At 59.7% G+C, this 115343-nt stretch carries 104 protein-coding genes (2 of these 104 running past the window's edge); 52 read left to right on the forward strand and 52 right to left on the reverse strand.

Going from position 1 to position 115343, the window contains the following annotated elements; genetic code table 11:
- Together PMI03_RS21400 and PMI03_RS21405 are read right to left on the reverse strand one after the other, a co-directional pair.
- Nucleotides 1-43, reverse strand: the 5' portion of a protein-coding gene (locus PMI03_RS21400) for an iron ABC transporter permease (RefSeq protein ID WP_007697822.1). 1022 nt of this gene lie to the left of the window's left edge; the window shows 43 of its 1065 coding nt (coding positions 1-43); it begins with the start codon at nucleotides 41-43; its stop codon lies off the left edge, out of view.
- A gap of 160 nt (nucleotides 44-203) precedes the next feature.
- Nucleotides 204-1529, reverse strand: coding sequence for an FAD-binding oxidoreductase (locus tag PMI03_RS21405; protein ID WP_007697828.1), 1326 nt, complete (start codon nucleotides 1527-1529; stop codon nucleotides 204-206).
- A 252-nt stretch (nucleotides 1530-1781) separates the two neighbouring features.
- Here PMI03_RS21405 and PMI03_RS21410 point away from each other — a divergent pair, with 252 nt between their 5' ends.
- On the forward strand, nucleotides 1782-2258 hold the full coding sequence (locus PMI03_RS21410; RefSeq protein WP_007697831.1) for an Lrp/AsnC family transcriptional regulator: 477 nt from the start codon (nucleotides 1782-1784) through the stop codon (nucleotides 2256-2258).
- A 33-nt stretch (nucleotides 2259-2291) separates the two neighbouring features.
- Here PMI03_RS21410 and PMI03_RS21415 read toward each other — a convergent pair whose 3' ends face one another.
- The 7 genes from PMI03_RS21415 to PMI03_RS21445 all read right to left on the reverse strand — a co-directional run bounded on the left by PMI03_RS21415 (nucleotide 2292) and on the right by PMI03_RS21445 (nucleotide 10763).
- Nucleotides 2292-3953: an ABC transporter ATP-binding protein gene (locus PMI03_RS21415; RefSeq protein WP_007697834.1), complete on the reverse strand. Its 1662-nt coding sequence runs from the start codon at nucleotides 3951-3953 to the stop codon at nucleotides 2292-2294.
- Complete coding sequence (locus PMI03_RS21420) at nucleotides 3953-4795, reverse strand: ABC transporter permease (protein ID WP_007697838.1); 843 nt, start codon at nucleotides 4793-4795, stop codon at nucleotides 3953-3955. Before PMI03_RS21420 ends, PMI03_RS21415 begins: the two co-directional genes overlap by 1 nt.
- 2 nt (nucleotides 4796-4797) lie before the next feature.
- The gene (locus tag PMI03_RS21425) at nucleotides 4798-5748 is read right to left on the reverse strand and encodes an ABC transporter permease (RefSeq protein ID WP_007697841.1); all 951 of its coding nucleotides are present in this window, start codon (nucleotides 5746-5748) and stop codon (nucleotides 4798-4800) included.
- Between the two features lie 96 nt (nucleotides 5749-5844).
- The gene (locus tag PMI03_RS21430) at nucleotides 5845-7455 is read right to left on the reverse strand and encodes an ABC transporter substrate-binding protein (protein ID WP_007697844.1); all 1611 of its coding nucleotides are present in this window, start codon (nucleotides 7453-7455) and stop codon (nucleotides 5845-5847) included.
- A 74-nt stretch (nucleotides 7456-7529) separates the two neighbouring features.
- Nucleotides 7530-8246: an HAD-IA family hydrolase gene (locus PMI03_RS21435; protein WP_007697847.1), complete on the reverse strand. Its 717-nt coding sequence runs from the start codon at nucleotides 8244-8246 to the stop codon at nucleotides 7530-7532.
- Between the two features lie 292 nt (nucleotides 8247-8538).
- Nucleotides 8539-9912, reverse strand: coding sequence for an aspartate aminotransferase family protein (locus PMI03_RS21440; RefSeq protein ID WP_007697850.1), 1374 nt, complete (start codon nucleotides 9910-9912; stop codon nucleotides 8539-8541).
- 11 nt (nucleotides 9913-9923) lie between these two features.
- Nucleotides 9924-10763: a GNAT family N-acetyltransferase gene (locus tag PMI03_RS21445; RefSeq protein WP_007697855.1), complete on the reverse strand. Its 840-nt coding sequence runs from the start codon at nucleotides 10761-10763 to the stop codon at nucleotides 9924-9926.
- Between the two features lie 339 nt (nucleotides 10764-11102).
- On the opposite strand from PMI03_RS21445, the gene PMI03_RS21450 reads away from it, so the two are divergent.
- Together PMI03_RS21450 and PMI03_RS21455 are read left to right on the forward strand one after the other, a co-directional pair.
- A complete protein-coding gene (locus PMI03_RS21450; protein WP_007697859.1) occupies nucleotides 11103-11771 on the forward strand; it encodes a haloacid dehalogenase type II in 669 nt (222 codons plus the stop codon).
- Nucleotides 11772-11784: 13 nt separating this feature from the next.
- Nucleotides 11785-13062 carry an FAD-binding oxidoreductase gene (locus tag PMI03_RS21455; protein ID WP_007697862.1) on the forward strand — a complete coding sequence of 426 codons (1278 nt, stop codon included), beginning with the start codon at nucleotides 11785-11787 and terminating at the stop codon, nucleotides 13060-13062.
- A 16-nt stretch (nucleotides 13063-13078) separates the two neighbouring features.
- Here PMI03_RS21455 and PMI03_RS21460 read toward each other — a convergent pair whose 3' ends face one another.
- Entirely contained in the window at nucleotides 13079-13477 is a 399-nt protein-coding gene (locus PMI03_RS21460) for a RidA family protein (RefSeq protein WP_007697864.1), read from the reverse strand.
- A gap of 165 nt (nucleotides 13478-13642) precedes the next feature.
- Here PMI03_RS21460 and PMI03_RS21465 point away from each other — a divergent pair, with 165 nt between their 5' ends.
- On the forward strand, nucleotides 13643-14233 hold the full coding sequence (locus tag PMI03_RS21465) for a TetR/AcrR family transcriptional regulator (protein WP_007697867.1): 591 nt from the start codon (nucleotides 13643-13645) through the stop codon (nucleotides 14231-14233).
- Nucleotides 14234-14322: 89 nt separating this feature from the next.
- On the opposite strand, the gene PMI03_RS21470 is transcribed toward PMI03_RS21465, so the two are convergent.
- From PMI03_RS21470 to PMI03_RS21500, 7 genes are all read right to left on the reverse strand, one after another.
- Nucleotides 14323-15777 (reverse strand): NAD-dependent succinate-semialdehyde dehydrogenase, encoded by a 1455-nt coding sequence (locus PMI03_RS21470; RefSeq protein WP_007697870.1) that lies wholly within the window; start codon nucleotides 15775-15777, stop codon nucleotides 14323-14325.
- Nucleotides 15778-15797: 20 nt separating this feature from the next.
- Entirely contained in the window at nucleotides 15798-16841 is a 1044-nt protein-coding gene (locus PMI03_RS21475; protein WP_007697872.1) for a tartrate dehydrogenase, read from the reverse strand.
- Nucleotides 16842-16850: 9 nt separating this feature from the next.
- Complete coding sequence (locus PMI03_RS21480) at nucleotides 16851-18314, reverse strand: aldehyde dehydrogenase (RefSeq protein ID WP_007697874.1); 1464 nt, start codon at nucleotides 18312-18314, stop codon at nucleotides 16851-16853.
- Between the two features lie 157 nt (nucleotides 18315-18471).
- Entirely contained in the window at nucleotides 18472-18825 is a 354-nt protein-coding gene (locus tag PMI03_RS21485; RefSeq protein ID WP_007697878.1) for a cupin domain-containing protein, read from the reverse strand.
- A 22-nt stretch (nucleotides 18826-18847) separates the two neighbouring features.
- Nucleotides 18848-19771, reverse strand: coding sequence for a glyoxylate/hydroxypyruvate reductase A (locus PMI03_RS21490; RefSeq protein WP_007697881.1), 924 nt, complete (start codon nucleotides 19769-19771; stop codon nucleotides 18848-18850).
- Nucleotides 19772-19871: 100 nt separating this feature from the next.
- Nucleotides 19872-20996 carry an acetylornithine deacetylase gene (gene argE, locus PMI03_RS21495; protein ID WP_309574461.1) on the reverse strand — a complete coding sequence of 375 codons (1125 nt, stop codon included), beginning with the start codon at nucleotides 20994-20996 and terminating at the stop codon, nucleotides 19872-19874.
- An 8-nt stretch (nucleotides 20997-21004) separates the two neighbouring features.
- Nucleotides 21005-22333, reverse strand: coding sequence for an FAD-binding oxidoreductase (locus PMI03_RS21500; RefSeq protein ID WP_007697887.1), 1329 nt, complete (start codon nucleotides 22331-22333; stop codon nucleotides 21005-21007).
- Nucleotides 22334-22609: 276 nt separating this feature from the next.
- Between PMI03_RS21500 and PMI03_RS21505 the strand changes: the two genes are divergently transcribed.
- From PMI03_RS21505 to PMI03_RS21515, 3 genes are all read left to right on the forward strand, one after another.
- Nucleotides 22610-23509, forward strand: coding sequence for a GNAT family N-acetyltransferase (locus tag PMI03_RS21505; RefSeq protein ID WP_007697890.1), 900 nt, complete (start codon nucleotides 22610-22612; stop codon nucleotides 23507-23509).
- Nucleotides 23510-23611: 102 nt separating this feature from the next.
- Nucleotides 23612-24139, forward strand: coding sequence for a DUF992 domain-containing protein (locus PMI03_RS21510; protein WP_007697893.1), 528 nt, complete (start codon nucleotides 23612-23614; stop codon nucleotides 24137-24139).
- 276 nt (nucleotides 24140-24415) lie between these two features.
- Nucleotides 24416-24661, forward strand: a complete 246-nt coding sequence (locus PMI03_RS21515; RefSeq protein WP_007697897.1) for a helix-turn-helix domain-containing protein — start codon at nucleotides 24416-24418, stop codon at nucleotides 24659-24661.
- Nucleotides 24662-24789: 128 nt separating this feature from the next.
- Here PMI03_RS21515 and PMI03_RS21520 read toward each other — a convergent pair whose 3' ends face one another.
- Nucleotides 24790-25533 carry an IclR family transcriptional regulator gene (locus tag PMI03_RS21520; RefSeq protein ID WP_007697901.1) on the reverse strand — a complete coding sequence of 248 codons (744 nt, stop codon included), beginning with the start codon at nucleotides 25531-25533 and terminating at the stop codon, nucleotides 24790-24792.
- A 309-nt stretch (nucleotides 25534-25842) separates the two neighbouring features.
- Between PMI03_RS21520 and PMI03_RS21525 the strand changes: the two genes are divergently transcribed.
- On the forward strand, nucleotides 25843-26382 hold the full coding sequence (locus PMI03_RS21525; RefSeq protein ID WP_007697904.1) for a DUF982 domain-containing protein: 540 nt from the start codon (nucleotides 25843-25845) through the stop codon (nucleotides 26380-26382).
- Between the two features lie 753 nt (nucleotides 26383-27135).
- On the opposite strand, the gene PMI03_RS21530 is transcribed toward PMI03_RS21525, so the two are convergent.
- On the reverse strand, nucleotides 27136-27546 hold the full coding sequence (locus PMI03_RS21530; protein WP_007697907.1) for a hypothetical protein: 411 nt from the start codon (nucleotides 27544-27546) through the stop codon (nucleotides 27136-27138).
- Nucleotides 27547-28048: 502 nt separating this feature from the next.
- Between PMI03_RS21530 and PMI03_RS21535 the strand changes: the two genes are divergently transcribed.
- The 5 genes from PMI03_RS21535 to PMI03_RS21555 all read left to right on the forward strand — a co-directional run bounded on the left by PMI03_RS21535 (nucleotide 28049) and on the right by PMI03_RS21555 (nucleotide 34243).
- Nucleotides 28049-28741: an outer membrane protein gene (locus PMI03_RS21535; protein WP_007697910.1), complete on the forward strand. Its 693-nt coding sequence runs from the start codon at nucleotides 28049-28051 to the stop codon at nucleotides 28739-28741.
- A gap of 38 nt (nucleotides 28742-28779) precedes the next feature.
- Complete coding sequence (locus PMI03_RS21540; RefSeq protein WP_007697912.1) at nucleotides 28780-29970, forward strand: Hint domain-containing protein; 1191 nt, start codon at nucleotides 28780-28782, stop codon at nucleotides 29968-29970.
- Nucleotides 29971-30124: 154 nt separating this feature from the next.
- Complete coding sequence (locus PMI03_RS21545) at nucleotides 30125-32443, forward strand: glycosyltransferase (protein ID WP_007697915.1); 2319 nt, start codon at nucleotides 30125-30127, stop codon at nucleotides 32441-32443.
- Nucleotides 32421-33401 carry a hypothetical protein gene (locus tag PMI03_RS21550; RefSeq protein ID WP_007697918.1) on the forward strand — a complete coding sequence of 327 codons (981 nt, stop codon included), beginning with the start codon at nucleotides 32421-32423 and terminating at the stop codon, nucleotides 33399-33401. Before PMI03_RS21545 ends, PMI03_RS21550 begins: the two co-directional genes overlap by 23 nt.
- Entirely contained in the window at nucleotides 33398-34243 is an 846-nt protein-coding gene (locus PMI03_RS21555) for a lipopolysaccharide assembly protein LapB (RefSeq protein ID WP_007697922.1), read from the forward strand. Before PMI03_RS21550 ends, PMI03_RS21555 begins: the two co-directional genes overlap by 4 nt.
- 35 nt (nucleotides 34244-34278) lie before the next feature.
- Here PMI03_RS21555 and PMI03_RS21560 read toward each other — a convergent pair whose 3' ends face one another.
- Nucleotides 34279-35652, reverse strand: coding sequence for a capsule biosynthesis protein (locus PMI03_RS21560; protein ID WP_309574452.1), 1374 nt, complete (start codon nucleotides 35650-35652; stop codon nucleotides 34279-34281).
- Between the two features lie 79 nt (nucleotides 35653-35731).
- On the opposite strand from PMI03_RS21560, the gene PMI03_RS21565 reads away from it, so the two are divergent.
- Nucleotides 35732-36460 carry an ABC transporter permease gene (locus PMI03_RS21565; RefSeq protein ID WP_309574453.1) on the forward strand — a complete coding sequence of 243 codons (729 nt, stop codon included), beginning with the start codon at nucleotides 35732-35734 and terminating at the stop codon, nucleotides 36458-36460.
- A 28-nt stretch (nucleotides 36461-36488) separates the two neighbouring features.
- On the opposite strand, the gene PMI03_RS21570 is transcribed toward PMI03_RS21565, so the two are convergent.
- The 5 genes from PMI03_RS21570 to PMI03_RS21590 all read right to left on the reverse strand — a co-directional run bounded on the left by PMI03_RS21570 (nucleotide 36489) and on the right by PMI03_RS21590 (nucleotide 43771).
- Nucleotides 36489-37583: a DUF6270 domain-containing protein gene (locus PMI03_RS21570; RefSeq protein WP_007697926.1), complete on the reverse strand. Its 1095-nt coding sequence runs from the start codon at nucleotides 37581-37583 to the stop codon at nucleotides 36489-36491.
- Between the two features lie 84 nt (nucleotides 37584-37667).
- Nucleotides 37668-38777, reverse strand: a complete 1110-nt coding sequence (locus PMI03_RS21575) for an FkbM family methyltransferase (RefSeq protein WP_007697927.1) — start codon at nucleotides 38775-38777, stop codon at nucleotides 37668-37670.
- A gap of 54 nt (nucleotides 38778-38831) precedes the next feature.
- Nucleotides 38832-40193: a glycosyltransferase family 1 protein gene (locus tag PMI03_RS21580; RefSeq protein WP_007697928.1), complete on the reverse strand. Its 1362-nt coding sequence runs from the start codon at nucleotides 40191-40193 to the stop codon at nucleotides 38832-38834.
- Nucleotides 40190-42319, reverse strand: a complete 2130-nt coding sequence (locus PMI03_RS21585) for a capsular polysaccharide biosynthesis protein (protein WP_007697933.1) — start codon at nucleotides 42317-42319, stop codon at nucleotides 40190-40192. The genes PMI03_RS21580 and PMI03_RS21585 overlap by 4 nt, the downstream gene beginning before the upstream one ends.
- Before the next feature lie 21 nt (nucleotides 42320-42340).
- Nucleotides 42341-43771, reverse strand: a complete 1431-nt coding sequence (locus PMI03_RS21590) for a capsular biosynthesis protein (protein ID WP_007697936.1) — start codon at nucleotides 43769-43771, stop codon at nucleotides 42341-42343.
- Between the two features lie 354 nt (nucleotides 43772-44125).
- Between PMI03_RS21590 and PMI03_RS21595 the strand changes: the two genes are divergently transcribed.
- The 9 genes from PMI03_RS21595 (at nucleotide 44126) to PMI03_RS21635 (ending at nucleotide 54563) form a co-directional block, all read left to right on the forward strand.
- Nucleotides 44126-45331: a capsule polysaccharide transporter gene (locus PMI03_RS21595; protein ID WP_007697939.1), complete on the forward strand. Its 1206-nt coding sequence runs from the start codon at nucleotides 44126-44128 to the stop codon at nucleotides 45329-45331.
- Nucleotides 45328-46059 (forward strand): ABC transporter ATP-binding protein, encoded by a 732-nt coding sequence (locus tag PMI03_RS21600; protein WP_007697941.1) that lies wholly within the window; start codon nucleotides 45328-45330, stop codon nucleotides 46057-46059. Before PMI03_RS21595 ends, PMI03_RS21600 begins: the two co-directional genes overlap by 4 nt.
- A gap of 661 nt (nucleotides 46060-46720) precedes the next feature.
- Complete coding sequence (locus PMI03_RS21605; protein WP_007697943.1) at nucleotides 46721-47734, forward strand: helix-turn-helix transcriptional regulator; 1014 nt, start codon at nucleotides 46721-46723, stop codon at nucleotides 47732-47734.
- Between the two features lie 220 nt (nucleotides 47735-47954).
- Nucleotides 47955-48962, forward strand: a complete 1008-nt coding sequence (locus PMI03_RS21610; protein ID WP_229202641.1) for a polysaccharide biosynthesis/export family protein — start codon at nucleotides 47955-47957, stop codon at nucleotides 48960-48962.
- A gap of 127 nt (nucleotides 48963-49089) precedes the next feature.
- Nucleotides 49090-49953 carry an FkbM family methyltransferase gene (locus PMI03_RS21615; protein ID WP_007697946.1) on the forward strand — a complete coding sequence of 288 codons (864 nt, stop codon included), beginning with the start codon at nucleotides 49090-49092 and terminating at the stop codon, nucleotides 49951-49953.
- Between the two features lie 41 nt (nucleotides 49954-49994).
- A complete protein-coding gene (locus PMI03_RS21620) occupies nucleotides 49995-51320 on the forward strand; it encodes a glycosyltransferase family 1 protein (protein WP_309574454.1) in 1326 nt (441 codons plus the stop codon).
- 18 nt (nucleotides 51321-51338) lie between these two features.
- On the forward strand, nucleotides 51339-52394 hold the full coding sequence (locus PMI03_RS21625; protein WP_007697952.1) for a hypothetical protein: 1056 nt from the start codon (nucleotides 51339-51341) through the stop codon (nucleotides 52392-52394).
- Between the two features lie 163 nt (nucleotides 52395-52557).
- The gene (locus tag PMI03_RS21630; RefSeq protein WP_007697955.1) at nucleotides 52558-53289 is read left to right on the forward strand and encodes a response regulator; all 732 of its coding nucleotides are present in this window, start codon (nucleotides 52558-52560) and stop codon (nucleotides 53287-53289) included.
- The gene (locus PMI03_RS21635) at nucleotides 53286-54563 is read left to right on the forward strand and encodes an ATP-binding protein (protein ID WP_007697958.1); all 1278 of its coding nucleotides are present in this window, start codon (nucleotides 53286-53288) and stop codon (nucleotides 54561-54563) included. Before PMI03_RS21630 ends, PMI03_RS21635 begins: the two co-directional genes overlap by 4 nt.
- Nucleotides 54564-54965: 402 nt before the next feature.
- On the opposite strand, the gene PMI03_RS21640 is transcribed toward PMI03_RS21635, so the two are convergent.
- The 3 genes from PMI03_RS21640 to PMI03_RS21650 all read right to left on the reverse strand — a co-directional run bounded on the left by PMI03_RS21640 (nucleotide 54966) and on the right by PMI03_RS21650 (nucleotide 59174).
- Complete coding sequence (locus PMI03_RS21640; protein WP_007697962.1) at nucleotides 54966-56921, reverse strand: MacB family efflux pump subunit; 1956 nt, start codon at nucleotides 56919-56921, stop codon at nucleotides 54966-54968.
- A 3-nt stretch (nucleotides 56922-56924) separates the two neighbouring features.
- Nucleotides 56925-58256, reverse strand: a complete 1332-nt coding sequence (locus tag PMI03_RS21645; protein WP_007697966.1) for an efflux RND transporter periplasmic adaptor subunit — start codon at nucleotides 58254-58256, stop codon at nucleotides 56925-56927.
- 261 nt (nucleotides 58257-58517) lie between these two features.
- Nucleotides 58518-59174, reverse strand: coding sequence for a hypothetical protein (locus PMI03_RS21650; RefSeq protein ID WP_007697969.1), 657 nt, complete (start codon nucleotides 59172-59174; stop codon nucleotides 58518-58520).
- Nucleotides 59175-59530: 356 nt separating this feature from the next.
- Here PMI03_RS21650 and speB point away from each other — a divergent pair, with 356 nt between their 5' ends.
- Together speB and PMI03_RS21660 are read left to right on the forward strand one after the other, a co-directional pair.
- Complete coding sequence (gene speB, locus PMI03_RS21655) at nucleotides 59531-60580, forward strand: agmatinase (protein ID WP_007697974.1); 1050 nt, start codon at nucleotides 59531-59533, stop codon at nucleotides 60578-60580.
- Between the two features lie 148 nt (nucleotides 60581-60728).
- Nucleotides 60729-61892: an aminotransferase gene (locus PMI03_RS21660; RefSeq protein WP_039974497.1), complete on the forward strand. Its 1164-nt coding sequence runs from the start codon at nucleotides 60729-60731 to the stop codon at nucleotides 61890-61892.
- Between the two features lie 6 nt (nucleotides 61893-61898).
- On the opposite strand, the gene PMI03_RS21665 is transcribed toward PMI03_RS21660, so the two are convergent.
- From PMI03_RS21665 to PMI03_RS21675, 3 genes are all read right to left on the reverse strand, one after another.
- The gene (locus tag PMI03_RS21665) at nucleotides 61899-63239 is read right to left on the reverse strand and encodes an LLM class flavin-dependent oxidoreductase (RefSeq protein ID WP_007697983.1); all 1341 of its coding nucleotides are present in this window, start codon (nucleotides 63237-63239) and stop codon (nucleotides 61899-61901) included.
- 105 nt (nucleotides 63240-63344) lie between these two features.
- A complete protein-coding gene (locus tag PMI03_RS21670; RefSeq protein WP_007697987.1) occupies nucleotides 63345-64277 on the reverse strand; it encodes a LysR family transcriptional regulator in 933 nt (310 codons plus the stop codon).
- Nucleotides 64274-65017 carry a UTRA domain-containing protein gene (locus PMI03_RS21675; protein ID WP_034516328.1) on the reverse strand — a complete coding sequence of 248 codons (744 nt, stop codon included), beginning with the start codon at nucleotides 65015-65017 and terminating at the stop codon, nucleotides 64274-64276. Before PMI03_RS21675 ends, PMI03_RS21670 begins: the two co-directional genes overlap by 4 nt.
- Nucleotides 65018-65245: 228 nt before the next feature.
- Between PMI03_RS21675 and PMI03_RS21680 the strand changes: the two genes are divergently transcribed.
- The 4 genes from PMI03_RS21680 (at nucleotide 65246) to PMI03_RS21695 (ending at nucleotide 68248) form a co-directional block, all read left to right on the forward strand.
- On the forward strand, nucleotides 65246-66073 hold the full coding sequence (locus tag PMI03_RS21680) for a transporter substrate-binding domain-containing protein (RefSeq protein WP_007697990.1): 828 nt from the start codon (nucleotides 65246-65248) through the stop codon (nucleotides 66071-66073).
- A gap of 80 nt (nucleotides 66074-66153) precedes the next feature.
- Nucleotides 66154-66795 (forward strand): amino acid ABC transporter permease, encoded by a 642-nt coding sequence (locus PMI03_RS21685; protein WP_007697992.1) that lies wholly within the window; start codon nucleotides 66154-66156, stop codon nucleotides 66793-66795.
- Nucleotides 66792-67460 carry an amino acid ABC transporter permease gene (locus tag PMI03_RS21690; protein ID WP_007697993.1) on the forward strand — a complete coding sequence of 223 codons (669 nt, stop codon included), beginning with the start codon at nucleotides 66792-66794 and terminating at the stop codon, nucleotides 67458-67460. Before PMI03_RS21685 ends, PMI03_RS21690 begins: the two co-directional genes overlap by 4 nt.
- Nucleotides 67457-68248 carry an amino acid ABC transporter ATP-binding protein gene (locus PMI03_RS21695; RefSeq protein WP_007697995.1) on the forward strand — a complete coding sequence of 264 codons (792 nt, stop codon included), beginning with the start codon at nucleotides 67457-67459 and terminating at the stop codon, nucleotides 68246-68248. Before PMI03_RS21690 ends, PMI03_RS21695 begins: the two co-directional genes overlap by 4 nt.
- A gap of 32 nt (nucleotides 68249-68280) precedes the next feature.
- Here the strand turns inward: PMI03_RS21695 and PMI03_RS21700 are convergent, their stop codons facing one another.
- A complete protein-coding gene (locus PMI03_RS21700; protein ID WP_309574455.1) occupies nucleotides 68281-68667 on the reverse strand; it encodes a hypothetical protein in 387 nt (128 codons plus the stop codon).
- A 454-nt stretch (nucleotides 68668-69121) separates the two neighbouring features.
- Between PMI03_RS21700 and PMI03_RS21705 the strand changes: the two genes are divergently transcribed.
- Nucleotides 69122-69628, forward strand: a complete 507-nt coding sequence (locus PMI03_RS21705) for a hypothetical protein (protein ID WP_309574456.1) — start codon at nucleotides 69122-69124, stop codon at nucleotides 69626-69628.
- Nucleotides 69629-69717: 89 nt separating this feature from the next.
- Here the strand turns inward: PMI03_RS21705 and PMI03_RS21710 are convergent, their stop codons facing one another.
- From PMI03_RS21710 to PMI03_RS21720, 3 genes are read right to left on the reverse strand one after another with little or no spacing between them, the layout of a single operon-like run.
- Nucleotides 69718-70422, reverse strand: a complete 705-nt coding sequence (locus tag PMI03_RS21710; RefSeq protein ID WP_007698000.1) for a DUF4336 domain-containing protein — start codon at nucleotides 70420-70422, stop codon at nucleotides 69718-69720.
- Between the two features lie 23 nt (nucleotides 70423-70445).
- The gene (locus tag PMI03_RS21715; RefSeq protein WP_007698003.1) at nucleotides 70446-71090 is read right to left on the reverse strand and encodes a response regulator transcription factor; all 645 of its coding nucleotides are present in this window, start codon (nucleotides 71088-71090) and stop codon (nucleotides 70446-70448) included.
- Nucleotides 71087-72511: a sensor histidine kinase gene (locus PMI03_RS21720; protein WP_007698004.1), complete on the reverse strand. Its 1425-nt coding sequence runs from the start codon at nucleotides 72509-72511 to the stop codon at nucleotides 71087-71089. The genes PMI03_RS21715 and PMI03_RS21720 overlap by 4 nt, the downstream gene beginning before the upstream one ends.
- A 252-nt stretch (nucleotides 72512-72763) precedes the next feature.
- Between PMI03_RS21720 and PMI03_RS21725 the strand changes: the two genes are divergently transcribed.
- Nucleotides 72764-73414 (forward strand): hypothetical protein, encoded by a 651-nt coding sequence (locus PMI03_RS21725; protein WP_007698005.1) that lies wholly within the window; start codon nucleotides 72764-72766, stop codon nucleotides 73412-73414.
- A gap of 60 nt (nucleotides 73415-73474) precedes the next feature.
- Here PMI03_RS21725 and PMI03_RS21730 read toward each other — a convergent pair whose 3' ends face one another.
- Nucleotides 73475-74386, reverse strand: coding sequence for a dihydrodipicolinate synthase family protein (locus PMI03_RS21730; RefSeq protein ID WP_007698006.1), 912 nt, complete (start codon nucleotides 74384-74386; stop codon nucleotides 73475-73477).
- Nucleotides 74387-74536: 150 nt separating this feature from the next.
- Here PMI03_RS21730 and PMI03_RS21735 point away from each other — a divergent pair, with 150 nt between their 5' ends.
- Both PMI03_RS21735 and PMI03_RS21740 read left to right on the forward strand, forming a co-directional pair.
- On the forward strand, nucleotides 74537-75241 hold the full coding sequence (locus tag PMI03_RS21735; protein WP_007698007.1) for a GntR family transcriptional regulator: 705 nt from the start codon (nucleotides 74537-74539) through the stop codon (nucleotides 75239-75241).
- 59 nt (nucleotides 75242-75300) lie between these two features.
- A complete protein-coding gene (locus tag PMI03_RS21740; RefSeq protein WP_007698010.1) occupies nucleotides 75301-76446 on the forward strand; it encodes a Xaa-Pro peptidase family protein in 1146 nt (381 codons plus the stop codon).
- A 44-nt stretch (nucleotides 76447-76490) separates the two neighbouring features.
- Here PMI03_RS21740 and PMI03_RS21745 read toward each other — a convergent pair whose 3' ends face one another.
- From PMI03_RS21745 to PMI03_RS21770, 6 genes are all read right to left on the reverse strand, one after another.
- Nucleotides 76491-77549 carry an ABC transporter ATP-binding protein gene (locus PMI03_RS21745; RefSeq protein ID WP_007698011.1) on the reverse strand — a complete coding sequence of 353 codons (1059 nt, stop codon included), beginning with the start codon at nucleotides 77547-77549 and terminating at the stop codon, nucleotides 76491-76493.
- A gap of 4 nt (nucleotides 77550-77553) precedes the next feature.
- Complete coding sequence (locus tag PMI03_RS21750) at nucleotides 77554-78384, reverse strand: carbohydrate ABC transporter permease (protein ID WP_007698012.1); 831 nt, start codon at nucleotides 78382-78384, stop codon at nucleotides 77554-77556.
- Between the two features lie 3 nt (nucleotides 78385-78387).
- Complete coding sequence (locus PMI03_RS21755) at nucleotides 78388-79314, reverse strand: carbohydrate ABC transporter permease (protein WP_007698013.1); 927 nt, start codon at nucleotides 79312-79314, stop codon at nucleotides 78388-78390.
- Nucleotides 79315-79401: 87 nt separating this feature from the next.
- Complete coding sequence (locus tag PMI03_RS21760; RefSeq protein WP_007698014.1) at nucleotides 79402-80661, reverse strand: sugar ABC transporter substrate-binding protein; 1260 nt, start codon at nucleotides 80659-80661, stop codon at nucleotides 79402-79404.
- A 44-nt stretch (nucleotides 80662-80705) separates the two neighbouring features.
- A complete protein-coding gene (locus tag PMI03_RS21765) occupies nucleotides 80706-81872 on the reverse strand; it encodes a PLP-dependent transferase (protein WP_007698015.1) in 1167 nt (388 codons plus the stop codon).
- On the reverse strand, nucleotides 81869-82564 hold the full coding sequence (locus PMI03_RS21770; RefSeq protein ID WP_374189968.1) for a FadR/GntR family transcriptional regulator: 696 nt from the start codon (nucleotides 82562-82564) through the stop codon (nucleotides 81869-81871). Before PMI03_RS21770 ends, PMI03_RS21765 begins: the two co-directional genes overlap by 4 nt.
- Nucleotides 82565-82743: 179 nt before the next feature.
- On the opposite strand from PMI03_RS21770, the gene PMI03_RS21775 reads away from it, so the two are divergent.
- On the forward strand, nucleotides 82744-82998 hold the full coding sequence (locus PMI03_RS21775) for a hypothetical protein (protein ID WP_034516356.1): 255 nt from the start codon (nucleotides 82744-82746) through the stop codon (nucleotides 82996-82998).
- A 727-nt stretch (nucleotides 82999-83725) separates the two neighbouring features.
- A complete protein-coding gene (locus PMI03_RS21785) occupies nucleotides 83726-84646 on the forward strand; it encodes an alpha/beta hydrolase (protein ID WP_007698023.1) in 921 nt (306 codons plus the stop codon).
- Nucleotides 84647-84663: 17 nt separating this feature from the next.
- Here the strand turns inward: PMI03_RS21785 and PMI03_RS21790 are convergent, their stop codons facing one another.
- The 3 genes from PMI03_RS21790 to PMI03_RS21800 are packed head-to-tail and all read right to left on the reverse strand — an operon-like array spanning nucleotide 84664 to nucleotide 87921.
- Nucleotides 84664-85890: an amidohydrolase family protein gene (locus PMI03_RS21790; RefSeq protein WP_007698035.1), complete on the reverse strand. Its 1227-nt coding sequence runs from the start codon at nucleotides 85888-85890 to the stop codon at nucleotides 84664-84666.
- A gap of 55 nt (nucleotides 85891-85945) precedes the next feature.
- Nucleotides 85946-87148, reverse strand: coding sequence for an amidohydrolase family protein (locus tag PMI03_RS21795; RefSeq protein WP_007698037.1), 1203 nt, complete (start codon nucleotides 87146-87148; stop codon nucleotides 85946-85948).
- Nucleotides 87149-87207: 59 nt separating this feature from the next.
- Nucleotides 87208-87921, reverse strand: coding sequence for a GntR family transcriptional regulator (locus PMI03_RS21800; protein WP_007698040.1), 714 nt, complete (start codon nucleotides 87919-87921; stop codon nucleotides 87208-87210).
- A 267-nt stretch (nucleotides 87922-88188) separates the two neighbouring features.
- On the opposite strand from PMI03_RS21800, the gene PMI03_RS21805 reads away from it, so the two are divergent.
- The 5 genes from PMI03_RS21805 to PMI03_RS21825 all read left to right on the forward strand — a co-directional run bounded on the left by PMI03_RS21805 (nucleotide 88189) and on the right by PMI03_RS21825 (nucleotide 93153).
- On the forward strand, nucleotides 88189-89277 hold the full coding sequence (locus PMI03_RS21805; protein ID WP_007698043.1) for an ABC transporter ATP-binding protein: 1089 nt from the start codon (nucleotides 88189-88191) through the stop codon (nucleotides 89275-89277).
- Between the two features lie 30 nt (nucleotides 89278-89307).
- On the forward strand, nucleotides 89308-90606 hold the full coding sequence (locus tag PMI03_RS21810; protein ID WP_007698046.1) for a PotD/PotF family extracellular solute-binding protein: 1299 nt from the start codon (nucleotides 89308-89310) through the stop codon (nucleotides 90604-90606).
- Between the two features lie 76 nt (nucleotides 90607-90682).
- Nucleotides 90683-91594: an ABC transporter permease gene (locus PMI03_RS21815; RefSeq protein WP_007698056.1), complete on the forward strand. Its 912-nt coding sequence runs from the start codon at nucleotides 90683-90685 to the stop codon at nucleotides 91592-91594.
- Nucleotide 91595: 1 nt separating this feature from the next.
- On the forward strand, nucleotides 91596-92417 hold the full coding sequence (locus PMI03_RS21820; RefSeq protein ID WP_007698060.1) for an ABC transporter permease: 822 nt from the start codon (nucleotides 91596-91598) through the stop codon (nucleotides 92415-92417).
- A gap of 4 nt (nucleotides 92418-92421) precedes the next feature.
- Nucleotides 92422-93153 carry an aspartate/glutamate racemase family protein gene (locus PMI03_RS21825; protein ID WP_007698074.1) on the forward strand — a complete coding sequence of 244 codons (732 nt, stop codon included), beginning with the start codon at nucleotides 92422-92424 and terminating at the stop codon, nucleotides 93151-93153.
- 23 nt (nucleotides 93154-93176) lie between these two features.
- On the opposite strand, the gene PMI03_RS21830 is transcribed toward PMI03_RS21825, so the two are convergent.
- Together PMI03_RS21830 and PMI03_RS31365 are read right to left on the reverse strand one after the other, a co-directional pair.
- On the reverse strand, nucleotides 93177-93512 hold the full coding sequence (locus PMI03_RS21830; protein ID WP_007698078.1) for a DUF6665 family protein: 336 nt from the start codon (nucleotides 93510-93512) through the stop codon (nucleotides 93177-93179).
- A gap of 17 nt (nucleotides 93513-93529) precedes the next feature.
- The gene (locus PMI03_RS31365; RefSeq protein ID WP_007698087.1) at nucleotides 93530-93682 is read right to left on the reverse strand and encodes a hypothetical protein; all 153 of its coding nucleotides are present in this window, start codon (nucleotides 93680-93682) and stop codon (nucleotides 93530-93532) included.
- Nucleotides 93683-94004: 322 nt separating this feature from the next.
- Between PMI03_RS31365 and PMI03_RS21835 the strand changes: the two genes are divergently transcribed.
- The 9 genes from PMI03_RS21835 (at nucleotide 94005) to PMI03_RS21880 (ending at nucleotide 104386) form a co-directional block, all read left to right on the forward strand.
- A complete protein-coding gene (locus PMI03_RS21835; RefSeq protein ID WP_007698091.1) occupies nucleotides 94005-94997 on the forward strand; it encodes an MsnO8 family LLM class oxidoreductase in 993 nt (330 codons plus the stop codon).
- A gap of 26 nt (nucleotides 94998-95023) precedes the next feature.
- Entirely contained in the window at nucleotides 95024-96373 is a 1350-nt protein-coding gene (locus PMI03_RS21840) for an LLM class flavin-dependent oxidoreductase (protein ID WP_007698094.1), read from the forward strand.
- An 18-nt stretch (nucleotides 96374-96391) separates the two neighbouring features.
- On the forward strand, nucleotides 96392-97579 hold the full coding sequence (locus PMI03_RS21845) for a M20 aminoacylase family protein (RefSeq protein WP_007698096.1): 1188 nt from the start codon (nucleotides 96392-96394) through the stop codon (nucleotides 97577-97579).
- A gap of 25 nt (nucleotides 97580-97604) precedes the next feature.
- Complete coding sequence (locus PMI03_RS21850) at nucleotides 97605-98129, forward strand: GNAT family N-acetyltransferase (RefSeq protein WP_007698099.1); 525 nt, start codon at nucleotides 97605-97607, stop codon at nucleotides 98127-98129.
- 39 nt (nucleotides 98130-98168) lie between these two features.
- A complete protein-coding gene (locus tag PMI03_RS31170; protein WP_007698102.1) occupies nucleotides 98169-99947 on the forward strand; it encodes an amino acid ABC transporter permease/ATP-binding protein in 1779 nt (592 codons plus the stop codon).
- A gap of 76 nt (nucleotides 99948-100023) precedes the next feature.
- Complete coding sequence (locus tag PMI03_RS21865) at nucleotides 100024-100968, forward strand: ABC transporter substrate-binding protein (protein WP_007698105.1); 945 nt, start codon at nucleotides 100024-100026, stop codon at nucleotides 100966-100968.
- Between the two features lie 77 nt (nucleotides 100969-101045).
- Complete coding sequence (locus PMI03_RS21870) at nucleotides 101046-101987, forward strand: ABC transporter substrate-binding protein (protein ID WP_007698106.1); 942 nt, start codon at nucleotides 101046-101048, stop codon at nucleotides 101985-101987.
- 30 nt (nucleotides 101988-102017) lie between these two features.
- Nucleotides 102018-103073, forward strand: coding sequence for an LLM class flavin-dependent oxidoreductase (locus PMI03_RS21875; RefSeq protein WP_007698107.1), 1056 nt, complete (start codon nucleotides 102018-102020; stop codon nucleotides 103071-103073).
- Nucleotides 103074-103321: 248 nt separating this feature from the next.
- Nucleotides 103322-104386 (forward strand): glycosyltransferase, encoded by a 1065-nt coding sequence (locus PMI03_RS21880; protein ID WP_007698108.1) that lies wholly within the window; start codon nucleotides 103322-103324, stop codon nucleotides 104384-104386.
- 28 nt (nucleotides 104387-104414) lie between these two features.
- Here the strand turns inward: PMI03_RS21880 and PMI03_RS21885 are convergent, their stop codons facing one another.
- From PMI03_RS21885 to PMI03_RS21895, 3 genes are read right to left on the reverse strand one after another with little or no spacing between them, the layout of a single operon-like run.
- Nucleotides 104415-105812 (reverse strand): LLM class flavin-dependent oxidoreductase, encoded by a 1398-nt coding sequence (locus PMI03_RS21885; RefSeq protein WP_007698109.1) that lies wholly within the window; start codon nucleotides 105810-105812, stop codon nucleotides 104415-104417.
- 38 nt (nucleotides 105813-105850) lie between these two features.
- A complete protein-coding gene (locus PMI03_RS21890) occupies nucleotides 105851-106921 on the reverse strand; it encodes an ABC transporter permease (RefSeq protein ID WP_007698110.1) in 1071 nt (356 codons plus the stop codon).
- Nucleotides 106918-108399: a sugar ABC transporter ATP-binding protein gene (locus PMI03_RS21895; protein WP_007698111.1), complete on the reverse strand. Its 1482-nt coding sequence runs from the start codon at nucleotides 108397-108399 to the stop codon at nucleotides 106918-106920. The genes PMI03_RS21890 and PMI03_RS21895 overlap by 4 nt, the downstream gene beginning before the upstream one ends.
- Before the next feature lie 227 nt (nucleotides 108400-108626).
- On the opposite strand from PMI03_RS21895, the gene PMI03_RS21900 reads away from it, so the two are divergent.
- Both PMI03_RS21900 and PMI03_RS21905 read left to right on the forward strand, forming a co-directional pair.
- Nucleotides 108627-109673, forward strand: a complete 1047-nt coding sequence (locus tag PMI03_RS21900; protein ID WP_007698113.1) for a substrate-binding domain-containing protein — start codon at nucleotides 108627-108629, stop codon at nucleotides 109671-109673.
- 83 nt (nucleotides 109674-109756) lie between these two features.
- A complete protein-coding gene (locus tag PMI03_RS21905) occupies nucleotides 109757-110968 on the forward strand; it encodes an acyl-CoA dehydrogenase family protein (protein WP_007698116.1) in 1212 nt (403 codons plus the stop codon).
- Nucleotides 110969-111096: 128 nt separating this feature from the next.
- Here PMI03_RS21905 and PMI03_RS21910 read toward each other — a convergent pair whose 3' ends face one another.
- Both PMI03_RS21910 and PMI03_RS21915 read right to left on the reverse strand, forming a co-directional pair.
- Nucleotides 111097-112314 carry an SfnB family sulfur acquisition oxidoreductase gene (locus tag PMI03_RS21910; protein ID WP_007698119.1) on the reverse strand — a complete coding sequence of 406 codons (1218 nt, stop codon included), beginning with the start codon at nucleotides 112312-112314 and terminating at the stop codon, nucleotides 111097-111099.
- 210 nt (nucleotides 112315-112524) lie between these two features.
- Complete coding sequence (locus PMI03_RS21915; protein WP_007698121.1) at nucleotides 112525-114858, reverse strand: glucose/quinate/shikimate family membrane-bound PQQ-dependent dehydrogenase; 2334 nt, start codon at nucleotides 114856-114858, stop codon at nucleotides 112525-112527.
- Nucleotides 114859-115212: 354 nt separating this feature from the next.
- On the opposite strand from PMI03_RS21915, the gene PMI03_RS21920 reads away from it, so the two are divergent.
- Nucleotides 115213-115343 carry the 5' portion of a hypothetical protein gene (locus PMI03_RS21920; protein WP_007698123.1) on the forward strand. Its footprint extends 58 nt past the window's final position, so only the first 131 of its 189 coding nucleotides appear in the window; its start codon is at nucleotides 115213-115215; the stop codon falls past the right edge of the window.

Here is a 115343-nt window from a genome sequence, read left to right on the forward strand (position 1 = left end):
GCTCGCCTCCGGTCACAGTGGCTTGAAGCGTCCCAACGGACATGGCGGCTTGTCCTTCGGCAAAATGCGAGAGGCCGGTTTAAGTTCGAAGATCGACCGTAAGCCGGCACCAGGCTCGAGCCATCGCTCGACGAAAACTGAGACCCTCTATGCTTTTATGAGGAAAGCAGTCAAGTTCAATTTGGCAACGAGCAGGCGAAGGGTCAGAAATCAGCAACCTTGCCCCAAACCGAGCCGTTCAACCGGTCCGGATAGTAGGGTTTCGGATCGACGATCGGCTCTGCGCCCGTGGCGAGATCAGCGACGAGATGGCCCGCTCCGGGACCGATCCCGAATCCGTGGCCGCTGAAGCCTGCCGCCAGAATCAGTCCCGGCAGGGTTGATATCTCACCGATCGCCGGAACGCCGTCGGGTGTGCTGTCAATGAAACCGGCCCACGCTGCCGATACCGGCGTGTGGGCAAGTGCTGGAAGCAATGCTCGCGCACGCTCCAGCGTCTGATCGATCTGCGCACGATCCGGGCGGGGATCGAGAATGCGGTTGCGCTCCATCGGCGTCGGCCGATCGAGCCGCCAGCGCGACAGGGTTTCATGGCCGCCCTTCATGCCTTCCAATCCTCCGGGAGCGAGGCTGCGTCGGCGCTTGATGAACATCGGCACGAAATGGCGCGCGAAGCGGAGCTGCTGCAGGGTCGGATCGACGCGGGCACGGCCGCTGATGGCGAGCGTATAGCCGCCATCCCTCCGGCGCGTGGCGGAGACTGCGGCGGTGTGCAGTGCCGCCGGCAAGCCTTCGGCACCGGGGCCGACGGAGAGGATCGAGGAGCGGATCGCGGCTTGCGGGAAGCGGATGCCGAGCTGCCGGCAAAAGGACGATGCCCAGGCGCCGCCGGCCATGACAACCGTTCGAGTGCGGATCGTGCCGGCCTCGGTGACGACGCCGCTGACATGGCCGCCTTCGACCTCGAGACCGCGCGCCGCACACATCTGATGGACACTCCCGCCGAGCGCCAGGATGGCGCGGGCAACCACCGGGGCTGCCCGGGACGGATCGGCGGTGCCGTCGGTTGGCGAAAAGACCCCGCCCTTCCATTGCCGACCGGTCGCCACCCCGAATTCGCTCGCCTTTTTGCTGTCGAGCATGTGGGTGGTGACGCCGACGCCGCGGGCAAATTCGCCCCAGCGCGCCCAGCCGGCGAGCTCAGCGTCGTCATTGCTCAGATAGAGCAGACCGCAGCGCCGAAAGCCGGTATCCTCGCCGGTATCCTTGCCGAAATCCTCCCAAAGAGACAGGCTCTTGGTGGAGATCGGCAGTTCGCGGGCATCCCTGTTCTGCTGCCGGCACCATCCCCAGTTCCGACTGGATTGTTCGGCACCGATCCGGCCTTTTTCGATAAGGGCGACCTTCAGGCCGCGCCGCGCAAGATAATAGGCGGTAAAGACGCCGACGATGCCGCCGCCGATCACCACCGCATCCGCCTCCTTAGGGATAACAGGCGTGGTTTCGATGTGCAGAAGGGGCGCGGGCATAGCTTTCTCCGGGTTTCAGACACGTATTCTAACCGAGCTTTCGCCACGCAAATGCTGCAGATCGCCGCCAGACAGCATTTCCTTTGGTGGCGCCTGTCTATCACGAATGCTTGTGCTAAGATCCGGATTCTACGAGGTTATATAGGCACAAACGAGGTTGATTCCGCTTGCTAACCGAGGCTTTCCGCCTAAAATGACGAAAGATTATTCCGTATGGCGGCGTGCCGCTGCCGATAAGAGGGGAGCACGCCGATGAAGCTCGACCGGATCGACATCAAGATTCTCTACGAATTGCAGAAGAACGGCCGCATCACCAATGTCGAGTTGGCCGAACTCGTCAATCTCTCGCCCAGCCCCTGCCTGATGCGGGTGAAGAAGCTGCAATCGGAAGGCTATATCGCCGGCTACTCGGCGCAAATCAACATCGCCAAGCTCGGGCAGACGCTGACCGTCTTCACCGAAGTCACGCTCAAGAACCACCGCCAGATCGATTTCGCCCGCTTCCTCGCGGCGGTCGAGAAGGTGGATTCGGTCGTGGAATGCCATCTGGTCTCCGGCGGCTACGACTATCTGGTGAAGTTCGTTACCGCCGGCATTGCCGAATACCAGACGACAATGGAGCGGCTGATCGACATGGAGATCGGCATCGACAAGTATTTCAGCTTCGTCGTGCTGAAATCGCCGATCGTCAAGGCGCATATGCCACTGACCAGCCTGTTTCCAGTCTGACGTTTTTCCTGATTGCAATGTGCGAAACGCCTGTCAGCGTTTCGCGAAAGCCCGCATCAGTTCGGGATCTTGCTCCAGCCCGTCCAGCCAGCCGGTGTTAAGCTTCGGCACGGAGGAGAAGAGCAGCTTGGAATAGGGATGCTTGGCCCCACCGGCGAGATCGGCGGATGCAAGCTGCTCGATCTTCTCGCCGGCATACATGACGATGATCTCGTCGCAGATCGCCTGCACCGTCGAAAGGTCATGGCTGATGAAGACATAGGAGAGGCTAAGCTCGCGCTGCAGCTCCTTGAGAAGGTCGATGATGGCAGCGGCAACGACTGTGTCGAGGGCCGAGGTGATTTCGTCGCACAGAATGAGCTTCGGCTCGGCCGCGAGTGCGCGGGCAAGGTTGATGCGCTGCTTTTGGCCACCGGACAGTTCCGGCGGACGCCGGTGCTTGATGGCTCTCGGCAGGTGAACCATGTCGAGGAGCTGGTCGATACGAGCCTCGCGCTGCTTGCCGCCGATATTGCGATAGAAGGAGAGTGGCCGGCCGAGGATATCGCCGATCGACTTGGCCGGATTGAGTGCGGTATCGGCGAACTGGAAGACGATCTGCAGCTTGCGCAGTTCTTCGCGCTGGCGCTGCTTGGCATCGGCTGCGAGCTGCTTGCCGTCGAAGATGATATCGCCGGAAACCGGCGGCAGGATCCCCGCAATGGCGCGCGCAAGCGTCGATTTTCCACAGCCGGACTCGCCGATGACGCCGAGATTGCGGCCCGCCTCGAGCTTGAGGCTCACCGATTTGAGCGCCGTTGCCAGAGGCAGGCCGTCGGGCTGAATCTGCCCGTAGCCCGCAACGATGTTCGTGACCTCCAAAAGAGCGGGCGTCTTTTGTGGATCGGTCGGCGCGGGGGAGGCGTAGAGCTTGGGTTCGAAAGCGCCGAGCAATTGGCGGGTATAGGGATGGGCGGGGGCAGAAAGGATCTGCTCGGTCTTGCCGATTTCCTGGATCTCTCCGCCCTTCAGCACGACGATCCGGTCGGCGACCTGCGCAACGACGGCGAGGTCGTGGGAGACGTAAACGCCGGCGATGCCGCCCTTCTTCATCACCGATTTGAAGGCCCGGAGAACCTCGATCTGCGTCGTCACGTCGAGCGCCGTCGTCGGCTCGTCGAAAATCACCAGCTTCGGATCGCCGATCAGCGCCATTGCTGCTGAAAGGCGTTGCAGCTGACCGCCGGACACCTGATGCGGATAGCGCGAACCGATCGTCTCCGGGTTCGGCAGGCTCAATGCCTTGAAGAGCTCGACAGCGCGCGCCTTTGCTTCCTCGGCCGGCATGAGATCGTGGATGCGGGTGATTTCGATCACCTGCTCCATGATGGTCTGCGCCGGGTTGAAGGCGGCAGCGGCACTCTGCGGGATATAGGCGACTTCCGTGCCGCGAATGCGGGCTCTCGCCTTTTCCGGCAGGCTTGCCATGTCCTTGCCGGCGAGCAGAACCTCGCCGCCACTGATCCGGCATCCCGGCCGCGCGTGACCCATCAGGGTGAGCGCGATCGTGGTCTTGCCCGAGCCGCTTTCGCCGATCAGGGCGACGATCTCGCCCTCTTCGATATCGAAGCTGACGCCACGGATGATCTCGACCAGGCGGCCGGAATCGGTCTTGGCCTCGACCTTCAGGTCACGAATTTCGACGAGCTTGGCCATCAATTGCTCCGGTCTCGGATTTTCTGGGGCAGGTTGTCGATCAGCAGATTGACGCTGATCGTCAGGCTGGCGATCGCAATGCTTGGGAAGATCACCGCCGGTGCGCCAAAGGGTAGGCCGCCGATATTTTCGCGCACCAGAGCGCCCCAATCCGCGTTCGGAGGCTGCACGCCGAGGCCGAGAAAGGAGAGGCCCGACAGAAGCAGCACGATGAAGACGAAGCGCAAGCCCAGGTCCGCCATCACAGGCCCAAGGATATTGGGCAGGATCTCGGAGCGGATGAGATAAAGCGCGCCTTCGCCGCGAGCACGGGCGACCGTGATGAAATCCATCGTATTGATGTTGACCGCGAGCGCACGCGAAAAGCGGTAGGCACCCGGCGTATAGATGACGGCAAGCGTCATGATCAGCACCGGAATCGATGAGCCGACACCGGCCACAACCACGAGGCCGAACAGCTTGCTGGGAATCGAGTTCAGCGCATCGAGAAAGCGACTGAGTGCGCTGTCGAACCAGCCGCCTGTCACCGCCGCGATCATGCCGAGCGCGACGCCGGTGAAACAGGAGATGCAGACGGCGGCAAGCGAGATGCCGACGGTATAGCGTGCGCCCATCAGGATACGGGAAAAGATATCACGGCCGAGATAGTCGGTGCCTAGCCAGAACTTCGCCGAGATTGGCCCGAAGTAGTCGAAGTCGACGATATCGCCGATCGGGTAGGGGATCAGCAGCGGCGCGAAGATGGCGATCAGTGCCCAGGCGAGGATGACGCCAAGGCCGATCATGCCGACGATGTTGAAGCGGAAGCCGAGCTTGCGGGGAGTGAACGCGGTAAGGGCCATGGTCAGCGCAACCTCGGATTGGACATGATGGCGATGATGTCGGCGATGGTGATCAGAAGCAGATAGACCAGACAGAAGATCATCGCGCAGGTCTGGATCAGCGGCAGATCGCGGGTGGCGACGGCATCCACCATCAGCTTGGCGATGCCTGGATAGTTGAAGATGGTTTCGACGATGATCACGCCGCCGAGCAGGTAGGAAAGCGAGAGTGCTACCGCGTTGACGATCGGGCCAAGCGCATTCGGCAGCGCATGCTTCAGCACCATGCGTCGGCGCGAAGCACCTTTGAGCAGGGCCATTTCCACATAGGGCGTGTTCAGCGTCTCGATCACGGCCGCGCGGGTCATGCGGATCATCTGTGCCGAGATCACGAAGCTCAGCGTGATGACCGGCATCGCGAAGACGCGCAGCATCTGCGAGAAGGAGTGGATCTCATTGGCGAAGGCAAGTGCCGGCAGCCATTTCAGGTAAACCGCGAAAATCAACACCGCCGAAGTGGCTACCATGAATTCGGGTACGGAAATGACGCCGATGGCAATCACCGTGACGATGCGATCAAAGAGCGAGCCGCGCAGCATGGCCGCGGTAATGCCGAGCGTGAGCGCAATCGGAACCGAAAACAGCGCAGTTGCGGCCGCAAGCTTCAGCGAGTTTCCGAGCCGGGAACCGATCAGGTCAGCGATCGGCATGTTGTTGGCATAGGAAATACCGAGATCCCCGGTGGCAAGGCCGGCGAGCCAGCGCAAGAAACGCAGGATTGCCGGGTCGTTGAGGTGCATCGCGGCGCGCAGGCCCGCGACCGCCTCGGGCGTCGCTGCCTGACCCAGCAAGATCTGGGCGATGTCGCCCGGCAGCATTTCGGTCGCTGCAAACACCGTGAAGGACACGATGAGCAGCGTGATCAGGGCCACGATCACACGGCCGAGCACGAGAGAAAGAACGTGGCGGTTCATATCAGATCCCCTTCGCGAGAACGAATGCGCCGAGCATACGGCAATGTACCCGACAAGTGGCGTCGAAACACCACCGGTCGGGTACGAAGGCAGGGATCAAGCATCAAGCCAGACATATTCCGCGAAGGCATAGCCCATCATGCCGCCGAGCGGGTTGGCTTCCAAGCCGTGCAGCTTCGAGGAGATCGCGTCGACGTTGGAGATATAGGCCGGGATGGCGGTGCCGGCATCTTCGGCGATCATCGTCTGCATGTCGCCGTAGATTGCCTTGCGCTTGGCCTGGTCGAGCGAACCGCGCGCTTCCAGCATCATGCTGTCGAACTTCGCGGACTTGAACTGGCTTTCGTTCCAGGGAGCGTCGGAAGAATAGAGCAGCGAGAAGAGAATGTCCGGCGTCGGACGCGGGTTGATATTGCCGAAATGCATCGGCGCCTTCAGCCAGTAGTTCGACCAGTAGCCGTCCGACGGCACACGCTGGACATCGAACTTCATGCCGATTTCAGCGCCGGCCTGCTGGAGCACCATTGCCATGTCGATGGAAGAGCCTGCCGCTTCCGACGCCACCACCGGAATGGACTGGCCGAGAAGACCCGATTTCTGGAAGTGGAACTTGGCCTTTTCCGGATCGAAAGGTTTCGGCTTCAGATCGGCATTGTGGTAGATGCTGGCCGGCGGCACAGGCTGGTCGTTGCCGATTTCGGCAAGGCCGCGCAATGCCGATTTCTGGATGATCTCGCGGTTCAGCAGATACTTGACGCCGGTCACGAAGTCCTTGCTGCTGCCCGGGTTCATGTCGAGGCGCATGTTGAGGTCGGTGTAGTTGCCGGAGGTGGTCTTCGACATTGCCACGCCCGGCTGGCCGTCCAGAAGTCGCATGGAGCGCGGGTTGACGGCGGCGGCGAGATGGATGTCGCCGGATAGCAGCGCATTGACGCGCGCAGAATCGTCCGCGATCGCGAAGAACTCAAAGGAGTCGAGGTGAGGGCCACCCTGCTTCCAGTAGTTCTTGTTCTTGGTGGCGAGAGAGCGAACGCCTGGTTCGAAGACTTCGCAGACGAAGGCGCCCGTGCCATTGGCCTTGCTGAAATCCGTCGTGCCGTCGGCAAGGATCATGAAGTGATGCATGGCCAGGATCGTTGGCAAGTCGGCGTTCGGATTGGCAAGGGTGATCTCCACGGTCAGCGGATCGACAGCCTTGATGCCGGTCATCTGTTTGGCGATCGCATTGACCTTCGAGCCGACGGCCGGGTCGAGATGGCGGTTCAGCGAATAGACGACGTCGGCCGAGGAAAGGCTCTTGCCGTTATGGAAGGTCACGCCCTTGCGCAACTTCACGGTCCAGACCTTGGCATCGGTGCTTTCGATGCTTTCGGCGAGTTCCATCTGCGTGACGCCGGCCTTGTCGAGGAAGGAGAGGCGATTGTAGAAGGCACAGCAGCGGACGTAGTCCGTCGACAGCGACGCCTTGGCCGGATCGAGCGTGTCGGCGGTCGACGACGACCAACCGGCCGCCTTCAGCGCGCCGCCGGAGACCGGGGTGGCCGCAAAAGCTGACGAGGCACGTCCGAAGATCGCGCCGCCTGCAACGGCTGCGACACCGCCGGCGAGCAGCATTTGCAGGAGATCGCGGCGGGTCGCGCCACGGCGAATGGCATTCTCGACCATGGCATCGTCTGCGCTGGTCCAATTCGTGATCTTGTCGTTCATTGCGTTCCCCTTGTTGTTAAGGTCGATTTGGCGTCCCGTCTTTTCCTGCGGGATCAATTCCGGGTATCACTGCGTCAGGCGGCCTTCACTGCCTCCACTGCATCCGCAAGCCCTGCCATGGAGGTGAAATGGTAGTCGGGCTTGGTGAACTCCTTCGGCTCGATCGTGCCGCCATAGCCGTTCTGGGCGTGGCGCCGCTGGATCCAGCAATTGGTCATGCCGAGCTGCCGCGAGATGCCGATATCGTGATACTGGCTCTGGGCGACATGCAGGATGTCGTCCTTCGAAGCGCCTTCCTTGCCGACAAAGGCAAAGACCTGTTCGAAGAAGGCCGGATCGGGCTTTTCCGTGCCGGTATCGTCAGCGGTGAATGCGGCATAAAACGGGTTGCCGAGTTCCCTGGAGAAATGTTCGAAGGCCCAGCGGCGTGCGTTCGTCATGGCGATCAGCTTATAGTGCTTCGACAGACGCTTGAGGGCTTCGGCGCTATCGGGAAAGCCTTTCCAATCCCGGCAGGAATCGCGCAGGCGTTCGCCATATTTCTGCTCTGCCGGCAGGCCGAGCTTCGGCGCGATAGCAAGATAGACGCGAAGCAGATCGTCGGGAAACAGTCCGGCGTCGCCGGAGTAGCGTTCAGCGCGATAAAGCGCGAGCGCTTCTTCTCCGTCCACGGAGACGCCCTTTTCCGCTGCGATTGCGGCGAGGCAGTCTTTGATGCCGCCTTCAAAGTCGATCAGCGTCCCGACGACGTCGAAGGTGAAATATTTGAAATCCGCTAAGCTCTTAACCAAGTGTCTGTCCTCGATGGAATGCGACCAATTCTGGTCGCCTCGGCTGAATGCAGAAGAATATGCTGTTCCCATACTGCCGAGGATTTTCTTGTATCTCCCGAAAACCTAGGCTTTTCGGGCTTTGGGTACCTTCAGCCATTTCAGTTTCGCAGTTAAGGCTCGCCGGATTCTCTGAATGGGAGAGCTGTGGCGGCACAAAATTGCGAATATGGCGGCAAAGCGGTATTTCGCTCATCCCACCCATCGGCCGATGCGAAGCGTGCTGGCCGATGGCGAAATGTTCCGCGTGCGCTCAGACGAGGGCCGCGCGAACATCAGGATCTTCGAGCGTCTGGTCGAGCGTCTTGGCGGTGCGCTCGACGATCGCGTCGATTTCAGCCTCGGTGCAGCAGAGCGGCGGCGCATAGCCGAGAACACCATTGCCGAAGGCGCGAATGACGAGCCCATTGTTCCAGGCGCGATCGAAGATCCGTCGCGAGGGGTCGGCCGCTGCGGGCAGAGGCGTCTTGCGCTCCTTGTCGACCACCAGTTCGATCGCGGCAAGCATGCCGCGCCCGCGCACGTCACCGACCAGCGGATGCGAGGAGAGCGATTGAAGGCCGGCCATCAGCCGCGCACCCGCCTTGACACCGTTTTCCAAGAGGCCGTTCTCATAAAGGCGCAGCACCTCGAGGCCGACCGCGGCACTGACAGGATGGGCGGAATAGGTGTAGCCGTGGCCGATTGCGGCTGCGCCGGCACCGTCGGCGATTGTCTGGTAGAGCTTCTCCGACAGGAAGACAGCGCCCATCGGCACGTAGCCGGAGGTCAGGCCCTTGGCGGTCGTCATCAGGTCGGGGACGATACCTTCGTCCGAGCAGGCGAACAGCGGGCCGGTGCGCCCGAAACCGGTGATGACTTCGTCGGCGACGAACAGAATATCGAGTTCGGTACAGACATCGCGCATCGCCTTCATCCAGCCGGCCGGCGGAACCAGCACGCCGCCTGAGCCCTGGATCGGCTCCACATAGAAAGCGGCGACGCGCTCGACGCCGATTTCCTCGACCTTGGCACGCAGCGCTTTGACCGAAGCGGCGATGATCGCCTGCGGATCGGTGCCAACAGGGTTGCGATAGGCGTAGTGCGTCGGAATCTTATGCTGCCAGTCGAGCGGCATGCCGAAGCCGGCGTGGAAGACGGGAAGCGCCGTCAGGCCCGCGCCGACGGTGGACGAGCCGTGGTACCCCTGTTCGAGTGAAATGAACTGGTCCTTCGTCGGCTTGCCCAGCGAATGATAATAGTAGCGGATGAAGCGGACCGTGCTGTCGACAGCGTCGGAGCCGCCAAGCGTGAAGTAGACGTGGTTGAGATCGCCGGGCGTCCGCTCGGCAAGTTCGGCCGCAAGCCGGATGGCCGGTTCGGAGCCAAGGCTGAAATAGCCGGTGGCATAGGGCAGTTCGCGCATCTGGCGGGCTGCGGCTTCGACGATGCTTTCATGGCCATATCCGGCATTGACGCACCAGAGACCGGCAAAGCCGTCGAGCATCTGGTGGCCCGACGCATCGGTGACGGTTGCGCCTTTGGCGGATTTCAGCACGCGGACGCCGGCCTGCTCATGGCCGCGATAGGAGGCGACCGGGTGAACGAGGTGGGCGCGGTCGAGTTCGACGAGGGAATTGCTCAGCATGGTATCTCTCTTCAGCCTAAAGCCTGGCTGGCCAGGGCAAATGTGTGAACGCTTGGAACGGGTGATGAAGCGGACGAGGGTGTCCGGCGCATCGAAATGCCGCCGCCGACATGGGTAAGGCCGTGCTCAGTCAGGAACGAAGCAAGGCCGGTTTCGACCCCGGTATCGACGCGCATGAAGACACCGGGCCGGGCCGCGAACAGGAAGCGGAGGAGGTCTTCCGCAGCCTGGGCAGTCTCCGCGATCACCGGACCGCAGAGCTCGCCGCGACCGAAAGGCCGCCAGGCAGCATAACCGTGAATCACTCCCGATTCGCGCAGAACTGCCAGTCGGCCCGCCCGAAATAAGCTCTGGATGAGCCCACTGCGATCCGCAGGATAGGCGACGCGATCGAGAGCTACGACCTCATCGAGATCGGCCCCAGTCGCCCATTCGACCGTCTCCGGTGCGGTGCAGGCGGCAAGCATTCCCTGGTGCTGGACGATTGTGCCTGTCTTCCGGAAGCCGAGGCTCTCGTAAAGCGGCAGACCGTCGGCGGTCGCCACCAGCCGGCATTCGCGCTCGCCGACGATATCGAGAGCCGCCTGCATGATGCGCCGGCCAATGCCGCGTCCACGCATCGATTCATCGACGATCACCATGTTGATCGTCGCAATCTCGTCGCCATAGGGGGTGACGAAGATCGTCCCGACGACTTTTTCGTTCTCGATAGCCACGAGGCCGTTGCTGAGCTCCAGCAGCATCTGCCACTCTTCCAACCGGTGCGGCCAACCGGCTTGGCGTGACAGTGCCAGCGCCGATTGAAGGTGAGAGTGGTCGAGGGGGCGAAGGTCGATCGCGGTTGCCTGCACAGGCTGTGTCTCCCGTTCGTTGCTTTCCTTTTTGATAGACCCGCAATGGAAGAAGATCGTCCCGACGAAAGCATTCCGGCAATATCTTTCACCGTTCGCCGGCATGCCCGCCGCATCTTATGCTGGTCATTTAAGCCGATGGGGTGCTTTTGAGCCTCTTATTGCCCGGTTATCGGCAATACCGGAGGGTCAGGTGCGCAACTCTCTGCCAAAGCGGAGCGCGGATACAAAACATTCTGCTTCGCGGCGGCGCAAATGCGGTGAACCGATGGAGAAAGGCTGCCTATGATGTCTTCATATCATCAAGCGCCTGCGCGGCACCCTGCAAGGATCCAAGACATGACGACGTTCCGGCCGAAATACATCACCTTCGATTGCTACGGCACTCTGACGAATTTCCAGATGGCCGAGGCGGCTCAGAAGATTTACGGCGAACAGCTCGACCAGCCGCGCATGGCCCAGTTCATCAAGAATTTCGCTGCCTACCGGCTCGACGAGATTCTGGGAGACTGGAAACCCTATAATGAAGTGCTTCACAACGCCGTCGAACGCACCTGCCGCAAGAATGGCGTCACCTTCCGCGACGAGGATGCCCGCTCCATCTATGAGACAGTGCCGAGCTGGGGACCGCATGCCGACGTTCCGGCCGGACTTGCCAAGGTGGCCAAGGAAATTCCGCTGGTGATCCTCTCGAACGCGATGAACGAGCAGATCATGCACAATGTCGAAAAGCTCGGCGCACCGTTCCATGCCGTCTTTACCGCGCAGCAGGCCAATGCCTACAAGCCGCGCTTCAAGGCGTTCGAATATATGTTCGACATGCTGGGCTGCAATCCGGAAGACGTGATGCATTGCTCCTCGTCCTTCCGCTACGACCTGATGTCGGCCTACGATCTCGGCATCAAACACAAGGTCTGGGTCAACCGCGGTCACGAGCCCGCCAACCCCTACTATGAATATACCGAGATCAAGGATATCTCCGGCCTGCCCGGCGTTGTCGGGCTCTGACGAGGAGGCCGTCATGCAATTCAAGTCCTACTGGCACGACACCGCCCCGCGCTTCGAGAAGCAGAGCACGGCGCCGCTTGAAGGTCACTACGACGTCGCGGTGATCGGCGGCGGCTTTACCGGATTGGGGGCGGCGCTTGAGCTCGCCAAAGCCGGCGCCAAGGTGGTCGTGCTGGAGGCAGGCACGGTCGGCTCCGGCGCGTCCGGCCGCAATGGCGGCCATCTCAACAACGGCCTCGCCCACAGCTTCATCTCCGCCAAGGCCGAACTCGGAGTCGAACGGGCAAAGGCGCTTTATCGCGCCTTCGACGATGCCGTCGATACGGTCGAGCGCATCGTTACCGAGGAAGCGATCGATTGCAATTTCCGTCGCGCCGGAAAGCTGAAGCTCGCGTCCAAGCCGGCTCATTTCGAGGGGATCGCCAGGAATTTCGAAGCGGTCAATCGCGAGATCGATCCGGATACGGCGCTGCTGACGGCCGATGATCTTAAAAGAGAGATCGGCTCGTCCTCATTTCATGGGGCGATGCTCTCCAAAAAGAGCGCCATGATGCATATGGGTCGCTATGCGGTCGGCCTTGCCGAGGCTGCGGTTCGTCATGGGGCCACGATCTTCGAGAACGCCGCTGTGACCGACAGGAAGATCAATGGCGGCCGGCATGAATTGACGACCGCCCGCGGCAAGGTTTCGGCCGATAACGTCTTCCTGGCGACCGGCGCCTACACGCCCGGCATTTTCAGCTATTTCCGCCGACGTATCATCTCCGTCGGCAGCTTCATCATCGCCACGCGTCCGCTGACCGAGGCCGAGGTCGCCGCGACCATGCCCGGCAATCGCACCTGCGTCACTTCGCTCAATATCGGCAATTATTTCCGGCTTGCGCCGGATAATCGTCTGATATTCGGCGGCCGGGCACGCTTTTCCGCGACGTCGGATCAGCGCTCCGACGGCAAGAGTGGCGAAATCCTGCGAGTCGGCCTTGCCGAGATCTTTCCGCATCTGGCCAAAGTCGAGATCGATTATTGCTGGGGCGGTCTGGTCGACATGACCAAGGACCGTTTCCCACGCGCCGGCTATGTCGATGGGTTGTGGTACGCGATGGGCTACTCCGGCCACGGCGCGCAGATGGCAACGCATATGGGCATGATGATAGCCGATGCCATCCTGGGCAAGACGGATCGCAATCCGCTCAAGGATCTCGCCTGGCCTGCCGTCCCGGGCCATTTCGGCAAGCCCTGGTTCCTGCCGCTGGTCGGCGCCTATTACAAGACGCTCGACCGATTCCAATAGCCGGGGATTTTCAGAATCACGCCTTTGCTGGGATGCGGGCAATGACCTTGATTTCGAAGTCGAAGCCGGCGAGCCAGTTTACGCCGATCGCGGTCCAGTTCGGATAAGGAGGCTCACTGAAAACCGTCTGTTTCACGGCCATGATTGTCGGAAACTGGTTTTCTGGATCGGTGTGAAATGTCGTTACATCAACGATATCATCAAGCGTGCAGCCCGCCGCATCCAGCGTTGCCTTGAGGTTTTCGAAGGCCAACTGAACCTGGCGTTCGAAATCGGGTTCGGGCGTCCCATCGGAACGGCTGCCGACCTGCCCCGACACGAACAGGAGGTCTCCGGACCGAATGGCAGCGGAATAGCCATGTTCCTCATAAAGGGCATGCCGGTTGGCGGGGAAGATTGCTTCGCGTTTGGTCATTCCTGATCTTTCTCCATCGATGTTGACAGGCGCCAGACAAGCGCAGCGAGAACTGTGAGCTTCACAGGCTGCTGCATCATCTGATATACGGTGCGTATGTGAAATAACCATATACGGCCCGTATGTCAAATTGATATACGCGGCGTATATGAAATTGAGGGCAAGATGGCCAAACGACGCGTTGAGACGATGGAGGAGAACCGTGCCAAGCTGGTCGCGGCCGCACGAAAGGCCTTCGCCGAAAAAGGGTACTCGGCCGCCTCGATGGACGAGTTGACCGCCGAAGCCGGTCTGACACGGGGCGCGCTCTACCATAATTTCGGTGACAAGCGCGGGCTTCTGGCGGCGGTTGTCGATCAGATCGACTCGGAAATGGCGTCGCGCGCCCAAGAGATCGGCGTTCTCACGGGCGATGATTGGAAGGGGCTGCTTGCCGAAGGGGCGGCCTATATCGAGATGGCGCTTGTTCCGGAGGTCCAACGCATTGTTCTGCTCGACGGACCTGCCGTGTTGGGGGATCCGTCGAAATGGCCCAGTCAAAGCAGCTGTCTTCAAGCAACCAAGCAGACAGTGGAGCGTCTTATCGCTCAGGAGACCCTCAAGCCGGTTGACGCTGAGGCCGCCGCCCGGCTTCTCAGTGGCGCCGCGCTCAATGCCGCTCTCTGGGTCGCAGCCAGCGATGAACCGCAGCATGTGCTGCCCAGGGCTGTCGAGACCTTTCAAGCCTTAGCGTCGGGCCTTCTTCTGAAGGCGTGAACTTCTGCTGGCAAAGAAGTTGCTACGGTGTCCGTTCTGCAAGTCAGTTTAGGGCGTGGCTTTCGCCGCCGCCCTTTTTTGCTGATATGTCAGGCAAGCCCGCCAATGTGGAAGGTCTTGATTTCGAGATATTCATCGATGCCGAGTTGGGAGCCTTCACGTCCAAGTCCGGATTGCTTGACGCCACCGAAGGGGGCGACTTCGGTGGAAATGGCACCTGTGTTGAGGCCAACCATGCCGAATTCCAGTGCTTCGCCAACCGCCCAGGAGCGCTTGAGGCTTTCGGTATAGAAATAGGCGGCAAGCCCGAACGGTGTGCCGTTGGCGATTGCGATCGCCTCGTCGTCGGTCTTGAAGCGAAAGAGCGGTGCGACGGGGCCGAACGTCTCTTCGCTCGCAAGCAGCATGTCCGTGGTCGCGCCCGAGAGCACGACCGGGGCGGCATATTGCCGGCCTTCCGGCAGGTTCGAAGCCTTGGCGATGATCTTCGCGCCCTTTTCGACGGCGTCGCTGACGTGGCGTTCGATCTTGTCGATCGCGGCCGCATTGATCATCGGGCCGATATCGACACCCGATTGCGTGCCGGGGCCGACCTTCATGACGGAAACGCGAGCCGCAAGCTTGTCTGCAAAGGCGTCATAGACGCCGTCCTGCACCAGGATACGGTTGGAGCAGACGCAGGTCTGGCCGCCATTGCGGAATTTGGAAGCGATGGCGCCTTCGACGGCGAGATCGAGATCGGCATCATCGAAAACGATAAAGGGCGCATTGCCGCCAAGTTCGAGGCTGAGCCGCTTGATGTTGTCGGCCGCGCCGCGCATCAGGAGCGCGCCAACGCGGGTCGAGCCGGTAAACGAGATCTTGCGCACCGTTTCGTTGTGCATCAGCTCATTGCCGATCTCGGTCGGCATGCCGGTGACGATATTGATGACGCCAGCCGGAATGCCGGCGCGTTCGGCAAGAACGCCCAGCGCCAGCGCCGAATAGGGCGTGAAGTCAGAGGGCTTGATGACAACGGTACAGCCGGCGGCCAGTGCCGGCGCCACCTTGCGGGTGATCATCGCATTCGGGAAGTTCCAGGGCGTGATGATGCCGCAGACGCCGACCGGTTGCTTGAGGACGACGATGCGCCGGTCGCGGGTCGGCGAGGGGATAGTCGTGCCGTTGATGCGGCGTGCTTCCTCGGCGAACCACTTGACGAAGGAAGCGCCGTAGCGAATTTCGCCACATGCTTCGGCGAGCGGCTTGCCCTGCTCGGTCGTCAGGATCAAGCCGAGATCGTCGCAATTCTCGATCATCAGATCGAACCAGGCTTCGAGCAGCAAGGCGCGCTCGGCATGGGTCTTTTCGCGCCAGGCCGGGAAGGCGGCATTGGCGGCGTCGATGGCGGCGCGGGTTTCAGCTCCGTCCATATCGGGAACGGTGCCCATCACGGCCTGCGAGGCAGGATCGATAACGTCGACAGTCTTGCCGGAGGCGGCGTCGCGCCAGGTTCCACCGATCAGGCCTTGCTGGCGAAACAGGCTCTTGTCCTTGAGGTCCATTAGTGTCGCTTCCTTGTCGTTCAGGCGAGTGCGTTCAGCACAGCATAGGTGATTGCGTCGGTCTTGTCCTTGCCGGGAACCGTGCCGATACCGGCCTCTGTCACAGCGGAGATGGCATGCATGATCTCGGCCGAGGCTGCCTTTTCACCGAGATGATCGAGCATCATCGCGGCCGACCAGATCGCGGCGATCGGATTGGCGATGCCGAGATGAGCGATATCGGGGGCGGAGCCGTGCACCGGCTCGAACATCGACGGCGCGCTGCGGTCAGGGTTGAGGTTGGCGGAAGCCGCGAAGCCGAGGCCGCCCTGGATCGCGGCGCCAAGGTCGGTCAGGATATCGCCGAACAGATTGGAGGCGACGATGACGTCGAGGCTTTCCGGCGCCATCACCATGCGCGCCGCCATGGCGTCGATATGGTAGTTCGTGACGCTGACATCGGGATATTCGGCAGCCAGCCGCGCGGTCATCTCGTCCCAGAACACCATGGAATATTTCTGCGCATTCGACTTGGTGACGGAAGCGAGCTTTCCGCGCCGCGCGCGGGCCTGCTCGAAACCGAAACGCAGGATGCGCTCGACGCCCGCCCTGGTGAAGATCGAGGTCTCGACGGCGACTTCGTTGGCCGTTCCCTGATGCACGCGTCCGCCGGCGCCGGAATATTCGCCCTCGGTATTCTCGCGAATGCAGACAATGTCGAAGTCGCGAGCCTTCAATGGACCTTCGACGCCGGGCAATAGCCGGTGCGGCCGGATATTGGCATATTGCTCGAAGGCCTTGCGGATCGGCAGTAGCAGGCCGTGCAGCGAAACGGAGTCGGGAACTTCGGCTGGCCAGCCGACGGCGCCGAGCAGGATGGCATCGAAACCGCGCAGCGTCGCAATGCCGTCGGCCGGCATCATAGCGCCCGTTTCCTTGTAGTAGGCGCAGGACCAGGGGAAGCTGGTCGGCTGAAGTCCGAAGCCCGCCTTGGCGGCGACTTTCTCCACGACCTGCCATGCGGCGGCGATAACGTCCGTGCCGATGCCGTCTCCGGGGATGAGCGCGATTTTATAGGTCTTCATGTCAGGTCCTCAAATGTTGATCAGCACGGACTTGCTGCGACGATTGGCGAGATAGGCGTCGCGGCCGAGGTCCTTACCGATGCCGGAGCTCTTATAGCCGCCGGTCGGCAGAATATGGTCGCGCGAGCGCCCGTAGCGGTTGACCCAGATGGTTCCCGCCTGGAGCTGGCGTGTGACGCGAACGGCACGGGAAAGATCACGTGTGAACAGCCCTGCCGCAAGCCCATAGGTCGGATGATCGGCAAGCAAAAGCGCTTCCTCTTCTGTCTCGAAGGTCTGCAATGTCAGGACTGGCCCGAAAATCTCCTCAGTGACGGCGGGCGAAGTCTGGTCGACGCCGGCAAGCAGCGTCGGGGCATAGAAATAGCCCTGATGGTCCAGCCGCGAGCCGCCGGTCAGGCACTCCGCTCCGGCGTCGATGGCAGCCTGCACAAGACTGTCGATCCGCCCGATCTGGCGCTCCGAAATGATCGGCGAATATTGGCTGCTCTCGTCCCAGGTTGGGCCGGGCTTGATATTGCGCATATGTGTCAGGATCGCTTTCGCCAGAGGCTCGGCAATCGAGCGCTCAGCAATTAGGCGCGAGCCCGCGACGCAGGCTTGCCCGGCATTGGAGAGAATGTTGCGAGCAATCGCCTCGGCGGCCAGATCGAGATCGGCATCGGCGAAGACGATCTGGGGGCTCTTGCCGCCCAGCTCCAGCGTCATCGGCTTCACGCCGGTGCGGGCGATATTCTCCATGATCGCCGACCCGGCGCCGGTGGAGCCGGTGAAGCTGATCTTGCCGATGCCGGGATGGCCGGTGATCGCGGCACCCGTCGTCGGGCCGTCGCCGAGGACGATGTTGATCAGGCCGGCGGGAATGCCGGCGCGCACCGACAGCTCCGCCATATAAAGCGTCGAGAATGGCGTCATCTCGGAAGGTTTGAGCACGATGGCGTTGCCGGCTGCCAGAGCAGGACCGATCTTCCAGCCCGCCATGGAAATCGGGAAGTTCCAGGGTGTGATCGCGCCGACGACGCCATAGGGTTCGGTCATGATCATGCCGAGGCTGTTGCCGTCGGTCGGCACCAGATCGCTGCCCTCTTTGTCGGCGAATTCGGCAAAGAAGCGGATCTGCTCGGCGGTGATCGCGACGTCGCCGGCGATGAGTTGGCCGATCGGGCGGGTCGAGGACACCGCCTCCAGGCGCGCGAGTTTCACCGCTTCCTCTTCCATGAGGTCGGCCCACCGCACCAGGGCCTTGGTCCGCTCGCGCGGCCGAAGGGTCGCCCAGCCGCTCGTCTTCAGCGCCTTGCTTGCCGCTGCGACGGCCTGGTCAACGATATCCTTTCCGGCGATAGGACAATCGGCAAAGACCGCTCCGTCCGAAGGGCGACGCATGGCCATTTCGCCGCGTGCCTCCACATAGCGGCCATCGATGAAGTGTCCGCTTGGAAGTTCGAGCGAATCTGGGTCGAAACTGAGGGTCATGGCTGTTCCTTGCCGCAGGGTCGCTCAAGTCTATCGGCTGCGTCCTGGCAGTTTCCATCGAGTCCTTGCAATGTCGCGATGGAATATCCCGTTTGCCCTTGGCGTTTCAGTGCAAGATTCGGCGCCTCGAAGACCGGAAGGTCCGCGAGGCTCGTCATCAGCTCACCGTTACGTAGATCTTGCGAACAGTCTCTATCGTCCGCCATACGCCCTTGTAGCCCGGCTTCATGACGAAGCTGTCGCCTGCGCGATAGGTTACCGGTGCGCAGCCTTCCTCGGTCAATTCGATGACGCCCTGAAGGATATGGCAGAATTCGAAGGTCTCACCTTTGATAGAATGGTTCTCGCCCGGGGTCGCTTCCCAGACGCCCGTATTGATCATCCCGTCGCGGGCGCTGTCCTGGGCCCAGGTCTTGAAGGATGGATCTCCCGAAATCAGCCGCTCCGGCAGGGCCTTGGACTGCTTGGGCTCGAAGGACGGCGTGGGATCGATGGTTTTCAGCAGGGACATGGGATTCCTTTCGCGATGATGATCAGTAGCCGCGGCTGCGGTTGACGAGACCGATCGGGTCAAGTCCGGCCTCGTGGCGGCGAATATTGGTGATGACTGTCTGTGCCGCCGTTTCCGGCTGGGTGGCGCTGGCAATATGCGGTGTCAGGATGATCCTGGGGTGGCGCCAGAGTGCATGTTCGGCCGGCAGCGGTTCCGGGTCGGTGACATCCAGCACCGCACCGCTGAGATGGCCGCTGTCGAGCGCATCGATAAGCGCTGTTGCGTCGAGTTGCTGGCCGCGACCGGCATGCACGAGGCCAGCGCCTTGCGGCAAGGCCCTGAACAGATCGGCATTCAGGATGCTGCGTGTTTCCGACGTCAATGGCAGGAGGCAGACGAGAATATCGACCGCCGCCAGAAATTCCGGCAGCTGGTCTATGCCGTTATGGCAGGTAACGCCCTCGACAATACGCGGCGAGCGGCTCCATCCGGAAAGTGGAAAGCCGAATGGGCGCAGGCGATCGAGAACGGCAAGGCCGAGATTGCCGAGGCCGAGCACGCCGACGCGACGATCGAGTGCCTGGCGGACCGGCCGAACGGTCCATTTCTCTGTCCGTTGCTGCTCGATATAACCTGGCAGGTCGCGATGCAGCGCGAGCACGCCGAGCGTCACATATTCCTGCATCATTCTGGCAATGCCGTCCTCCACCATGCGGACGAGCCTCACTGTCTCAGGCAGCGTGGCAAGCGGGAATTGGTCGACACCTGCGCCGATCGAGAACAGGATTTCGAGGTTGCGATAGCGGGCGAGATCGGCCGGCGCCGTCCAGGTGATCAGATATTTGACCGTTTCCGGGTCGACGCTGGCGGCATCGGCGATGAAGGGGAGGGAGGGCAGTTCACGCGCAAAGGCGGCTGCGAAGATCTTCGCCCGTTCCGCATCGGAATTGAATAGAAAAGCCATGGATTCTCTCGCGCTTGCTCTTGGTATTCTGCCGCCTTTGCAGCCGCAGGATATGTCGAAGTGGGGCTGATCGACCGCATGTCGATCCGATTTTCTCTGGTTATTGGATGAGGCGATCCCCCAGCGCCTCGATCATCTTCACGCAGGTGGACAACTCGTCGTCCTCGATAAATTCATTGGCTTTATGAGCTCGCCCGATATCACCCGGACCGCAGATGATCGCATCCATTCCGGCGGCCTGATAGAGGCCCGCTTCCGTGCCGTAGCTGACGGCGGCAAGCGGTGTCTGCCCTGTCAACTCCTCCATCAGCAGCGCAAGCGGAGCATCGGCGGCAAGGGAAAGCGCCGGATAGCTGCTCATGGCCTCCCAACGCGCTGCAAAGCCGCGTTCCTTCAGAGCCTCTAGGCGCTTTTCAATGCTTGTAAGCAGTCCTGCCGGATCGACACCCGCGATGGCGCGGGCTTCCAGCTCGATCGCGCAATGTTCGGGAATGACGTTGAGGGCTTGCCCGCCCTGGATGGTACCGATCTGCAGAGAGGAATAGGGTGGCTCGAAGTTGTTGTCGAACGGTCCCCTTGCAAGGCGCTCGGCTGCCCTGACTGCTTCGTCCAGAATATCCGCCATCGCGTGGATGGCGTTCAGCCCGAGGTCTGGGCGCGACGAATGACCGCCACGGCCGCCAAGCTCGATTTTCACGGCAGCCTTTCCCTTATGAGCGCGAATGGCGCGCAGCCCGCTTGGCTCGCCGATGATGCATCCTTCCGGTGTCGCGCAGAGATCGGGAAGCCGCACGATCAGATGCCGGACACCGCGGCACCCGGCCTCCTCGTCGTAGGAGAAGGCAAGATGCAGCGGCTTGGCAAGCGGTCGCCCGGTGATGCTTGGCAGTGCGGCAAGCGCACAGGCAAGAAAGCCCTTCATGTCGCTCGTGCCGCGACCTACAAGCTGCGTGCCATCGCGCCGCAAGTGGAAAGGATCGCTTTCCCATCCCGGTTCGTTCGCTGCGACGACATCCATGTGGCCGGAGAGCAGGTAGCCGGGACGATCGGCTGGGCCGATGGTGGCGAAGAGATTGGAGCGGTCGCCTTCCGGTCCGGGCAAGACGGTGACCTTTGCGCCGGCTTGATCGAGATAATCGGCGATCCAGGCGACGATCTCATGGTTGGGCGTACCGACCACGGACGGAAATCCGATGAGTCTCTCGAGTATCTGCTCCACGGTCATCGTAATCATCACAGCATTCCCGGCTTTCCAAGATCGGTTCCGTCGATCAAGCGTTCATAGCGAAAGGGCGTCGGATCGACCGAGGGCGTTTCACCGCGAATGAGATCGGCGGCGAGCATGCCAGCCCCGGGCCCGATTCCGAAACCGTGACCGCTATAGCCCGCCGAAACGAACAGGCCGGGCTGCGATGCGACCGAGGAAATTACCGGTATGGCATCTGGCGTGGAATCCACGATGCCACCCCAGCTTTGCGCCGGGCGAATGCCGGCAAGCGCCGGATAGGTCGCCACCAGCCGGTCGATGCCGCGCTTGACGAGATGGGCGTCCGGCCGCGGATCGAGTATGCGGATTCGTTCGAAGGGCGAGATACCATCCGCCTTCCAGCGGGCGATCGCTTCCGGACCTTCGAAAAACGAACGTCCGAAAGCGTACGTAAGGCCCTTTCGCCTGATCTGAAAGGTACGCCAGAATTCGCGAGCCTGCAGCAGGCCGTAGGGTGTGATCTGCAACTGGCCGAGACCGCTCAGGCCGACAGTATAGCCGCCATCGAGCCGGCGGCGCATCGTTACCTCCTCCATCGCAATACCGCCTTCCGTGACGGCTGGCGCAGCGGTGGTGTAGAACGAGGTAGATTTGACGCTTGCCTGCAGGAAGCGGATGCCATGATGCCGGAGGAACATGCCGCTCCAGGCGCCGCCGGCAACGAGGACGGCCGAGGTGCGGATACTGCCCTTTTCCGTGACGACGCCGCTGATGCGCCCGGCTTCCGTTTCCAGCTCGCGAGCGGCGCAATTCTGGAGAATGACGACGCCAAGCCGCTGGGCGGCGCGTGCCAAGGCAGGTACCGCAAGCTCCGGTTCGGCTCGCCCATCGGTTGGGGAATAGACGCCACCATTCCAGCGACGGCTGTTACCGGGAAGCATCTTGGCGCATTCGCTTCCCGTCAGCATCCGCGTGTCGACGCCGAAGCCCCTGGCGATGACACCCCATCGCTCCCAGGTGTCGATGCTGGCCTTCTGTGTTGAAGCATAGATGAGACCCGTACGGCGAAAGCCTGTCTCTTCACCGAGCTCCGAATTGAGGTTTTCCCACCGACGCAGGGCAAGCTGCGCGAGCGGCAGCTCTCTCGGATCGCGGTTTTGCTGACGGCACCAGCCCCAGTTACGGCTCGATTGTTCGCCGGCAATCACGCCCTTTTCGATGAGGACGACCGACGTACCACGTCTGGCAAGCTCATAGGCCGCCGCGACGCCGGCCATGCCGCCGCCAAGCACGACGACATCGGCCGAGTTCGGAAGGTCGTGATTGCTGGCGACGCGGCCGACGGGAGGAGACATCGATGAATCTCTGGAGCAATTGGGAGGAGTGTATTCTCGGGAGAAGGAAACTTTCCTAAGAATAAGGCAGGGCCTGTCTCCTGTCTGCCGAAAGCTTGGCGGCTTTGGTGGAATCTTCTGATTTTACCGGGATTTCAAGTGCATTCTGTTGCGCGGCCGCGGCTACAACCGAAGAGGGGCATCATTGCCTGGGGAAATTCAAAAGCCTATTCATCCAAACGCCCGGCAGGCGTTCGGGCTCATCGGAGAACGCGGTTGGCGGGAGGGGAGACAGTCATGGCGAAATCCAGCTCGATCCAACTGGATTCCTTCGAATTGACCATCGGTGAGATCAAGGACGCCGATCTCGATGCGCTGCACGCTCTGTCCCTCTCAGTCGGCTGGCCGCATCGCGCCAAGGACTGGCAGATCGTTCTCGACATGGGACGGGGTATCGTAGCGCGTGATGCCATCGGCCGTGTGCTCGGCTCGGCCATGTGGTTCGATTTCGCGCCCGATTTTACCACATTCGGCATGGTGATCACGTCACCGAGATTGCAGACGCTGGGAACCGGCCGCTGGATGATGGAACATATCATCGCCGAGACAGGTTCGCGGGCGCTCGGCCTCAGTGCGACCCGCTCCGCTAAGCGGCTCTACGACTCGTTCGGATTTCACACCGAGGGGATTGTCTATCAATGCAACGGCGAGGCGGTCGCTCCGCCTGCGGAGCCCTTGCCATCCGGCACGCTGCTGCGATCGGTCGATGAAACCGACCTTGCCGAAATCGCGGCTTTGGACCTGGCGGCCTATGGCGCGGATCGCACGCCCATTCTCGAACGCCTTCTGGGCGTCTCGAAGGGCGTGGCACTCGTCCGGAGTGGCAGAATAATCGCCTTTTCTCTGTGTCGCCGTTTCGGACGCGGTCATGTGATCGGCCCCGTCGTGGCGGCAAGCGACGAGGAGGCGATCGCCGTAACCAGGCCGCATGTCGTCGATCATGCCGGCAGCTTCCTGCGGATTGACACTCGACAGCAGACCGGCGCCTTTCCACGTTTCATCATGCAATCGGGATTGCCGATCTACGATACCGTGACCAGCATGTCGCTGCGGCGCTCCTGGCTGCGCGGTGACGGCGCTCCGCCCAGCGACGGGTTGCCGCTGACCTATGGTTTGGCCAGCCAGGCGCTCGGATAACAATTGCGCGCTGGAGCCTTGGTACAGGAAAATCCTCCCCGGTTCGAACGAACTCCTCTTCGGCGCGTTGAATGGGGTGCGAATGCCCAAGGAGGAAACCTCATGAAAAACTTTGCTCTCATCGTCGCAGCTGCCTCGCTGGCTCTCGGTGTCCCCATCGCCGATGCCCAAACGATGCATCGGTCACACAAGCAGGCCCATAAGGAGCAGGCAGCAGCCGGGCCGAAAGAACGTCTCGGCACGTTATCCTGCCAGATTGCAGGGGGTGTCGGAATGGTGATCGGCTCCAACAAATCGGTCGACTGCCTGTTCAAACGGCGATCTGGACCGGCTGAACGCTATGTCGGATCCATCGGCAAGCTCGGCCTCGATATCGGCATTACGGGCAAGTCTTATCTGAGCTGGGTGGTTTACAGCACCCAGGCGACCCGTGCCGGAGAGGGCGCTTTGGCCGGCAGTTATATCGGTGCGTCGGCAGGCGCCTCAGTCGGTCTTGGTCTCGGCGCGAATGCGCTTGTCGGCGGAAGTTCGAAAAACTTCGGTCTGCAGCCGTTGAGCGGCGAAGCGGGAACGGGGCTTAACGTTGCCGCCGGCGTATCGAGGCTGCAATTGCGGACCGCCACGAGATAAGGTCGGTAAATCCCCTTCGCCGCGCGCCATGGGAGTGTGTGCGGCGAAGGCAAGGAGGGCGGAATGGCCGCCGTCTCGGCATGCCGATGAATCGGAAAATCAGGCCCTCGAACCAGGTGAATTATCCCGACAAACTTCGGCACTTGTTTGCTAAGGATCTATGACTATATTGGCCGGGCGCTCGATCGTGTCTGTTTAGGTCGAGATTGCTCATGGCTGCATAGCTGCCTTCACCCGGCAATTTGGCTTGCCGGTGGACTTTGGAAGGAGAAATTCATGTCCATTACTCCCAGCAACCTCAATAGTTCGAAAGCTTCCGTGGTTCCCCATTCTGAAATCGGCACTGCCGTCAGGCGTTCCCGCGAGGCCATCGGCTATACGATCGCCGATCTCTCAGAGACCTGTGGCCTTACCCAAGACGAGATTTCCGAGATCGAGCTTGGTGCTGATGCAGATCCGGCAAAACTTCGGCGGCTCGCGGCTGCATTGCAGGTTGCGCCATCGACCTTTCTGGTCATGTGAAAACGGGGCGCACCCATTCGGGTGCGCCACCCCCCCCGATCGTTCAACGATCGTCTTTGATACCGTTCCGAGCTTTTAAAGCGTCCCCATATGCTTCGAGCGTCCATAGTCGATGGTCGAAAGCAGGGTCAGATAGCATTTCCCAGCCGCGTCAGTTCCGACTTCATATGATCGAGAAGATTGCCGATCATCTGTTTGAATTCATCCGCTGCCATGCTTTCGGGATAGGAGATGGCGACGCCGATGATCTCGCCGCTTTCGGGATCGCGCAACGCGATGCCCTGAGAAGAGACGCCGTGCTGTGTTTCGTTGGAGGCGGAAGAGCGTCCTGTCGTTCGGATTCTCTGTATGCGCTCCAGAAGGGCGTCATGGTCGAGTGGACTGTTCGGCGAAACGAAGGGCAGGGGATCCGGTACACGGTGGCGCCACTCCCGGTCGCTCAGCAATGCCAGCATGGCGCGACCGCTTGATGTCGCGTGCAACGGCACACGGTGGCCAGGCACCGCCGCGATCGCTAGAGGGCTGGAGCCGCGAACGATCCTGAGAGCAACCATCTGTGTGCCGTCGAATACGGAGATGTACCCCGTGTGCCCGCCAATTCTGCAAATGTCTTCCAGCCGCTTTTGGACGGTTTCCAGGAAGTTGTGATTGGAGCGGCAGATCTGTCCAAGTTCGAAGAGCCGGAGGCCGGGAGAATAGAGCCTGCGTGTCGGTTCGAACTCCAGGATTCCGCTCTCGCGCAAGCTGCGCATGACACGGGAGATCGTTGCCTTCGGGCGTCCAACTCTCCGCGTCAGTTCGGCCTGCGTCATTGCCGGTTCTTCCAGCGAGAAGCAAGCTAGAATAGAGACCGCATCCTCAAGGGAACTCATTTCAATACTCTTCAACGGCGTTAATTTATAGTTCCACTATTGGAACTCGATGTCAAATATGAGACTGGCGCTGGACTTCACAACCAGAAACACGTATAAATATGACAATCTGGAGATAAGCCTAACAATTCGGCACATACCAATCGATGACTTTTATTGGTATTATGTCTGTCAAGAAATGCCGGCTGGCCCTAATTGGGCCATGGGAATTGTTTTAGTGCGACTGGACTTATTACGAAGCACTGTATCGCGGCTGTGCAGGTCCGCTAGCAAAGCGGGTTTGATACGCAATTGTTAGGAAATATTGGCATGTGGCAGAATAATAAGAGCCTTCGCGCCGACATCGATCACGGCGGCACTTTTACAGATTCCATCCCAGTCGACATCTCCCAATCCGCGGCTCATATGCAACTATGTCTGGCGACAACAAAGGACCCCTTGCTTGGTGGCTCCGGAGAGTTTGTCGAGGACGTAAGAATTACAACCTCCGGCCGTAATGACGTTGTTCGTGATACGGGGAGCGAACGAAGGATAGAGAAGATCGGCCGGGTTACCGCCAAACGTTTTCGAGAAATGCTCGAAAACGGCAACGATCCGGCAAATGCCAGTCTTCCAGGTTTTGCGCCAGTCCAAATTGAGATCCGCAGCGGTGGCGGATATTATGTCGTAGATACCGTCGGAAAAGCCGTCGAATATCTCACAGACCACTGGCCCGATCTTAAGGGGGAAGCCTTCGAAGCGGCGCTTCAGGCCTGCATCGATGGGATCAATCATCGGGTTTCACCGGAAGAGATCCGCCAAGCCTTTATCAAGGCCGTCAACGAGGCAGGCATTCGCATCATCCTCTGACGTTTCGGAATTCCGCCGGTCCCTGACGGGTCGCGCAGATAGCCGATGCCGTCACATTCACCAGTCGCCCAATATGCATCTGCGCAAGTATGGCGCGGGTACAGTCGTCTTTACTGGAGGTGGAGGTCCGACCATCGCTCCGAGCCATTAGCCGGACCTCCCGCCATCGCAATTTGGCGGTTGCGACAGCGGTCCAGATGTGTACCGCTTATGGCGGACAGTCCATGCGGGAAACGACAGCAAAAGTCTGATTGCGCACGGTGGATCAAATCCGTGCCGGGATGAAAGGTCGGATGCGCGCGGCCGGCACCGAGGAACAACTTATCCGTCTTATCCGATATCCCGGCGAGCCGGGCTTATGCGATTGCCGATCTGTATCGACATTCGCGTCACGGACCGGCTTTCCGGTCGGATCATCCGCAAACGGAAAAACCGTGAAGTTCAGCGAGCTTGTTCGTTGGAAGGTGCGGCTGGCTGAGTGAGCGAGGGGAGGCTCAACGACCCAATTGAGTGGTCCGCCCCGTTGAGCCTCCAGCTGCCACGAATCTCAATCTGCAGCAGCAAGACAAACCTGACGATTGCGGCAAAACCGGTCTATTTGAAAAGCGACAGAACGAGCCCAATGACGCCAGTACTTGGGGTCAGGACAAGAGCAGTTCAGAATCCTGCGCTAAGTTCGGACGAATTGTGAACATCGTACGGCCCGGAAGAATCTTCCGGCAGTTCGCAAAGGGCTGTCCGGCCCTGTACTCCTCACCATGGCAGGTATGCCAGTTCGTCGGAACGTCGGAATCGCATCTCCTCGGCTACGAGGTACGCGAACAAAGGGCCATGAAAGCCCTCTATCGTGAAACGAAATACGTCACCGCCGTTGTTGTCGAAGAAGCGCTTGCGCGTATCGTCCGGGAGTGTCTCGGGCGAGGACCTGGAGAAGACCTCCGAGCCGGTATCGGACTTCCAACTGATCGGACAGTCGATGAAGCCCACACCAATGAACTCGATCTGCAGCTGATAGCCGTAACTCATGTCCAGCGTGCCCCTGACCACCGCATGGGTTTCATCGAGGCTCACGAGATAAAAGTCCATCCACGGGTGTTCCATAATGGCCGCGTTCAACGCCTGCTCACCAGTTTCGTATTGGGCCTTGTCATCAGGAAGGTTCATTCAGCACTCGGCGATGGTCAGCAGTAAAGCTATCACGAAATGCAGGGGTTTTTACGGACATCAAGTGGTTCCCAGACCCATCTGCTTGGCAAGTTGCGGATGATCGTCGCGGACCCGCATGATGGTCTGCCGACTGGTCGCAAATTTTCTGTACTCGGGCTTATAACTGCAGGCAACCGATCTGGTGATGAATTCTGTGTCGGTCGAAGACCTAAGCCTGCTTTGTGTTGGGAGGACACCGCTTGGCGGCCCTTCAGAATCGGCAACGTCATATCAGCGATATCGCATCTGCGAAGGACGTCGCGCGTCGTCAGCTCTAAACCGATGGTCTGCGATATTTTTCAATACGGATTACGACATGCTTATACACGTAAAGCTTACATATTGGAAATATATATGAGTACCTTCGTATTTACACATATAATCAAGTCTATATTATGGCTGCGACGTCAACTTGCTGAAGTTGCATGTTATTCCTGAAATTGCCTGAGGAGAATCTAGAATGCATAAGGTGCTTGGATCTGCTGCTTTCCTTTTCGCGTTTGGTATGGCGAGTGCGGCTTACACCGCGGACCTCTCGGTCTCAACCCCGCCAGCCGCACCGATAGAGCAGCCGGTATTTACCTGGACAGGCTTCTATGTCGGCTTGAATGGCGGCGGCGCTTTCGGTGGCGATGACAAATTCGGTTTGCACTCCGGCGATACGTTTCTTGGCAAATTCGGCAAGATCGAAGGCTCCGGTTTCTTCGGTGGCGGCCAGATCGGCTACAATTATCAAGTAGATCCGAACTGGGTGATCGGTCTCGAAGCCGATTTCCAGGGCGCCAATATTCATGACTCGGTTACCAACGACGGAGCACATGGCTCCTCGAAAATCAATTGGTTCGGCACGCTCCGTCCGCGTGTCGGCTATGCCTATGACAACACCTTGTTCTACGGCACCGGCGGTCTTGCCTATGGGCATATCGACTACAAGGGATCGCTGGATGGCGTCGGCAGCTTCAGCGAAGACAAAACCAAAGCCGGTTGGGTACTCGGCGCCGGCGTGGAACACGCCTTCACGGATAATGTGACCGCGAAGCTGGAGTACCAGTATGTGGACTTTGGAAGCTTTACAGCGGGGGGAGACGCTCTTTCAAGCAAAGCAACTGCCGACTTCCACAGCATTCGCGTGGGGGTGAATTACAAGTTCTGACAAGTGGCTCGTCTTAGTATCAGAGAGAGGACAGTAACATGGCTTTGATTAATATTGGTCTACTCAATAACGGTACAACTACCATTGACAGCAGTAATGCTGGCACCAGTGCTGACACAATTTCGCTGGGACTTGTCTCCAACGGCACGGTGATTGTCGATGGCGTCGATGTTACCATCAGTAACATTGTTGGCGGAGGTATACTCTCCAACACGGTGGTTCAGGCCATCAACGGTGCAAATGTAACGTTTACCGGTGGTCTTGCGGGGGTAGGGGCCGGCTCGACCTTTGTATACCAGCCCGGAGCGAACTCCAGCATCGAAGTCCAAACAGGCTTGCTCAATGTCGGTCTGCTGAACGGCGTTACCGTCGACTTCGCCAATGCCAACGGCACCGGTACCTTCATTTATAATAGCGGCGGCATCAATTTGAACCTTTCGACGCCGCCGAATGTCATCAATGTTCAGACCGGTGACAAGATCGAGGTCGTCGGAACGACCGCTGTCTCGCAATCGGGCAACACGATCACCTTCACGACGCCGGGCCTCCTGGGTATCCCTACCACAGTCGCTTCTTACACGATCCCCGCTGGTGTTACATACACCTACGACGACGCGTCGGATACGCTGACCTTCACAAGCTGCTTCCTGCGCGGCACTCTCATCAGAACGCCGGAAGGAGACTTGCCGGTCGAGGATCTGCGGGTCGGCGACTTGGTGGTCACCCATAAGGGCGTGGCGGAAATCAGGTGGGTTGGTCGTCGCAGGCTTGATCCGAAGGCAATCGACAAGCCGCGTGATACGCTGCCGGTCCGTATGAAGGCAGGCTCGATCTCGGAGAATGTTCCGGAACGTGACCTGCTGATTTCTCCGGATCATTGCATGTTCATGGAGGAGTCGCTCATTCCGGCGAAGTTCCTCGTCAACGGAACGACGATCACCCAGGAAACGGTGCTTGAGCCGTTCGAATATTACCACATCGAGTTGGAGCAACACAGCATCATCCTCGCGGAAGGCGCGCAGACTGAGACCTATCTCGATCTCGGCGGGCGTTTGTCCTTCCTTGAGCCCGGCGTTCTGCGGTTCGGCTCGTATGCCGGTACACGGAACTGGAACGACTGGTGCTATCCGCCGGTCTACGCCGGTGCGGTGCTCGAAAAAGCCCGTCACGTCCTCAGCACCCGTGCGCAGGAACTGGGTTACGTCGTCGAAGACGCCAAGGCTTCCTAAGCCGATTGAACCACAGGGCGGACGGCTTCGGCCGTCCGCCTCAAAAAAGAACCGGGAGGCGGTGGTTCCAGTATTCAATCCTTCGTCTGTAACGAAGCCTTGTTAGTACGGCATCCCGCCTGTTTCCTTTGTAGCAGGGGCTTGGGAGTGGTGAATGCGTTATGAAGGTGTCGTGTCGCCCTATTCGCTCGATGCTGGGGGCATCGACGAAAAATCGTTGATTGAAAAATTTTCCGGCAAGACCGTTTTTTTTGACGGTGTGTTCAAGGGCGACTATAGCCTTGCGATCGTCAATCGCCATCTGGCCCGCGCGCTGATCGATCTTGGCGTCAATCTCATATGCCATACGGCTGAAGAGGATTGGCAGACCGACGCCCGCCTCGTTGCAGCGCCGGACATCATGCGCCACATGCGCGAGGATTATCCCGCCAACGAGCGCTTCGATATTCATCTCAGAAACACATGGCCGCCGAAGACCCACGACATGATCGGGCAGGTCAATGCCTATGTCGGATTTGCGTGGGAAGAGCTTGAATTTCCACAATATCTGGTGGACAGGTTCAATCAGGATCTCGATCTCATCATGGTGACCGCGAACTTCGTTCGCGACGCCTTCCAGCGCTCCGGCGTGACAATTCCGATCGAGGTCATCGGCAATGGCTGTGATCATGCATCGATCCCCAGCGGCAATACGATCTCGCCCTTGCCGGAAAACGGGCGCAAACGGATCCTCCATGTCTCTTCCTGCTTCCCGCGCAAGGGCATCGATGTCCTGATCGACGCATATCTGCGCAGCTTCCGGTCAGACGATGCGGTGGAGCTGGTGATCAAGACCTTTCCAAACCCGGACAGCATATTGGCGTCGGTGCTGGCGGAAAAACGCGGGCAGCTTTCCGACGCGCCTCCGATCGTCGTCGTCGACCAATATTATGACGATGAACAGCTTCTAGCTCTTTATCGCTCCGCCGCCATGGTGGTGGCGCCCAGCCGCGGCGAGGGTTTCGCTCTACCCCTGGCCGAAGCCATGCGGCTCGATGTGCCGGTGGTGACGACAGCTTACAGCGGGCAACTCGACTTTTGCCGTTCCGACACCGCCTGGCTGGTCGATTACCATATGTCGGCGTCCCGAGCTCATGTGGCAGGCTCCTTCAGCCTTTGGGCCGAACCGTCCGTGGAACATCTGGGCGCACAGATGCGTGCGGTGCTGGATCACCCCGGCGAGGCCCGGGCCCGCAGCGAACAGGCACAAAAGCTGCTCGCAGCGCATTTCACCTGGCATGCCGTGGCGCGCCGTGTCCTTGCCGCCTTGGCCAGGCCGCCCCGTGTCGCTGCCGAAGCCAAGCTCGATTGGACCATCGATCTGATCTCCTCATGGCAGCAGCAGTGCGGCATTGCCACCTATTCACAGCACCTCTATTCGCAACCTGCCTTTTCGGAGAAGATTGATCATATCTTTGCCCGGCGGATCATGAACGACGCTTTGCCGGAGCAATCGCCGGAAGAGACGGATGCGGCATCGCAAAACCTGTCTCGGCTCTGGGGTTACGACCTCGCCTCGCTAAAGCGTTTTGCCGCCAGACTCGAACACGGACGGGCGGATGTGCTGTGGATGCAGCATCATCCGGGTCATTTCTCCACGCCCGACATGGAAATGCTTGCCCAGGTACTGCCGTCAACAAGACATCGGTTGCGGGCCCTCACGATGCACAGCGTGAAGGAGGCTCTTCGTGGCGGCCCGTTGCGATGGACGAAAGCCTTCGATGTCGTTTTCGTGCACTCGGCGGAAGACGCAGCAACCCTGTCGGCCGCCGGACATTCGAATGCGATCGTCATTCCGCATGGCGTCCTTGTCGAACCGGAGAATGCGCCCAAGCCTGATCCATCGCAATTCACCATCGGCTCTTTCGGCTTTTTGATGCCGCACAAGAATATCGATCGTCTCGTGCTCGCGTTCGCGGAGGCTCGAACCTACGATCCAAGATTACGGCTGAAACTCCTGAACTGCATGGTTCTGAATGATGAGTCGCGCGCCGCGCGGGCCGCCATCGAGAACCTGATCGAATATCTGGATCTGTCGGAACATGTAACCGCGCGCTTCGATTTCGTGCCCGAGGAGGAGTTGCGTCGCGAACTTATGACCTGCGACCTGCTTTCCTTCCTTTACGGTCACTCGACGGAGACGGCGACAGGGGCCGCGCGCATTGCAATGAGCGTGAATCGCCCACTGTTATGTTCCCGCTCGCCGGTTCTGCGCGACATGTGGCCGATCAGCCATGTGGTCAAAAGCACGGAAATCGAATGCATCGCCGAGGCGCTCCTCAGTCTCGCCCAAAACCCGCTATTGCTGAAAATGCACGATAACGAACGCATTCAGGCGGCTCATTGGTATTCCTATCCGCGCACTGCTGCGCGGCACGTCATAGCGATCGAACAAATGTTAGGGGGCAATATTGACCGTCGCCGAGTTGCATAGAAAACAGCCCGTGGATGTCGTTCCGAAGGACATATTCACCTTGCCGGCAGAATCCTTTGTCGATGCCTGGGCAGCGGCATTGGATCTGACGGAGATCGATCTGACTCAGGATGACAGGCTCGCCCTGGCAAACGCCATTCGCGGTGGAACCAACCGGTTGCGCGTCGTCGACGCGATCAAGGCGCGACGCCCCATCCCGCAGGAGCTCAGCGAACGATCCGGCATTCAAGCGATCCGGCGTGAGCCGGACCACTATGCCATCCTGGAAAACTTCACCCGCTTCGCACCGGGCGACGATCCGACGTTCCTCCGCTATGCTTTCTCGCGGATTTGCGGCCGCGATCCGACATCGGCCGAACGACTTGGACTGGAGTTCGACCTTAGACGCGACGTGACTACCCGGACAGCGGTCGTGAAGAAGATCGTTGCCATTGCGCGCCGGGATGGTCAGACGGCTTTCTGGGACACCCTGCTGCCCGGAAGCGAAAGCGAGGTTCAAGCAGACTCCGATCCGTCCAATGCCCGCGTCTCACCGGCGAGTCTGCTCGTTGATATGGAGGGCCAAGCCACGGCTGTCTTTGTGCGCGAAGTCGAGAATGTCGGCTGGATGATTGCCCCCGACCATCTGTGCCAACCACTGCAGATCAACGAAGGGAACTGGAAAGTTCAGCCCGGATGGCTGCTGACTGGCCCCAAGCGCAGTTTTGCAGAGGGAACCTGGCTGCTCGATCTCGACCTGATCCAGCCGCCGAACGCCAGGCTGGATGTTGAAATCGTTGCAAACTCGGGCCTGGACTTTCTTCAAAGCATGACATTGACCGGCTCGTTTTCGGGAACCTTGTGCATCGCCATCCGGCGGGACCATCGCTTCGTCGAATTGCGCATACGCGTCCATGAGCGCAGCCCGGAAGATTCCTGGCTGCGTCCTCGCAACATTTCCATGCGGCAGGTACCATGAGACGAGAGCTTCGCATCGCATCCACATTTCTGCGCGCCGGCCACGCGGCAGATGACAAGGCAAAGGTCGGGACATCAGTCAATCCATTGGCGGAGGCTGATATCGCCCGCGACCGGCACGACTGGGCAAACGCGGCACTCCACTATCATGAGGCGCTGCAGCGGAACCCGACGCGGATAGACCTGTTCGTTCAGCTCGGCCATGCCTACAAGGAACTCGGGGACTTTGATGCTGCACTTGAAGCCTATCGCCGATTCCTCGACAAGGAGCCGCACGATGCCGACATTCATCTGCAGCTTGGCCATCTCCACAACCGGATGAACGATCCGGAAACGGCGTTCGAATGGTATAGCCGCGCGAGTGCCCTGGCTCCAAATGACCCCGAAATCGCTCGGCATGTCGATACGGCAGGTCTGAGATTGTCTCGTTCAGGCATAGAGCGCAGACGCCAGAAGGCTCTGGATCTTGTGCAATCGGGGCAATGGCAGCAGGCGCGCGAGCAGTTGCGGAGCCTGGTCACGGTCGACGGGGAGGTCGATCTGATCGCCGTCTATGCGAATGTGACCAAGGAGGCCGGTGATTTCGAGGAAGCGCTACAGCTTTACGAAGCCTATCGCGAGTATGCGAAGACCAACCAACCGACCGCGCTAAGCGACGTCGAAATCCAGCTCGGGCACCTCAACAAGGCCAAGCGTGACATAGGCGCTGCCTTGCAACACTATATTCGTGCTCGTGATGCCGAATTTCACCTGTATGGTCACGTTGCCCCCAATTCCATCTGCGAGCGCGAAATCCGTTCGTGCATGGGAGAAATCTATACCTGCTTCTGGCAGGCGGACTGACATGGCCGGCCGAGGCCGGCCATGTTGCACCATACTCAGCCGCTGTCGTGATCTCGGATCGCGGTCAGCAAGAGCCAGCCGAGCAAGTAGGCGAGGCTTGTGGTCAGGAACACGATGAGGATGTTCTTGAGGGCCAGCGGCAGCTCAGCCTCGTCAGGCAGATGCGGCGGCACCACCACCTCCAGATAGAGTTGCTGCCGGCGCGCGTCGGCTCTTGCCGCTTCGAGTGCATCGAGAGCGGTGATCATGGCCTTGTTGGCGAATTCCCGCATCAGGACCAGGCTCTCATAATCCGCGATTTTAGGAGCAAGGGAGCTATCATTACCGACCATCTTGCCGCGCTCTGTTTCGATCTGTTTTTCGAGCGCTGCGATCTGGCTCGTTACGAACGGCACAGCGTTGCTGTCCGGCGCAGTCTTGCGCATCTCGGCGAGGCGCGCTCGCGCGTTGGCCAACTGGACGGAGAGTTGACCGATGAGTTCGACCATGGAGGTGGAGCTGGCATTCGGGTCGATCATCAGCTCCTTATTGCGGAAGATCGTGATGTTTTTCTGCGCGTCGATAACCTGCTGCTCCGCCTCCTTCACTTCATTATCAGCGAACCGGACGGCGTCACCTCGGGCACGATCGTTCATGCGCAGCAGCAGCTTGCCGCCAAGCGCGAGCAGGGTGTTGTTTAGGTCGTAGGCGTCGTGCGCGTGAAAGGCGGTGGTGCGCAACACCGTGATGCCGGTCGTATCATTGTGGATGACTTCGACGCGATCCGAGTAATACTGATAGAGTTCCTCCTCACTATTGTTCTCCCAGAAGCGTGGATAACGCATCAGCCAGTCGGCCTGCGGACTTCCGAAGATTGCGCGCACGGGCATTTCCTGCCCAAGTTCCTTCAGGGCTTCGCGCGAGCGTATGTATTCCTGAACGGAGAAAGTGTCGTCCTGCGAGCGCGTTATGCCGCTGTTCTGCAGCAGGTTGCCGAAGGCGCTGGAGGATGGCGGTGCAGCCATACGCACGACAAACGAAGCTTCCGACACGAAGATCGGCGCCGCAAAGAAGGCGTAGTAGACGCTGACGGCCAGCGTGGGAATGAGGACGACAAGCAGGAATATATACTGCCGCTTGGATCGCTTTCGGCGTTTGATCGTTTTCTTCTGCCCAAAAATCGGTGTGGCTCGGTAATCGAATGACTGCTGATGCTGCTTTCTATTGGGTACTTTGCCCTCAGCCTCGGGAGTTAGGAGAACCATGGCAGCACCTTTCCAGTTGATTGTTTGCGTCGCACCCGGAGATCCGCGTGCCACGTACGGTAATTGTCCAAAGTTGACGCAAAGAACATTGAGCAGGACGCTTTGCCCGGTATCGTGGAATGACCCGTCGACAACGCACGAGGAAACATAAGGAACCTCCCGCATGGATCCGATACATGGTGAAGCTCACGGCTCCGCACAGTTCGTCACGGGATTGAAGATCCAAGCCAGAGTTCTCGGCGCGATGATCATGCGCGAAATGGTAATGCGCTATGGGCGAGAGAATGTCGGTTTTCTTTGGCTGCTCCTGGAGCCGATGATCCTCACGTGCGGTGTCATGATCATGTGGACCGTCTTGAGGCATGAAGCACACGGGCTCATTATCGGCGCCTTCGTTCTCAGCGGATACATGCCGCTGACCCTCTGGCGTCACGTCTCGAGCCACGCGGTCTCGTGCCTGCGTCAGAATTTGCCATTGATGTATCACCGTCAGATTCGCTTGCCTGACGCACTTATTTCCCGCGCTTTGCTGGAGATCGGTGGCATAACTGCGGCGCTCGTCGTCGTCTATACCGCGGTCCGATTGATCGGCTTCGTACCGCCCTATCAGGATCTCGGTTTGCTGCTGGCCGGCTGGTTGTTCATGGCGTGGTTCTCTTTCGCGGTCGGGCTGGTTTTTGCCGCAGCCTCGGAAAGGTTCGAGTTCGTGGAAAAGCTCGTCCAGCCGATGCATTATCTCATGCTGCCGATTTCCGGCATGTTCTTTATGGTGGCATGGCTGCCGAGCGGGGCACAAAAGCTTGCGCTCTATGTTCCGCTTGTCCACTGTTTTGAGCTGTTCCGGGCTGGCACCTTCGGCAATACGATTAAAGCCTACTACGATGTCGACTACCTCTTCAAATGCTGCTTGTTCACTACGGCAGTGGGGCTCTACATGGTCGACCGGGCACGCCATCATGTGAAGTTCGAATAAAGTGTCGATGGTCGCATGCTGAACGTTTCTACTGGTTGGCATAACATTTTACCTGATGCTGGAACTCGAACGACCGTAACAGCGTGTCTCGCAATTCTCTGCGATTAGCGAGGGCGTAGTGATTAAGGAAAGTCTCGGCCGATTCCGGCTCGCGCCCCAGAATCCAGCGAAAAGCCGCGACGACATCAGGGGAGTCGATTGGTTCATCAAAATGGCTATCGGTGGGGCTTTGAATTTTAGCGAATAAATAGGGCAGGGCGCCGTGCAAGATATCGAGGCCGAACCGCTGCAGGTTGGGCTTTGACAACGCAGTCTTGGAGAAGGCGTCCATCAGACCGGAATAGTTGGTGAGCGTCGACACGAGGTCGCACGAACGCGGTAGGCCGTGAAAACCACCATTGGCGTGGTAAATTGCTGCCGTCTCTATCCAAACGTCCGCAGCATAATGCATCGGCGCCGGGCCGTAGAGGGCCGCATCGTTGGAGTAAAGGGCAACTGACGGTGTCAACACGCGGCTGTGTTTGATACGTCCGAGGCAAAACTCGATCAACATGCGGCAGATAGGATAACGCATCTGCCAGCGGCAGAAATCCGTGATGTAACTATTGCTGTCGGTAAGGCTTCCGCGGTAGTCGGCCGTGGGCGGGACGTCGAGAAAAATTACTTCCGTCTCTGGCAGCTCAGCGTTCAGGAAATCACAGAATTTCTGCAATGCATCGGTCGCGAGCCTCCAGAATTCGCGACTTCCAAAAGGCACAATCTTGAAAAGGCGGAACGCTTCAAGCTGCTGAAGCGGATCAGCTTCGAGCAGCTCGTAGGGCACTGTCAATATGCTATTCTTATGGCGCATAATTGAAGCCCGTGACATACGGGAGAAATCCATCACAAGCGTTTGTGGGGCGGCGTCCTTCAGTCTTTTTCGGAAGCCCTTCTTGGCCTCGTACAGCAATTTTTTTTTGATCTGTTCAGGCCATTGCTCGATTGCATTGATGCTGGCCTTCCTGTCATCCATGAAGCTGGCGACGTTTATTCCGTAGCAGAAGAAGCCAAGCTTACTTTCTGAGAAGGCATACTTTACAAACTCCTCACTAGGACATGAGCCGTAATAGGCTATGACGCTCATGCGATGACCCCCTTCATCTGATTGCTGCTCCCAACGAAACACCCGCAATTCGACATCCTCGATCAACTTTGATCGAGACGGCGATTAGAGAGCAGCCTCCCTTACACGGCCACGTTTCACCTTCGACCTTGCCAGTTTCATTGGCTTTTCTGACTTCATCGCTTTTGCAGGTACATCTGTTTTCCCGACCATTTCCACGCCGAAAGCCTGAATACGCTCGTGTATCTGTCCAAACCGATCTGCGTGGATAGCGAGAATATTCGCTACCTTGCCGGCGGAAAAATCCAGATCGAACTGGGAAGCCGCCTCCACCTGCGTCAACTGTTCCCGGGAGCTGCTCCAGATACTATAGCCCAACTCCGTAAGGTGCTGGTGTATGGCGCCCGGTGGCGTCTTTGATAGGATGCCAAGCATATCACGGTTGATCTCCATGAGCATTGTCGGCTTATGCGTGGCAATGGTGTGCTGCGCACCCCGAAGGAAGAGGCCTTCGGCACCTTGGATATCCACCTTCATCGCATCTGGCCGCATCGCTCCGATGACCCGGTCAAGCGTTTCGACCTCCACCGACCGACCGATCTTTTGGTCGATAGTGTCGACCACCAATCTTGTCGCACCTGCGTTGCTCGTCTCTTCAGCATTGTTGAGCCGCATTTCTCCGGGGCCGTCGGCAAGAGCCTGCTGCCGAACGCTGACTCGGTCGGCGAAGCCATTCTCCTGGATAGAGCGATTGAAGAGGTCCCAAAGTTTCGGTAGCGGCTCAAAGGCTAGCACCTTGCCTTTGAATGCGGGACGAGCAGCGACGGAGAGCGAGTAGTAGCCGACATTGCCGCCAACATCGATGAAGTGTCCATCATCCGGCACGATCGCCTTGATCAGATCGAGGTCAAATTTTTCATATTCACCATTCATAATCCCGAAAGAAATATGGTATTGCCGCAAATCTAAATACAATCTAAAATTGTAGTTTGTTTCAAATAAAACAACTATAGATTTCGGAATAAAATTGTTGAAGAGCAACTCGCCATAGCGGTTATGGAATTCGGCCGATGAAAGGAAGCGCTTGCGGTGCTCCTCCAACGAAAGGTCACTGAGCTGTAGCAGGTTCCGGGCTATGGCATCCCGTTCGTGCTCGTTGAGTTTACGGCCAAGGATAAATCTATAGCAGTTTTCAATATCATAGTAGCTAGTCACTTTGTTGGCCCTCCTCCTGTCGGAATCGCCTTTTAATGGAATCCATGCTGGTATTCATGACAACGCTCCAAATGACATCGCGGGCGAACGCTGCGGCGCGCGCTGTGCGGAATAGCGGCGCGCCGCGACGTCACTTTCGATGAGGGTTTCCAGGTCGGCGAAATGCATATCCCATCGATTCGCGGCGCTTGCTCTCGTCCGGCGCAGCGGCGAGGCTGCGATCGCATCCACCGCCGCGCGCCAATTGAGACCGTCGAGCGGGTTCAGGAAGATCGCCTCGTCGATGCCGGCGGCCTCGCGATGCGATGCAATATTGGAAGCGATGACCGGTGTGCGCAGTGCCAGCGCTTCGGTGATCGGCATGCCGTATCCTTCAGCGAAGGATGGCGCGAGTAGCGCGGCGGCGCCGGAAACGAGCCGTGCCAATGCGGCGTCTTCCAGTCCCGGCACCTCGATCACGAGGCCTGGCAAGGCAGGGCAACGTTCGAGCATTGCGAGGATATGGCTGTTCTCCCACCCTCTTTTCCCAACGATCACCAAGCGCGGCGCTTTGGGACCGTCGCGCTCGGCAAGGTACTGCCAGAGGCTGAGCAGCAACATATGGTTCTTGCGCGGTTCGATTGTTCCAAGCGTGACGAAATAGGGATTTTGAGGGCGCTCGATATCTTGCGGCGGCTTCAGGAAGCACTGTTCGACGCCCGGCGGCAGAACGGCGATCGAGGGCAATTTCCGATTGCTTTCCTGGGCATAGGTGCGTAGCGCGCGGGCAGTGACCTGCGAGTTGCAGAGGACGAGCGCGGCATGCTGCAATACCGTGTCCATCCTGCGGCGATGCCGTTCCGGTTCTTCTGGCCGGACAAACTCAGGATGGGACAAGGGAATGAGGTCATGCACATAGAATATGCCATTGCGGCCCGTTTCCCTGAGCCAGGAAAAAGCGGAGGTTCGCTCGAGGCGACTGTGGGAGACATGCATGAATGAGGCGTCGCGGGGCACCGGCAGGCCATGGGAGAAATGGGTGGTGACCATGCGCGCAAGCTTGCGCAATTTGCGGGAAGGGGCGTCGATCCCCTTCGGCACAGTCGCCGGTTGCCAGGAAATCTTGCCGTCGATCGCGGCGAAGATTTTCTCCAAAAGAGCAGTCTGGGAGGATGAGAGCTCGGTGGTGGCCCAGCGGTCGTTGAGGGTGGAGATCAGGCTATCCGCCCGCCCGGCTCCAACGGATATTGCCCCATGATAACCGGTTTCGATGAATGATGGTGCCTGCGAAAGCTGGATGTCATTCGATGGCGCAGCTTGTTTGCGGCGCTCGTTAAGCCAGAGCGCATAGTGGAGTTCGTAACGATCAATACCGGTCGGCGTCGGGCAATGCGCCCGCTCAATGAGCCGGGAAATATCCATGACGACAGATTTCATCGCAGCCTTCTTACTCCGGACATGTGGATCATATGGGCCAGCCATCGGCGCCTTGAGGGGTCAGGCGCGGTGCCCTGGCGGGCGCGGTACAATTCGGCAATGACATCTTCCACCTCGCAAGGCAGGTCGGCGATATTCGACCAATAGTGCGGGTAGAGGATAAGCGTACCGGCCACGAGCGCATCGAGGCTCAAGGTCCGCTTGCGTCGAAGCGAGACGACGGCATCGTTGGTCAGACCCCAGCCGGCGTAGAAAGGCAGGCCGTAGCACCATACCGACCGTTCCCGCAGAAGCGCTTCGAAGCCGATCTGCGAAGTCGCGACATGGACTTCATCGGCCGCGTGCAGCAGGCCGTTCAGATCGACGTTGCCGACGACCAGGTCGGCGATGTCGTGCGGCGGCCGGCTTCGGCCCGGATGCATGAACGGTTCAGCGAGGAGATCCGGATGCTGTTTGTAAACGATGAATGCATCGGCGCGAGCGCGCCGGACGGCTCCTAGAAGCTCGGTATCGGAATCATGGCTTGCCATGCCGAGCTGCAGCGAGGCGTCGTTCGGTACCTGTCCGGCCACGAGAACGATGGACCGTCCCATGGCTTGCTCGCGGTAGTTGGGGGAGGGCTGCGCCGGTAAGTTATACTTGGTGATCCCCGTCGAAACGATGGCGCAACGAAGCCTTCTCGCGCGCTCGAGGAGAGCGTTGTCGAAGTCCGCGGTGCTCAGAATGGTTTCGAGCCTGCTCGGCTTGGACGCATCGAAATAAATGCCCTCGGCATCGAAGCAGAGCGAGGAGGGCGGGACGAGCGATGTTCCGAGCCCGGCGGAGCGGATAAAGCCGTCTTCCACCCGAATGATCGGCCGCCGTCTTCCCTGCTTCCATAAGGTGCTTTCCTCAGGCGGAGCGCTGTTACCCCACAATACGATCTTGTCCGCCGCCTGGATCTGGGCAACCGTAGGCCGGTTCGTGAACTGCACCTGCGACGATGGGCTCGTCAGGTAACGGCGCAGGACCGAGCGCTTATGCAGCGCGAAATTGAGGCAGAGATAGCGACCGGACAGCGAAGATGCGCGCCGGCGCCATTCCAGCAGCCGCTCGACAGCCTGTTCTGCTTGGACTGGCTGGCGCGTTACCGGGTCGACATACAGACTATATTGAAGAAGCATCGCATGGGCGAGTTCGTCGATACCGACGCGGCGGGTCCGGCGGGCACGCGCAGCGGTCGCGACAATGCTGTCGGCACGGTCCTGTGTCAGGCCCCATCCGGCATAGGCCGGCATGCCGAATGTTACGACGGTCATGCCGCGCAGCAGCGCATCCAGACCGAGCTGGCTGGAGACCGTCCAGACTTCATCGACGATATCAAGGATCGAATGGGGAGAAACGGCGCTGTCGATGAGCTGGATACGGCTATCTCGCGTATGCGACGCCAGATAGCCGCGCGCACGGCCGGCCACGACATCGGGGTGGCTCTTGACGATGATGTCCGCGTTGCTCTCGGCGCGCGCGGCATTCCACATCCTCAGAAATGTTTTGGCATCGGCACCTGAGCCGGCGATGGAACGGTCACCGACGACCTGGTCCACCAGCAGGATGCGCTTGCGGCGCGTGGGCCGCAGCGAGATGTTCCCTTCGGGCAGATGGTTGTATTTGGAAAGCCGCTCATGGACGATCCATTCACGCAGTTTTTTTGCCCGTGCCAGATCGGTGCCGGGCGTCCCGTTCTGCAGCAATGTCTCCAGCCGGGACGCCGTGTGAGCCGAGAAATGAATGCCAAGATCATCCGCGATCAGGGAGACCGAGGGGGCTCCAGCCTTGCCGAGACCCACGGAGCGCAGGAAGCCGTCTTCCAAGGTCCAGTAGGGAAGCTTGCGCATGTGCGCGTAGCGGCGGGCGATGCGTGCAAGCGGCTTGTCGCCCCAGCCAACCACGCCGTCGGCTGTTCCTCTCGCCAGTTCGATCGGCTGAAGCGATGCGCCGAGCGTGGAGCCGATCAACGGGAAACGCCAGCGCGTTGGAAGGAAGGCGAGAAGTCGCGCATCCGTCGGCGGCAGCCAGAACGCACGCTCGTTCTGTTCCGCCGGCGCCGGCCGCTCCTCATTGGGAAAAAGTGTGTAATCTGAAAACATCCGCAATCTCCCGATCCCACATCACGTTCCGCTGCGACCGCCGAAATCCGGCTGTTCCAGCAGAGTTGTGTTGTCCGGGTGCAGGAAAGCGACCGTCTTCGCACCGGCAGCGGACGGAAGCTGCGCGCGAATGCGCTGCACGACGCGTTCGGCGGTATCTTCGATATAGGTGCGGAGATAGAAGCTGCCGTTGATGAGGCTCTGACGATACATGTGGCGCACGAATTGCTGCACCCGCTCCTTTTGTGGAGCGATCGGGTTTTGCCAGAAGTCGTCTATGGCCGCAGCAGATAGCGCATCATTCCTGGGCAGGCTCGCAAGCCCTTCGGCGCCGTAGAAGGTATCGCCGAGGGCGAGAAGCGGCTTTCCGTGGTTGAGCGCGAGAAGACCGGACGTGCTGTTGACGGTGATGAGGCCGAGCGAATGGCGGATGAGAAGGCCGATCGATCCGTCGTCGAGCACCTGCACGCGGTCCTCGCATTTGCAGAGCATGGCCAGTTGCTTCACGAAGGGCCGATAGCTCTTGTGTCCGCGGTCCATGGGATGAATCTTGAAGACCAGTTGATGCGCCGGGTCCGCGCGGCGGGCGAAGGATCTGATCGTCTCGGTGATCAGCCGTTCCATCGTCCAGCCACGGCCATGGCTGAGAAGCTGCTGATCGTCATGGACCTGCAGTGCGACGACGAAGTAACGGCCTTCCTGGTTCTCGATCAGATCGACCGTCAGATTGTTGTTCCTGGGGTAGTAGCGCAGTTTGCGATAGAAATTGCGCGTCCAAAGGATCACTTCCGACAATATCGCCCGGTTGCGGTGATGCTCATTGCCAAAAAAGAATGGAGCACCCAGCGCCTTCACCACATAATAGGCGATCCCCTCCATCGCCATCGACCGGAACAGATTGCCGCGCATCATTTCCGCCGGCTCCAAAGGTGTTTCCGCATCGCCTGCCGGGGGCGCGTCGATGCGTAGTGGCGATCGGGCATTGTTGCCGCCCCACTCGCAGGAAATGAAATGGGGGCGGGCATAGCCCTCTTCGAAGCAGAGCACAGGCACGCCCAGCTGCCTCGCGACATCAATGGCCGTCCGGTGGTACGGGCGGCAGTCGCCGAAGAGCACAATGACCAGCGGCGCGTCTCTTTTGATGAAGGCCGTCAGCCAATTCGCCCAGGCATCGGTCGTGCCGCAGAAGTTCACGGCGCCTTTACCGTGGGAAAACAGCCAGTCGCCGCCGTTGAAATTGACCTTCAGCGTATCGTAGCCGCCGCTGGCGAGAGCCCTGGCCAAAGTGTTGAAGAACGGGCCTACCGGCCCCTGCAGGAGGAGAACGATGGACTTCGATGCGGACGTGTTGCCCGTGGGCGATCGGGAGTGATTGATCGCTCTGAAGTTCATGTGATCGCGCAGGTTTACGAAATTGCTGCCGCGATCAGAGACTCCTCCGAACTTTCCCATTCCGAATTCCTTGAACAGCAATGAAGGATCAGCGGCTAAGTGGCTGACATTTATTGCTGCGACATTTTACCCACGCCATACGGATCACGCCGCCAAAGTATTAATTGCGACAGGACGCCATCTATTTGAAATTATAAAGAGAAAATCTCTATTGATCGCGAAATATATTTGACTTTAAAAGGATATATGGGAACCTATCGCCAAAATTTGTGTTTCTTTCCGTATTGTACAGGCGAGAGACATGATGATTTGGCATGAGCGAGATGGGAGGCTTTCTGACGTCTTGAAGATGACCCCGGAAAACTACAGATATCCCCCCATTATTCTCCGTGAGAGAGATTTGACGGCCCTCATATGACGCGCATTGAGAACAACAGGGAGTTCGCCGATTTCGTAACGCTGGTAACCGTGCGCTCGTCCGCCACGGCTTCCGGCGGAAATGTGAGTTGGTGGAGCGCACGCGCACACTGGCTACGATCGCATCTGCTGCTGCTTTTTATGCTGGTGATCCCCGGAATGCTCGGCGCCATCTACTACGCCTTCATCAGTGCGGAGCAGTATGTTTCCGAGACGCAGTTCGTGGTTCGCAGTCCCAACCGGAACGCGGCGGGCCTGCTCAGCGGCTTCCTGCAAAGCACGGGCTTCGTGCGGGCGCAGGACGACAGTTATATTGTCAGCGAGTTCATGATGTCGCGTGCGGCTGTGGACGAGCTCGCCATAAAGAACGGTTTGAAGGATATCATGTCCCGCCCCGAGGCGGACTTCCTCAACCGGTATCCGTTGCCATGGACCGTGGCGAATAATGAGGAGCTGTTTCAGCACTACAAGAATTTCGTCAAGGTCGATACCAACAGCAGCAGCGGCGTGACAACTCTGGAGGTATATGCCTTCCGGGCAGAAGACTCCTTCAATCTCGCCAATGCCCTGCTTCAGCATGCCGAAGAGCTCATCAATCAACTTAACGACCGCGCGCGAGGGGATGCCATCCGCTACGCACAGGTCGAGCTGACCGACAGCGAGGGCAGGCTACAATCCACGCAAAAGAACTTGACGGATTTCCGTAACCGCGAAACGCTCATCGATCCGACCAAGCAGTCGGCGGCCGCGCTCGACTTGATTGCGCGGCTTTCAGACGATGTTGCCGATAGCAAGGCTCGACTGGCGGCTCTTGACGATCAGGCGCCCCAGAGCCCGCAAGGAGATGCATTGCGGGCGCGGGTGACCGCGATGGAGCGCCAGGTCAGCGACGAACGGGCGCGGGTCGTGGGTAGCGACAGTTCGATGGCGCCGCGCATCGCGCAGTACGAGCAACTTCTTCTGGAAAGGGAAATGGCGGCCAAGATGTTGGCTTCAGCGACCACCTCGCTGGAAAATGCCAAGATCGATGCGCAACGTCAGCAGCTTTATCTTGAGCGCATTTCCAATCCGAACCTGCCTGATCATCCCCTCTATCCTAAGCGCATCAAGTCGTTTCTGATGTTCCTGGCGATATGCGGCGCCTTCTACATGATCGTGCAGTTCTTTGTCTCCCAAGTTCTGGAACACGCGGCATCGGAATGAACAACATCCCCACCAGCCTCGCAGAGTTTACCGCACCGAAGGAGCCGCCGCAGAACGACGCTTCGGCGCTGCCGGAAGGGATCGTCGGCGTGTTCGACATCGTCAAGGAATACGAGGTTCATGGTCGCATGCGGCGCGTGCTTGATGGTATCAATTTCAAGATCTCGCGCGGGGAGAAGATCGCTGTCCTCGGCCACAACGGCGCCGGTAAATCCACCCTTGTGCGTCTGATCGCCGGGATAGAGGAACCTACCTCGGGCAAGATCGTGCGCAGCATGTCCATGTCCTGGCCCATCGCGCTCAGCGGCGGCTTCGGCGGATCGATGACGGGCTACGACTGCATGCGGTTTCTGTCGCGCGTCTATGACAAGCCTTTCGATGAAATCCGCGACATGGTGGAGGATTTCAGCGACCTCGGCAAATATCTGCGCATGCCGCTCAAGACCTATTCGTCCGGCATGCGCGCGCGACTGGCCTTCGGCATGTCGCTTGCCATCGACTTTGACTGCTATCTCATCGACGAGGTGATGGCGGTCGGCGACAAACGGTTTCAGACCCGTTCTTTCGAGGAACTTTTCGTCAAGCGGAAGGACCGCTCGATGATCGTCGTCGGCCATAACTTAAATGTGATCGCCGATATCTGCACCTCTGCACTGGTCCTGAAGAATGGTCGCGGCCGCGTTTTCGACGATGTCGAGTATGCTTTCCGTATCTATTCGACACTCTGATCGAATCACGATCAGGGATCACCGGTCTCGAACTTCCGAATTCTGCGCGCAAATCGTTTCAAAATGACACAGTATTCTTAGGCGATGGCCGTTTAGCCGTCTCCGATTGAAGCTTGCCATACAGGTGCATTTGAGATGGTGCATGGTCTGTCACGAATTTAGTCAAGTAAATTATACTAAATTAGCAAAATTGAAATTAATTCATTTTATAAGTGGTTGCTCATGATGACCGCTCTTGCAAGGAGCGAATCTATCGATGCTTTTACCCCTTTCGGCGGGCAACTGTTCTCGCCCGGATTTGACCTTGCATTTTAGCGATTCATTCTGCAACCTGTGACGGTTATTCGCAATATGAGCAAATACTTCAGTGGTCGTTTTTTGTCCGATGTCGTCTTAACGAAAAGTTCACGTCCTGCGGGAGAAGCCCAACGGCGCGAATGTGTATAACATTGTCATTATCTGTACTGTTCGGAAGAAATCTACTATGCTAATTTAACAGCGCTTAATGTAATTTAAGCTGAATGATTATGCCGTGTTAGGACGATTGAAGGAGTGCGCCTATGGTCTCACCCTTAAATGGAATCCGCGAAATCTGGCCTAAGTGAAAATCGAGTGCTTGCAATTGTTGGGATGCAACTTTAGATTTTGAGTAGGGTGGCAGATGACTATGTTGGGAAGAGTTGTCGAGCAATGCGTGGGCACCTTTGAGGTGTATTCTCGTGATGCGATTGTTCGCAATCTCGATGTTTTAGAGCCGAACTGGAAATGGACTGTGCCGTCGGATCCCGGCGGAGATTATTCCTTCAAGTTCAGCAAGCAGCCCCTCCAATCAGCGTCTATCATCAGCGCTGAGCATTCGGGCAGCCTAGAGGGGGTTGCTAAGCATGACATGCCTCGCGTCAGCATTGTCTTCGTCCTCGCGGGGGAGGTGGAGGCGCATGACAGGCGAACACGCAGGTCCGTGCGTATTTCCGCTAACAATGTCGCAAGTATCAGCGACCGGATGGGCAAACGCCTGGAGATCAAGCCGAGAAGCTCCTGGCTGATGTTCCAGGTTCCGGAAGCCGTGCTGCGTCAGCATTTCGAGGAACTCACAGGCAGGCCCTATGTGCAGGAATTTGTTCTGTCTTCGGTCAGTTTTCGTCAGGGAGGGGCACAGGGATTGTATCAGACCCTAAGGCAGGCTGAGAAGGATCTCATGTCAGCCCGTCCGGCGGAAAGGGTCATGCTCGCCAAAGCTTATAACGAACTGGTGCTGGTCAAGCTTTTCGCAAAGCTGCCGCACAACCTGTCCGATGCATTCACCCGCGGGGCTTTGGAAACGGCGCCCCGTCAGCTTCTGAGGGCGGAAGCGTTCATGCGTGACAATTTGCACAATTCGATCATGCTGGAGGACCTCGCCAATGCCGCCAGCTGCAGCCCACGCGCGCTCCAGCGAATGTTCCGAACCTACCGGGGCGACACTCCGATGGGGATATTGTGCAATTACCGGCTTGCCGCCGCCCATGGCGCTATTAAAGGTGGTCATGCCGAGAGTATAACTGATCTTGCAATGAGTCTTCAGTTCTCGAACCCGGGCCGATTTTCTGTCCTATACAAGCATGCGTATGGTTTCAGCCCCTCGTCGATCCTCCGTTTTACCCGGGAACGGAGTGACGAGGCCGGGATGGCATGATGCGCGTGCAGGTTAGGATAAGTCACAACTGTCTCTCTGCCGCTCGGGATTGGTAATGCAACTAAAAATTGGGATTTTCTGTGTTCTTGCCTGCCTTTTGACGGGTTGTGCGTTACCTGATTCTGGTCCGAAGACCTCACGGATATTGGAAGAAGCGGCCGGGCGAGCCTCGCCACCGTTTGCCTTGGTCGATGTCAATTCGCAGTCACTGATAAGAAATGTGGAACGCCCGCGCCTGAGCCTTGCTGCCAGATTTGGCGAGGGACCGCGCGATCCCGGCTTGCGCATCGCTGTGGGAGACGTGATTTCGGTCAATCTCTGGGAGGCGCCGCCCGGCAGCCTGTTCGGCACGGCTGCCAGCAGCACTGGCCAGCAACAGGCTTCCGGCAGCTCGGTGACCATTCCGCCCCAGGTGGTAAGCAGCGACCGGACTATCGGTATTCCCTATGTGGGCCGCATCAATGCTGCCGGACGCACGCCGGCGCAAGTCGAGAGCATGGTGGTAGCGGCGCTCGCCGGTAAGGCGGTGCAACCACAGGCGCTGGTGACAGTGCAGCAAAGCACGGCCAATACCGTGACCGTTACCGGTGAAGTTGCCGGCGGTGCGCGCGTAACACTATCGCCGGCGGGAGACCGCATACTGGATGTGATTGCCGCTGCGGGCGGATTGCGCGCTGGGGTCAGCGAGAGCGTGGTCTATTTGACGAGAAGGGGAGCAACCATGGCTCTCCCCTTCGAGACGATCGTCCAGTCGCCGCGAGAGAACATACGGCTGCGCCCGGAGGACGTGGTGACGGTGGTGCGTGAACCGAGGACCTTTACGATTCTTGGCGCGACCGGACAAAATGGGGAAGTGCCTTTCAGTTCGCAGCGCGTCACCATGGCAAATGCCGTGGCGCGCGCAGGCGGGCTGCAGGACAATCGAGCCGACGTGACAGGCGTATTCCTGCTCCGCTACGAACCACTTGATGTCGCGCGCAGGGTCGTTCCGCCGAATAATCCGCTTCTGCGCAGAGGGACCGCAGTTCCGATCGTCTACAGGTTCAATCTGAAGAACGCGGCGACGTTGCTGGCAATGCAGAGTTTCGAAATCCAGCCGCGCGACATCGTTTACGTGTCCAACGCGAGCTCGGTCGATGTGCAGAAGTTCATGGGCTTGTTCCAGGGCCTTACTTCACAGGCACTATCCGCCACATCCGTCGGCATATCCGCGGCAGCGGCGAATTGATGAATATCTCGTAATTCTAGTTTGCGTTTGAAGGGTATCGAGATGCGGGTACGAGCAGAATGGGGCCATCACCATGATGTCAGGCTTACGGACTGCTCTGCGCACCGGCTGGTCACGGAGAGTTGACATGAGTACGTCACCGCTGCTTCACCTTCACGAACTCATGGCGTTTGATCGGCGCCAGGCCGAGACAGCCATCCTGCAGCGTGTGACCAGCACCTATCTCGGTGACCACACGGCTCTGGTGCGCGTTCTCGGGCGCTACAAGCTTTATGTGGACACGCGCGACAGAGGCTTCGGCTCCCACATTCTGCTCGATGGTTTTTGGGAAATCTGGCTTACGCTCTTCTGTGTCCGCAACGTCAAACCCGGCATGACCGTCGTCGATGTCGGTGCGAATTTTGGATATTATTCCGTGCTTCTGGCCGAACTTGTCGGCGAGGAGGGCCAGCTTATAGCTGTCGAGCCCAATCCCCATGCGGCGGATTTCCTGAACCGTAGCGTCGACCTCAATGGCCTGTCCAGGCGAACGAAGATCGAGACTGCCGCTCTCGGCAATGTCAACGATGAATGGGCTCCGCTTTATATTCCCCGAAGCGAGCCGAAGAATGCATTGATCGTTTCCGATCGCTTTGTTCCGAACGCTGAAAGCGGTGCAGTGGTCCAGGTTCCAGTCACGACGCTGGATCGGCTTTGTGCCGCTTCCGCCCGGATCGATTTCATCAAGATCGATGCCGAGGGAGCGGAGGAGGCCATATTCGAGGGAATGAGCGAGACGATCGCTCGCCACAAGCCGATCATCGTCGTCGAATTCAACGCCGGGCGCTATGTCGACGCGGGCGGCTTTCTTGACCAATTGACCGCGGTCTACGGATCGCTCCGACGTCTCGATTTCAGCGGCGAAGCCGTGTTGGTCACGCGTGAGCAGCTTTTGACCGAGTATGGGGGCGACGATTCGCTTCTCGTCCTTTCCCGCGACAAGCCGACCTGAGGCCGCTGTCCAAATAGGCAATGATGGTGGGAGAGGTAAGAGTGGGTCACACGATTCTTTACGACGGTCTCAACCTTTCACTCAAGAAAGGCACAGGTGTCGCCACCTATACCCGAAGCCTGATGTCCACGGCGCAGGCCCTCGGCTACAAGACCGGCGTCGTCCATGGCATTCAGGGAAATATTCCGCGCGATCCAATGTTGCGCGAAGTCATCCTGTTCGATGACAGCAGCGAGCGCCCGACAGGGCCACTTTTCACTGCCCGACGCTGGCTGCGACGGCGCATTGCCGCTCCGTTCGGCGTGAAGCCCGTACCCATTCCTCTGAACGGCACGGTCATCCTGAAGTCGCTTCAGGCACAACTTGGCGATTCCGGATTGCTCTACGCCTCGAACGACCTGTTCAATCTCGCACGTCATCATTTCAAGCGCTATGGCAACAATCTCGCCTTGAGCTTCGAGCAGCAGCCGGATCTTCTGCATTGTACCTATCCAATGCCGATTGCCGCGAAGAAAGCGTTGAATGTCTATACGATCCACGATCTCGTGCCGTTGCGGCTGCCTTATCTGACCGAGGACGACAAGCGCTATCACTACAGAATGCTGCGGTCACTGGTGAAGCGGGCCGATCATATCATCACGGTTTCCGAGACATCCCGGGACGACATCATCAAGGTGCTGGGTGTAGACGAAAAGCGCGTCAGCAATACCTACCAGGCCGTCCAAGTGCCGGATGCGCTTCGCGCGAAGCCTGACGACGTGGTGGCCGACGAGATCGCCGGCATCTTCCATCTGGACTGGAAGGGATACTTCCTGTTTTTCGGCGCGTTCGAACCGAAGAAGAATATTGCGCGCCTGATTGAAGCTTACCTCGCCAGCAAGACGGACCTACCACTGATCATCGTCGGCGCCCCTGGCTGGAAAGGTGATGCAACGCAAGAGCTGATCGACGACGAGCGTTTTCGTTTCTTTCGGCGCGCCGATGATCGGATCATTCCGCAGCGCCAGATCCAGCGCTTCGATTTCGTCTCCTATCCTTTGCTCATCAGCCTGATCAGGGGGGCGCGAGCGGTGCTTTTCCCCTCGCTTTACGAGGGCTTCGGATTGCCGGTGCTTGAATCCATGCAGTTGGGAACCCCGGTGCTCAGTTCGACGGAAGGATCCATTCCCGAGATTGCCGGCAAGGCCGCTTTGCTCGTCGACCCGTACAATACAGATGACATGCGCAAGGCCATATCCAGCCTCGCACAGGACGACGGACTTTGCTCGCATTTCGCCGAGGTTGGTCCGAAGCAGGCTGCTCGTTTTTCCGCGGACCGATACAATCAGCGGGTGGGCGAACTCTATAACACTCTCTTCCATGGATAGATCGGGGAGGATGCTTACATGACGATCCTCTTTGCTTTTGGCATGCCAGGCGTGATGTCATCCTGGGGCGCTGCAGCGCTTCATGCGATGGCGCGCGAGGCATATGGCGACTATGCGGTCATTTCGACCGATAAGGTCGAGGATCTCAGGCAGCATGTACAAAACCGGACGAAGGCACATGCCGTCCTTGTGTCTCAGTTTCCCGAGGCGAAGCTGTCGGAACTGATCCTGCGCGTAAATCTGCCCTATATACTGTTCCTCGAAAATCCGGTTGACGCCGTTTCCTATCTCGCGCGCTCCACCGAACAACGGGATCTCGGGCTGGTCAGGGCCGTCTCGGCAAGCCTTGCCTGCCTCGAACCTATCGCGCACGCTCCCACGGCGCTTATCATGCGCCGGAACGATGTTGTCGGGCGAAGCGGTATCGACATGCTGCTGAAAAGAATAGACGAACATTTCAGCATCGATCTCACCGCCAATCAGATTGCCAATGCCTTGCTGCACCTTGGCATGACGGCGCCTGGTAAAAAATTGCTGGTAACACCACCGAAGTTGGAGGAAGCAGCGGCGACGGTTATTGCCGGCTATGCACCACCGCAGAAAGACGGATCCGAACTCAGCGAACCTCTGCAACAGGCGATCGAGAAGGTTCTCCTCCCGCTGGAGATCGGGCATGGCGATATTTCCGGGCAGCCTATTTCCTGGCCGCGAGAGACGTTCTTTTCCGGCGACAGACCTAACGAGAGCATCGAGGATTCGATCGATCTCACCGGCGGTGCACGCTGCATCATCTACGGCCCTTACTTTCATCTGCCTCCCGGCCGCTGGGACGCCAAGCTGGCCTTCAATATCGATGAGGACTGCTATGGTCAGATCTTCACCATAGAGGTCCATTCCGGGGAAACGCTCGGCAAGCTTCGGGTTTGTCCGGAAGGGACAGGGTCATTTGAGACGACCATGCACGTCGACATCGTCGAGCCGCAAATCCCCATTGAAATCCGGTTCATGATGGACAGCGGCGCCATCGAGGGTCGCCTTTCCGGCTGGACCGTTGAATGGCAGCGCGCAGCATAGCTTATTTGCACCCGGCGCCACCCCGTTCCATTGCCCAACATTTCCCTCAACGATATTTTTGTAAACCAATGTTTCCTGCAGGATTTTTTGCGCGTCTTGCCTGTGAAAAGTCTTCTTTTGAATGGGAGTTGGTATAAAACTTAGCAAAAATGGAACTGTGCCCATGACACTGACTACCGCGCCTGATGTCCTTATCGTCGACGACGACCACGAGATTCGCGCGCTCCTCAGCCGCTATCTCGAGGAGCAGGGTTTCCGCGTCTCGACGGCAAGCGATTTGCGCGGCTGCAACGACGCCCTCAATCGGCGTGCCCCGGATCTGCTGGTGCTCGATGTCATGCTGCCCGATGGATCGGGCCTCGATCTTTGCCGCGACCTCAGAAACCGCCGTCCCCGCGTGCCCGTCATTCTCCTGACTGCCTTGAAAGAGGATATCGATCGCATCCTTGGGCTTGAGATCGGCGCCGACGACTATCTCGGCAAGCCATTCAATCCGCGAGAACTGGCAGCGCGCATTCGGGCCGTTCTTCGCCGGGTGAACGAGGACTTGACCCCGGAGCCGGAACAGCGGCGTTATCAGTTCGCCGATATGACCCTGGACCCGCAGCTTCGTCGTGTCACCAGGGACAACGGCGAGGTCATTGGACTGACGGGCGCCGAATTCGATCTGCTCAAGGCCTTTCTCGAACGATCCGGCCGGCTGTTGTCGCGCGACCAGTTGCTGGACCTGACGCAGGGGCGGGACCGTGATCCAGCGGATCGCTCGATCGACGTCCTGATGAGCCGGTTGCGCCGCAAGCTGGGTGAAACGGCTGAGGATCCGGTCTTCAGAACGATCCGGAATAGTGGCTATCAGCTCGTGGTTCCGGTGACGGCGGTCAAAGGCGATCCATGAAATCCCTTGGTGCTCGTCTGGCGCTTCTTCTGCTGACGGCCATTGTATTGGTTGTCATTACCTCCTCCTTTGTCGCAAGCTTGGTGATGCGGGGGCCGCGTCCGGACATGACGATGGAACCGGTAGCACACCAGCTGTCGATCCTTGCGACATTTGCGGAGAACGATCGGAGCGCTGCGGTCTCTTCCGGTCTGGTGATTGCTGCCCTTCCGGCGGACGGGCCGCGCGATGAGCACCTTTCCAGAGTCCTTATGGAGGCGCTAAGTCGCATAGCGACAGCGCGATACGCAACCATAACACGTCAGATGCGCGGGGAGACGACTGCATCGATCAAGCTTTCCGATGGTAATTGGATGATGATGCCGATGCCGGAATTCGGGCCACCGCCCGACGGTTGGACGATACTGGTGGGATGGCTCGGCCTGATCATCACAGGAAGCGTGCTGGTATCCATCTTCGCCGCCTCGAAGATCATGAAGCCGCTTCGCCTGCTGGAGCGAGCCGTGGCTGAGATGGGTCCGGATGGAACGTTGCCGCACGTGCCGGAAACCGGCCCAGGAGAAATCCGGGTTACCGCGCAGGCTCTGAACGGACTATCGGCACGCGTGAAGGCAGCGACGGAAAGCCGGATGCGGCTGGTTGCGGCCGCCGGACATGATCTTAGAACCCCTATGACAAGGATGCGGCTGCGCGCCGAATTCATCAAGGATGATGAAGACCGGCGCAAATGGCTCTCTGATCTGGAAGAACTCGATACGATCGCTGACAGCGCCATTGGACTGGTTCGCGAGGAAATCTCCAGCGACGGCCTGCAATGCGTGAGACTCGATACGATCGTCGGGGATATTGTCGAGGAACTTGCCGCGATCGGCATGAATATCGAGAGCGGAGAACTGCAGCCAGCGTCGATCTCCGCAGGCGTCCTGGCACTCACCAGGGCTTTGCGCAATCTCCTCATCAACGCTGCCACGCATGGCGAATCGGCAGTCGTCACGGTCGCTCATTTTGGTGACAGGGCTATCGTCAGAATCCTCGATACCGGCCCGGGCATTCCCGAAGAGCGCTTGAACCAGGTGTTCGAACCTTTCTTCCGCATCGATATTGCGCGGCAAAGATCCTTTCCGGGGGCGGGTCTCGGAATGGCCATCGCCAAGGAAATCATTTCCAGGTTCGATGGCGAAATCGTCGTGCGCAATCGGCATCCTCGGGGTCTGGAGCAGTTGATTACTTTCAAGACTCCCAACCAGACCACCAGCGGCAGGCTTGTATCCTGACGGGTTACTGGTTGCTGGAATTCCAACACGCCACGGTCGGCGAGGGCGCAGGAGCTGCCGCTATGGCGGAATCTCGACCATAATTTAGCGGTGCGACAAATAATATGCTTGCCAGACCTATGAAAAACTGGCTGATTGCGACCGACGAATAACTTCGTTTGGCTTATTAAATAAAGGCCTGCAGAAGGGCAATGTCGGGACAACAAATTTCCCGAAAACTCCTTGTTTCAGCAATGTTCAGAAATGTTGCTGCCGCCGGTTCATGTAGAATTGGTGCTGGTCGTAAGCTTTGCTCGAGCAAGCTTTTGACCGCCCCCGCATACCGGCTTCGCCATGACGCCCCCCAACACGGATGGCGAAGCCGGATTACCCCTCAAGTCTCTACTGGTCGTTTCGACAACGTCAGTCTCTTGATAGCGCCGCGACCGGATCGAGCCTGGAAGCATTGCGCGCCGGCAGATAGCCGAAGGTGAGGCCGATCATGCATGAGCATGTGAAGGCAAGTACGATGGAACTTACCGAATAGACCAGCGTGAAATTGGAGCCGAGCCGGTTGAAGGCAAAGCCGAAGCCAAGTGCTACGGCGATACCGAGCCCGCCGCCCAGCAGGCAGACGAGGACAGCCTCGATCAGGAACTGCTGCAAGATGTCCTGCCGCCGCGCGCCGACCGCCATGCGAACCCCGATCTCCGCGATACGCTCGGAGACCGAGACCAGCATGATGTTCATGACGCCGATGCCGCCGACGAGCAGCGAAATGACCGCAATCGCGGAGACCAGCAGGGTCATCGTCCGGATCGTGCTGGTGATCGCCTGGCGGATATCGTCGGTGTTGAGAATGAAGAAGTCCCGGGCCTTGTGACGGTGCTCCAGGAATTGCGTTACCGCCGCTTCGGCGGTCGCACTTTCGGTATCGTCGCTGACGCGCACGGTAATGCTGCGCAACGACATGTCGCCGAGAAACCGAGCCTGCACGCTGGTATAGGGAAGATAGACCGAGAGATTGTCGCTGGAGCCAAACCCGCCTTGCTGGGAGGCGATGACGCCGATGACCCGCACGGGCACCTTGGCGATGAAGATCGTCTGTCCTAAGGGATCGAGACCTTTGTCTTCAAAGAGTGTCGTGGCCGTATTCTGGTCGATGACAGCATCCTGCGCCATTCGCTGTACACTGTCGTTGTCGAACAGGCGACCGGTGACCAGCTTCGAACCCTTGACCGAGAAATAGGCGTCGCCGACGCCATTGATCAGCGCATTGGCCTCCGTCGAACCAAAACGCACGGTGCTGCTGGTCGAGACCGTCGGCGTGACGGCGGCGACATAGGTGAGCTTGGCCAAGGCATCGGCATCGCTGACCATCAAGGTCTTGATACGTCCGGAGCGCATGTCCCCGAAGCTCTTGCCGGGAAAGATTTCCAGCGTGTTGGTGCCAAGATTGTTGATGTTCGACAACACCTTGCGCTGGGATCCTTCACCAAGCGCGATAACGCAGACCACCGAGGCAATGCCGATGATGATGCCGAGCATGGTGAGGAAAGTGCGCAGCCGATGGGCTTTCAGCGCAAGCACCGCCATGAGGAAGGCTTCGGTCAGGCGGCCGCCCAGCTCCCGCCAGCCTGCCTTGCCTGCAACGGTTTTGGCAGAGGAGTTGCGACCGCGCAGGCTCTCGCCGGCCGAGCGCCTATCTGCAACGATCTCACCGTCGGAGATTTCGATAATACGATCTGCGCGGGCGGCAACCGTCATGTCATGGGTGACGATGATGACCGTGTGGCCCTCGGCATGCAGCTCGGCAAGGATACGCAGCACTTCTTCGCCGCTCTCCCGGTCGAGCGCGCCGGTCGGCTCGTCGGCCAGAATGACCTGGCCATTGTTCATCAGGGCGCGTGCAATGGAAACGCGCTGCTGCTGGCCGCCGGAAAGCTGACCCGGTCGATGTCCGGACCTTTCGGCCATGCCGAGACGCTGCAGTAGAGCAGTTGCGCGCGCATTGCGCGCATGGCCGGGTTGTCCAGCATAGATCGCCGGCACCTCGACATTGCCAAGCGCCGTCAGCTCGGAGAGCAGATGATAGCGCTGGAAGATGAAGCCAAAGTGTTCGCGGCGCAGTTGCGAAAGCGCATCGCTGTCGAGCAGATGGGTTTCGGAGCCGGCGATGGCATAGGTGCCGTTGGTCGGGCGGTCGAGCAGGCCGATGATGTTCATCAGCGTCGACTTGCCGGAGCCGGAGGGGCCGACGATGGCAACCATCTCGCCTTCGGCAATCGACAGATCGACGTCCTTCAGCACGGCGATGGTGCGATCGCCGGACTGATATTCGCGGCGTACGCTTTTCAGTTCTATGAGAGGAGAGGACACGGCTTAGAACCCCATCGGCGGCGGGCCACCACCCACGCTGCTTTTCGTTACCGTCGCACTTGCCTCGCCGATCACGACGCGATCGCCCTCGGAAAGACCGGATAGAACCTCGGCGGTGACATTGTTGTTGAGCCCGATGATGACCGTCCTGGCTATCTGCTTGCCGTCGGCGCCAACGACCAGCACGCCATAGGAGTCGTCGGCAGTCTTCGCGCCGAGCGCCGAGGATGGAATGGTCAGTGCATCCTTGGCCGCACCAAGCACGATATGAACTTCGGCCGACATATAGGTGCGGAAATGATTGTCCTGGTTAGGCACGGCGAAGACGCCGTTGTAATAGATCGCGGAGGACGAGGAAGACGACGTCGAACTGCTGCTAGAGGAGGAGGTGGTGGTGCTGGAAGACGTGACGCTGCTGTCGCTGGTGATCGATTCAGGTGCAGGCTCGATCGATTGCAACACGGCATCGTAGCGGGTGGCGGGATCGCCGAGGATGGTGAAGTAGACCGGCTGGCCCACCTTGACCTTGACGACGTCGGCTTCCGAAATCTCGGTGCGGACGATCATCGTGTCGAGTTCGCCGAGAATGACGATCGTCGGTGCCGATTGGGCCGCATTGACCGTCTGGCCCTGCTGGTTGACGATGGCAAGCACGGTGCCGTCCATCGGCGCGGTGATGCGGGTATAGGAGAGATTGGCGCGCGCTGTCTCCACCGCAACTTCCGCGGCGATGATCTGTGCGTCGAGGGCTGCGATCTGGGCGGTGATCTTCTTGACATTGGCTGTCGCGGTATCCAGATCGGCCTTGGAGCCGGCCTGGCTGCGGAAGATGGTCTGCTGTCGCGTCAGCGTCAGTTGCGCGTTTTCAAGATCGGCTTCGCTTTCCTGGCGCTGCGCCTTGACGTTGGCAAGCGAGGCCTGGGCGGTTTTCAGATCATTGCTTTGCGTGGTGGAGTCGATCTCGGCAATCAACGTGTCCTTCTGGATCTTGTCGCCAAGTTTGACATTCAGCGCGGTAATCCGCCCAGAGACCTGCGCGCCGACGGCGACGAGCTTGATCGGCTTGAACGTACCCGACGCGAGTACGGCCTCCTCGACATTGCCGCGGCTAACCACTGCGGTGATGGCGGACGAGGTCTGCTCTGGGAAGATATCGTCACGAAACAGGAATGCGCCGGCGCCGGCGCAGACGAGCAGGGCCGATGCGGCCAAAGCTAGGCCAGGACGTCGAAATCGCTTGTGCCGCGACGGGCTCGTCGGCGTGGCACGCAGCACGGTTTCGCGCGGTTGCTCCGGTTCGGTTCGTATCGGCATCCGGTTTGGGGAATTCAGCATGTCATCATCTGCTTGCGGCCAAGTTGGGAGTTGTCGATCCGGCGGATCCATTCTCCGGGGAGGTACTGGTTATCTCCGGTAGGAGATAGCCCCGCACGAATTGGTCCGAGGACGCCGGGCGGGGCGTCCTCGGACCTGTCGACCCTTTGCGGAGGGCCGCTCCTTCCATCCGACAAGGATCTGATAACCGCGTCCGGCTGGGGGCGATCCTTGGCGGATGGAGGGGGAGATGGATCGATTTGATCGAGATCTGTTTTCGTCCTAGTGGAAGCTGTGGGGGCCAGGACCCATGGGGCCTGGTTCCAGCGACCGTTCAGCATCCTCGAGCTTGGCGAATTGGTCCGGGGTCAGAACGTTGTGAAGCGCCGCTGCCTTGTCCTTCAGCACACGCGCCTTGGCGGCGCGATCCAGCGCGCGATCGGCAGCCTGTTCGCCAAACAGTTCGTTCGACTTCCCGGCGCCACTATCGGCATTTGCCGGCTTTGCGCCGTCAACCGGCGGCGGCCCCATCGGCTCATGTCTCGGCGGAGCGAAGAAATCCGTCAGAGCGCTGGTGTAATCCCTCCAGGCATCCAGCTGGGCGGAATGGATGCCGATCAGTGTCTCCAGTGCCGACAGCTTGGCTGCCAGCTCAAGCGCAGGGTCGGGCCGATGAAAGTCGCCGGGCATTCCATGCTGTGGCGGGAAGGGCATGCCTTTCCCGAATGCCATCATGTGCTCATCCATCTCGGGACCACCGCAAGGGCCAGGGCACGGCGGTCCTTGCGGGGCCATGGCTTCCGGCATGGGATGCGTCATCTCGGTACCGGGGAGGGCCTGGTCAGTGGGCGTGATTGCGGGTTCTGCGGCAAGAACAGTGGTGCTCATGCCGCCGATGGCGGTCATCAATACAGTCGCGACGATACGCAGTTGCCTCATAATCAGTGCCTTTAGTCAGGTTCAATTCACTGAAGCTAATCTAGTGAGGCTAGATGAATGCAATGCGTCTCTATATTTCTGAATGTTTCTACGGACGGGGACTATTGCGAACAAAGTTTGCAGGGAGCCCTCCTGCCACAATTGATTACAAATTTTTTCCGGAGCTCACTCGCGCCACTCAAGCCTCCGCCACAGTGATCATCGGGAACCCTCAAATGATTCCCGACAAGAAAATGTTGCTGGAGGCGACAGGAGCACGAAACAGGCTTGAACATCACCACCGATGCGGACGAAGATCGGCTGAAAAGCCTACCGGCAGTAGACAGAGATAATGATCATCAAACCGGGGTACTGAAATGACATTCGATGAGGAAAAGCTCAGCGCGCTGCGCAAGAAGTATGGCGAGAGCCACGGCGGCGAACTGTTCGACGCCAAATTTCGCAAGGTCGCTGACAAGATTTTCTCGAAAAGCGGAACCAGGCTTGCGCCCTATGCGGGCGTCCCGACCTTCCTTTCGGCGCCTTACATGCCGGTCGATGCTGAAAATCCCGACTTCGGTAACCTGCAGGTGGCGATCCTGGGCGTACCGATGGACCTCGGTGTCACCAACCGGCCCGGCTCGCGCTTCGGACCGCGCGCGCTGCGCACGATCGAGCGTATCGGTCCCTATAATCACGTCCTCGGCTGCGCGCCCGTTTTCGATCTCCGTGCCGCCGATATCGGCGACGTTCCGTTCCAGAGCCGCTATCGCCTTGAACTCAGCCATGACGATATCGAAAAGCGCGTCAATCAGATCGTTGATGCGGGCGTGATCCCGCTTTCCGTCGGCGGGGATCATTCCATCACCCATCCGATCATGAAAGCCGTCGGCAAGAAGACGCCGGTCGGCATGATCCATATCGATGCCCATTGCGACACCGGCGGATCGTTCGACCAGACGAAATTCCATCATGGCGGCCCTTTCAGAAACGCGGTTCTCGACGGCGTGCTCGATCCGACACGGACGATCCAGATCGGGATCAGAGGCTCAGCGGAATATCTTTGGGAATTCTCCTACGAGTCCGGTATGACGGTCATCCATGCCGAGGAAGTGACCGGCCTCGGCATCCCGGCGATCATCGAGAAGGCGAAGTCTATCGTCGGCGACGGGCCGACCTATCTCTCCTTCGACGTCGACAGCCTCGATCCGAGCTTTGCGCCCGGCACGGGAACGCCCGAGATCGGTGGGCTCACGACCCGCGAAGTGCTGGAGCTCATTCGCGGCTTGAAGGGAATCAATCTCGTCGGCGGGGATGTTGTCGAAGTGGCACCGCAATATGATGCGACGACCAACACCGCCCATGCCGGCGCGCAAGTGCTATTCGAGATTCTGAGCCTGATGGTCTTCAGCCCTTCGGTGAGATAGGGCAGGCGGCCGATCGTTTCATGTCGAGCGGAGTAACGACGTGGCAGCGGGAGAAATTCCGCTGCTTATTCTATTCGCGCTTCCCGACAAAGCGGTTGAGAAGGCGATCGTTATCGGTGTAGCAATCGGTTTCAAAAGGATCGTCGATATGCCCGCCGCAGAACCCAATTCGCTCATTGCCCGTCTCTCCCCACCACCGATTCCTTCCGTCGTTGCCTGGAGCCGCGAATATTCCGGCGGTAGGGGACCATTGATTGACCTGTCGCAAGCCGTGCCTGGATATCCTGCGTATCCCGAGATGTTGCGACTCCTCGGCGAAGCCGCCTCGTCGCAGGCGATGACCGGATATGGGCCGATCGAGGGAGAAGCAGTGCTGCGGGATGCTTACGCCCGGCATGTGAGCGAGGTTTATCGCGCACCGATCCAGGCGGAAAATGTCCACATTACCTCCGGCTGCAATCAGGCGTTCATGTCCACGGCGATCGCGCTTGCCGGGGCTGGGGATACCGTGGCGCTGACGAACCCCTTCTATTTCAATCACGAGACGACCCTGGCAATGCTCGGCATCAAGCGCGCATTGGTAGAGTGCGACGCGACGAACGGCTTCCTTCCGGATATCGGCTCGGCAGAACAGGCGCTTGCCGCCGGCGCACGCGTGCTAGCGGTCGTCACGCCAAACAATCCGACCGGGGCCGTCTATCCGTCGGCGTTGCTGCGCGAGCTTTTCCTGCTCTGCCGGAAATACGGCGCATGGCTGATCATCGACGAAACCTATCGTGACTTCCTTGCCGAGGGTTACGGACCGCCGCATGCGCTTCTGTCTGAACCAGGCTGGGAAGACACGCTCGTCTTGCTCTACAGCTTCTCGAAATCCTTCTGCATTCCGGGCCATAGGCTTGGCGCGGTCACGGCGGGGCCGAAGCTTCTCGCCGAAATCACCAAGGTTATGGACAACATGCAGATCTGCGCGCCGCGTTCCGCGCAGCATGCCGTGGCTGCGGCGCTACCCATACTCGCCGACTGGCGAGCCGGCAACCGGCTGGAGATCGCGCGCCGCGCTGATGCGCTGAAGAGCACGATGTCGGAACTGCCCGGCTGGGACATCGCTGCGATCGGCGCCTATTTCGCCTTCATCCATCATCCTTTCGCCGACCAGTTGTCCACGACGGTCGCCGAAAGGCTGGCAAAACAGGCGGGTATCATCTCGATCCCCGGAAGCTATTTTGGCGAAGGGCAGGAGCGCTATCTGCGCCTTGCCTTTGCCAATGCCGATGTGGCCTCGATCGGTCTGTTGGGCGAACGCCTGCGGTGATGCGAGCTATGCCCTCGCAAACCGGTTGACAGGCATCGAGAGCCCGAGATTTTCGCGAAGGGTCGAGCCCTCATATTCCTCGCGGAAAAGCCCGCGGCGGCGCAGTTCCGGCAGGACGAGCGTCACGAAGTCGTCAAGGCTCGCCGGCAAGGTCGGGAACATCAGGATGAAGCCGTCTGCGGCGCGCGTCTCAAACCATTCCTCCATGAAGTCGGCGATCTGCGTCGGCGTGCCGGTAATGCCGTTGCCTGTATGCTTTTCCGCATAGTGGCGGATGAGCTCACCGACCGTATGGCCGCTTTTGACGAAATCAACGAGCTCATCGAAGAGCGCCCGGGAACCTTTCGGTGCGTCCGGCAGCCGGTCCATCGGAAAGGGCTGGTCCAGCGGCACGCCGCGTAGATCCGCCTCGAGGAATTCGGACAGCATCAACCGGCCGACATCCGGGTGCATCTTGTCGATCAGATAGTTGACCTTCGCTTGCGCCTCGGCCTCGGTCTCGCCGACATTGATGACGACGCCCGGCATGATTTTCAGGTCGTCCGGATCGCGCCCATAGGCCGGCATGCGCTTTTTCACATTGTCGTAGAAGGCGCGGTTGCGATCGATGTTGGAGGCGAGGCTGAAGACAATCTCGGCGGTGCGGGCCGCCATGTCCATGCCGGGCTCCGATCCGCCGGCTTGGGCGATGATCGGACGGCCTTGCGGCGAGCGGGCGATGTTGAGCGGGCCACGCACCTGGAAATGCTTGCCCTTGTGGTTCAGCGTGTGATGCTTCGTCTTGTCGTAATAAATACCGTTTTCCCGGTCGAGAAGCAGCGCGCCCTCCTCGAAACTATCCCAGAGGCCGAAGACGACGTCGACGAATTCATTGCCGCGCTCATAGCGCAGCGCATGCGGATCCAGTCCTTCGCGGTTGAAGTTATAGCCGGTCTCATCATGATCGGAGGTCACTACGTTCCAGCACGCGCGGCCGCCGCTGAGGTGATCGATCGAAGCGAAGAGGCGGGCGACGTTGTAGGGCTCGTAGTAGCTCGTCGAGACGGTGGCGACGAGACCAAGATTCTGGGTGGTGACCGACAGCGCCGAAAGCAGCGAAAGCGGTTCGAAGCGGTTCATCTTCGTTGGAATGCGCGCAAGGGCATCAGGATCGCCAACGGCTGCGGCCGGCGAATCTGCCATGAACATGAAGTCGAATTTCGCTGCCTCCGAGCGCTCAGCGACATTAAGAAGATGGCGGAAGTCATTGGCGCCGTTGACATCGCTCTCCGGATGAAGCCAGGACGCCGGATGAAAACCGAACGTATAAACAAAGGTGCCGAGCTTCATCTTGTCGGTGCGCGCCATGAAATGCTTCCAATCTCGATCGTTGATGCCTGCGCAAATTATCGCCACGCTCGTTTTTTCATCAATATCGCTGAAGCTATCTTTCGTTTTAGTTTTTCTAAAACGTTACGACGGGGCGGAGATCCGCGCCTGCTGGCGGGACATGGCGACGACCCAGTCACGAAACGCCCCACCATAGGGTTTTTGAAGGGCTGATCTGTCCCAGGCAAGGAAATAGCTTTCGCGCAGCGGGATCCTGATGTCGACGGGAACGACGAGGGTCTGGGCTTCCAGTTCATCGGCGATCATCGACATCTGCGCGAGAACGACACCCCGCTTGTTGACGGCGGCGTCGATTGCGCTGCTCGACAGGGTGAAGGACAGTCCGGGTGCCGTTTCCTTGAGCGATACGCCCACTTTCGCGGCGAATTCCGACCAGCTGGGGTAGGGCGTAAAATGCCGCTCCCATTCGACGTGCAGCAACGGATGCAAGAGAAGCTCGGAAACCGAAGGCTCCTGACCCTGTATCAGTGCCGGCGAGCAGGCGGGGACAACCCAATCACGGAACAGTTCGGCATAATGTTCGTGTTGGAGCACGTCCGACCCGTAGCTGATGCGGAAGTCGATCTCGTCGAAGCCCATGCGGGGCTCCTTGTCGCGACCGATGATCCTGACATGTGCGTCCGGATGAAGAGCCTGCCAATCGAAAATCCGCCGGCCGATCCATTTATTGACCACGGAAGACAGCGCGCTGAGCACCAGCGCATTCTCGTTGCGTGCCCGCTCCAGCTTTTGTTCGGCGATGGCGAATTGTTCGAAGCCCTTCGATATCTCCTGATGGTAGAGCCTGCCCCATAGGGTCAGTTCGGCAGTGCGGCCGTTGCGTTCCAAAAGCGTGACGCCGAGAAAGCTTTCGATCTTGCGGACCTGCTGGCTGATCGCGCCGGGGGAGACCTTCAATTCCAGGGCCGCGGCCGTGACGCTGCCACAGCGTCCCACAGCTTCGAAGGCCTGAAGTCCCTTGAGCGGAATGGTCTTGAAGGGGCGTTTGTCGGTCACGTCGCGCTTCTCCGGACCATGTGGTCAGACGCGTTCTTCTCAGCGGGCTGAAAGTCGCCGGCGAATTGAAAGCGGTCGCCGGGATGCGTGATCTCGACATAGGTTACGGTACCGCCATTCTGCCATGTCTGGCGGATGAGTGTGAGACAGGCCTCGCCACGTTCGGTCTCGAGCAGTCGCGCTGTCACCGCATCGGCCGAAACCGCGCGAATAATATGCCTGGCCTTCGACCAGGGAACCTGCTCCAGCAACCATTTGGCCGGCGGCACGGAGGCAAAGGTCTCGTCTCTCGCAAGCGGCACCGCATCGAGCATGATGATCCGCCGTTCGATGGCATTTGGCTTGCCGTCGACCAGATGCAGGCATTGAAGTCGCAGGATTTCCGCACCCGCCGGCTCGCGCAATAGCACGGCGTCGGAGGCATCCAGCCTCTCAACTCTGCGCATCAGCATGCGATAGTCGTGTTCATACCCGGCAAGCTCCGCTTCGGTGCTGATGTCCTGGATATCCATCACCGTGCGGTCGATCTGCTGCGCGGCGACGAAGGAGCCGGCCTTGCGCCGACGCACGATCATGCCGCGCTCGGCCAGGGCCGACAGAGCCTTGTTGACCGTCATCCGCGAGCATCGATATTCCGCAGCCAGTTCGTGCTCGACGGGGATGCGCTGGCCGGGTTGCCAGTCGCCGCTCATGATCCTCGTCTCGATATCCCGGTAGATTCTCTGATGAATTGAGACCAACACTTAACCTCGATCCAGCGACGTGCTCAAATCCGGAAGCCAGCATCCGCCGTCTCCAACCTGGCCGTCCGGCACAATTTTTGCGTTCCCTGAGTTTTACATTGACAGTGTAGGCCTGCCTATATCTATTTGTATAGACAAAAGCGGGTCATAGAAGCCCGTTCGGCGGGAATACGCTGGGGAACTTGAACTCTTCCGCTGGAAGGGCAAAAAACTGGAGAGAAGACCATGAAGAGAAATTCATTGCTCAAGGGGCTGGTCGGCGCCGCGTTCCTGTTCGGGGCGACCCTTTCCGCACATGCGGCCGACACGCTCGCAGCCGTCAAGGCGGCCGGCACTCTGAAGGTGGGGACCGAAACGGCGTTCGCGCCATTCGACTTTATCGATGCCGGCGAGCATGCCGGATTGAACGTCGACCTCTTCGCCGAGATCGGCAAGGAACTCGGCGTGAAGATCGAGTGGGTGGCGCTTCCCTGGGACGGCGTTTTCCCCGCTCTCGAGGCCGGCAAGTTTGATATCGTCGCGGGTCCTGCGACCATCACCAAGAAGCGCATGGAGCGCTATCGCTTCACGCCGCCGATCGCCGAAGCCACCATCGCTATCCTGAAGAAGGCCGGCGACACGACGATCAACAAGCCGGAAGATATTGCCGGCAAGAAGATCGGCGTCGGCAAGGCGACCTCGCAGCTCGACCAGCTGAAGGAGTTCTCCGATACGCTGCCGACAAAGGCGGAGATCCGTGAATATCCGGCCTTCACGGAATCCTACGCCGATCTCGCTGCCGGCCGCATCGCCGGCGTCGCCAACTCGCTGCCGAACATCGCTTTCGTTGCCAAGCAGCGGGAAGGCACGTTCGAAGTTGTGCTGCCACCTTTCGGCAAAAAGTCCTATTTCGGCTTCATCGGCCTGAAGGATGCCGACCACGCACCGTTGATGGACGCGGTCGACGCAGCACTCCTGAAGATCAAGGCAGATGGTCGCATGGCTACGCTGCAAAAGAAGTGGTTCGGTGCGAGCTTCGACACGCCGGATTCGATCAAAGACCCGGCATTCTGATAGGCCTGTCAGCAATCGATCATGCCTCGGGGTTTGCCGGGGCATGATCCGCGACTATCAAGTGGACGACATCCGAACATATGTCCTTCAAACTCTTTGAATTGCTGCTGCAGGCGTCGATCTACACGGTGACGATCAGCGTCGTGTCGATCCTGATCGGCTTTGCGATCGCGATCCTGCTGTCGGGAATGCTCCTGTCGCAGCGGCGCCACCTTATGCTGCCTGCCCAGATTTTCATCAGCTTTTTCCGAGGCGTGCCGCTGCTCGTGCAACTGCTGCTGATCTATAATCTGCTGCCGGTCATCGGCATCAATGTGCCGAGCATCGTGGCGGCCATTATCGGCCTGTCGCTTTGCACGGCGGCCTATCAGGCGGAGAACCTGCGCGGCGGCTTCGCCAGCGTTCCCACCGGCCTGGTCGAATCCGCTGAGATGGTCGGCCTTTCGCCCAGACAGATCTTCCGTCGCATCAAGGTTCCGATCGCCCTGCGTCTGACCTTTCCGGCTCTCGTCAATGAAGCGATCCTCATTCTCAAGGCGTCTTCTCTGGTCTCGGTCGTCGGCATCGTCGAATTGACGCGCATGGCGCAGGACCTTGCCGGCAGCACCTTCCTGCCGCTGCAACTCTTTGCTTCCGCCGGTCTCATCTATCTGGCGATCAACTGGATCGTCGCGCTTGCCGGTAGCCTGATCGAGCGCCGTCTTCCGGGAGTGCCGCGATGAGCTTCGACATCAATGTCCTCCTCGACCAATGGCCGGCGATCGTCAGCGGTGCCGGCGTCACGATCATGATCTGGATCCTCGGCACGATCGCCGCCGCCATCATCGGCTTTCTGGTGGCTGTGGGACGGCAATATGGCGGGTTGTTGCTCGACAAGACGCTCGGCTTCGTCGTCGCGATCCTGCGTGGCACGCCCTTCCTGATCCAGATATTCCTGGTTTACTATGGCGGTCCCTTCGTCGGCCTGTCGCTCGATCCGCTGCCGGCCGGGCTGATCGGCATCTCGATCTATGGCGCCGCCTATTTCAGCGAAATCTTCCGTTCCGGTTTCCAGGCTGTGCCCCGGGGGCATATCGAGGCCGGCGAATGCGTTGGCCTCACCCAGGGCCAGATCGTCCGGCGCATCCTGCTGCCCGAAATGACCATGCTGGTGCTGCCGCCATCGCTCAACATGGCAATCATCCTGATGAAGGAAACGGCGGTGTTGTCGATCATCACCGTGCCGGAACTGACGGCGACGCTGAGCGCCATCGGATCGCAGCAATATGCCTTCGTCGAGGCGCTCTCCATGCTCGCGCTCTTCTACTGGGTGCTCGTCGAACTCACCGGTTGGCTTGGCAATCTCGCCGAAACGAAACTCTCCAGATTCAGGTTTTTCAACGCATGAGCGTCCCCGCAATCGCAGTCAAGAATCTCGTCAAGAAGTTCGGGGACTCCACCGTCCTGCACGGAATCGATGTCGAGATCGCGCAAGGCCAAGTCTCTTGCCTGATCGGCCCGTCCGGTTCCGGCAAGAGCACGCTTCTGCGCTGCATGGCCTTTCTCGAGGAGGCGACCCGCGGCACGATTGCGATCAATGGCGAGGTGCTCGGCTTCACCGAAAACGCTCAAGGCGTGCGCGAGCGCATTTCGGCCGCCACCAACAGGTCGATCCGCGCGCAGATCGGCATGGTCTTCCAGCAGTTCAATCTCTGGCCGCATATGACGGCGCTCGGCAATGTCAGCGAGGCGTTAAAGACGGTGCACAAGATGAGCCGCAAGGCTGCCGAGGACGTGGCCATGGCGCAGCTCGTCAAGGTTGGGCTGGAAGCACGGGCAGGGCACTATCCCTCGCAGCTTTCCGGCGGACAGCAGCAACGTGTTGCTATTGCGCGTGCGCTGGCGCTGAAACCGAAGATCATGCTGTTCGACGAGCCGACCTCATCGCTCGACCCGGAGCTGACGGGTGAAGTGCTGAACGTTATGCGTGATCTGGCGGCCGAGGGGATGACCATGGTGGTCGTCTCCCACGAGATCGGCTTTGCCGCGACCGTGGGCCAGCAGATCATCTTTCTCGATCACGGCAAGGTGCTGTTTACCGGCGAACCGAAAGAGGTTTTCAAAAAGCCGAGAAATCCGCGTCTCGAACAATTCCTGGACACTTATCTCGATCGTGGCGCGTCGATGCTTCTTTAGGCACGCGGCTCGCCCTGCGCGCTGGCTTCCAGCTATGGAGACACGCCTCTCTGCCGGCCTTCTTCGCTCGACGAGGGCTGAAGCCGTTGCGGATGTCTCCTGGGCAAGGATGGGCCTCCGCCACGCGACGCCGAAGGACAGCGCTCCAACTCAGTTGCAAGAAGCGCCACGGCCTCCGCCAGCGCCTTCTCCGCCTCGGTAAACGGCAGCGCCAAGCCTTCCTCCCTTGCCTGGCTATATATTTCGGCCGAGGCGAGAACACGCTCGGCAAGGTATAGGCATTCGGGCGTCGGTTCGACAAGCCTCAAGGCGAGCCGGAGGTTAAAGGCAACCTGAAGGACGAAGGCCGAGGCTGAAAAGTCCGCGACGGCGCCGGGCGGTTTCGCGTGATCGAGATACGTCTTCCAATGCCTGTTCATTTTGGAGCCTTCCGCGAGACAGCTGTCCTGCAATGCCATCCAGCGCCCTGGATGCTCAGCATCGTTCTCCTGACCACCGCGCCTAAGGCGGATGGATCGCTCATGGTGTTCATGACAAATTGCCCCGTTTCCATCCGCGAAAAGGCGTGATGACGGACGTTCATCCGTATCATCCGTTATCCGGCTCATCCGCTACCCTGTGGGTAGTAGTAACCGGGCGGCAGACGCTCTTTCAATCTTGGTCTTCGCCATCGGGGCTTCAGTCGAGTTTATATTAGGACCTTAGTCTGACGGCGGATGGGGCGAAGGTCCCGATAGGGCTTGCAAAAAGCCCGACATTAGCGTTTTAGCACGGACCAGTGTTGACGCTTGCGTCGCAGAAGCGATCTGATGTCGTTGTGGAGACACTGTCTCAAACACAATGGCTGGCGAATCTCTCCCGGCTCTTTAGTTCATGCATCCGAAAGCCTGTGAAAAGCCCATGTCTTTACGCGGAAAGTCGATCTCTGTTTCTCTCTGCACTCTGTTTGCGCTGGTGCTTGCCGCAACTCCCTATCGCGTCGAGATTCACGGATCATCGGTAGGGCTTGTTGTACAAACCGCCGACGCTAAAAGCGGGGGGAATGGCAATGGAGGAGGCAACGGCGGCGGCAACGGTAATGGCGGCGGCAATAGCGGGAACGGCGGCGGAAATGGGGGCAGCAATGGCAATAGTAATGGGAACGGGAACGGGAACGGTAGTGGCAAAAGCTCCAGCGGAAAAAGTGCCAAGCAAAGCCAGGACAACACCGATGCTGCGACCAGTTCAGACGATGCGCCGATGGAGGTTGAGCACACCGACGGCATGAGTGAATCCATCCAGAACGGACGCTATGTCATGAAGGATTCAAAAGGGCGCACCATCATCAATCGTAGCGCGACGACGGGCGACCAGAAGCGACTGAAATCCTTCCTGCACTAGACGCAGGATCCGATTGATCTGTCGCGGCAGCTTTGAACTCCAGGGCCGTCATTCGATAACGGATTCGTGGCGGTCCGCAATGGAAGCGGTCACTGATCAGTCAACCAACGAAATGCACGATGCAGGAAATCCCGACCACCGTCGGTGATCGGCTCTCCATGGGCCATCAGCACGTTTACGACTGGCCAATCCAGGATACGCCTGATCGAGGCGCGCGCGGTGGGCCGATCTGTAAAAGCAATGCGAAACTTCCGAGGCACAGACGGTTCAGCCGCTACCATCAAATCCAGTCTTGCGACGATTGCCCGCCAGCCCTTGAACCATTCAGGCTGAAAATGCTGAATAAGATCGGTGAAGAGCACTGTGGCACTCTTGCGGTGAAAAAAGACCGCCTCGACTGTGATCAGGTTGCCCCGCATCACGACCAGATCGATGTCTTCGGCCCAATCCGCAATCGGGGCATCGCCAAGATCGCCGTCAAATTTAAGATCCTTACGCTTTTGCCGCAGACCCGGTGGGGCATAGGCCTTGGCATTTGGATAGGCCTGCTGCCAATCGCCAACGAAGAGATGGTGAAGCGAATTGGGGGCGATCAGGTAGCGCACGTCGCCCAAGCTCTCCACTTCTGCTCGAAGGTCCTCCGTGACAGCCGTCGGCGACCATAGGAAGAGGCCACCATCGGACAATCTGATAATCGCCATGCGCGTGGGGTAGTGAAAGCCAGCGGCGGCCGTGACGGTTGGACCGTCCGCAATCCATATCTCGGGGCCGAATTCTTGAAGAGCGCCTGCCATGTCACACAAGCCTGGTCTTGATTTTAGCCGTTTCTTTCCAGTGCATCGCGAAACACCATCGCTGCTTCCGTGCGGTTTGCAACGCCCAACTTCGTGAAGATCTGGGTCATATGATGCTTCACCGTCTTCTCGTGGAGATCAAGCTTGAGACCGATCTGTTTGTTGCTCAAGCCGGTTGCGACAAGCTGAAGCACTTCGCTTTCCCGGTCCGTCAGTTCGCGGATAAGATCCGCCTTCGCTGGCGCAGCGCCCTGGCCGGAGATCAGGCGGGCGGAAAGGGTCGGCGCAACATAAGTTTCACCTGAAGCCACGGTGCGGAGAATCTCGGCCAGCGTTCTCGATCCGACACCCTTGAGCACATATCCCTTCGCACCGCTTCTCAGCGCCGTCGTTACATCGTCACTTGCTTCGGAGACGGTCAGCATCACGATTTTCTGGTCTGGCACATGCTCGAGGATCAGCGGGATCGCTTCCAGTCCCCCGCCGGGCATGGAGATATCCATCAACAGAACATCCGGGCGCGATTCTGCAACTATGCGAACGGCGTCGTCTTTCGTGCTGCCTTCGCCCACGATCGAAAAACCGCCGATCTCGACGAGGCTGCGAACGACGCCTTCACGAAACAGCGGATGATCGTCGATGACCGCCAGGCTGATTGCTGTCGTCATGTCTGTTCCATTTCCATCGCGCTGAGCGACATCCGAACGATGGTTCCATCCTTGGAGGAACTGAGCTCGAAGACGCCACCAACACTTTCTACTCTTTCCCTGAGGCCCGCCAAACCGAGACTGCTCTCAGGAATACCTGCCGGATCGAAACCTGGCCCATCATCTGATACCGCAATCGTGACGTGTTTGCCATCGGTACTCTGGTCAACCTGCTGCGCTGCGCCGTCGCCGTGACGATAACCATTGTTCAGAGCTTCTTGGACGAAGCGATATATGCAGATCTTGGCGGAGGTCGATAGCTCCTGCGCGGTGTCGGAAAAGGACAGGCCGACCACGGTTCCCGTTCGCTGCTCGTGGGCGCGAACCGCGCGTTGCAGCAGCTCCGGGAGGTTCGCCGCCTCGATCTGCGGCAGGACGAGCCCACTGCAGATGCTTCTGATCTCCGCCATGGCGTCGTCGAGGCTCGATTTGATTGCGGCAAGCGACAGCTCCCGTTCTCGCACCGGCGCCGCCGGATTTGCCAAGGCCTCACTATCGAGTCTTAACGATGCATATGCGACGAGCTGCGCGGGGCCGTCATGCAGATCAGCGCCGATGCGCCTGAGGTAGCTTTCGTTCAGGGCGGCAGCGCGTTGCGAGGCTCTTTGAACGCGGGTGCGCAGGATCTCGTTCTGCTGCAGGAGAGCCGACAATTCGCCGATACGTGCATTGAGTGCGCCGCGCTGGCTTTCGATCGTTCGGCTGCCACGAAGGACGATCATCGAGAGGATAAGAAAGAAGGCGAGGGTGAACACGCCGACGGCCAGCCAGCTTCGGAAGCGTGCCTGGTTCAAGCTGCGCTGAAAATCATACGCTACTTCGTGGAATTCCGAGACCGCGACAACATCGCCCGACCAGGGCTGGAGGACCGGATTGTAAATCTCCAGGAGCGGCTTGCCGCTGTCGCGCTCTGCAACGCTTTCGACGCCGTCGAGCTGATTGAACTGCGCCATCATCGTGCCGGAAAATGCCGCCTTCAGATCATCGCTCAGCGGGAACTGCTTTCCCATCAGGTTCTTGTCATTGGAGTAGAGAACAGTGCCGTCGCTGCGCCAGAGGCGAAAGGACATCAGGCGGCTGCCAAGCGCGCCTTCGCCGAGCGTCTCATCCAATGCACGCGTTACCGTATCGTCCAGCATCTTGGTTGTCTGCATGTCCGGCAGAAGCGGCGCGATGACGCTGTCGACATAAAGAGCAGTACTGGCGGCAGAGTTGCGCGTGACGGCATCTTCGATGAGGCTGGTGACGACGGCGCCGACGACAAGCATGGCGCAGGCGGCAACGAGGCCTCCGATCAGCAGGAATTGTCGTGCCAGGGATTGGGAGTTCCAGCCGGCGATCAAGCGAACCGGCGACAGCAGTGATTTGAGGTTTGTCTGCATGTCTGGCTACTTTCCGCGATGATCATTCAAATGCCGGCAGATCTCCGGATTGATGCAAATTCCCATCGATCGTGCCCCCTGGACTTTCGGCCATCGGCAATCAGGCTAAGGTCTGATCCCCTGAGGCATAGGTCCGTTCCCCGTGGAAACTTCTATTTCCAGCAATATTATGACGAGCAGCATGATTGCTCATCCCGCGTGACAGTTGCAACGCGTGACGGAAGCATAATCTGGAATAAGAGGAATATGCAGATGAAATTCAGTTCAGCCTTTGGAACGACTGTTGTTGCCTTGGCATTGGCTGTCGCTCCGGTAACCAGCGGCGGCTTCGGTTTTGCAAACATGGCCTACGCCAAGGGCGGCAACGGCAATGGAGGAGGCAATGGCGGTGGCAATGGAAATGGCGGAAGTCACGGCAGCAGCAATTCCAGCGATGGAAAATCCAGCGCGGCACAATCGGACGATAGTGATGGAAGCGTCGGGAGCCTGAAACATGCGACACATTCCTCAAAGTCCGCGGCTACAAACAGGAAACTCGAAAAGACGAGCTCCACGAAAGTGAAGACGGCGGCGGCGGAGCTTGGCAGCCTCAATTCCCTGAAGCGGAATTATCATGCCTATATGAATTCGAAGGATCCGAAGATGGCGGCCATCAGGGCCTATGTCATGGATTATGCCGAGTTCGAGCTTAAGAACGGCACCAATGCCGTGCCGACCGACCCGGCGCTTGGTGACGAGGCGTTGCGCTCGGCTTTGGCGCAGGCGTCGAAGACAGGTGTCGTGACCGACAAGACGCTGGCGGAAGCCAAGAGTATCCTGGGTGTTGGCCCTGCTGTCGGGAAAATAGATCAGGTGCGCGACGCGCTGGAGCAATCCACAGCCACAACGACATCTGCGAACTGAACGTCTTTATGGAAAAGCAGAGCCGGCAATCGCTGATCCGCGATTGCCGGCTTTTCTGTATCAGGCGGCCTGGCGCACCTTGGAGGGGCGGGTGGCGGCGGCCCTTTCGACCATGGCGGTGACTTCGGCGCGGCGGGCGCCGGACAGCGGCAGACGCGGCATGCGGACACGCTCGGAGCCGCGGCCCATGATCTGCTCGGCAAGCTTGATCGACTGCACGAGGTCATGCTCGGCATCGAGATGCAGAAGCGGCATAAACCAGCGATAGATCTTACGGGCCTCTTCCCAATCGCCACGTTCAGCGGCGGCGACGAGCTGCACCGATTCCTGCGGGAAGGCGCTGGTCAGACCGGAGACCCAACCCTTGGCGCCAAGCATCAGACCCTCGAGCGCGACATCGTCGAGACCGGCGAAAATATCGAAACGATCACCGAAGGCATTGATGAGATCGGTGAAGCGACGTGGATCCGGCGCACTTTCCTTGACGGCCTTGATGTTCGGCACATCGGCGAGCGCCTGCAGCACGTCGGCGCCGATATTGACGCGGTAGGCCGGCGGGTTGTTGTAGAGCATGATCGGCAGCGAGGTCGCTTCGGCGACCGTGCGGAAATGCGCGATCAGCTCCTCCGGCTTCGGCACATAGACCATGGCCGGCAGGAGCATCAGGCCATCCGCGCCAAGTTTCTCGGCATCGCGGGCATAGGCGACGGCGCGACGCGTATCGAGCTCGGAGACGCCGGTGACGACGGGAACGCGGCCGTTGACCACCTCGACGGCGGCCTTCAGGATCGTGCGCTTTTCCTCAGGGTCGAGCGAGTTGTTCTCGCCGCAGGTACCCATGACGATCAGCCCGTTGACGCCGTCATTGACCAGCGCATCCTGAACGCCCTGCGTGGCCGGGAGGTCCACGGACAAATCTTCCTTGAACTGTGTCGTTACGGCGGGAAATACGCCCTTCCATCCAGTCGTCATCGCTTGATCCTCATTAAAAGCTGATGGCGTTATATACAAACTGTCGACAAAGCTCAAGAAGGGGGCTAGAAAAGTTTCGGGAAGGGCAGGCGGTCTTGCAGAGACCTGCCAAAACGACATACGAAGATGCGGGTCGCGAGGGACATCCGAATGCAGAATGATGCGGAAAATGTGCGCGTGCGCGGATCGGGCACACAAAGCGTCTATGCCGCACTGCGCCGGGAGATCCTGTCTATGGCGCTCGAACCCGGTAGCCCGCTCGACGAGGTGCGGCTGTCGGAGCGCTTCAAGATGTCGAGAACGCCGATCCGCGAGGCGCTGTTGCGACTTGTTGCCGAGGGGCTGGTCACGACCCTGCCAAACAGGAACACGATCGTGGCAACGATCGATTTTGCCAGCCTGCCCACTTATTTCGAGGCGCTGACGCTGATGTATCGCGTCACCACGCGGGGCGCAGCCCAGCGGCGGGATGCCGGGATCATGAAGACCATCCGCGCCCATCAGCAGGATTTCGCCGACGCCGTCCTTGCTCGCGATGCCTATGCGATGATCGAAGCGAACCGCGAGTTTCACGTCGCGATCGCCGAGCTTGCCGGCAATGCCTACTACACGACGTTTTTCGCCCGCCTGCTCGACGAAGGCCGGCGCATCCTTCGCCTCTATTATTCGGCATTCGATGATCGCCTGCCGCGCCAGTATGTCGATGAGCATGAGGAGATGATCGCCGCGATCGAAGCGGGCGATGTCGAGCGCGCCGACCGGCTGGCGATCGATCACGCCGCCCAGATTGTTCGGCAGATCCAGGACTATGTTGCCCGCAACTTGGACAGGCCGGTGGCGATCCCGTTGTCCTGAAACCTCGCGACGAAAAAACTCTCATCTCCGCCTCTCGATCGAATGGATTGGAAAACCGCATGTCTTGGCAGCATCCCGTACCCCGTATAACTCAGGACGAGAGGCAGCTTCGTCTCTTGAAACTCCGCCAGGCGATCGAGGCTGAGGGCTTGTCCGGCGTGCTGCTCGGGCCGACCGAGAGCCTGCGTTATTTCACGGGGCTGGTCTGGCATCTGAGCGAGCGGTTTCTCGGCGCGCTCGTTACCCCGACCGAGCTTTACTACATCGTTCCAGGTTTTGAGCGCAGCCGCGTGGAGACGCTTCCGCATTTGCCCGGAGATATCCTGGTCTGGCAGGAGGAGGAAAGCAGCGTCGCTCTGATCTCCAGCCTTGTCGGCGGCTCCGGCAAGCTTGCTCTCGACGATGATCTGCCGCTTTTCTTCTACCACGCGCTGGCGGCGGAAATCGGCGTTGAAAGGCTGACGGATGGTGGGCGGCTGACCCACGATCTGCGCCGAATCAAATCTCCGGCTGAAATCGCGCTCATTCAATATGCGATGGACCTGACGCTCGATGTCCACAAGCAGGCACATGCGCTTCTGAAGCCAGGGATAAAGGCATCCGAGGTGGTGGATTTCATCGACCGGCGGCATCGCGATGCCGGGGCCGATGGCGGCTCGACCTTCTGCATCGTCTCCTTCGCCACGGCGACATCGCTTCCGCATGGGGCGGATGGCGACCAAACCCTTGCCGATGGCGACGTCATTCTGGTCGACACCGGTTGCCGGCTCGACGGCTACCACTCGGATATCACCCGAACCTATACCCTGGAGAGCGGTCACAAGGAATTCGAACAGGCTTGGGCGATCGAACGCGAGGCGCAACAGGCCGTCTTCGACGCCGCCAAGTTAGGAGCTGCATGCTCAAGCCTCGATGACGCGGCTCGCGCGGTGCTTGCCAAGCATTCTCTCGGCCCGGACTATCGCCTGCCGGGATTGCCGCATCGCGCCGGCCATGGGCTCGGCCTCGAAATCCACGAAGAGCCCTATATCGTCCGTGGCAATGTGACACCGCTTGCCGCCGGCATGGTTTTCTCCAATGAGCCGATGATCGTCTTTCCGGAAAAATTCGGTATCCGGCTGGAGGACCACATCTACATGACGGAAGATGGCGCGCGCTGGTTCACCAAGCCGGCGAAAGGGCCGACTGAACCCTTTGCCGATTAAGAAAAGCCGTCATTGTGGGCGGTCTGAGCAAGGTAACCCCTAGCTCAGACCGCCCGTTTGCCGTCTTCGTCGAACACATGCAGATGCTGCGCCGGGAACGATACGTTCACTTGCGGACCCGCGCTCAGCGCCTCGCGATTGAGCGTGAACACCTTGAATGGCAGGCCATGCAGCGACAGGTGCAGGATGATGCCGAAGCCGGTTGGTTCGATCAGCTCCACATCGGCGCTGAGATCGGTACCATCCGTTGACAGAACCACATGCTCGGGCCGAATTCCAACCGTCGCCTTGGCGCCGGCGGGCAGGTTCAGCGGTGCCGGTAGCGGGACAATGGTTCCGTCCTTCAGCTTCATGCCGCCGGTTTCATAGGTCGCGTCGAGGAAATTCATCCCCGGCGAGCCGATGAAGCCGGCAACGAAGAGGTTGGCGGGGCGGTCGTAAAGTTCGAGCGGACTGCCGACTTGCTGCACCACCCCGCCATGCATGGCGACGATCCGGTCCGCCAGCGTCATTGCCTCGATCTGGTCGTGCGTCACGTAGATCGAGGTCGCTTTCAGGTCGCCATGCAATTTCTTGATTTCGGCGCGCATCTGTTCGCGCAGACGTGCGTCGAGGTTCGACAGTGGTTCATCGAAGAGGAAAGCCTTCGGCTGGCGCACGATGGCGCGGCCCATGGCAACGCGCTGACGCTGGCCGCCCGAAAGCGCCTTAGGGCGACGCTCGAGCAACGGGTCGAGGCCGAGCTTCGATGCGACGGCTGCGACGATGCTCACAATCTTGTCCTTCGCGACTTTCCGAAGCTTGAGGCTGTAGCTCATATTGCCGGCGACATTCATGTGCGGATAGAGCGCGTAGGACTGGAACACCATGGCGATGTCGCGGTCCTTCGGATGCAGTTCGTTGACGCGCTTGCCTGCGATGCGAACCTCGCCGCCACTGATGTCCTCGAGACCGGCGATCATCCGGAGCAGCGTTGACTTGCCGCAGCCCGACGGCCCGACGAGAACGACGAACTCGCCATCCTTGATCTGGAGATCGATGTCGTGCAGCACCTGCACATGGCCATAGGCTTTTCTGACGTTTTGAATATCGATCGATGCCATTTGACTAACCCTTGACCGCGCCGGCCGTCAGGCCCTGCACGAGATAACGCTGAATGAGCAGGAAGAAGAGGCAGGCCGGAATGAGCGCCATGACGCCCGCCGCCATCATCTGTCCGAAATCCACGGAGAATTTCGAAACGAAGGTGAGAAGCCCGACGGGGAAAGTCGCGGCCTGATTGCCGTTGATGAGCATCAGGGCGAACAGTAGCTCGCTCCAGGCCGCCGTGAAGACGAAACCGAGCGTCGCGGCGATGCCGGGCAGCGTCAGCGGCAGGATGATCTGCCGGAACGCGGTAAACTGTGTCGCGCCGTCGATCATCGCCGCCTCTTCCAGATCCTTCGGAATGCCGTCGAAGAAGGACTGCATCAGGAAGGTGGCGAAGGGCACGTTGAACGCCGTGTAGACGATGACGAGGCCGGTCAGGCTGTTGGTCAGATGCAGCGGCGTCAGGATCTTGAAGATCGGTGCCACCAACATGACCAGCGGGAACATCTGCGTCAGCAGCATCAGCGCCACGATCCAGTATTTGGCGCGGAAATTGAAGCGAGAGAGAGCATAACCGGAGAGCGATGCGCAAATCGTCACGGCAATCGCAGTCGATCCGGAGACGATCAGGCTGTTCTTGAAGAATGTCGGAAAGTCGCTGTGTTGCAGCACGAAAGCATAGTGCTCCCATGTCGTGCGCGACGGCCACATGCGGACACCTTCCGTATAAAGCAGGTCGTTCGGCGTGAGGGAGACCTTGAACAGCCAGAAGAGCGGGAAGAGCGCAAAGACGACGTAGCAGAGGATCGCCAGGCGATGCGCGATGGTGGGGAGGATGGATCGTCTCATGGCTCAATCCTTGTTCAGCAGGGTCTGCCGCAGCAGGATGATCAGCATGGAATAGGCAAGCAGCAGCACGAGCAGCACCAGCGCGATGGCCGAGGCATAGCCGAAATCCAGTCGTTTGAAGGCCTGGGTGAAGATGTAGCTCGCAACGATCTGAGTACGATCGGCTGGTCCGCCCCCGGTCATGACGACGATCAGATCGGCGAAGTTCGAGACCCAGACTGTGCGTAGCAACACCGTGATGGCGATGGTTGGAGCGAGGAAAGGAAGCGTGATCGAACCGAAACGCTGGAACCAGCCGGCGCCGTCGATGGAGGCCGCCTCATAGAGATCGCGCGGGATCGCCTGGAGGGCAGCCAGCAGCGTGATCGCAAAGAAGGGAATGCCCCACCAGACATTGGCGACGATCGGTCCCCACATCGCATATTGCGGATCGGAGAGGATGTTGCGGGGCTCGCTCATCAAGCCGAGATCGAAGAGCCAATGGGGGATTGGCCCGATCACCGGATTGAACAGCCAGGCCCAGTTGAGGCCGGCCAAGAAGGATGGGACCGCCCAGGGCAGAAACACCAAAGCCTGCACCAGTGCCCGGCCGAAAAACGGCTTATCCAACAGCAGCGCCAGGATCAGCCCGAAGACGAATTGCAGGAGAACCGAGGCGCCGGTCCACCAGAGCGTATTCTTCAGCGCGCCATAAAAGGCGGCATCTTTCGAGAGATCGCGAAAATGCTCCAGGCCGATAAATCCGCCGGAAAAGGGGTTGAGCAGCTGGATATCGCGAAATGCATAGGAAATGCCGATCGTCAGCGGCACCAGCATGACGGCGATAATGAGGATGAGGGCAGGGGCGCTGTAAAGATAAGGCTCCGCGGCATCGGCAAGACGCTTCAGCCACGGCCTGCGGTCGCGACGCCTATCGGCGGTCATGGTCATAAATCAGTTCCCATTCGCGGCGTTCGGGCGCCGTCTGTGTCGTGTGCGAAAAAACGGCGGCGGATTGCTCCGCCGCCGGGGATGGTCTTACTTCTTGGCGAGGAACTTCTGCTGCGCCTTGGTCAGGTAGTCGGCCCATTGATCGGCCAGATCCTTTGCGGAGATATCGCCGATCAGTGCCTGCTGCGATGTCTTGATGGCGAGCGAATCCTTGAAGAAAGCGAACTCCTCGAGATAGGTCGGCATGACGGTCGGCACCGTGTTCTTGTCAGCCAGTTCCTCGAACCAGCCCTTGAACTGATCGGTCGCATAGAAGGGATCCTTCTCGGCCGAGGTATAGGCCGGTAGGGCGCCGATCTTTTTGTTCCATTCAAGGTTGCCCTCCTTTCCTTCAAGTGTTGCTATCAATTTCCAGGACAAATCTTTGTTCTGACTGGTAGAAAACATCGACCAACCGGCATAACCGATGGTCGGGAAGGACTTGCCGTCCGGTCCCTTCGGGAGTGGCATGACGCCGAAATCGTCCTTGCTCATGCGCTCGGCGATCGCGATCAGGGCATCTGGATCCTGGTCGAGGAAGGCGCAGGTGCCGGAATAGAAGCCGGCGACGACTTCGTTGAAGCCCCAGTTGACGCTATCCTTCGGCGCCAATCCCTTCTTGTAGAGATCGACCATCCATTCGATGCCCTTCGCCCAGCCGGCGCTGTTCATCGTGGAGGTGCCATCGGCGGTGAAATACTTGTTGTCGCCGGCCATGGAGGCGGCGAAGATCATCCAGCCGTTCAGGCCGCCCGGGCCGCCGCGCATGCAGTAGCCGTATTTTCCGGGGAGCTTGGCGACCGCCTCGGATGCCTTGACGAACTCGTCCATCGTCTTTGGTGGTTCGCTGACGCCGGCTTCCTTCAGCAGTTTCTTGTTGTAGAACATGGCGCGAAGATAGAAGCCGTAGGGCAGCATATAGGCCGTGTTCTTCACGTCGCGGCCAAGCTCGAGGGCACGCGGCGTCAGTTCTTTCGTGTTGTCCCACTTGGCGAGGTAAGGCTCGAGGCTTTCGAGCATGCCGTTATTGCCATAGAGCGACAGCCAGGTATCCGGCATTTCCATCACATCCGGCGTATCGCCGGCCGAGACCATGGTCGCGAACTTCTGGAACGCTTCGTTCCAGGGCAGCGAGATGATGTCGACCTTCGTGCCCGGATTGGCCGCCTCGAACTTGCCGACGATCGACTTCAGTGTCTCGGTGCGTTCAGGGCTGGTGATGACTTCGACGAGTTTGAGCGTCGTATCGGCAAAGGCCGTTCCGGCCATCATTGCGGTAAAGAGTGCTGCTGTTATCAGTCTTTTCATGCTCGGTTCCCCCTTTTTAGGTTTTTCTCTGAAGGTTGCAGGTTTTACGAGGCAGCGGCGATCGCTTGCTCGATATCTCTCCACAGCGCCTCGGTTCCCTCGAGACCGACATGGAGACGTACGGACCTCGGGTTGATACCAAAGGTGTGCGCGGAATTCGGTTGTGCCTTTTGCTGAAGCACGACTTCGCCCGGTACGATCAGGCTTTCGTGCCCACCCCAGCTCACGCCCAGTTTGAAGAGCTTGAGATTGTCGGCAAAGGCCCTGACATCGACGCCTTCGCGGAAGATGAAGGAGAAGAGGCCGGAGGTGCCGTTGAGGCCGGCGGGGAGGCGGTTGGCAAGGCCCGGATGGCAGACCTGCTCGACGGCATCGAGCTCCTGCAATCGTCGGGCGATCGTGATGGCGGCGGCTTCATGGGCCTGCATGCGGATCGGCAAGGTGCGCAGGCCGCGGATCAAAAGCCAGGCATCGAAAGGCGACAGCTTGCCGCCGAGATAGGGATAGGCTTCGGCCTTGAGCCGCGCGATCATCTCCTTGGAGCCGGCAACTACGCCAGCGACGACATCGCTATGGCCGCCCAGATATTTGGAAGCGGAGTGGATGACGAGATCGACGCCGAGCGTCAGCGGCCGCTGGAAATAGGGTGTGGCCCAGCTGTTGTCGATCATCGAGACGACGCCGTGCCGCTTGGCGAGCGCTGCGAGCGCGCCGACGTCATGGGCTTCCATCACCCAGCTTGTCGGGCTTTCCATATAAAAGACCTTGGCGCCCGGAAGCGCCTTGGCGACGGCTTCCTCGTCGCGACCGTCCACATAGGTCACCTCGACCTTCATGCGCTTCAGAATGGTGCCGAAGAGGCGGAAGGCGTCGGGATAGACATGCTTGACGGCAACGATCCGGTCGCCGGGTTCGACGAAGCTCAGTACGGCAGACGAAATCGCGGCCATGCCGCTTGCAAAGCCGAGCGCATCCTCGCCGCCTTCAAGTTTTGCCAGCATTTCCTCGAACATACGCACGGTCGGATTGAGGCCGCGCGTATAGATCGGCCGTACCTTCTCGCCACGATAGCAGGAGATCATCTCGTCGTAGCTGGAAAAGGTGAAAAGCGATGTCTGGAAGATCGGCGGCACCACAGCCTCGGCAAAATTGCCGTCGTCATGGGCGGTAATCAGAGAAGCGAGTTCGAACGGCTCTAGCCCGTCAGTCATTTGGACATTTCCTTGATGTCTTCCTCGACGACGTCGAGAATTTTCAGTGTTTCGGCGCGTGCCGCCTCGGGATCCTGGGCGACGATCGCGTTGAACAGCGTGCGGTGAAAGGGGAAGGACCGGCGGGCAAAATCCTGCCGGTCGAAGGGATGCGTCCAGAAGCGCTCGAAGGTTCCGCGCATCTGTTCGAGAAGCTGCTTGAACAACGGATTGTGGCTGGCGTCATAGACGGCAAGATGAAACGCAAGATCTTCCGGGCCGGAAGTGCCCTTGGCGATATGGACGCGCTCCATCTCGTTGAGTTTCTCCTCAATGATAGCGATATCCGCGGTTGAGCGCTTCCTAGCGGCGACCATTCCGGCCTCGCATTCGATGCCGCGGCGAACCTCAAGGGTCTGCAGCAGGACATCACGCAGATGCGTGGTGTCGAGCGACAAAGGCATATGGATGGTCGACTTGGAAACCGGCTTCAGCAGATAGGTGCCGCTGCCCTTGCGGGTTTCCATCACGCCCAGAGCCTGAAAATGCGTGAGTACCTCACGGATCGTCGAGCGACCCACCGAGAGAGCGGCCATCAATTCACGCTCGGTCGGCAGCCGTTGGCCCGCCTGAAGCTCCGACGACTCGATGAAGTCGGACAGCGCGTCGATCACTTGCTGCGTCCGATCGATCGAGGGGAGTGGTGTGAGCATCGCCTTGGTCATCATGACGGCTAAATTGGTCTGACATCTGCTATCAGGTCAATCTCTTTTCCTGTCCGTCACCCTCTTTTTTTAGGGGTGTTTCGATCAAAGCGATGACGTCAGCTCTCTTCAAGAGCGGGAAAAGCACTGATAGAAGGAGGCTGACTTGAGTCCCGGATTGGAAAAGAATGGCTGCGCGAGATCGATATTCACGAAAGCTGGAATGCTCGAAGTGCGGCCATGCCGGCTTCGCGGAAGTTTCCGAAAGCGATGATCGCTCTGGATCCAGCCGGGATTTTAGGATCGACGAGATGCCGCGCGGCTTTTCCACGGAACGGCCATCGGCCGATCCGCGCAAGCACATGATTCGTTGCGGCTGCGGAACGGTATTCCGCTTCGAGCAGAATACCGTCTATGCGCCCGGCGGCGAACCCCGGCGGTAAAGCAGGGAACGAGCCGCGTTTCGGCTAGCGCAATTTTCATAAAAGAAAAAAGGCCCCGCGGAAGCGAGGCCAAGCTTATGCCGCTCCGGGGAAATCGGAAGCAGCGCGGCGTGATGTAGCGCTGCTGTTCCGTGGCGACTAGGTCATATTACGTCATATCGGTACGGCTGACAGAAAAAGGACGCCAGGGAGGCGGTTTTTTCGAAATCGACACTTTTTTTCGCAGACGCAGTCATCTCTAACAGGTGAAGAGAGCTGATCGCCTCGCCTTTTCCGGCAAGGTTTGAGTGTGACAACAAACATGATATCTCTCTTATAAAGTGCATCCATGTTCAGCTAGCGTTCATTTAGCGGAAGGCAAATAGGTAATGGCCGCAACGCCTTGCGGCTGGTTGAGGCTCGACTACTGATAACGCTCACGAGGCCGGTGGTCGGGCCTCTCACGTTCCAAAAGAACATGGATACTCGCATGCGGCTCTTTTACGCTTTGATGGACTGGATATTGAGGCGGCGCCGGGAGCGGACGGATCGTGAGGCGATTCAGTATTCCGCCGATGACCCCTGGGTCATCCAGCAGATCGAGAAATTTGAGCGGGAACTGAAAAAATAAAGCGCCGTCTGCCGATCACTTATGGTGTCGAAAAGCCGATTCGCTTCCGGGGCTGAGGACAGGCTATCATGACGCCTGGGCCACTCTGATGGCGAAAAACCTTACCGAGGACGCGCAATGCTGACACGCCGATCGATGCTGGCAGGAATGAGTGCCGCAGCATTCTCCCGCAAGGTGCAGGCCGCCCCCGTTGCCGCTACGCTTCCGCTTTGGCCGGCAAAGCCACCTGGCAGTGGCGGCCCATCCGATCCGATGACCATTAATGCCTGGGGTGCGATCACCAACATCGCGATACCGTCGATTACCGTCTATACGCCGGCACATCCCAACGGTGATGCCATGCTCGTTGCGGCGGGTGGCGGTTACAAGCGGATTGAAGAGGGCCAGGAAGCGCTTCCGGCGGCCTCATGGCTTAACGATCGCGGTATAACGGCTTTCGTTTTGCGGTATCGGCTTCCGGGGGAAGGGTGGACCAACGGTCCACTCGCCCCGCTGCAGGATGCCCAGCGCGCCATCCGCCTCATTCGAGCCAATGTGAAGAGCTTTCGCATCGATCCGAAACGGCTGGGTGTGCTCGGCTTCTCGGCGGGAGGTCACCTGCTCGGTCTTGCTTCGGCGCGTTCGGCCTTTGCCTCCTATCCTGCCATGGACACGATCGATGCGCTTTCGGCGCGTCCGGATTTCGCGGCGTTGATCTATCCGGTGATCACGCTGCGGCCGCCTTATGATCACACGTCGACCCGGCGCATCTTTGTCGGCGATCACCCCAGCCCCGAGATGAGCGCCATGTGGTCGGTCGACACATATGTCGGCAGCGATTGCCCGCCTATGTTTCTCGTTCAGGCTGAGAATGATCCGATTTCCAATCCGGCCAACACGCTGATCATGCAGGCCGCCTGCGAACGGGCCGGTGTTCCTGTCGAACTGGATCGTCTCGCGAGCGGCGGGCATGGGTTCGCCATGGGTAAGAAAGGCATGCCTTCCGGTGAATGGCCCAGCCTCTTTGCGACCTGGCTGCACAAGACTGTCCGAACCTAGCGGCGAACGGCTACTCCTCAGTCCGCTGGACGAAGCAGCTGTGCCCTTGGGCGGCTGAACGTTTGTCGGCCGCTCTTCCATCCGGCGATCGGAAGGCGGATTTCGCGGATGGCGGAAAGCGGATCGACGGCGTCGAGTATGACGATGTCGGCCGGCGCTCCCGTTTGGAGAGCATAGTCGCGCCGCATGAGGCGGGCGGCATTGGTGGTCACCATGTCGAATGCAGTGGCGATGTCTTCATCGCGGGAAAGCTGCGCCGCATTGGCAAAGAGATTGGCGATCCGGCCAAGCGAGGCATCGCCATAAGGTGTAAACGGATTGAGCACGTTATTGGTCGCGGCCGTAACCGTGACGCCATGTGTGGCGAGGAGCAGAGCAGGGGCTATGCCGCGCGGCACGAGATGATCCCGATCGCGACCGAGCAGGAACATGTCAGTCGCCGGCAGCACAGTAACGGCAATACCGGCGTCGGCCAGCCGCATGGCGACCTCGACGACTTCCTGCTTCGGCATGGCGGAAAGCTTGGTGGCGTGGCCGATAGAAACATGCCTGCCATAGCCGCGCCGCTGCGTCTCGGCGATGACGGCCGGAATGGCCGAGTTCGCCGGATTGAGATCGAAATCGAGATGGAAATCGACGTCGACGCCATGGCGCTCGGCGAGATCGAAAATCCAGCGGATGTGCGCCTGAGGCTCGGGATCGGTATAGGGGCAGCCACCGATCAGGTCGGCGCCGTCACCAAGCGCTTTGTCCAGCATCGAGGCTGTCTCAGGTTCGTTGGTCAAACCCTCCTGCGCGAAGACACAGATTTGGATATCGAGAGCCCAGCGATAATCATGCCTGATTTGCCGCATCGCCTCGAACGATCGGAAGCCGGCACGCGGATCGACCTCCACGAACGTCCGCATCGCCGTCGTGCCGTTGACGATGGCGCTCTCCACCACGCGCGCGGCTCGGGCATAGACATCTTCAATCGTGAAGGCCGACTTCGCCTTCGCCGTTTCGCGCACGGCCTCTTCCAGCGTGCCTTCGCAGATCAGGCAGCGGTCGAGAACACATGCCTTGTCGAGATGGATATGGCTGTCGATGAAGCCGCCGAATGCAAAGCAGCCGCACATATCCTGACGCGGCACATCGGAAACCAGACCGGTTTCGAGCGCGGCGACCCTGCCATCCTTGATGCCGATATCGAGCGGCTGATCGCGGCCGGCGATACGCACGTTCGAAATGACCAGATCAAGCATTATGACGCCTTTTCAATAGACTATAAGAAAATCCGAATGCAAGATCTGATGAAAATCACGCCCGAATGACGGCACCGTTCCTGGCGACGAGCCGGCCGGCCTTATAGACCGAACGCTCCCTAGGAATTGCGACCACCGCTTCGGGTACATGCTCTGCCTTCAGTGTCACAAAATCCGCCTTCGCACCGATCTTCAATCCATAGCCGTCGAGACGCAACGCCTTCGCGCCGCTATCGGTGACGACATCGAAGGCGGCCTTCAATTCGTCGTCGGTATAGAAGCCCGAGCGATAGCCGATCATCATCGCACGACCCAGCATATCGCCATCGCCATAGGGCCACCAGGAATCGCGGATATTATCGCTGCCGCTGAAGACTGTGACGCCCGCCGTGCGAAGCAAGGCGACCGGCGGGAAAGCATGGTTGCCAGGCGCGTTGGTCATGATGGAAACGCCGCTGGCTGCGATCGTTTCGGCGGCACGCTTGGCGGCTTCTACCGGGAGATCGCCGAGCCCGTAGGCGTGACTGATGGCGACATGTCCCTGCATGGAAAGGGCGCGCGTGCGAGAACATATCTGCTCGATGGTGAAAAGGCCGAGCGTGCCGCCGTCGTGAAGGTGGATATCAACATCGACGCCATGCTTTTCGGCGACGCCGAAGACGACGTTTAGATGTCCCTCGACATCACGGTCGAAGCTGGCCGGGTCCAGGCCGCCGACGAGATCGGCGCCCATGGAAATGGCTTCGTCCATCAGTTGCGGAGTGCCCGAGCTCTTCAGGATGCCGCTCTGGGGGAAGGCGACGAGCTGGATATCGATATAGTCGCGATAGTCGTCGCGGACGGCGAGAACGGTTTCCAGCGATTTCAGCCCGACCGATCCGTCGACCATGACATGGCTGCGCATCTGCGTGCTGCCATTGGCGATGCAGAGATCCAGCTGATTGCGGGCACGCTCATCCATGGGGGCGGCCTGCGCCATATTCTGCGCCTGGAATGCGACGCGCTCATGCACATCAAAGCCGTTGGTGCAGGGCTTGTGCGGTATCCAGGCATCGCCGAAAAAGCTGGTGTCGAGATGGATATGACCTTCGACGAAGCCGGGTACCACGAGTGCGCCGCCGAGATCGACGCTCTCGGCAAGAGGTGCCTCAGCACTTGATGGTTCGATGGAGATGATGCGACCGCCTGATACGCCGATATCCTTGAGAGAGCCATCAGCGAGCTTTGCGCGGGTGAAAAGGGTTTCGATCGGGCTCAAATCTATCTCCGTTGGACGTAATGAGGAGGAAGCCCCGAGACCTATGCCGTTGCGTCGGTTTATTGCTCGAAGGCTTCCCTCAGGCCGACGCTCTTGCGCTCGCGCAGATCGAGATCGGCTTCGATATGGGAAATATGGTGAAGCATGAGATGGCATGCCGTCTCGATATCCTTGCGCTCGATGGCGGCGATGACATCGCCATGTTCCGCATGACCGCAGCTCGACACGCTAGACTGGCCATAAAGCGCGATCACCAGGGATGAGCGGGCGACCAATTCTTCCATGAAACGCTGCATGATCAGATTGCCGGAGATCGAGGCGAGCATCAGATGGAAATCGCCGGAGGCCTTGATCTCGGCCCGGCGTGCCGTTTGACCACGCTCAGCCATGAGCCGGCCCTCTTCAAGCAGAAGCTGCTTCAGGTGCTGGATCTGCGAGGGCGTGATCCTCGCCGCTGCTTCCTTGAGAATGCCCGGCTCCACCAGACGGCGAGCGGCGAAGATCTGCCGGGCTTCCTCGGGCGAGGGATAGGCAACGAATGCGCCACGGTTCTTCTCGACGCTGACAAGCCCCTCGTAGGATAGGGCCTGCAGAGCGGCGCGCGCCAGCGTGCGGCTGACATTGAACAGATTGCCGACGTCGCTCTCGGAGAGTTTCGTGCCTGGGGAAAGCCTGCGCTCGACGATCGCCTCGCGAATGGCATCGCGGATCTGCTGGGCGCCGGTTTCTGTGGAATCGCTGGTCGTCTGGAGCGCGTCGGCTGTGGAGTTCATAAGAGCGGATACCTGATAATCGACGGAATGATATCCGCGTTCGCCGCAAAAGTTAAACGGAATTTGTAACAAAAGGAAAGCATAATCGTATACGATCTAGTGCACATATTGCAGACGAAAGCCTATTTCATGTGCAAACATATGTTTGTCTTATATAAGGCACCTCGTTCGCGCCGCGCTGAAACTCCATGATTCACAATAGCTTAGTGCAGCGCAACAGACTTGGCACGCCAGATGCATCGTCCTTCCCAAACAAAAGGAGATACGATGTCGAAAGCGGCAGAGATCGATATAGCGTCCGTTTCGAAGGTCTATGGCACGACGACCGCCGTCCACGCCATCAGCCTGAAGATACCGGCTGGCTCCTATTGCTGCTTTCTCGGCCCCTCCGGCTGCGGCAAGACCTCCACGCTTCGCATGATCGCGGGTCACGAAAGCATTTCGTCGGGCGATATCCGGCTCGGGAATGTCGTCGTCACCGATTTTCCACCGGCCAAGCGCGGCACGGCGATGATGTTCCAGTCCTATGCACTCTTTCCACATCTCGACCTCATCGACAACGTCGCCTTCAGCCTGAAGATGAAGGGCGTGGATAAGGACGAGCGTCGGGCAAAGGCGCTCGAGATGCTGAAGCTGATGCAGATGGAGGCTTACGCTACGCGACGACCGGCGCAGCTTTCTGGCGGGCAGCAGCAGCGCGTGGCGCTCGCCCGCGCTCTGATCACCGATCCCGAGGCGTTGTTGCTGGACGAGCCGCTGTCGGCGCTCGATCCGTTCCTGAAGATCCGCATGCGCGCCGAGTTGAAGAAGCTGCAAAAGACGCTCGGGATCACCTTCGTGCACGTCACGCACAGTCAGGAAGAAGCGATGGCCCTCGCCGATATCATGGTGATCATGAACGACGGCAAGATCGAGCAGGCGGCGTCACCACGCGAAGTCTTCGAGCGTCCGGCAACCGCCTTCGTCGCCCGCTTCATGGGCGATCATAACGTGCTCTCGGGCCGGGTGACGTCCAGCGAGGACGGTGTACTGACATTGACCGCGCCGGAGGGCCAGAGCTTTTCCGTGCGCGGCACCGGCAGGGACGTGGGCGAGCTTATCGATATCGGCATTCGCACCGATCGCGTCCGGCTGGCGTCTGGCTCCGACAAAGGCGTCGGCTTGAACGGCGTCGTTTCCAATATCGAATATCGGGGCGCCTCGGTGAAGATCACCGTCATTGGCGCGGGCAGCGACGACTTCACCGTCATCGCAAGCGACGGCGATTATTTCTCCAAACCCGTATCGGTCGGCGATGCGGTGTCTTTGAGTTGGGCCTTGGAGGACGCGGTCCTCCTCGGTCGTGTTTCCGCATGAATTCCAAGCATCACAAAAAGGGGAACTGACATGACGACTGAGAAGAAGACAACCAAGGCAGCAAAGGGCATCTCCCGCCGCTCGCTGCTGAAGACCGGCGCAGCAGCAGCCGGCGCCATCGCCGGCTCCGGCCTGATCACCGGCTTTCCGACCGTTTGGGCGCAGACGAAGATCACGCTCCGCCAGTTCGGCACCGGCGTTTCGAACATCAATGCCATCGCCGAGAAGTGCAAGGCCGATCTCGGCATCACGCTGGAGATGACGGCGACCGATTCCGACGCCGCCGCCCAGCGCGCCGTCACCCAGCCGAACAGCTACGACATCGCCGACATCGAATACTGGATCGCCAAGAAGGTGTTCCCGGCCGGCGTGCTGCAGCCGATGGACGTCAAGAAGCTGAAATATTACGACAAGATCGTGCCGCTGTTCATCAACGGCAAGCTGAAGTCCGACAGCGTCATTGCCCAGGGAACGGCGCCGCATACGGTCGGCTTCGTCGAAGCGCAGGGTTCGAAGAAATTCGCCAAGGAGCCGACGCAGTGGATGACGATGGTTCCGACCATCTACAATGCCGACACGCTCGGCATTCGTCCCGACCTTACCGGTCGCCCGATCACCAGCTGGGCCGACATTCTCGATCCGGCCTTCAAGGGCAAGACCGCGATCCTCAACATCCCGTCGATCGGCATCATGGATGCCGCGATGATCATGGAAGCCGCAGGCAAGATCAAATATGCCAACAAGGGCAACATGACGAAGGCGGAAATCGACAAGACGATCGACTTCCTGATCAAGACCAAGGGCGAAGGCCAGTTCCGCGCCTTCTGGAAGTCCTTCGACGAAAGCGTCAACCTGATGGCGTCGGGCGAAGTCGTCATCCAGTCGATGTGGTCGCCGGCCGTTGCCGCCGTCCGCTCGAAGGGCATCGCCTGCACCTTCCAGCCGCTCAAGGAAGGCTATCGCGCCTGGGGCGGTGGTCTCGGGCTTGCCGCGCACCTCAAGGGCGCAGAACTCGACGCCGCCTATGAATATATCAACTGGTACACCTCCGGCTGGGTCGGCGGCTATCTCAACCGCCAGGGCTACTATTCCGCCTGCATGGAAACCGCCAAGGGCTTCATGTCGGCCGACGAATGGGGCTACTGGATCGAAGGCAAGCCGGCGCAGGGCGATATCCTGTCTCCGGAAGGCAAGGTCATGGAGAAGGCCGGCGCCGTTCGCGACGGTGGCTCCTTCGAAGCCCGCATGGGTGCGGTCGCTTGCTGGAACTCGGTGATGGACGAAGACCGCTACATGGTCCGTCGCTGGAACGAGTTCATCGCTGCCTAATCGGTATCGCCTCTGCCCATCAAATCCTCTCCCCGTGCAGGCGGGGGGAGGAAGCCGCTAACGGAGAAACCGGACCATGGCGACGATCGCTTCATCAGAAACGGACCAGGCAACAGCAAAACCAAGGCGCAGCTTTCGCGTGCCCTTGGGGCTCGTTTCCTATCTCCAGGCGGCGCCGCTGTTTCTGATCCTCGGCTTCTTTTTCCTTCTACCGATCGCGATGATCGGTGTCGTCAGCTTCTGGGACTATGATTTCGCCAGCCTCTATCCCGCCTTCCTGACCACGAACTATACCGACACGCTGGGTTCATGGGTTACCTGGAAAACCTATCTCAACACATTGAAATTCACTGTCATTGTTTGGTCTCTGACCCTGTTCATCGGCTTCTGGGTCGCCTATTTCCTCGCCTTCCATATTCGCCGCACGTCGACGCAGATGATTCTCTTTCTCGTCTGCACCGTGCCGTTCATGACGTCGAACATCATCCGCATGATCTCCTGGATCCCGGTGCTCGGACGCAACGGTCTCGTCAATTCGACGCTGATCGAGATGGGGCTCATTCCAAAACCGATCGAATGGCTGCTCTACTCCGATTTCGCCGTCGTTCTGGCGATGGTGCATCTCTATACGCTGTTCATGGTGACGCCGATCTTCAATACGCTGATGCGTATCGACCGCTCACTGTTCGAAGCGGCGCGCGATGCCGGCGCCAACGGCTGGCAGGTTCTGTGGAATGTAGTGATCCCGCTTGCAAAGCCCGGCATGGCGATTGGCTCGATCTTCGTCGTTACCCTGGTCATGGCGGATTTCTCCACCGTGCAGGTCATGTCCGGCGGACAGAGCGCCTCCATCGCGCTGATGATGAAAAACCAGATGTCGCTGCTGCAATATCCGGCAGCGGCCGCCAATGCCGTCGTGCTCCTGATCGTCGTCCTTATGATGGTCGCGGCCATCCTGCGCGTCGTCGATATCCGTAAGGAGCTTTGAGATGAACCACGAAAAGCGAACCTTCGAATTCTACGTTCTGGCGATCTTTTTCATTGTCTTCGTGCTGTTTCTCTATGGCCCGCTTTCAGCGATCGTCATCCTCTCCTTCCAGGGGCCTGACGGCGGCCTGACCTTCCCGTTGAACGGCGTCTCCTTGCATTGGTTCGCCAACCTGTTCGAGAAACAGGCGGTCGGCGATTTCGGCGCCTCGTTCCAGCGGTCCTTTATCCTGGGCCTGATGGTCATGGTCGTCACCGTCGTCGTCTCGCTGCTGGCGGGCCTGGCCTTCCGCCGCCGCTTCCGCGGATCGTCGCTGCTGTTCTATGCCACCGTCGCCAGTCTCGTGGTTCCGTCCATCATCATTTCCCTCGGCATCGGCGTCGTCTTCCAACAAGGTGGCTTGCCTCCGGCCTGGTATTCCTCGGCCTTCGGCGCGCATTTGACCTGGACGCTGCCCTTCGGCGTGCTGATCATGTTCGCCGTCTTCAACCGCTTCTCGCCAGCTTACGAGGAAGCTGCGCGCGATCTTGGGGCGAGTTCATGGCAGACCTTCCGCCATGTCGTGCTGCCGATGATCGCGCCGAGCCTGATCGGCGTCGGCCTCTTCGGCTTCACGCTGTCCTATGACGAATTCGCGCGCACCCTGATGACCTCGGGCACCTACAACACGCTTCCCCTGGAAATCTACGGGATGACCACCAACGTCACCACGCCTGTGCTCTATGCGCTGGGAACGGTGACGACTCTCTTCTCCTTCACTATCATTCTCGTCGCGCTCGGTATCATGACCATGCTCGGTCGCCGGCAGGCCAAGAAAAGCTGAGAACATGCGCTTATTGCTGATCAATCCAAACACCACCACGTCAATGACGGAAAAGGCGGCCGTCGCCGCACGCGCCGTCGCGGCCACCGGCACGGAGATCATCGCCGCGACATCGCGCATGGGACCGCCTTCCATCGAGGGATATTATGACGGCGCTCTTGCCGTTCCTGGCTTGCTCAGCGAACTCAAGGAACAACGCACGGCGGGTTATGACGCCGCGATCATTTCCTGTTTCGACGATACCGGACTGGAAGCGGCGCGTGCCTTTTCGGATGTGCCGGTTCTTGGGCTCTGCGAATCCGCCGTCGTGACGGCCGGTTTCCTGGCGCAGCGCTTTACGATCGTCACGACGCTGGAGCGCTCCCGCGTGCTGATCGACAATCTCGTCCGACACTATGGCATGGGTGGACGGGCGAAGGTCAGGGCCTCCGATATCGCGGTACTGGAGCTCGAGGATGGCGCGCCAGAGGCAATCGGCAAATTGCGGGCCGAGATCGAGCGAGCGCTTGACGAAGACGGGGCGGAAGCGATCGTGCTCGGCTGTGCCGGCATGGCCGACCTTACCCGCGAGCTGCAGGAAATCTACGGTGTGCCCGTGATCGACGGCGTCGCGGCGGCGGTCAAGCAGGCCGAGGCGCTGGTCTCGCTGGGGCTCACCACCAGCAAGCGCGGTTCCTTCGCCGCGCCGTTGCCGAAGTCCTTTACCGGTGCGATGAGCGATTTTTCGCCCGTTTGATCCATATTTGACACGACAGCACCTCACTCCTGTCGACGCACCACGCCGACCCTCGCGAGCACCTCGCTGGGGATCGCGTAACGTTGGATAAGATCACGACCATTTTTCAGCCCGCAGATTTCACGCTGGATGAAAAAGGCCCAGACGGCATCGGCAGCTTTGTTCACAAGGCTTTCGCGCTCTGTTGCACTGTGACGTGCCGCGCTCCATGCCTGCAATTCCGCCAGCGCGGTTTCCACCTTTAGCCCGTGGCGCCCAAGGGAACTGGCGCGCTCGGCCATGAGTTCATATTCGAGAACGTTGAAACCGCTATCGGTTGAATGAAACTGCCTGAGAGATTGCGGTGGGCGAACGCTCATCGGATTTATCCTTAGCCTTACCGGGCCGGCGTACCAACGATCTGAAAATATCCCCAGGCGGCGGCAAACACCGCAAGCACGACAATGACGACAAGCAGTTTGCGCAGCCCGGGACGCGGTGCCTTAGGCGGCGGTTTCGGCTTTCGAAACTTGATGACGTTGTCGTTCATGTGTCCTCGGCTATCGAATATCTTCCACTGCCTAGTTCACCCGAATCCTTCCGGGGATCAAGAGAGTTTCCCGTCATTTCGGCACAGGACATCGCGGAACCGGGATACGCTTTTGCTGGCAATCCAACACGGATCGAGCATGCCGCCGATTGGCGACTTCTGAGCGAGATGCTCACGCCGAGCGTGCATGCATGCTTTGCAACTTATTTCCTCACTTGGCCGCGCGAAGAGAACGTCGTTTCTTATAATATATGCAGTCTACGTATTTTATAGACTATTGAAGCGGTGCCGCGGCACCGGTGCGATAATCGGATGACCCCACATGTCCTATCTCTTGAGCCTTCTCGACAAAAGCCCCATCGAAGCCGGTAAGAATGCCACGGATGCGCTGCGGGCAACCGCCAAGCTGGCCATCCGCGCTGAGGAGCTTGGCTATCACCGTTTCTGGGTGGCCGAGCATCATAATATGGCGAACCTGGCGAGTTCCGCGCCCGAGGCACTGATTGCCTATCTGCTTGCCAAAACATCGAAAATCCGCATCGGCTCCGGTGGCGTGATGCTGCAGCATTACAGCGCTTACAAGGTGGCGGAGACCTTCAATCTCCTGTCGTCGCTGGCCCCCGGCCGCGTCGACCTCGGCGTCGGCAAGGCGCCGGGCGGTTTTCCACTCTCGACGCGGGCTTTGCAGATAGCGGTCGACCCGGCGCGCAAACCGAGCTTTGCCGACCAGCTTGCCGACATCAACACCTATCTTTCGGCGGAAGCCCAGGCGGATGCCGCCATCGCCACGCCGCTTCCCTCGATTGCGCCCGATCGTTTTCTGCTGGGCGCCTCCGTCGAGAGCGCCGAGCTGGCTGCGAGCAAGGGCTGGGAGCTGGTCTTTGCCGGTCATCTGAACGGCGACCCTGAGAACCTGCGCAAGACCTTCGAGGCCTATGAGAAGGCAAGCGGTGGCAAGCGCCCGATCCTGGCGCTGGCGGCCTTTGCCGCGGAAAGCGAAGAGCAGGCGCGCGAGCGTGTCGGCGATCTGCGCATCGTCAAGCTTTTCCTTCCGAACGGCCAGACCGTCAATGTCGGCAACGAGGAGCAGGCGGCCGAATTTGCCCGCCAGGCCGGCGTCAGCGATTACCGGACCGAGGAGAAGGTGCCGAGCGTGCTGCATGGCACGGCGCAACAGATCCGCAAGGAGCTCGACGAGCTGCACCGTCGCTACGGCGTCAAGGAATTCATTCTCGACACGCCGGCACTGCCCGCCGCCGAGCGTCTCGCCTCCATCGAGCTGCTCGCCAAGGAGCGGCTATCACTCGCCGCCTGACATTTGCTTTGGAAAGGATTGATCCCATGGCTCAGAAACACGTCACATTCGGCATCATGCTGCAGGGTCCCGGCGGCCATATGAACGCCTGGAAGCATCCGAGCGGACCGGCCGACGCCAGCATCAATTTCGACTTCTTCGTCAAGACGGCGCGCAAGGCGGAGGAGGCGGGCATCGCCTTCGCCTTCGTTGCCGACGGCCTCTATATCAACGAGCAATCGATCCCGCATTTCCTCAATCGCTTCGAACCGATCACGATCCTGTCGGCGCTGGCCGCCTCGACCTCGAAGATCGGGTTGGTCGGCACGCTGTCGACCTCCTACAGCGATCCCTTCACCGTCGCCCGGCAATTTGCCTCGATCGACCTGATCAGCGGCGGCAGGGCCGGCTGGAATGCGGTGACGTCGCCGCTTGAAGGGTCCGGCCGCAACTACAGCCGCGAGCATCCCGAGCACGAACTGCGCTACGAGATCGCCGAGGAATATATCGACGCGATCAAGGGGCTTTGGGACTCCTGGGATGATGACGCCTTTGTCCGCGACCGCGAGACCGGCGTTTATGCCGACAAGACCAAGATGCATCGCCTCGATCATAAGGGCCGCTTCTTCCGCATCGAAGGGCCGCTGAATATCGGCCGCTCCAAACAGGGCCAGCCGGTCGTCTTCCAGGCCGGAGCCTCGGATTCGGGCATCCGGCTTGCCGGCAAGCATGCCGACGCCGTCTTCACCAATGGCGGCCCGATCGAGGATGCGCAGGTCTTCTATCGCCAGCTCAAGGACAGCGTGATCGCGCAGGGCCGCAGCGCCGCGGAAGTTGGCATCTATCCGGGCATCGGCCCCATCGTCGGCGCGACGAAGGAAGAGGCGGAAGCGAAGTATCAGGCGATCCGCAATCTCGTCACCATTGAGGAGGCGCTGCTCTATCTCGGCCGCTTCTTCGATCATCATGATTTCAGCGTCTATCCGCTGGATGATCCATTCCCCGATCTTGGCGACATCGGCCGCAATAATTTCCGTGCCACCACCGACCGCATCAAGAAGATCGCGCGGGAGAAGGGGCTGACGCTGCGCCAGGTCGCGCTCGATTCCGCAACGCCGCGCACGGCCTTCATCGGCACGGCGGAGCATATCGCTGACGAGATCATCCGCTGGGTGGATCAGGATGCCGCCGATGGCTTCATCCTCGGCTTCCCGGTGATCGCCGAGGGCTTCGACGACTTCGCCAAGCATGTCCTGCCGATCCTCACCGAACGCGGCTATTTCGACCCGGTGCTGAAGGGCTCGACGCTGCGTGATCATCTGGGGCTGCCCTATCGCGAAAGCCGCTATGCGGGCGTGAAGGACGAAGTCGAACAGGGAAGGGCGATCCGCGCCTAAGGCGCGGGCGAGCAAGCCATGAACGTCATTTCCCAGCATCATCGACCGGCGGACGACATCGAAAAGGGGCTGGCCTCTTTCATCGACGAGATCATCGAGCTTCGCCATGATCTGCACCGTTATCCGGAGCTCGCCTTCCAGGAACTGCGGACCAGCAAGATCGTCGCCTCTCTCCTTTCCTCCTGGGGTTACGAGGTGACGACTGGTGTCGGCGGCACCGGCGTCGTCGCTACCCTTCGGGGCGGCGACGGCGAAAAACGCATCGGCATCCGGGCGGATATGGACGCCCTGCCGATCGAGGAGGCGACGGACCTTCCCTATGCCAGCGATAATCCGGGCGTCATGCATGCCTGCGGCCATGACGGGCATACGTCGATCCTGCTGGCGGCGGCGCGCTATCTCGCCGAGACCCGCCGTTTCTCCGGCGTGCTAACGCTGATCTTCCAGCCGGCCGAAGAGATCGGTGCCGGTGCTCGGAAGATGATCGCCGACGGACTTTTCGAACGCTTTCCGGTTGATGCCGTCTTCGGCCTGCACAATTGGCCGGGTGTGCCAACAGGCCAGTTTGGTTTCGTCGCCGGCCCGGCCATGGCCTCCGTCGACCAGGCCGTGATCCGCATTATCGGCAAGGGCGGCCACGGGGCCGAGCCGCACAAGTCGGTCGATCCGATCCTGGCGTCGGCTTCCTTCATCACGGCGTTGCAAAGCGTCGTGTCGCGCAATGTCGATCCCCAGGATATGGCGGTCGCCACCGTCGGTTCGATCCATGCCGGCTCCGCCTCGAACGTCATCCCGGAAAGCGTCGAGCTGAAGCTGACCATGCGCGCCTTCAGCGAGACGGTTCGCCAGCAATTGCAACAGCGTATTCCCGCACTTGCCCGCGCCCAGGCCGAAAGCTTTGGCGCACAGGCGGACGTGCATTATCGCCTCGGCTTTCCGGCCCTCATCAACCATCGAGATAAGACGGATTTCGCTCGCGCGGTCGCACTGGAGGCCTTCGGTGAGGCGCAGGTCGCCAAGGATTTCCGGCCGCGTACCGCAAGCGAGGATTTCGCCTTCATGCTGCTGGAGCAACCGGGCAGCTACCTCTTCGTCGGTAACGGCGACAGCGCTCCTCTGCACAGCGCCCACTACAATTTCGACGACACGATCATAGCGCCCGCCGCCCGCTACTGGGTGCGGCTGGCCGAGACCTTTCTTTCATAGTGACCACAACAGGACGGCTGATGAGATGAGTGACAGCTTTCTCTACACGACCCCTCTCGACCCGCGCGCCAAGCCGCTGATCGACGAGCTGATCCACGAATATGACAGCCGCTACGGCAACTATTTCAGTGCCGAGGGCGCGGCGGCCGAACTCAATCGCTATCCGCCCGAGTATTTTGCACCACCGGACGGCAATTTCCTGCTTCTCATCCGCGACGGCGAAACCATCGGCGGCGGTGCGTTCAAGCGCTACGATAAGCGCACTGCCGAATTCAAGCGCATCTGGACCCGTCACGATCTGCGCCGGCAGGGGTTGGCACGCAAGGTTCTTGTCGAGCTGGAATCACAGGCGGCCCGCCAGGGCTATTCCCGCATCTATCTCACCACCGGCTTTCGCCAGCCGGAGGCCGTCGGTCTCTACCTTGGCTACGGCTACACCGCGCTGTTCGATCAGACCGTCGATCCGGAAATCCACAAGACGCTGCCCTTCGAAAAGGATGTCAGCCATCTGATTGAGCCGGAGCTGCGGGTGGCCGGTGGCAACAGGTGAAAGCGGCAACAGACCGATAATCCATAAAAGGGAAATATCATGGCACTGACGACAGATTTCGCCGGGATCGATCCCGGTAGCCGGATCGCCGATCAAAAGCAGGATCATTCCCGCTACCGGATCGTGCCGGCGCGTCATCCCGCCCGGCTGGCGGGCACCGTTTTCGCCGCTGTCGTCATCGCCGCCGTACTCTATTCCACCTTCACCAATCCGCGCTGGGGTTGGGGCGTCTTTGCCGAATGGTTCTTCGCCGAACCCGTTCTCGTCGGCCTCGGCAGGACGCTGCTTCTGACCGTACTGGCCGCCATTTCCGGCTCGATCCTCGGTACGGCGCTGGCGCTTGCCCGCGTTTCCAAGTCGCCGCTGCTGTCTGGTCTCTCCTGGGGCTATATCTGGCTGTTGCGCTCGATCCCGATGATCGTGCTGTTGCTGGTGCTGAACAATCTCGGCTATCTCTACGAGACCATCAAGATCGGCATCCCCTTCACGGACACGGTCTTTATCGACTATCCGACAGTGCAGCTGTTGACGCCCTTCGCCGCCGCCTTTCTGGGACTGACGCTCAATCAGTCGGCCTTCTTTGCCGAGATCGTGCGTGGTGGCATCCTCTCGGTCGATCAGGGGCAGTTGGAGGCGGCGTCCGCCCTTGGCCTGTCGCGCCGCCGCCAGGCCTTCCGTATCGTCTTGCCGCAGGCCATGCGCTCGATCCTGCCGACCGGCTTCAACGAGATCATCGGACTAGCGAAGAGCACGTCCATGGTCTACGTGCTCGCACTGCCGGAACTGTTCTATACGGTCCAGGTCATTTATCGCCGCAACCTCGAAGTCATCCCGCTGCTGATGGTAGCGACCGTCTGGTATCTGATCATCATGACGGTGCTGTCGATCGCGCAGTACTATATCGAGCGCTATTTCTCCAAGGGTGCCGTGCGCAACCCGACGCCGCTCCCGTTCCAGGCCTTCTTCACCAGCTTCCGGCGCCCTCTGCCATTGCTTGGGGCAACGACAGATGTCGTGCGCAAAACCGGCTTCAGCGATGTGGCAAGCCTCAGGGCGTCCGGCGGTGCCGTGCGTATTCACGGCATTTCGAAGAGTTTCGACGCTCTGAAGGTGCTCGACAATGTCGAACTCAATCTTCCGCCCGGCAGCGTCACCGCCATCCTCGGCCCCTCCGGCTCCGGCAAGTCGACCTTGCTGCGCGCCATCAATCATCTGGAGCGAGTCGACAGCGGCTTCATCTCGATCGACGGCGATTTTATCGGCTATCGGCAGAAGGGCGACACGCTCTATGAGCTGAAGGAGAAGGACATTCTCAAGAGCCGCGCCGATATCGGCATGGTCTTCCAGAGCTTCAATCTCTTTCCACATCTGACCGTGCTCGAAAACCTCATCGAGGCACCGATCCAGGTGCGGGGCGTCAGCCGCGAGGAAGCCGTGCAACTGGCGCAGGAACTACTCGCCCGCGTCGGCCTCAGCGACAAGATCAACGCCTATCCGCGACAGCTTTCCGGCGGCCAGCAACAGCGTGTCGCCATCGCCCGCGCACTGGCGCTGCGCCCCAAGGTGCTGCTCTTCGACGAACCGACCTCGGCGCTCGATCCGGAACTGGTCGGCGAAGTGCTCGACGTCATCAAGGAACTCGCCCGTACCGGCACGACGCTCGTCATCGTCACCCATGAGGTCGGTTTTGCCCGCGAGGTTGCTGACACGGTGGTCTTCATCGAAGGCGGCCACATTCTCGAGGTCGGCCCACCATCCAGAATCTTCAATGACGCCGAACATCCGCGCACGCGCGAGTTCCTGGCAAAAGTTCTCTAGCGAAAACCGGCCCCACTTCGCGAAAGGAAGAAAGCATGCGCAACCACAATCCTAGAATGAAAAGAAGGTAAGCTACATGACTGTCTTCAAGAAAACGACATCCCTGGTGGCCGGCGTGATTGCCGTGGCCGTGTTCGGGCTCAGCTCCGCCTATGCAGCGGAAAAGTTCAATCTCAGCCCTGATACGTCAAATCGGATTCGTGCCGAAAAAGACGAAGCTGCGATCAAGGCGATCGCGCCGGACTTCAAATTCGTCAACCCTGGCAAGTTCACGGTGGCGATCAACCCCTGGGATCCGCCGGTCGCAACCTATGCCACCGACGCCAAGACGGTGGTCGGTACCGATCCCGAGATCGCACAGCTGCTCGCGGATTCGCTCGGCCTGCAGCTGGACCTTGTATCAGTTGCCTGGGAGGATTGGCCGCTGGGTGTCTCCTCCGGCAAATATGATGCCGTCGTCAGCAATGTGACCGTCACCGAGGAGCGCAAGCAGAAGTTCGATTTCTCCACCTATCGCAAGGATGTGCTCGGCTTCTACGTCAAGGCCGACAGCAAGATCACCGCGATCAAGGAGCCGAAGGATGTCGCCGGCCTCAAGGTCATTACCGGCGCCGGCACGAACCAGGAGAAGATCATCCTGGAGTGGGACCGCGAGAATGTCGCTGCTGGCCTGAAGCCGGTCGAGGTGCAGTATTACGACGACCGCGCCGCCGCCGATCTGGCGATCCAGTCGGGCCGCGCCGACGTCGAGTTCAACCCGAACGCCACGCTCGCCTATAGCGCCTCCATCAAGGGCAGCACCAAGCTGGTCGGTACTCTCAGCGGCGGCTGGCCGCTGACGGCCGAGATCGCGGTCACGACGCGCAAGGGCGCTGGTCTTGCGGATGCGGTCACCATCGCGCTCAACGACCTGATCAAGGACGGCAAATACGGTGAGGTGCTGAAGCGCTGGAGCCTCACTTCAGAGGCCATCGACAAGTCGCGAACCAATCCGCCCGGCCTGCCGAAGAGCGGTTCGTAATCGGTTCGGAAGTGACAGACGGCCGGCTCCGCGAAAGCGTGAGCCGGCCTTCATGAAGATAGAATATGGAGACTATTATGACAGGCATACCGGCCATCCGGGCATGTTCATTCGTTTTGATGATGACGGCGCTGACGTCTTTCGGCACGGCCCGCGCCGATGATCTGAGTTTCGACCTGAGCCCGGAGCAGCCGGGCCGCATTCATGTCGAGCGGGACGAAAAAGCCATCGCCGCCATCCCGAAAGGTTTCACGTTCGTGACGCCCGGCACGCTCACGGTTGCCGTCGCGCCAGGCGGCCCGCCGCTTGCCACCTACGCGACAGACGCCAGGACCGTGGTTGGTGCCGATCCGGACATCGCCACTGTCATCGCCGACAGCCTCGGGCTGAAGCTGGAACTGGTGCCGGTTGCCTGGATCGATTGGCCGCTAGGCCTCACCTCAGGCAAATATGATGCCGTGATCTCCAATGTCGGCGTCACCGAGCAGCGCAAGGAGAAATTCGATTTCTCCACCTATCGCCAGGGCCTGCACGGCATTTACGTCAAGTCGGACAGCAAGATCGGCTCGATCAAGGAGCCGAAGGATGCGGCGGGCCTCAAGTTCATCGTCGGTGCCGGCACCAATCAGGAACGCATCCTGCTCGAATGGAGCAAAGAGAATGTCGCCGCAGGGCTGAAGCCGCTGGAGCTGCAATATTATGACGACGATGCTGCGAGCTTGCTGGCACTGGCGTCCGGTCGCGCCGATGTGATCGTCCAGCCGCATGCGCAGCTCGTCTACATCGCCGCGCGCGACAAGAACATCAGGAGCGTCGGCACACTGAGCGCCGGCTGGCCGGATCGTTCCGATGTCGCTGTGACCACGCGCAAGGGGAGTGGCCTGGCCTACGCCTTGACCGTCGCCACCAACGACCTGATCGCCAACGGCACCTACGGCAAGGTCCTCGACCAATGGCATCTGGCGGAGGAAGCCCTCCCGAAGTCGGAAACCAATCCGCCCGGCCTGCCGAAATATTGATCGCCAGAACGCGTAAATGGGAGTGATGACATGAGCGGCCGCAAGATCTCAATCAACCATATCGGCTTCCTGACCCCTGGAAACTATCCCGACGACGATCCGCTGGCGGGATTGGAACAGACGCTGCAGCAACTGCGATATGGCGAGGAGCTGGGCTTTGACAGCGCCTGGGTCCGGCAGCGGCATCTGGAGCCCGGCATTTCGTCGGGTAGTGCCTTCCTGGCGGCTGCAACCCAGCGAACCAGCCGGATCCAGCTGGGCACGGCGGTGATCCCGATCGGCTATGAAAGCCCTTACCGGCTGGCCGAGGACCTCGCCACCGTCGATGTCCTGTCGCGCGGGCGGTTGAACGTTGGCGTCAGCGCCGGCCGGCCGCTGCATGCCGACCTAATCGCGCCGCTGGTCTTCGACGGTGACTGGGAGAGCAATGATTTCTCCCATGATCGCGTCTTGCGCTTTGCCGACAATCTGCGCGGCACTCCTCTTGGCGACGAGCAGACCTTCATCAAGACGCCCTTCGGCCCGATCCGTCCGCGCCTGCAGCCCTATGCCAAGGGGCTGATCGATCGGATATGGTATGGCGGCGGGTCGCAACGCTCGGCCGAATGGGCCGGCCGCAACGGCTTCAACCTGCTGACCGGCAATGTGATCACGGGCGAGGGAACCGACGACTTCCTCATTGCTCAATCGCGGCTCATCGAGACCTATCGTGCAGCCGCAAGAACCCGGGACCGCATCGCGCTCGGCCGCGTCATCGTGCCGTTCGACAGTGCTGATGCCGCCACCCGTCGCCGGTATCAGGATTATGCCGCCGGCCGCTATGAGCGGACACTAACGCCGCAGGGCGAACGGCGAACCCTGTTTGCCCGAGATATCATCGGCACCTCGGAGGAGATCTTGGAGCAGCTCTTCGCCGATCCGGTCCTACCCAAGGTCAGCGAGTTGCGGCTGGAACTGCCTTACGAGTTCGAGCATGAGCAATACCGCCAGATCCTCCATGACTTCGTCACGCGGATTGCGCCGGAGCTAGGCTGGTCAGGCGCGGGCTCGACTGCATCCGGCAAAGACGAAAAACGCTACGCCTGAGCCCGACGCCCGGTTGATCGGTGTCCATTCACGGCGTTTTGAGGCCATTGCCATTCAAAAGCCACAAAGCTGCCAAGTCTGGCAACAGTACAGACAAGTTCAGACTTCGTCTTCGCCACCCGTCGGGCAGCACGTCCGTGACAACAGCTTCTCCATGTTGAGGAGCTGTGCTTCCCGAAACGGGTTTTTCCAAGGACCTGAATGAGAAGGTTCGCCGCGACCAAAGCAGAATTGCGAGGTTCAATGCGATGCACTCCATCCCAGACCGTGCTTCAGTTTCCATCATCATCTCGAACTACAATTACGCACGCTTCCTCCGCCGCGCTGTCGGCAGCGCGTTGGAGCAGGACTACGACAATGTGGAGCTCATCGTCGTCGACGATGCCTCTACCGATAACTCCGCCGAGGTCATTGCTTCCTACGGATCAAGCATCAAGGCGTGCCTGAAAGAAGCCAATGGCGGGCACGGCGGCGCGTTCAATACCGGTTTTGCCGCAAGCAGCGGTGAGATCGTCCTCTTTCTTGACGCCGACGATTATCTCTACCCGAATGCGGTGTCCGAAATCGTCAATGCTTGGGAAGACGACACAGTCCAGGTGCAATTCCGATTGCACCTCGTCGACGAGGACCAGCAGGTCAAAGATATCTTTCCGCCTTCTGAGCTGCCGTTCGATTCCGGCGACGTCACCTCGAAACTGTTGCAGAGAGGACGTTACCAGACCACCGTCACCAGCGGCCTCGCTTTCAAGCGCACGGTTTTGGAAGCGGTCATGCCGGTTCCGGAGACAGATTTCCGACAGGGGGCCGATGGCTATCTCGTAACCGTGGCGCCTCTCCATGGAAAGGTAACGTCGATCGAGACCTGTCTCGGCGCCTACCGCATTCATGGCGCCAATCATTCGGTCTTCGCGGAGAAGCTCGGCCAACGCGCACGCTGGCGCATGGAGCATGATTTTCACCGTATGGATGCTCTATCGGATCAGGCCGCCGAAGTTGGTCTGACAGTGCCGCAGGACGTCAACCTCCATGATCCCGTCCATCTGGAAGAGCGTCTGGCGTCGCTCTGCATGGATAGCTCGAAGCATCCGATGACCAGCGATTCCAGATTTACCCTCGGCACCGCCGGCGCCGTGGCCAGTATGGAAATGAATGCATCCCTACGCCGCCGCGCGGTGCTCGCGGCGTGGTTTCTGTCCGTCGGCGTCCTTCCCCGGCGCATGGCGAAAGCAGTGCTGTCGTGGAAGCTCGTCGCCTCGTCGAGGCCTGCCTTCCTGCTGCGCATTTCGAAGACCATCCGCCACGCGGTTGGGTAGGCCAAGAGATAGCGGTGCGGTTGCGCCGCTATCTCGCCACGGCCCTTGCGATCCGCTCCTCGTTCAAGTTCCGATAGCTGGCGCCCGGATGCGGCGCCTGCAGCCGTGGCCCCTTGCCGCCTAGCTTTTCCCGCAGCGTTCCCTGGCGATAGTCGGTCTTGTAGACGCCGCGCTTCTGCAGCTCCGGCACGAGCAGGTTGACGGCATCCTCAAAGCTTTCCGGCGTCACGGCATAGGCGAGGTTGAAGCCATCCACATCTGTATCCTCAACCCATTCCTGCAGAAGATCAGCGACCGTTTCCGGCGAGCCGACGAAGACCGGGCCGAAGCCACCGATGCCGACCCAGTCCGCCATCTCGCGCACGGTCCAGACCTTGTCCGGATCGATGGTGGTGAAGGTTTCGACGGCCGATTGCACGGCGTTGGTATAGCGGTGCCTCAGCGGTTCGTCAGGCGCGAACTGGCCGAAATCGATGCCTGTCCAGCCGGAAATCAGCGTCTGCGCGCCTTCGTAGGAGACATATTTGCGATATTCGTCGAACTTCTTTTTCGCGTCCGCATCCGTCTCGCCGAGGATGACCGTCTGCAGGTTGAAGGCGAGGATTTCGCGCGGATTGCGCCCGGCCTTGGCTGCCGCCTCGCGGACATTGGCGACGTAGCGCTTCAGCACCGGCTTCGACGGTGCGGCGACGAAGATGCATTCGGCATGTGCGCCGGCGAAATCCTTGCCGCGGCTTGAGGCACCGGCCTGGTAGAGGACAGGCGTGCGCTGCGGCGACGGCTCGCTCAGATGAATGCCCGGCACGGTGAATTGCTTGCCGACATGATGGATCGGATGAACCTTTTCCGGATGGGTGAAGATACCAGCCTCGCGGTCACGCACCACGGCATCGTCCTCCCAGCTTCCTTCCCAGAGCTTGTAGCAGACCTCGAGATATTCCTCGGCAAGGTCGTAGCGATCGTCATGCTTCGTCTGCGCCGCCTGGCCGACATTCAGCGCGCCGCTGTTCAAATAGGAGGTGACGATATTCCAGCCGACGCGGCCTTTGGTCAGATGGTCGAGCGTCGAGATACGGCGGGCGAAGGTATAGGGATGCTCGAAGGAAAGCGACGCCGTCAGCCCGAAGCCGAGATGCTCGGTGACATAGGCCATGGTCGGAATGAGCTGCAGCGGATCGTTGACCGGCACCTGCGCCGAATGGCGAAGAGCTGCATCGACATTGCCGTTCAGCACATCATAGACCCCGAGCACGTCGGCGATGAACAGGCCGTCGAACTTGCCGCGCTCCAGCGTCTTGGCGAGATGCACCCAGTAGTCGAGGTCCTTGTACTTCCACGACTGATCGCGCGGATGCCGCCAGAGGCCGGGCGACTGGTGTCCGACGCAATTCATGTCAAAGGCGTTCAGCCTGATTTCGCGGCTCATTTTCTGCTCCTTGTGGGGTCGGAGGTAAGGGCGGGATGTCAGGGATTGGCGCGGCCGAGGCCGTAGGTCAGGGCGAGCGCTCCGACGAGCACGGCGCCCTTGACAAAATCCTGGGTGTAATAGGGGGCGTTCAGCATGGTCAGTCCGTTGAGCAACACGCCGACGAAGACTGCGCCGACGAGGGTGCCAAGCACGTTTGGGCGGCGCAGACCGAGCACGGCAAAACCGATTAGCGACGCTGCGACCGCATCCATCAGCAGCGAACCGCCGGAAGAGACGTCACCGCGGCCGACGCGCGCGGCAATGACGATACCGCCGAGCGAGGCGAGCGTGCCGGATATGACATAGGCCAGCGTCTTCAGCCGCGTCGTGGAGGCACCCGCCAGCCGCGTCGCCACTTCGTTGCCGCCGGTGGCGAAAAGCAGCCGGCCGACGCGGGTCCGCTCGGTCAGCACAAAGAGCACTAGCGCGACCAGGATCATCAGCACGACGGAAACCGGCACGATGCCGAACAGGCTGTAGCGGCCGATCAAGAGGAACTGCGGATCGTAGCTGCCGGCGGCCTTGGAGCCGTTGGGCAGGATCAGTCCGGAGGAGATCGAGCGCCCGGCGGTCGGGATCAGCTGTAGGCCGGAGAGCAGAAACATCATCGACAGCGTCGCCAAAAGATCCGGCACTCTCAACCTGACAATGATGAAGGCGTTGATCAGGCCGATCGCGGCACCGAAGGACAGCACCAGTGGCACGGTGGCGTAGACATCAAGTTGCCAGACAATCATCGCGTAGCTTGCGGCCATGACGCTCGAGGCGGCGACTGCGCCAATTGAGAGATCGAACCCGCCGACGGCAAGCGTCACGGTGACGCCGGCGCCAAGGATGGCGACGACGGAGACCGCTTGCAGGATGCTCATGAGATTGTTGAGGTTGATGAAGGCGGGCTGGGCGGCCGTGAAGCCGATGATAAGTGCCGCGAGCAGGATGAAGACCGCCCCGGAGCGCAGGACGGCGCTGATGTTGGCAAGCCAGTCGATTATCGGATTGACGGCGGCTGCCGCCGTCTCGGCCCGTTCCGCCGGCTGCGGGAAGCTGTCATTGTCAACGGATGTCATGCGGGGATGTCCTCAAGGGTGTCTGGGGTCGGAGCGCTGGCGACAGGGCTCAGGCTATGCCGGTCGATCACGAGAATGCGGTCGGCCACCTCGTAGGCCTCCTCCGGGTCCGAGGTGGCAATCAGCGTGGCGCGATCGCTGCGGCTGCGTATGGCTTGGATGATGTCATGCCGGGCGCCGACATCGACGCCCTGAAAAGGTTCGTCGAGCAGCAGAAGCCGGCTTTGTTCGGCCTCCCAACGCGCCAGCACCACCTTCTGCTGGTTGCCGCCCGAGAGCGTCCAGACGGAGGCGAGGGGACCCGGAGCCTTGATCCGCAAACGGTCGATCGCCTTTTCCGCCTCCTGCCGCTCGCGATTGCCGAAGAGGAAACCATTCGGGTACCAGCGGCGGAGATGCGGCAGGCTGATGGTAGCGGCGACCGAATTGCCGGGCCAGGCGACTGGCATCAGCGAAGAGCGGTGCCGGTCTTCAGCGGCCATGGCGACACCGGCGGCAATTGCCTGTGCCGGATTTCTCGGCCGATAGGGCTTACCGTCCAAGTGCATGTCGCCCCCGACGAGCGGGTTGAGGCCGAAGATCGCGGAGAGCAGGCGGCTCTTTCCCGCGCCGAGCACGCCGGTAATGGCGACGACTTCCCCTTCGCGAAGCGAGAGATCGAATGGGATGGCGTTCGGCACCAGCCGTGCATTGCGCATGTCGAAGACCGGCTTGCCACCGATATCGCGCGCACTTGGTCGTGCCGACTCCAGCTTGCGGCCGATCATCGTCTCGATGGCGGCCGGGAAATCGATCGGGCGCGTGAAGGAGCCGACAACGCGCCCGCCGCGCATGACCAGCGCGCGATCCGCGATCGCACCCAGATCTGCCGTACGATGGGAGATATAGAGGATCGCCAGCCCCTGGCTTTTCAACCGCAGGAGAATATCAAACAGACGGCGGCTTTCCTGCCCCGACAGGCTTGCTGTGGGTTCGTCGAGGATCATCAAGTCCGCCTGATCGGCAAGTGCACGCGCAACCGCCACCAATTGCCGGTCTGCCGCCGGCAGATCGCCGAAGTCCCGATCGAGCGGCAGGGAAAAGCCCGCGACATCCAATATGGCTTGTGCCTCTGCGCGGATGCCCGCGCGCGAAACGAAGAACGGTATCCGGTGATCCGCGTAGCGCGGCAGCAGCAATGCGTCCGCGACCGTCAAACCAGGAGCGCCGACAAGGTCGGTCGATTGATGGACGGTGACGACTCCGGCTTTGGTCGCCTCAGCGGGGGTCGCCGGCGCGAAGCCATGCCCCTTGAACCGGATATTGCCGCCGTCAGCGGCCAGCGAGCCGGATAGGATTTTCACCAGCGTCGATTTGCCGGCGCCGTTTGCGCCCATCAAGGCGACGATCTCACCCCGCTCGATAGACAGCGTCGCATCGGCAAGCGCACGCGTCGAACCAAAGTTGCGCGTCAGATTTTCGACTTGGAGCAGGGGCATGCAGTCTTTTCCGGTTTCACCCGATAATGCCCCGGGGCGCCGCCGAACTTCCAGGCACGCCATTTCCGGGACAAAGCCGGAGATGGAACAAAGAATCTCCGGAAGCGGCAAAATTCAGATCATTTACTCTACTAAAAACATAGAGATTATTTCTAATAGATTGACGCGTCGCCGGGAACCCGTTGCCCATCAGACGACGCTCTCGATTGACTAAAAGGAACGCGACGATGAAATCTCTCGTACGGCTCGCACTGTCGGCTGCCGTCATTCCATTCGTCTTCTTGCAGCCGGCCCATGCCGATGGCATCGCGGGCGCACCGGCCCCCTTCGATAAGGGCGGCGTCAAGCTGGCGTTGATCAGCTATATCTCCGCCGGCGACTTCTTCCAGGCCTATCAGGCTGGAGCGGAGGCGCAGGCCAAGGCGCTCGGCATCGATCTTCGTGTGTTCCCTGGCCGCCAGGATGCAGCCGAGCAGCGCGAGCAGATCCTCCAGGCCGTCAATCTCGGCGTTAGCGGCATCGTCATCGATCATGGCCTGCCGGAATCGCTGGGTGACGTCGTGCAGCAGGCGCTCGACAAGGGCATCAAGGTCGTCGCCTTCGACGTCAACCTCAACAATCCGAAGATCCCCCAGGTCGAGCAGAGCGACCATGAACTGGCGCAACAGGCGCTCGACCAGGTGGTGAAAGACAACGGCAAGAGCTTTGCCGCCGGTTACGTCTATGTCGCGGGCTTCGCCCCGCTCGATCGCCGCAACGAGGTCTGGGAAAAGTTCAAGGCCGCCAATCCCGGCGTCGTTGAAAAGGCGCGTTTCGGCAATGTCAGTGACACGACCGCGACCAGCACTGCCGATCAGGCCAAGGCGGTCTTGACCGCCAATCCGGATATCAAGGTGGTGTTCGCGCCCTATGACGAGTTCGCTCGCGGTGTGAAGCTTGCCGCCGGCGACCTTGGCATCTCCGATAAGATCAAGATCTATTCCGCCGATGTCTCGACAGCCGATATCCAGGAGATCGTCGAGCCGGGAAGCCCCTGGGTCGCGACGGCCGCCACCAATCCCGCCGTCGTCGGCGCGGTTTCCATCCGTGCGGCGGCACTGCAGATCGCCGGACAGGACGTTCCGCACCAGATCACCGTTAAGCCGACGCTTCTGACCCAGGAGAGCCTGCGTGCAGCCGGCGTCAAGACCATCGAGGATCTGGCAGCCAAGATCCCAGCCTTCAGCACCAGCGACGCGGTAACGGCAAGCTGGATTCCAGCCAAGCTGTTCTGAACAGGCAACAGGACTTATGCGGCGGGCCATTTTGGGTCCGCCGCATCATCACTTCAAGTGATCGATGGATCGGGAGTTCGGACATGAGCAAATCCAATGTCGTCTTCGCCGCCAGCCATGGCACCGGACGGGACGCACTATTTTCAACCGCGACGGAGATTTCCGCCGATTTCGCCAAGCGTGCGGCCGAACTCGATCGCGAAGGGTTGCCGCCGCTGAAGGAGATCATCCGGCTCAAGAACTCCGGCCTCCTCAACGCTCTGCATGCGCCGCAGATCGGCGGTGGTGGTTTGAACTGGGTCGATGCGTTGAAGCTGGTGCGTATCATCTCGCGTGGCGAGAGCTCGCTCGGTCAGCTTCTCGGCTACCACTTCGTCAATAGCCAATATATCTATTGGGCGCTCGACGATGCCGCACGCGCCCATGCGCTCGGTGCCGAGACGGTGGCAAAGAACTACTATTGGGGTGCCGCCGTCAATCCGCGCGATCCGGGCCTGGAGCTTACGCGGCGCGGCAGCGCCTACGTGCTCAACGGCCGCAAATCCTTCTCGACGGCCGCCCATATCTCCGACTACATCAACGCCAACGCCGCGCTGGATGGCAAGGTCGCCAGCTTCGCCGTACCGACCAACCGGCCGGGCTACGTCGCCAATGACGATTGGGACAATATCGGCCAACGGCTCTCCGACAGCGGCACCGTCGAGTTCCGCGATTTCCCGGTCTACGAGGAAGACTTCATCGCGCCACCCTCCGAGCCGGATGCACCACCACCGGTGCTTTCTACTTTCAACACTCCGCTGATCCAGCTCGTCTTCGTCAACTTCTACCTCGGCACGGCCGAAGGTGCGCTCGAAGCCGCGCTCGACTATGTGCGGACGACGACCCGGCCCTGGATTACGTCCGGTGTCGAGAAGGCTTCCGATGATCCCTATATTCTTGAGCGTGTCGGAGAGTTCACCGCCGCATTGAAAGCCTCGGCAGCCCTTGCCGACAGCGCTGCCGAAGCCGTCCAGGCCGCCCTTTCGCGGGGCAAGGATGTGACGGCTCGGGAACGTGGTGAAGCGGCGGCGGAAGCCTATGCGGCAAAGGTGCACGCCACCAATGTTTCGCTCGACATCACCTCGCGCGTCTTTGAGCTGACCGGCGCTCGTTCCACCGCGTCGAGCTACCGGTTCGACCGCTTCTGGCGCAACGTCCGCACGCACACGCTGCACGATCCGGTATTCTACAAGGCCAAGGAGGTCGGTGAGTTCGTCTTGAACGGCAAGATCCCGACCGTCAGCCTTTATAGCTGATCACCATCCTCCCAAGATGCATGAAGAAAGGCCCGTTCCGGTTTCGGAACGGGCTTTTTCGTTGGGAGCTTAGAGAAATTCCAGGAAAAGTGCGTAGCGGTTTTCCGTCCGGAATTGCGTAAAAAAGGCTAAAGCGCACCGTTCTTCGGTGGCGTCACGTCGTTCAGATAATAGTTGCCGACGACATGATATTTCCAGCGCACGGGATCGTGCAGCGTGTGGGTGCGCGCATTGCGCCAATGGCGGTCCAGATTGAGCCCAACGCGGACGGACGACGTACCGGCCAGTTCGAACAGCGTGTTCGACGCCTCCAGTGCGATCTCCGTCGTCAACACCTTGGCGGCCGCAACAGCAAGCGTCGCCGCCACGACATTGGCTTCGCTCGGGTCGATCTGGGCGATATCGACCTTCCGACCGGCCCGCTCGACGACAGCTGTCGCCGCTTCGAGACGAATGGCGATCTGCCCGACCTTCGCGATGGTCAGTGGATCGTCGGAGGCACGCTCGACGCCGCTATTCATCCAGGGGCGGGCATTCGTTTTCACGAACGCGACCGTCTCCGCAAAGGCGGCCCGGGCGATGCCGAGATCAACACCGGCATGGATGATCTGCCCGACGGAACCGATCGTTGTAGGGCGTTCGAAACCCTTTTGATGGGAAACGACCGCGTCCGCCCGCACATAGACATTGTTGAGGATCGTGGTGCCGCTTCCGGTCGTTCGCTGGCCGAACCCGTCCCAATCGTCGACGATCTCGATACCCTCGGTGCCGCGTGGCACGAAGGACATGGTCAGTCGCTCCTCATCGTCCAGCGCGAACACCGTGATCCAATCCGCGAAAATGACGCCGGTGGAATAATATTTACGGCCGTTGATCCGATAGCCGAGCCCCTCACGAGTAATGAGCGTATTGTAGTGACCGACAGTCTTGGTGCCCTTTTCCGACAGCGCATTGCCGAACCGGTCGCCCGCCAATGCCCGGCCAAAGAAGAACCGCTTCTGCTCTTCGCTGCCGTCGTTTCGTAAGGCTTCCAGAATGTAGAAATGGTTCTGTGGTATCTGTCCGATCGAACCATCGGCCTCAGCGAGAATGGCGGTCACCTCGGCCAGGACCGCGTTGGAGACATCAAGCCCGCCATATTCGGAGGGAACGGTGATCGAGAGCAGGCCCGATTGCGAGAGCGCGTCGAGTTCGGCATGCGGCAGCAGCCGGTCGATATCGCGGCTGGAGGCAGATTCGGCGAATTGCTTCGCCAGTACGCGCGCCGTCGCGATTGCCTCTTCCTCGCTCGCCAGTCGGACTGCCACCGGGCGAATTCGATCCGTCTGTTGCACCGCTAGATCCATCTGAGCTCTCCTAATTTCAGCGGCCTATGGGTGCAGGATGTCGGCGCCGAAGATAAGGGCGTAAATTCTATAGATATACTGCATTATGAAAAGTTTTTCGGCCGGCAGCGCCGGGAGTCATCTGCATGCATTGACGGCGGTGGATTGCTGAAAAATGGCTCGCAGCCGTGGCAGCTGGAGAGCAAACGACGTTTGCTCTCCACTTCCGCTTCAAGGCAGCCGATAGGCGATGACATAGTCGCCGGGCTTGGTGCCGACCGAGCCATGACCGCCGGCCACCATGAGGACATATTGCTTGTCGTCGGCCGTGTAGGTCATCGGCGTCGACTGGCCACCCGCCGGCAGGCGGGCTTCCCAGAGCTGCCGCCCGGTCGTGACGTCATAGGCGCGCAGATAGTTGTCGACCGCGGCACCCAGGAACGCGACGCCGCCCTTGGTGACGATCGGGCCGCCGATGCCGGGCACACCGACCTTGAAGGGCAGGGGCAGCGGCGTCATGTCATGCACCGTGCCGTTCTTGTGCTTGTAGGCGATCTTGCCGGTCGTGAGATCGGCGCCGGCGACATAGCCCCATGGCGGCGCCTGGCAGGGAATACCGAGCGGTCCGAGGAACGGCCCCATAAAGACCCCGTATGGCGCGCCATCGTTTCGGTTCAGGCCCTGTTCGCTGCCTTTCTGATCCTGGCCTCTCGGCGGAATATCCGCGCGGGGGACGAGCCTCGAGGTGAAGGCGAGATAGGTCGGCATGCCGAACATGATCTGGCGCTCGGGATCGACGGCGACGCTGCCCCAGTTGAAGGTCCCGAAATTGCCGGGGTAGATGATCGAGCCTTCAAGCGACGGCGGCGTATAGCGGCCCTCGTACTTGTAGCGGTGGAAGGCGATACGGCAGGCAAGCTGATCGAACAGCGAGATCCCCCACATGTCCTTTTCCTGCAGCGGAGGCGGTGAGAAGGTTAGGTCCGAGATGGGTTGCGTCGGCGCCGTGTGATCCTCGGGAATAGCACCGCCGGGAGCCGGGATCTCCTTGAACGGAATGAGCGGTGCGCCGGTGCGCCGGTCAAGCACATAGATGTCGCCCTGCTTGGTCGAGGCGACAAGCGCCGGCACGACGGACCCGTCGGATTTCTTCATGTCGAAGAGCACGGGCTGGGCCGGCACGTCCATGTCCCAAAGATCGTGGTGTACGAACTGCTGCACCCATTTGAGCTGGCCGGTGTTGATATCAAGCGCTACCACGGAAGAGGAGAAGCGCTCGACATTGGCGCTGCGGCCCATGCCGAGCTGGTCGGGAACCTGGTTGCCGAGCGGGATATAGATCAAGCCCAGCGTCTCATCGACGCTCGATACCGACCAGCTGTTCGGCGAATTGGTGGTGTATGTCTGCCCGACCGGCAAGGGCGTGGTCTGATCCGGATTGCCGGAGTCCCAGTTCCAGACAAGCGCGCCGGTCTTGATATCGAAGGCGCGGATAACACCGGATTGTTCCTGGGTGGAGTAATTGTCGTTGACCGCCCCGCCGACGATAATCTTGCCCGCCACGGCGACAGGCGGCGAGGTCGAATAGTAATAGCCAGCCGGATTGTACTTCATGCCGGTTTCGAGATGGAGCACACCTTGGTCGGCAAAACTCGTGCAGACCTTGCCATCGGCCGCGTCGAGCGCGATCAGGCGCGCATCGGAGGTCGGCAGGTAGACGCGGTCGGCGCAGGGTGCCCCAGCTGTTGCTGCCTGATCGTGATAGTAGGTGACACCACGGCATGTCTGGTGCTGGCGGTCCGGGTTCATTCCGGAATTGGAGTCGAACCGCCATTTCTCCTTACCGCTGACCGCATCGAGCGCGATCGCCAGATTATGCGGCGTGCACAGGTAGAGCGTGTCGCCCACCTTGAGCGGTGTCACCTGATAGGTCGTCTCGCCGATATCATCAGGGCGCTTCACGTCACCGGTCTGATATCGCCAGACCTCTTGGAGATTGGCGACATTCTGGACATTGATCTGGTCGAGCGGCGAATAGCGCTGGCCATAAGGCGTGCGGCCATATTGATGCCATTCGCCATTCGGCACATCGCCGCCCATCGGCGCGCTGGCCGCAACAGTTGTCGGAAGATCGCCGGAAAGATCGTGCGGATCGGTGGTCATCGAGTAACCGGCGACGATGATTGCTACGAGCAACGGCAGGCCAAGCGGCCAGGGACTGGCGGCATATTGCACGCCGTCGAGGCTGCGGAAGCCGAGCGGGCGCCGTATCCACGGCGTCAGCAACCAAAGGCCGATCAGGATGATCAGGCCGCCGCGCGGCCCGAGCTGCCACCAATCAAAACCGACCTCCCAGATCGCCCAGCCAAGTGCCGCGAGTACGAAGATCGCATAGAGCCAAAGGGCGGCCGCTTTGCGTAGGAACAGCAATATCGCAGTCGCAAGAAATGCCAGGCCAGCAAGGACATAAAAGAAACTGCCGCCAAGCAGGACGAGCCATAGCCCGCCGCCGCCGAGCGCCAGCCCGATAAGCGCCAGAACGAACGATGTGATTCCAGTGGCCATGATCTACTCCAGTCTATTCGCCGAATTGACAGTGATTGATCGAGGATAAGCGGCAACGATTGGCCACGATCCTTGTTGGGGTCAGATGCCCGATGGCGCCGAAATTGGGGAAAGGAATGATTCGGGTGTGATGGCCCTCAGTGATTTCGTAGCGATCCATAGAGTCCCCCAAAACGAAATCGACTTTTCATCGTTGCAATGGCAGAAATGTTCCATTCCAGCGAGCATTTCAAGCGCGATGAGACGCAATCGAATTTATTAACGGACGTCGTTAATTTTTTAACAACTTTTGCGAATACTAATGGAAGCCGACGCAGGATCAAGGGGTTCTGCGTCACCGCTGGAGGAAACGCGATGAATTTGAAGATCGTCACCGCTCAGTCGGAAGTGGAAACCGATGATACCGGAACCTATCCGGACGGTCTGGTGGAGCAAAATCGAGTCGACCTGTCCTTGAGCCGAGAACGGCAGCACCAAAGGTCCCA

It is taken from the genome of Rhizobium sp. AP16 (assembly GCF_000281735.1).
Lineage (GTDB): Bacteria > Pseudomonadota > Alphaproteobacteria > Rhizobiales > Rhizobiaceae > Rhizobium > Rhizobium rhizogenes.

Coding starts and splice junctions, on each gene's coding strand:
- PMI03_RS21405 (WP_007697828.1), bottom strand. CDS start 1,529: ATGCCCGCGCCCCTTCTGCACATCGAAACCACGCCTGTTATCCCTAAG.
- PMI03_RS21410 (WP_007697831.1), top strand. CDS start 1,782: ATGAAGCTCGACCGGATCGACATCAAGATTCTCTACGAATTGCAGAAG.
- PMI03_RS21415 (WP_007697834.1), bottom strand. CDS start 3,953: ATGGCCAAGCTCGTCGAAATTCGTGACCTGAAGGTCGAGGCCAAGACC.
- PMI03_RS21420 (WP_007697838.1), bottom strand. CDS start 4,795: ATGGCCCTTACCGCGTTCACTCCCCGCAAGCTCGGCTTCCGCTTCAAC.
- PMI03_RS21425 (WP_007697841.1), bottom strand. CDS start 5,748: ATGAACCGCCACGTTCTTTCTCTCGTGCTCGGCCGTGTGATCGTGGCC.
- PMI03_RS21430 (WP_007697844.1), bottom strand. CDS start 7,455: ATGAACGACAAGATCACGAATTGGACCAGCGCAGACGATGCCATGGTC.
- PMI03_RS21440 (WP_007697850.1), bottom strand. CDS start 9,912: ATGCTGAGCAATTCCCTCGTCGAACTCGACCGCGCCCACCTCGTTCAC.
- PMI03_RS21450 (WP_007697859.1), top strand. CDS start 11,103: ATGACGACGTTCCGGCCGAAATACATCACCTTCGATTGCTACGGCACT.
- PMI03_RS21455 (WP_007697862.1), top strand. CDS start 11,785: ATGCAATTCAAGTCCTACTGGCACGACACCGCCCCGCGCTTCGAGAAG.
- PMI03_RS21460 (WP_007697864.1), bottom strand. CDS start 13,477: ATGACCAAACGCGAAGCAATCTTCCCCGCCAACCGGCATGCCCTTTAT.
- PMI03_RS21465 (WP_007697867.1), top strand. CDS start 13,643: ATGGCCAAACGACGCGTTGAGACGATGGAGGAGAACCGTGCCAAGCTG.
- PMI03_RS21470 (WP_007697870.1), bottom strand. CDS start 15,777: ATGGACCTCAAGGACAAGAGCCTGTTTCGCCAGCAAGGCCTGATCGGT.
- PMI03_RS21475 (WP_007697872.1), bottom strand. CDS start 16,841: ATGAAGACCTATAAAATCGCGCTCATCCCCGGAGACGGCATCGGCACG.
- PMI03_RS21480 (WP_007697874.1), bottom strand. CDS start 18,314: ATGACCCTCAGTTTCGACCCAGATTCGCTCGAACTTCCAAGCGGACAC.
- PMI03_RS21485 (WP_007697878.1), bottom strand. CDS start 18,825: ATGTCCCTGCTGAAAACCATCGATCCCACGCCGTCCTTCGAGCCCAAG.
- PMI03_RS21490 (WP_007697881.1), bottom strand. CDS start 19,771: ATGGCTTTTCTATTCAATTCCGATGCGGAACGGGCGAAGATCTTCGCA.
- argE (WP_309574461.1), bottom strand. CDS start 20,996: ATGACCGTGGAGCAGATACTCGAGAGACTCATCGGATTTCCGTCCGTG.
- PMI03_RS21500 (WP_007697887.1), bottom strand. CDS start 22,333: ATGTCTCCTCCCGTCGGCCGCGTCGCCAGCAATCACGACCTTCCGAAC.
- PMI03_RS21505 (WP_007697890.1), top strand. CDS start 22,610: ATGGCGAAATCCAGCTCGATCCAACTGGATTCCTTCGAATTGACCATC.
- PMI03_RS21510 (WP_007697893.1), top strand. CDS start 23,612: ATGAAAAACTTTGCTCTCATCGTCGCAGCTGCCTCGCTGGCTCTCGGT.
- PMI03_RS21515 (WP_007697897.1), top strand. CDS start 24,416: ATGTCCATTACTCCCAGCAACCTCAATAGTTCGAAAGCTTCCGTGGTT.
- PMI03_RS21520 (WP_007697901.1), bottom strand. CDS start 25,533: ATGAGTTCCCTTGAGGATGCGGTCTCTATTCTAGCTTGCTTCTCGCTG.
- PMI03_RS21525 (WP_007697904.1), top strand. CDS start 25,843: ATGTGGCAGAATAATAAGAGCCTTCGCGCCGACATCGATCACGGCGGC.
- PMI03_RS21530 (WP_007697907.1), bottom strand. CDS start 27,546: ATGAACCTTCCTGATGACAAGGCCCAATACGAAACTGGTGAGCAGGCG.
- PMI03_RS21535 (WP_007697910.1), top strand. CDS start 28,049: ATGCATAAGGTGCTTGGATCTGCTGCTTTCCTTTTCGCGTTTGGTATG.
- PMI03_RS21540 (WP_007697912.1), top strand. CDS start 28,780: ATGGCTTTGATTAATATTGGTCTACTCAATAACGGTACAACTACCATT.
- PMI03_RS21545 (WP_007697915.1), top strand. CDS start 30,125: ATGCGTTATGAAGGTGTCGTGTCGCCCTATTCGCTCGATGCTGGGGGC.
- PMI03_RS21555 (WP_007697922.1), top strand. CDS start 33,398: ATGAGACGAGAGCTTCGCATCGCATCCACATTTCTGCGCGCCGGCCAC.
- PMI03_RS21560 (WP_309574452.1), bottom strand. CDS start 35,652: ATGCGGGAGGTTCCTTATGTTTCCTCGTGCGTTGTCGACGGGTCATTC.
- PMI03_RS21565 (WP_309574453.1), top strand. CDS start 35,732: ATGATCATGCGCGAAATGGTAATGCGCTATGGGCGAGAGAATGTCGGT.
- PMI03_RS21570 (WP_007697926.1), bottom strand. CDS start 37,583: ATGAGCGTCATAGCCTATTACGGCTCATGTCCTAGTGAGGAGTTTGTA.
- PMI03_RS21580 (WP_007697928.1), bottom strand. CDS start 40,193: ATGAAATCTGTCGTCATGGATATTTCCCGGCTCATTGAGCGGGCGCAT.
- PMI03_RS21585 (WP_007697933.1), bottom strand. CDS start 42,319: ATGTTTTCAGATTACACACTTTTTCCCAATGAGGAGCGGCCGGCGCCG.
- PMI03_RS21590 (WP_007697936.1), bottom strand. CDS start 43,771: ATGGGAAAGTTCGGAGGAGTCTCTGATCGCGGCAGCAATTTCGTAAAC.
- PMI03_RS21595 (WP_007697939.1), top strand. CDS start 44,126: ATGACGCGCATTGAGAACAACAGGGAGTTCGCCGATTTCGTAACGCTG.
- PMI03_RS21600 (WP_007697941.1), top strand. CDS start 45,328: ATGAACAACATCCCCACCAGCCTCGCAGAGTTTACCGCACCGAAGGAG.
- PMI03_RS21605 (WP_007697943.1), top strand. CDS start 46,721: ATGACTATGTTGGGAAGAGTTGTCGAGCAATGCGTGGGCACCTTTGAG.
- PMI03_RS21615 (WP_007697946.1), top strand. CDS start 49,090: ATGAGTACGTCACCGCTGCTTCACCTTCACGAACTCATGGCGTTTGAT.
- PMI03_RS21625 (WP_007697952.1), top strand. CDS start 51,339: ATGACGATCCTCTTTGCTTTTGGCATGCCAGGCGTGATGTCATCCTGG.
- PMI03_RS21630 (WP_007697955.1), top strand. CDS start 52,558: ATGACACTGACTACCGCGCCTGATGTCCTTATCGTCGACGACGACCAC.
- PMI03_RS21635 (WP_007697958.1), top strand. CDS start 53,286: ATGAAATCCCTTGGTGCTCGTCTGGCGCTTCTTCTGCTGACGGCCATT.
- PMI03_RS21645 (WP_007697966.1), bottom strand. CDS start 58,256: ATGCTGAATTCCCCAAACCGGATGCCGATACGAACCGAACCGGAGCAA.
- PMI03_RS21650 (WP_007697969.1), bottom strand. CDS start 59,174: ATGAGGCAACTGCGTATCGTCGCGACTGTATTGATGACCGCCATCGGC.
- speB (WP_007697974.1), top strand. CDS start 59,531: ATGACATTCGATGAGGAAAAGCTCAGCGCGCTGCGCAAGAAGTATGGC.
- PMI03_RS21660 (WP_039974497.1), top strand. CDS start 60,729: ATGCCCGCCGCAGAACCCAATTCGCTCATTGCCCGTCTCTCCCCACCA.
- PMI03_RS21665 (WP_007697983.1), bottom strand. CDS start 63,239: ATGGCGCGCACCGACAAGATGAAGCTCGGCACCTTTGTTTATACGTTC.
- PMI03_RS21680 (WP_007697990.1), top strand. CDS start 65,246: ATGAAGAGAAATTCATTGCTCAAGGGGCTGGTCGGCGCCGCGTTCCTG.
- PMI03_RS21685 (WP_007697992.1), top strand. CDS start 66,154: ATGTCCTTCAAACTCTTTGAATTGCTGCTGCAGGCGTCGATCTACACG.
- PMI03_RS21690 (WP_007697993.1), top strand. CDS start 66,792: ATGAGCTTCGACATCAATGTCCTCCTCGACCAATGGCCGGCGATCGTC.
- PMI03_RS21695 (WP_007697995.1), top strand. CDS start 67,457: ATGAGCGTCCCCGCAATCGCAGTCAAGAATCTCGTCAAGAAGTTCGGG.
- PMI03_RS21700 (WP_309574455.1), bottom strand. CDS start 68,667: ATGAACAGGCATTGGAAGACGTATCTCGATCACGCGAAACCGCCCGGC.
- PMI03_RS21705 (WP_309574456.1), top strand. CDS start 69,122: ATGCATCCGAAAGCCTGTGAAAAGCCCATGTCTTTACGCGGAAAGTCG.
- PMI03_RS21710 (WP_007698000.1), bottom strand. CDS start 70,422: ATGGCAGGCGCTCTTCAAGAATTCGGCCCCGAGATATGGATTGCGGAC.
- PMI03_RS21715 (WP_007698003.1), bottom strand. CDS start 71,090: ATGACGACAGCAATCAGCCTGGCGGTCATCGACGATCATCCGCTGTTT.
- PMI03_RS21720 (WP_007698004.1), bottom strand. CDS start 72,511: ATGCAGACAAACCTCAAATCACTGCTGTCGCCGGTTCGCTTGATCGCC.
- PMI03_RS21725 (WP_007698005.1), top strand. CDS start 72,764: ATGAAATTCAGTTCAGCCTTTGGAACGACTGTTGTTGCCTTGGCATTG.
- PMI03_RS21730 (WP_007698006.1), bottom strand. CDS start 74,386: ATGACGACTGGATGGAAGGGCGTATTTCCCGCCGTAACGACACAGTTC.
- PMI03_RS21735 (WP_007698007.1), top strand. CDS start 74,537: ATGCAGAATGATGCGGAAAATGTGCGCGTGCGCGGATCGGGCACACAA.
- PMI03_RS21740 (WP_007698010.1), top strand. CDS start 75,301: ATGTCTTGGCAGCATCCCGTACCCCGTATAACTCAGGACGAGAGGCAG.
- PMI03_RS21745 (WP_007698011.1), bottom strand. CDS start 77,549: ATGGCATCGATCGATATTCAAAACGTCAGAAAAGCCTATGGCCATGTG.
- PMI03_RS21750 (WP_007698012.1), bottom strand. CDS start 78,384: ATGAGACGATCCATCCTCCCCACCATCGCGCATCGCCTGGCGATCCTC.
- PMI03_RS21755 (WP_007698013.1), bottom strand. CDS start 79,314: ATGACCATGACCGCCGATAGGCGTCGCGACCGCAGGCCGTGGCTGAAG.
- PMI03_RS21760 (WP_007698014.1), bottom strand. CDS start 80,661: ATGAAAAGACTGATAACAGCAGCACTCTTTACCGCAATGATGGCCGGA.
- PMI03_RS21765 (WP_007698015.1), bottom strand. CDS start 81,872: ATGACTGACGGGCTAGAGCCGTTCGAACTCGCTTCTCTGATTACCGCC.
- PMI03_RS21770 (WP_374189968.1), bottom strand. CDS start 82,564: ATGCTCACACCACTCCCCTCGATCGATCGGACGCAGCAAGTGATCGAC.
- PMI03_RS21775 (WP_034516356.1), top strand. CDS start 82,744: ATGGCTGCGCGAGATCGATATTCACGAAAGCTGGAATGCTCGAAGTGC.
- PMI03_RS21785 (WP_007698023.1), top strand. CDS start 83,726: ATGCTGACACGCCGATCGATGCTGGCAGGAATGAGTGCCGCAGCATTC.
- PMI03_RS21790 (WP_007698035.1), bottom strand. CDS start 85,890: ATGCTTGATCTGGTCATTTCGAACGTGCGTATCGCCGGCCGCGATCAG.
- PMI03_RS21800 (WP_007698040.1), bottom strand. CDS start 87,921: ATGAACTCCACAGCCGACGCGCTCCAGACGACCAGCGATTCCACAGAA.
- PMI03_RS21805 (WP_007698043.1), top strand. CDS start 88,189: ATGTCGAAAGCGGCAGAGATCGATATAGCGTCCGTTTCGAAGGTCTAT.
- PMI03_RS21810 (WP_007698046.1), top strand. CDS start 89,308: ATGACGACTGAGAAGAAGACAACCAAGGCAGCAAAGGGCATCTCCCGC.
- PMI03_RS21815 (WP_007698056.1), top strand. CDS start 90,683: ATGGCGACGATCGCTTCATCAGAAACGGACCAGGCAACAGCAAAACCA.
- PMI03_RS21820 (WP_007698060.1), top strand. CDS start 91,596: ATGAACCACGAAAAGCGAACCTTCGAATTCTACGTTCTGGCGATCTTT.
- PMI03_RS21825 (WP_007698074.1), top strand. CDS start 92,422: ATGCGCTTATTGCTGATCAATCCAAACACCACCACGTCAATGACGGAA.
- PMI03_RS21830 (WP_007698078.1), bottom strand. CDS start 93,512: ATGAGCGTTCGCCCACCGCAATCTCTCAGGCAGTTTCATTCAACCGAT.
- PMI03_RS31365 (WP_007698087.1), bottom strand. CDS start 93,682: ATGAACGACAACGTCATCAAGTTTCGAAAGCCGAAACCGCCGCCTAAG.
- PMI03_RS21835 (WP_007698091.1), top strand. CDS start 94,005: ATGTCCTATCTCTTGAGCCTTCTCGACAAAAGCCCCATCGAAGCCGGT.
- PMI03_RS21840 (WP_007698094.1), top strand. CDS start 95,024: ATGGCTCAGAAACACGTCACATTCGGCATCATGCTGCAGGGTCCCGGC.
- PMI03_RS21845 (WP_007698096.1), top strand. CDS start 96,392: ATGAACGTCATTTCCCAGCATCATCGACCGGCGGACGACATCGAAAAG.
- PMI03_RS21850 (WP_007698099.1), top strand. CDS start 97,605: ATGAGTGACAGCTTTCTCTACACGACCCCTCTCGACCCGCGCGCCAAG.
- PMI03_RS31170 (WP_007698102.1), top strand. CDS start 98,169: ATGGCACTGACGACAGATTTCGCCGGGATCGATCCCGGTAGCCGGATC.
- PMI03_RS21865 (WP_007698105.1), top strand. CDS start 100,024: ATGACTGTCTTCAAGAAAACGACATCCCTGGTGGCCGGCGTGATTGCC.
- PMI03_RS21870 (WP_007698106.1), top strand. CDS start 101,046: ATGACAGGCATACCGGCCATCCGGGCATGTTCATTCGTTTTGATGATG.
- PMI03_RS21875 (WP_007698107.1), top strand. CDS start 102,018: ATGAGCGGCCGCAAGATCTCAATCAACCATATCGGCTTCCTGACCCCT.
- PMI03_RS21880 (WP_007698108.1), top strand. CDS start 103,322: ATGCACTCCATCCCAGACCGTGCTTCAGTTTCCATCATCATCTCGAAC.
- PMI03_RS21885 (WP_007698109.1), bottom strand. CDS start 105,812: ATGAGCCGCGAAATCAGGCTGAACGCCTTTGACATGAATTGCGTCGGA.
- PMI03_RS21890 (WP_007698110.1), bottom strand. CDS start 106,921: ATGACATCCGTTGACAATGACAGCTTCCCGCAGCCGGCGGAACGGGCC.
- PMI03_RS21895 (WP_007698111.1), bottom strand. CDS start 108,399: ATGCCCCTGCTCCAAGTCGAAAATCTGACGCGCAACTTTGGTTCGACG.
- PMI03_RS21900 (WP_007698113.1), top strand. CDS start 108,627: ATGAAATCTCTCGTACGGCTCGCACTGTCGGCTGCCGTCATTCCATTC.
- PMI03_RS21905 (WP_007698116.1), top strand. CDS start 109,757: ATGAGCAAATCCAATGTCGTCTTCGCCGCCAGCCATGGCACCGGACGG.
- PMI03_RS21910 (WP_007698119.1), bottom strand. CDS start 112,314: ATGGATCTAGCGGTGCAACAGACGGATCGAATTCGCCCGGTGGCAGTC.
- PMI03_RS21915 (WP_007698121.1), bottom strand. CDS start 114,858: ATGGCCACTGGAATCACATCGTTCGTTCTGGCGCTTATCGGGCTGGCG.